This is a genomic window from Streptomyces sp. NPDC047974 (assembly GCF_040653375.1).
Classification (GTDB): domain Bacteria; phylum Actinomycetota; class Actinomycetes; order Streptomycetales; family Streptomycetaceae; genus Streptomyces.
This window is the reverse complement of record NZ_JBEZNU010000009.1, coordinates 113249-228591: the sequence shown is the minus strand read 5'-3', so window position 1 is coordinate 228591 and position 115343 is coordinate 113249. Positions and strand designations below refer to the sequence as shown.

Sequence of the window (115343 nt, the reverse complement as noted above, 5' to 3'; positions counted from 1 at the left end):
GCGGCCGCCATGCCGGAGAACCAGGCCGTGGGGCCGGGCGCGCCGGCCGGGGGACGTACCGGGATCGCGCGGGCCAGGCGGTCGGCGGCGGCGAGCCGGGGCGCCGAACCGGTACGCCAGGTGCGGACCGGGTGCACCGAGTTGGCGAGCAGGATCAGGAACGCGTCGGAGTCCGGGGCGAGCACCAGGCTGGTGCCGGTGAAGCCGGTGTGCCCGGCGGTGCGGGGACCGGAGAGCGCGCCCATGTACCAGCGCTGGTCGAGCTCGAAGCCGAGGCCGTGCGTGTGACCGGGGAAGGCGTCGTTGACGTCGGTGAGGAGGAGGTCCACGGAGGCGGGGGAGAGGACGCGGGTGGAGCCGTACACCCCGCCGTCGAGGAGGGTGCGGGCCAGGACGGCGAGGTCGCTGGCGCGGGAGAAGACGCCGGCGTGCCCGGCGACGCCGCCCAAGGCGTACGCGTTCTCGTCGTGGACCTCGCCCCGCACCATGCCCCGGTCGAGCCGGGCCCACGGCCGGCGGGCGTCCTCGGTGGCGGCGGTCTCCGCCCGCCACGAGAGCGGGGGCACGAAACGCGTGCGGTGCATCCCGAGCGGAGCGGTGATCTCGTCGTGGAGCAGCGTCTCCAGACCGCGACCGGTGATCCGTTCCAGGAGCAGGTGCAGCGCGATCATGTTCAGGTCCGAGTAGCGGTACGCGGTCCCCGGCGCCGCGAGCGGCGCCTCGTCCCACAGCATCCGCAGCCGCCCCTCCCGGTCCGGCGCCTCGTACAGCGGCAGCTCCGCCCGCAGCCCCGAGGTGTGACCGAGCAGCTGCCGGACCGTGATCCCCGCCTTCCCCGCCCCGCCGAACTCCGGGAGGTACGCGGCCACCCGCTCCCCGAGCTCCAGCGCACCCCGCTCCACCTGGCGCACCGCCAGGATCGCGGTGAAGAGCTTGGTCAGCGAGGCCACGTCGAAGACCGTGTCCGGCGTCATCGGGACCCGCGACTCCGGCGCGAGCCCGACCCCCGTGTCGTTCTCCTCGTCGTACGCCTCCCAGCGCGCCGCCCACCCGACCGCCCCGTGCAGCGCCACCGTCCGGCCCCGCCCCGCGAGCAGCACGGCCCCCGCGCACCACGGATGCACGGGCGAAGGTCCGAGGAACCCGCGCACGTCCTCGACCATCGCCTCCAGCTCTCGCCCCAGCAGCCCCGCCTCCTCCGGCGTACCCCACCGCAGACCGGGGGTCTCGCCGATCGGCTCATTCCTTGCCACGCCCATCCGCCCGCCTCCCGATGCGCGGATCCAATATCCGGGATCCAAAATCCTGGATCTCGGATATTGGATCCTGCCTCCCGGACCCTCCGTTTCGGATCCTGCCTCCCGGATCCCGGATCCTGCCTCCCGGATCCTGCCTCCCGGATCCCGGATCCTGCCTCCCGGATCCCGGATCCCGGATCCCGGATCCCGGATCCCGGATCCCGGATCCCGGATTTTGGATCCAGTCGTACGCCCACCTTCCCCGACCCGCCCCCTCAGCCCTCGCCGCCACCCCCGACCCAAACAATCTGACGCTCCATCAGAAAACCTCTTCCCTCCACCGCCCCTCTGCGGCATCCTGCCGCCCATGGAGACGGAGCTGAGTCGCACACTGGGGATCGAGCACGCCATCTTCGGCTTCACGCCCTTCCCCGCGGTCGCCGCCGCCCTCAGTCGGGCCGGTTGTTTCGGCGTGCTGGGCGCGGTCCGCTACACCTCACCCGACGACCTCGCCCGTGACCTCGACTGGATGCAGGAGCACACCGACGGGCGGCCGTACGGGCTCGACGTCGTGATGCCCGCGAAGAAGGTCGAGGGCGTCAGCGAGGCGGACGTCGAGGCGATGATCCCGGCCGGGCACCGTGAGTACGTGCGTTCGGTGCTCGCCAAGCACGGTGTGCCCGAACTCGCCGAGGGCGAGGCCTCGGGCTGGCGGATCACCGGCTGGATGGAGGAGGTGGCCCGCGGCCAGCTCGACGTCGCCTTCGACTATCCCATCAAGCTGCTCGCCAACGCCCTCGGCTCCCCGCCCCCCGACGTCGTCGCCCGCGCGCACGAGCACGGGGTGCTCGTCGCCGCGCTCGCGGGCAGTGCCCGGCACGCCCGCCGGCATGCCGAGGCGGGCATCGACATCGTCGTCGCCCAGGGGTACGAGGCCGGCGGCCACACCGGTGAGATCGCCTCCATGGTGCTCACCCCGGAGGTCGTGGACGCCGTCGCGCCGCTGCCCGTGCTCGCCGCCGGCGGCATCGGCAGCGGCGAGCAGATCGCCGCGGGGCTCGCGCTCGGCGCGCAGGGCGTGTGGCTCGGTTCGATCTGGCTCACCACCACCGAGGCCGAGCTCCACTCGCGCGCCCTCACGGCGAAGCTGCTCGCCGCGGGGTCCGGTGACACCGTCCGTTCCCGGGCGCTGACCGGCAAGCCGGCCCGGCAGCTCCGCACCGAGTGGACCGACGCCTGGGAGGACCCGGCGGGGCCGGGGCCGTTGCCGATGCCGCTCCAGGGGCTGCTGGTCGCGGAGGCTGTATCCAGGATCCAGAAGTACGAGGTGGATCCGCTCCTCGGTACCCCCGTCGGGCAGATCGTCGGCCGGATGAACTCCGAGCGCAGCGTCCAGCAGGTCGTCGACGAGCTGACCCGCGGCTTCGAGAAGGCCGTCGACCGGATCGGCCGGATCGCCGGAAGGAGCGCGTCGTGAGGGAGACCGCCGCCCCCAACGGGTTCTGGGCCCAGGCAGCCGCCGACCCGGAGCGCACGGTGCTGGTGGCGCCGGACGGCGAGGAGTGGTCGGCCGGCCGGCTGCTCGCCGCGGCGCACCGCATGGTGCACGGACTGCGCGCGGCCGGGCTCGAACGCGGCGACGCGTTCGCCGTCGTCCTGCCCAACGGCGTCGAGTTCTTCACCGCCCATCTCGCCGCCACCCAGGCCGGGTTCTACCTGGTCCCGGTCAACCACCACTTCGTGGCCGCGGAGATCGCCTGGATCGTGGCCGACTCCGGAGCGAAGGTCCTCGTCGCCCACGAGCGTTTCGCCGAGGCCGTCGTCACCGCCGCCGACGAGGCCGGGCTCGCCCCCAGCCACCGGTACGCCGTCGGGACGGTCCCGGGCTTCCGCCCGTACGCCGAACTCCTCGACGGGCAGCCGGAGTCGGAGCCCGCCGACCGGACGCTCGGCTGGGTCATGAACTACACCTCGGGCACCACCGGACGCCCCCGGGGCATCCGCCGCCCGCTGTCGGGACGGCTCCCCGAGGATTCCCATCTCGGCGGGTTCCTCGGCATCTTCGGCATCCGCCCCTTCGACGCGAACGTGCACCTGGTGTGCTCGCCGCTGTACCACACGGCGGTCCTCCAGTTCGCCGCCGCGGCGCTGCACATCGGGCACCCGCTGGTCCTCATGGACAAGTGGGCCCCCGAGGAGATGCTGCGGCTGATCGACACGTACGCGTGCACCCACACCCACATGGTCCCCACCCAGTTCCACCGCCTCCTCTCCCTCCCCGAGGAGACCCGCGCGCGCTACGACGTGAGCTCGATGCGGCACGCCATCCACGGCGCCGCACCCTGCCCGGAACACGTCAAGCGGGCGATGATCGCCTGGTGGGGCGGGTGCGTGGAGGAGTACTACGCGGCCAGCGAGGGCGGCGGCGCGTTCGCCACCGCCGAGGAGTGGCTGAAGCGGCCGGGCACGGTCGGCCGCGCCTGGCCGATCAGCGAACTCGCGATCCTCGACGACGACGGCAACGCCCTCCCGCCCGGCGAACTCGGCACCGTCTACCTGAAGATGAACACCGGTGGGTTCCAGTACCACAAGGACGCGGCCAAGACCGCGAAGAGCCGCGTCGGCGACTTCTTCACCGTCGGCGACCTCGGCCACCTCGACGAGGACGGCTACCTCTACCTCCGCGACCGCAAGATCGACATGATCATCTCGGGCGGCGTCAACATCTACCCGGCCGAGATCGAGGCCGCGCTCCTGGCCCACCCGGCCGTCGCCGACGCCGCCGCCTTCGGTGTCCCGCACGCCGGCTGGGGCGAGGAGGTGAAGGCGGTCGTCGAAGCCGCCGACGGGTACGAGGAGGGGCCGGCGCTCGCCGAGGAGATCCTCGCCCACTGCGCCGACCACCTGGCGGGCTTCAAGCGGCCGAAGTCCCTCGACTTCGTCGCGGTGATGCCCCGCGACCCCAACGGCAAGCTCTACAAGCGCCGGCTCCGCGACCCCTACTGGGAGGGCCGCGAGCGCCCGCTGTGAGCGGGCCGTGGCCGGGCCGGTTCCGATCGGGACCGGCCCCGACGGCCCGGATCCGGTGCGTCGGCCGAGGCCCGCTCCAGGCGGCCGGGGGTGGCACGTAGCCGGTCATGGGGCACTCCGCGCGGAGCTGTGGGCCGGCGCCGGGAATCGAGCACCGCCCTGCGTACACGTACTCCCTACCCGGTGGCGCCGGCCGTACGGGTGGACGACCATCCCCCGTGCCCGACGCCGGAGGGCGGCGCGCGTTCGGTGCGCGCGGCACCGGTGCGCCGACCCCCGCCGCTCCGCGCGTACCCCGGTGTCGCGCGGCACCGGGCCTCCGCGGCACGCCACTGCGCGGGCGGCTTCGGCCCCCGGGCCGGGGCGCTGCACCCGCATGGGCTGCGCCCTGCACCCGCATGGGCTGCGCCCTGCACCCGCATGGGCTGCGCCCTGCGCCCCAACCATGCGGAGAACACCTGGTCATGCCCTGCCGCGGCTCCCGGTTCGCCGCCGACGGCACGGTCCTCCCGGGTCCGGCGACCCACCCCGTGGACGAGGACCCACGCTCGGGGAACCCGAGCACGCCCGTGTCCTCCGGTAGCATCGATCACGGAAGATCTCTTTGCTTTGAAAGCAAAGTCGAATCGGAGGGTGCAGGGTGTCAACCGAGCGCGAGGGGAGCGGGGCCCCAGGGCCGGACGTCGACGACGCCGTCCGGACGCTGCTGCTGCTCATGCCCCGGATGGTCGGGCGGGTCAAGCGCATGAAGGTGCCGGAGGAGCTGGCGTCGCTGACGCTGGCGCCCCGTCACCTCTCCCTGCTCGCCTACCTCCTCTTCGACGGCCCCCTGAGCGTGAACGAACTGGCCGCGCGGCTGGGGGTCGCGCCCACCACCGTCAGCCTGATGGTGGGGGACCTCGCGAAGAAGGGGGTCCTGGAGCGGCACGAGGACCCCGCCGACCGCCGGCGGAAGATCGTGTCGATCGCGGAGGAGCGCCGCGGCGCCATCGACGGCTGGCTCGGCCGCAGCGCCGGTGCCTGGCGGGCGGCCCTGGCCCCCCTGGGACCGGCCGAACGGCGGATGTTCATCGACACCCTCTCCGCGTACGAGCACGGTCTGGCCGACGCAGAACAATGACGGAAACGGGCCGCGGCCTCCCACGGCGGGAACCGCGGCCCCCAAGGCAGGAAGAAGATGATGACTTCGAGCACCAAGGCGTTGACCCGCGAGTGGACCACGTGGGGGCCGGTGGTTGCCCTGCTTGCGCTGGTCTTCGCCTGGGGGCGCGACCTATCGGGCCTCGCCGTGGCCCTCGTCGCGCTCTGCCTCGCCGCCGCGGTCCTCGCCGCCGTCCACCACGCCGAGGTGATCGCCCACCGGGTCGGCGAACCCTTCGGCTCGCTCGTCCTGGCCGTCGCCGTCACCGTCATCGAGGTCGGACTCATCGTCAGCCTCATGGCCGGAGGCGGCGAGAAGACCGCCACCTACGCCCGCGACACCGTCTTCGCCGCGGTCATGATCACCTGCAACGGCATCGTCGGCCTCGCGCTCCTCGTCGCCGCGCTCCGCAACCGCGTCGCGGTCTTCAACGCCGAGGGCTCCGGCGGCGCGCTCGCCACCGTCTGCACCCTCGCCACCATGACGCTGGTGCTCCCCACCTTCACCACCAGCCACCCCGGCCCCGAGTTCTCCGGTGCCCAGCTCGCCTTCGCCGCCATCGCCTCGATCGCCCTGTACGGCGTCTTCGTCGCCGTCCAGACCGTCCGGCACCGCGACTACTTCCTCCCCGTCCCCGTCGAGGGCAAGGAGCCCTCGGAGGAGGAGCACGCCGACCCGCCGACCAAGGCCGTCACCCTGGCCAGCCTCGGCCTGCTCCTCGTCGCGCTGGTCGCCGTCGTCGGCAACGCCAAGGTGATCTCCCCGACCATCGAGGACGGCGTCCAGTCCGCCGGCCTGCCCAAGGCCGTCGTCGGTGTCGTCATCGCCCTCATGGTCCTGCTGCCCGAGACGCTCGCCGCCGTGCGCGCCGCCCGCCGCAACCGCGTGCAGACCAGCCTCAACCTCGCCTACGGCTCCGCGATCGCCAGCATCGGCCTGACCATCCCGGCGATCGCGCTCGCCTCCATCTGGCTGTCCGGGCCCCTGGTGCTCGGCCTGGGCCCCCTCCACATGGTCCTGCTCGCCCTCACCGGTGTGGTGAGCGCCCTGACCGTGGTGCCCGGACGGGCCACCCTCCTCCAGGGCGGCGTCCATCTCGCGATCTTCGCCGCCTTCGTGTTCCTGTCGTTCAGTCCCTGACGGACCTCACCTCTCCCCGACCCGCACCACCCGCAGCGCGGGCGAGCGCAGGATGTCCCTCTCGCAGAACCGGGAGGTCACCCAGCGCTCGCCCGCGAACAGCCTCGTCTGGTCGGCGTGGTGCGGCGAGGCCGGGTTCGAGGACTGGGAGTACGTGAGCAGGGTGCGGGCCACCGGGCAGCGCCCGCCGTCCCAGCCGACCGCCTGCACATGGCTCGTGCCGTGCGCGACCTCGGTGTAGCCGCCGCCCGCCGCGTTCCACACCGCCTCCGTCTTGTTCCAGACGCCCAGCGACTCCGTGCCCCCGCTCACCGGGATCCGCTCCCCGCCGCGTACGACGAACTGGTGGTCCCGCAGCGGCGCGTCCAGTGCGATCCCCGCCGTACGCAGCTCCGCCACCGCGTCCGCGAGGGCCGTCGCGAAACCGGCCGCGCCGGTGTCGAGGCCGCGCGGGGTCCGCACCGGGTCCGCCGCCGAGAACGGCACCTTCCACAGCCGCGCCGCCGGTACCGAGGCCGTGAGCTTCCGCCAGAACCGGTCGAAGAGCAGCGCGCCCCGGCTGTCCGAGTCCATCGTCCGGTCCCAGGCGGCGAGCACCCGGCAGGCCTCCGGCTCCGTCGGCAGCGCCGCCGGGCAGGCCGCGGCCACGTCCGCCGCCGCCAGGTCCGCGGCGGGGACCCGGTTCGCGAACTGCTGCCGCTGGAGGTCCGCCACGGTCAGCCGGCCCCGTGCCGCCATCCCCGCCACGTCCTCGATCCCGCCCCGGGTCCGCAGCGAACGCGGCGTCGCGAGCGTGCCGAAGACCCGCTCGTACCCGGTCAGCGGGCGCTCCGCGTTGGTCAGCCAGGCGCTGTCGTTGGAGTTCACCGCGTACGGCGCGTCCTGGAGCACCGGCATCCGCGACGGCCCGAAGATCCCCGGCTGGACCGCGTCCCGGTCCGAGCCGAGCGCGCACTCCGTCCGCGAGCCGTCGAGGACGGCGACGCCCGACGCCGGGTAGACGACCCGGCCGAGCGGGGTGGAGCAGCGCTCCGCCAGCTCGTCGGTGATCCGGGGAGTACCTGCGACTGGCCGAAGTAGGTGTGCCCGGACGAGTCCGCGGCGATCGTGTTCACCCACGGCAGGCCCTGGGTGCGGCGCAGCGTCTCGGCGACGTCCCGGGTGGAGCGGGCCCGGGCGAAGCCGAGGGCGGTGTCGGAGCCGCGCAGGTTCGCCGCGTTCGGGTCGCCCAGCGCGTAGGCGGTGGTCGCCGTCCACGGCAGCGGCAGGCTCGCGCCGAGCCCGCCGGTCACCGGGCCGTACCGGCTCCACCACTGGGTACGGGTCACCGGCGTGCCGTCCCGGTCCGCCACCGTCACCGTGCGCGCGGTCATCCGCTCCGGCTTCCCGTCCACCAGGTACGCGGTCGGGTCGCCCGGCACCAGCGTCAGCTGGTGGAGGTTCATCGGCACACCGGTGGCCACGGTGTGGCTCCAGGCGACCTTGTCGTTGAAGCCGATGTTGACGACGGTGGTGCCGAGCAGCGAGGCGCCGGAGACGTTCAGTTCGCCGGGGATGGTCTGCTGCGACTGCCAGAAGCGGCGGCCGCCCTGCCACGGGTAGTGCGGGTTCCCGAGCAGCAGTCCCCGCCTGTCGGCCGTCGTCGCGCCCGAGAACGCGACCGCGTTGGAGCCCATGGTGGCGTTCTCGGGCGCGAACAGCGCCCGCGCCGCCTCCGCCGTACGCTCCGGGTCGACGTCCGGCTCGCGCGCCGCCGTCTCCTCCTCCGCGTCTGTCGCGTCTGTCGCGGCGAGCGCGGCTCCCGCGGCGGCCGCGGCGGCCGCGGCCGGCGGGCGGGCCGCCGTGATGCCGTCGACCGCCCGGCCCTGACCGCCGAGCACCGCGACGGCGAAGCCGCGCCGGGCCACGTCCAGGGCCGTCACCGGCCGGACCCAGGCGGCGCCCGCGCACGCCGGATCCGTGATCCGGTTCTTCCGCAGCCAGGCGTTGTACCCGGCCGCCCACCCGCGCATCAGCTCCTTCAGCTCCCGGCTCGGACCCGCCGGAGCAGGCGTGCGCAGCAGCTCCTCGACCGTCCCGGCCTCCCTGACGCCCCGGAAGTACAGGTCGCTGGAGAGGTTCGAGGTCGCGGAGGAGAGCGAGCCGTCCGGCGTGCCGGAGGCCCCGAAGTGGCGCGAGCGCTCGCCGTTCAGGGTCACGAAGCCGTCGGCGAGCACGCACACCTGGTCGGCGGCCTGCGCCCAGCCCGTGCCGAAGCCCAGGCCGGCGTAGTCGTCGGCGAGGATGTGCGGCACGCCGTACTCGGTGTACCGGATGACGGCGTCGAGGCCCCGGTCGGACGGCCGGTGCACGGCGCCCCGCCCGCCGGGATCGGCCGCCGCCGCCCCGGGCAGCAGGCCCGCGGTGACGGCGGCGAGCGCGGCGCCCACCAGCGCCAGACGTCCCCGGGAACGGCGGGCGATGAAGCTGTGGTTGCGCAAGGGTGCCTCCCAACGGGCCGGTGGCCGGAGCCGGTTGGGACATCCAGTCAGCAAGCGCCCGCCCTGTCAACATCCCGTTCGGTATCCGAGGCCGGGAGGCGTGGGCTCAGCTCGCCGCAGGGTCGCGGTACTTGACCCGCCGCAGTGCCGCGCCGAGGATCCAGCCATGGAACGAGGACTGCTCACCCGCACCGTCGACGGCGTGCTGCGCGCCAGCGCCGAACGCGTCCCCGACCGGACCGCCCTGCGCTACGCGGACCGCGCCTGGACCTACGCAGAGCTGGACGCCGCCGTCTCCACGGCCGCGGCCGTGCTGCGCCGCGAGCCGGGAGTGGTGCCGGGCGCCCGGGTCGCCACGTACGGCCACAACTCCGACGCGTATCTGATCGCCTTCCTGGCCTGCGCCCGCGCGGGCCTCGTCCACGTCCCCGTGAACCACCACCTGACCGGTGACGACCTCGGCTACCTCCTGGACCAGTCGGGGAGTTCCCTCGTCCTCGCCGATCCCGGGCTCGCCGGCCGGATCCCCGCCGGCGTGCGGGTCAGGGCCCTGCGGGACGCGCCGGGTTCGCTCCTCGACGCGCTCGCGGCACCGGAGCCGTACGACTCCGACAGCGATCCCCGCGACCTCGTGCAGCTGCTCTACACCTCGGGCACCACCGCCCTCCCCAAGGGCGCGATGATGACCCACCGGGCGCTCGTCCACGAGTACGAGAGCGCGATCGAGGCGCTCGCACTGGCCGAGGACGACCTGCCCGTGCACGCGCTGCCGCTCTACCACTCGGCCCAGACGCACGTCTTCCTGCTGCCCTATCTGGCGGTCGGGGCTGAGAACACGATCCTCGAAGGGCCGGACCCGGAGACCCTGTTCGGGCTGGTCGAGGCGGGCCGCGCGGACAGCCTCTTCGCCCCGCCGACCGTGTGGATCGCCCTCGCCGGCCACCCCGGCTTCGAGAAGCGGGAGCTGTCCGCGCTGCGCAAGGCGTACTACGGCGCCTCGATCATGCCCGTGCCCGTCCTGGAACGGCTGCGCGGACACCTCCCCGGACTCGCCTTCTTCAACTGCTTCGGCCAGTCGGAGATCGGCCCGCTCGCCACCGTCCTCGGCCCGGACGAGCACGAGGGCCGGATGGACTCCTGCGGCCGGCCCGTCCGGCACGTCGAGGCCCGGGTCGTCGACGAGGGCGGCGCGGACGTCCCCGACGGCACCCCCGGCGAGATCGTGTACCGCTCCCCGCAGCTCTGCGAGGGCTACTGGGCGAAGCCGGAGGAGACCGCCGCAGCCTTCCGCGACGGCTGGTTCCGCTCCGGCGACCTCGCCGTCCGCGACGCCGACGGCTACCTGACCATCGTCGACCGGGTGAAGGACGTCATCAACTCCGGCGGGGTGCTGGTCGCCTCCCGCCAGGTCGAGGACGCCCTGTACACGCATCCGGCGGTCGCCGAGACGGCCGTGATCGGCCTTCCCGACGACCGCTGGATCGAGGCGGTCACCGCCGTGGTCGTCCCGCGCGGCGAGGTCACCGAGGCGGAACTCCTCGCCCACGCCCGCGACCGCCTCTCCTCCTTCAAGGCCCCCAAGCGGATCGTCTTCGCCGACGCCCTGCCCCGCAACGCCAGCGGCAAGATCCTCAAGCGGGAGCTGCGCGACCGTTACGCGGGGGCCTGACCGGCCGGCTCAGCGCCGGCGCAGCACCTCGGCGGCGCGGGAGAAGCCGTCCGTGCCGTGGCCGAGGGCCACGGTGCGGCGGGCGAGGCCCTCGACCGCGCGCATGACGCCCGAGTCGATGGCGTGGTCCTCGGCGGCGTGCACGATGTGCGCCATCGTCGAGACCGCCGACGTCACCGGGTTGATCGCGCCGGAGTACGTGCCGTCCTGCACGTCGCCGGCGAGCTCCTCGAAGAGCGGCGGCAGGATCTGCGCGATGCCCACCGCGAACGGGGCCAGCTCGCGCGGGGTGATGCCCTCCGCGTCGGCGAGCGCCATGGCGTGCACGTACCCGGCCATCGAGGTCCAGAAGATGTCGAGGAGCGCGATGTCGAAGGCCGCCGCGCGGGAGACCTCGTCGCCGAGGTGGGTGTGGGTGCCGTTGAGCGCGTCGAGCACCACGCGGTGCTCCCCGTACGTGTCGGACGGGCCGCTGAAGAGGAACACGCCGGCCGGCGAGCCGATCGTGACGGCCGGCGTCATGATGGCGCCGTCGAGGTAGTCGATGCCGTGCTCCGCGGCCCACGCGCCGGTGTCCCGGGCGCGGCCGGGGGTGTCCGCGGAGAGGTTGACCAGGACGCGGCCCTTGAGCGCGTCCGTGACGGCGTCCTGCCGCAGCACCGCGTCCGTGGCGTCGTAGTTGACCATGCAGATCACGGTCACCGGGCTCGCGGCCACGGCCTCGGCGGCGCTGGCCGCGACGGTGGCGCCGCGCTCGACCAGGTCGCCTTCCCGGCCGGGCGTGCGGTTCCACACCGTGGTGCGGACTCCGCCCGCGAGGAAGGCGCCGGCCAGGGCGCGGCCCATCGGGCCGAGGCCGAGGACGGTGACGGCGGACTGCTGGGTGGCGGACATGCGGGAACTCCTGTGCAGTGAAAACGGAATAGGGTGGGTGGGGCGACGCGGCGCGGGGAGGCCCGGCCGCACACGAACGCGGGAGGGACGAGATGGCGCGCATCGGTCTCGACGACCACGAGGGGATCTGCGGTGTGGCCGCCGCGATCTCGGTGATCGACGGCAAATGGAAGACCACGCTGCTGTGGCTGCTCGAATCGGGGCCGCACCGGCCCGGCGAACTGCGCCGGAAGGTGCCGAGGCTCAGCGAGAAGGTGCTGACCCAGGCCCTGCGCGAGATGGAGGAGGACGGGATCGTGCACCGCGAGACGCACGATGTCGTGCCGCTCAAGACCGTCTACTCGCTGACCGAGCAGGGTCTCGCGCTCTCCAGGGTGCTGGCCCCGCTGTCCGACTGGGGCCACGGACACCTCGACTGGCTGGCCGAGGAGCGACGCGCCGCCTCCTGACTCACTCCCTCCGGATCCGTGAGGCGCCGTCCCTGTGGACGTCACCACTGTCTCCCGGTGCCCGGACGGCGACAAGTACCCACTAAAAAGTGGGTACCCGGGCCGGTGGCCGGTGGCCGTCCGGCGCGGCTCGACGAGCCCGGTCCTCCTCGGACTCCTGTGCGATCTCGGAACTGTTAGTTTGTGGGCCGAATCGTTCAGTCTTCCCGGGGGGGAATCCCGTGAACCGCAGAACTCTGCTGAAGAGTGCCGTCGCGATCGGCATGGGGGCGCCGCTGGCCTCCCTCGCCGCCGCGACGCCCGCCCACGCGGCGGGCAACTACGACGTGCTCGTGACCGAGCAGGTCAAGAACAAGGTCATGCTGTTCCGAGCCATCAACCTCTGGACGCCCGAGAACCTCGGCTGGGAGTGGGCGGCGCCCGCCCAGACGGCTTGGGTCGGGCTCAACGACGCGCGCTTCCGCGAGACGGACCGCTTCGGCTGGGTGTGCGCGGTCGCCGCGGGCGGCGGCAAGGTCGGCATCGTCAACTTCGGTGACGACGACGCCTTGTTGTGGTCGGCGACCCCGGGCGGGAACCCGCACGCGGTCGAGTACCTCCGCGGCCACGGCGTGGTGGCCGTGGCCTCGTCGTCGGCGGTGTCCTCCACTCTGGACTACCAGGGCTACCTGTCCCTGTACGCCCCCACCGACGCGGACGACCCCGCCACGCTCGGGTCCGAGCCGGTCCAGCGCATCGAGTTCAGCGGCGCCCACGGCCTCTGGTGGGACGGCGCCCACCTGTACGCCCTGGGCACCTGGACGCTCGCCAAGTACCGCGTCACCGGCTCTCTCAAGAGCGCCAGGCTCGCGCTCGTCCAGAAGCACATGTGGGCCACCGAGTTCGGCGGCCACAGCCTGGACATGGACTTCACCGACTCGGGCCGGCTCGTCCTGAACGGCGCCCAGGCCATCTGGACCGTCGACAAGGCGACCCTCGCACTGACGAAGATCCGGTCGCAGAGCTACGGCGTGAAGTCCTTCTCCCGCGCGGTCGACGGCGAGTCCTTCTGGGTCCAGGCCATCGACGTGACGGATCCGCCCAAGGAGGGGTGGTGGAACGAGTACGTGCAGTTCTTCGACGCCGCGGGCACCCCGACCTATCGCCGGGGGCTCGACTACTACGGGTACGAAGGCCACTTCTACCGTTCCCGGATCGCCAGCATCAGGCTCTCCTGAACGCGGGGCCTCAGGGCTCCCTGAGGTCCACGATCCGCTTCAGTTTGCCGACGGACCGCTCCAGCGTCTCGGGGTCGACCACCTCGACCCCGACCGAGACGCCGATGCCGTCCTTCACCGCCGTCGCGATCGCCCGGGCCGCCTCCGCGCGTGCCTCGGGCGTCGCGTCGGCGCGGGCCTCCGCGCGGACGGTGAGCGCGTCGAGGCGGCCCTCCCGGGTCAGGCGGAGCTGGAAGTGCGGGGCGACGGCGGGGGTCCGGAGCACGATCTCCTCGATCTGCGTGGGGAAGAGGTTCACCCCGCGCAGGATGATCATGTCGTCGCTGCGGCCGGTCACCTTCTCCATCCGCCGGAACGCGGGCCGCGCGGTGCCGGGGAGCAGCCGGGTCAGGTCCCGGGTGCGGTAACGGATCACCGGCATGGCCTCCTTGGTGAGCGAGGTGAAGACCAGTTCGCCCTCCTCGCCGTCCGGCAGCACCTCGCCGGTGATCGGGTCCACGATCTCGGGATAGAAGTGGTCCTCCCAGATGTGGAGTCCGTCCTTGGTCTCCACGCACTCCTGCGCCACACCCGGTCCCATCACCTCCGACAGGCCGTAGATGTCGACCGCGTCGATGGCGAACCGCTCCTCGATCTCCGCGCGCATCGCCTCCGTCCACGGCTCCGCCCCGAAGACACCCACCTTCAGCGAGGTCGAGCGGGGATCCACGCCCTGACGCTCGAACTCGTCGAGAAGCGTGAGCATGTAACTGGGCGTCACCATGATGATCTCGGGCTCGAAGTCCTGGATCAACCGCACCTGACGAGCGGTCATGCCGCCGGAGGCCGGGATGACCGTGCAGCCGAGGCGCTCGGCGCCGTAGTGGGCGCCGAGGCCTCCCGTGAACAGGCCGTAGCCGTACGCCACATGGACGCGGTGGCCGGGACGGGCGCCGGCGGCGCGCAGCGAGCGCGCCACGACCTCGGCCCACACGTCCAGGTCCCCCTCCGTGTAGCCGACCACCGTCGGCAGGCCGGTGGTGCCGCTGGAGGCGTGGATCCGGCGGATCCGCGACCGGTCGACGGCGAACATCCCGAAGGGGTAGTGGTCGCGCAGGTCCGCCTTTGTGGTGAAGGGGAAGCGGGCCAGGTCGGCGAGCGAGCGGCAGTCGTCCGGACGCACCCCGGCCGCGTCGAAGGCGCGCCGGTGGAAGTCCACGTGCGCGTACGCGTGCCGCAGCGTGTCCCGCAGCCGCTCCAGCTGGAGCGCCGCCAGCTCCTCGCGCCCGAGCCGTTCGCCGCCGTCCGCCAGTTCCTTCATGCGCCGCCACTCCTCCGCGCCCGGCCGGCCGCCCGGCACGCGCACCCACGCGAAAACGGACGACCGATCATTCGGTAGATACGTGTGGGGGCCAGTAAAACGCCCCCGGGGAGGGGTTTGGCAAGGGCCCGGCGCCACTTTTCCGCACGCCTCGGTGCCCTCTCCGCCTCTCCGCCTCTCCGCCTCACCGCCCGCCGCCCCGCCGCCCCGCCGCCCCGCCGTCCGGCCGTCGGCGAGTGGGCGTGCCGTCGTCACCCCATGGGGTGGGTTCCCGCGGGCGCACGCATACGGGCCAGGGGCCCCGGGGACCGTGGGACCAGCCGGGGCCCCGCGGCCCCGCACCCCCGCCGGTCGCACCAGGACCGGCGGGTCCGCCCGCGCGCCCGGACGAAAGCGACCGCCATGCCCGTACCGCACCCGCCCGCCCCCACCGGGGTGACGCCGTGACCACCACCGCCCCCGGCACCGCCGACACCCCCCAGGTGCACTTCTGGGCCGTGCCCGACCTCACCGGCCTCGACTTCGACCCGATGCTCGCCAGGCTCCTCCACGAGGACCCGGTCACCCGCGTCCGCCTCCCGCACGGCGAGGGCCACGCCTGGCTCGTCACCCGCTACGAGGACGTCAAGTTCGTCACCGTCGACCCCCGCTTCAGCCGGCAGGCCGTCTGGGGCCGCCAGGTCACCCGCCTCGCCCCCCACTTCATCCCCATGGCCGACGCCGTCGGCTTCGCCGACCCGCCGGACCACACCCGGATGCGCCGCGTCGTCGCCCGCGCCTTCAGCGCCCGCGCGCTGCGCTCGCTGCGCGACCACGCCCAGACCGTCATGGACGGCCTGCTCGACCGGATGGCGGAGCAGGGCCCGGCCGTCGACCTCATGGCGGCGCTGAACCGGCCCTTCCCGCTCGCCATGGTCAGCGAACTCATGGGCGTCCCCGCCACCGACCACGCCCTCATGGCCGACTGGTCCGACACCATCATCTCGGCCGGCGCGGGACGGGAGGCCAGCGAGCGGGCCAAGGACGAGATGGGCCGGTACTTCACCGACCTCATCGCCGGCGAGCACGGCGCCGACAGCGACCAGCTCGCGGCGGTCCTCGCCGAGGCCGTCGCCGACGGCACCCTCACCGAGGAGGAGGCCGTCGGCCTCGCCGTCCTCATCCAGATCGGCGGCGCCCACGCCGTCCGCAACAACAGCGCCAACATGGTCTTCGCGCTCCTCACCCACCCCGAGCACCTGGCCAGACTCCGGGCCGAGCCCGGGCTGGTCCCGCAGGCCGTCGACGAACTGCTCCGGTACATCCCGCACCGCAACGCCGTCGGCCTCTCCCGGATCGCCATGGAGGACGTCGAGGTCGGCGGGGTCCGCATCCCGGCCGGCGACCCCGTCTACGTCTCGTACCTGGCGGCCAACCGCGACCCGGAGGTCTTCGCCGAGCCGGACCGGCTCGACTTCGACCGCGCCTACAACCCGCACGTCGCCTTCGGCCACGGCCCGCACTACTGCCCCGGCGCCACCCTCGCCCGCATGGAGTCCGAGATCCTCCTCGGCTCCCTGTGGACGCGCTTCCCGGGCCTGCGGCTCGCCGTCCCCGAGGAGGAGCTCCGCTGGCAGCGCGGCGCGCTCATCCGGGGCCCCGAGACCCTGCCCGTGACCTGGTGACGGAAGGGGTGCCCCCGTGACTGCCACCGCCATCGGAGCCGCCGGCGGCCTCGTCGTCCCGCCCGGACACGGCCGAACCCTCGCCACCGCCGCCCAGCACGTCACCTTCAAGGTGACGGGCGAGCACACCCGCACCGCCTCCACCTTCGAGGTCGTCGTCCCGCCAGGCTTCGACGTCGGCGCCCACGCCCACGGCCACAGCGAGGAGTTGTTCTACCTCCTCGACGGCGAACTCGACGTCCTCGCCTTCGAACCGCTCGTCCGCACCCGGGACAGCTGGCGGGAGTGGGAGTCCGCCTCCGGCCGGCGGGCGGTACGGGCCACCCCCGGCACCCTCATCCTCGTGCCGCCCGGCTGCCCGCACGCCTTCGCCAACCCGACGGGCGCCCCGGCCCGGATGCTCTTCCAGGCGTCCCCGCCGCCCGACCACGAGCGCTACTTCGAGGAGCTGATGGAGATCCTCGCGGAGGCGGGCGAGGGCGGCGAGGTCGACCACGCCGCCATCGAACGGCTCCGCGTCCGGTACGACATCGAGCAGATCACCCCGCTGCGGCACGAGGGGAGCGGCTGAGCGGCCGGCCCGCGGTCGGGAGCCGCGGCACCGGAAAAGGCGTTGCCCGCCACCGCGCCGCGTCCTTGAATGGCCGCGATGAACCTCGCACACCACCTCCTCGCCCTGTACGACGACCAGCTGCGCCGGGCGGCGCGGCCCGACGGCCCCGGCTGCCGGATCGAGCGCGCCGGCGCCGTCGTCCGCCAGACCGGACCCGCCCACGCCTGGAACGGCGTGCTCTGGTCCGGGCTCGACGACGGCACCGCCGACGCGGCCATCGCCGCCCAGCTCGCCCACTACCACGCGGAGGGCGTCCCCTTCGAGTGGAAGCTGTACGGCCACGACGGGCCCGCCGACCTCGGCGCACGACTCCTGGCCGCCGGCTTCGAGGCCGAGGAACCGGAGACGCTGCTCGTCGCGGACGCGGCCGCGCAGGGCGGCGCCGTCGCACTGCCGGACGGCGTCGAACTCCGCGACGTCACCGACCCGGAGGGCGTACGCCAGGTGGTCGAGGTCCACGAACGGGCCTTCGGCACCGACAGCTCCGACCTCGGCCGCCGCCTCCTGGACCGGCTCGCCGCCGACCCCGGCACCGTCACCGCCGTCCTCGCCCTCGCCGACGGGGTCCCGGTCAGCGCGGCCCGCCTGGAGCTCTACCCGGGCACCGACTTCGCCGGCCTGTGGGGCGGCGGCACCGTCGAGGAGTGGCGGGGCCGGGGCCTCTACCGCGCCCTCGTCGCCCATCGCGCCCGCGTCGCCGCCGCCCACGGCCACCGCTGGCTCCAGGTCGACGCCGCCCCCACCAGCCGCCCGATCCTCCAGCGCCTCGGCTTCGTCCCGCTCACCACGACCACCCCGTACGTGCACGCCTGAGGCGCTCGCGGGCCGAGGCACCGTCAGGACGCCTTGCGGAGCGCGGTCGCCGCCAGGGCGGCGCAGCCGAGGGCGATCACCGCGCAGACGGCGCCGACCGCGTTCACGCCGTTCGTGTACGCCTCGCGGGCCGCGTCGAGCACCCGGGCGGCCTGCTCCGCCGCCCCCGCCGGGAGGGCGTGCGCGGCGACCACCGCCGTGTCCGCGCCGTTCAGCACGGCCTCCCCGAGCTGCGGCGACAGACCCTCGGGGGCCGTCACCGTGCCCTGGTAGACGGCGGTCCCGAGGCTGCCGAGGAGCGCCACGCCCAGCGCCGCGCCGAGGTCGCCGCAGACCGAGGAGAGCGCCGCCGCCGAACCCGCCCGCTCGGGCGGCGCCGAACCCACCACCAGGGCCGTACCCAGCGCCCCGATCGGACCGCCGCCGAAGAACGCCGCCACGAAACCGGCGACCAGCAGCGGCAACCCGCCCACCGGCCCCGCCAGCACCAGCAGCCCGTACCCCACCGCCGCCACGAGAAGACCGCCGGCGACCACCCGATACACCGGGAAGCGCCGGGCGAGCGTCGGGGCCAGCTGCGCCGCCACGATCGACGCGACCGCCGACGGCACCATCCACAGGCCCGCCTCCATCGGCGAGAGGCCGGCCACCAGCTGGAGGTAGCCGGTGATGAAGAGGTAGCCCCCGCCGGTGGCGATCATCGACACCAGCAGGATCGCCAGCGCCGCCGTGAACCCCCGCCCACGGAACAGCCCCAGGTCGAGCAGCGGATGCGCGAGCCGCCGCTGCCGCCTCACGAACGCCGTCCCGACGGCGGCGCCCGCCACGATCGTCAGCAGCGCGACGGGCGACCAGCCGTGCCGGGCCAGCTCCTTCAGCCCGTGGATCACCGGCAGCACCGCGCCCAGCGACAGCACCACGCTCGGCAGGTCCAGCGGACCGCCCCCCGGCTCCCTGTACTCCGGCAGCAGCCGGGGCGCCGCGACGAGGAGCACCAGCATCACCGGCACCCCGATGAGGAAGACCGAACCCCACCAGAACCGTTCGAGCAGCAGACCGCCGGCCACCGGTCCCAGCGCCGTGCCCGCCATGAAGCACCCGGCCCACACGGCGATCGCCCGCCCCCGCTGCCCCGGGTCGTGGAACATGCTGTTGATCAGCGCGAGCGTCGACGGCATCAGCGTCGCCGCCGCGACACCGAGCAGCGCGCGGGCCGCGATGAGCATCTCCGCGCTGGTCGCGTACGCGGCGAGCAGCGAGGTCAGCGCCACCGCCACGGCCCCCACAAGCAGCAGCCTGCGCCGCCCGATCCGGTTGCCGAGCGCGCCCATCGTGATCAGGAAGCCGGCGATGAGGAAGCCGTACACATCCATGATCCACAACGACTGGGTGCCGGTCGGCCGCAGCGACTCCGCGAGGTGCGGCAGCGCCAGGAACAGCACGCTCTGGTCGAGCGAGATGAGCAGCGTGGGCAGCGCCAGCACGGCGAGCCCCGCCCACTCCCGGCGCCCCGCGAGCCGCTCGGCGCCCACCGGTGAGATGACGGACATGGTCGTCCCTTCCTTGCTGTGACGGTGACTTCGGGACGAGCCTGCGGGGCGGCGCTCTCGGCTTCCTCCCGGTTCTCTCCCGGTCCGTTCCCGGCGCCTCTCGGCGCTCGCCGCGATCGCCGTCCGTGGGGTCGTCTAGGGTGGCGGGCATGCGTTTCGGAGTGCTGGGGCCGCTGGCCGTGTGGACGGACGACGGGACGGCGGTCGCGGTCCCCGAGGCGAAGGTCCGCGCCCTGCTCGCCTGCCTCCTGACCCACCGTGGCGAGGCGGTGCCCGCCGACCGGATCGTCGACGAGGTGTGGCCCGACGCCCCGCCCGCCCGCCCCGCCCACGTGCTGCAGAACAAGGTGTGGCGGCTGCGCAGGGCCCTGGAGGAGGCCGAGCCCGGCGCCAAGGCGCTCCTGGTCTCCCGCCCGCCCGGCTACGTCCTCGAAGCGCCCCCGGGCAGCGTCGACGTCGACCGCTTCCGCGCCCTCGCCGACCGCGCCCGCGTCACCGACGACCCCGCCACCCGCGCCGCCCTCCTCGGCGACGCGCTCGCCGAGTGGCGCGGCCCCGTCCTCGCCGACTTCGCCGACGAGGACTTCGTCCGCGCCACCGCCGCCCGCCTGGAGGAGCAGCGGCTCTCCGCCCTGGAGGAGCGCGCCGAGACCCGCCTCGCCCTCGGCCTGCACGTCGAGGTCGCCGACGAACTGGGCGACGCGGTCGCCCGGCACCCGCTCCGCGAGCGGCTGCGCGCCGTCCACCTCCGCGCCCTCTACCTCTCCGGCCGGCAGAGCGAGGCCCTGACCGGGTACGAGGAGGTGCGCGTCCGGCTCGCGGACGAGCTGGGCGTCGACCCCGGGCCCGAACTGACCGCCCTGCACCGGGCGATCCTCACCCAGTCCGCCGATCTGAAGCCCGTGCCGAGACCGTCACCGGCACCTGGGTCCGCACCGTCACCGGCACCCGGGTCAGCGGCCGCACCGGATGCCGCGTGGGTACCGGGGTCCGCACCGGCACCGGCACCTGGGTCCGCACCGGCACTCGCACCCGCACCCGGACCCGGATTCGCACCCGCACCCGGACCCGGACCCGCACCCGGACCCGCACCCGGACCCGCACCCGTACCCGCACTCGCCCGCTCGACCGTGCCCGCCGCGCTCACCGGCCTGATCGGACGTGACGACGCCGTCGAGGAGCTCGGCGCCCTGCTCCGCACCGGACGGCTCGTCACCCTCACCGGCTCCGGCGGTGTCGGCAAGACCCGCCTCGCGCTCGCCGCCGCCGCCCGCGCGGCGGACGCCTTTCCCGGTGGGGTACGGCTCGTGGAGCTGGCCGCCCTGGACCGCGCGGGGGGCGAAGGGCGCCGGGCGACCGCGCGCGCGGAGGCCCCGGAGGTCCCGGAGGCCGTCGGGCGCGCCGTCGGCGTCCGCGACGACGTGCCGCCCGCCCCGGGCACCGACCCGCTGCCGCTCGTCGAGCGGATCGCCCGCGCCCTCGGCGACGCCCCCGTCCTCCTCGTCCTCGACAACTGCGAGCACGTCGTCGAGCCGGTCGCCGCGCTCGCCGCCCGGCTCCTCGCCGCCGCGCCCGCACTGCGGATCCTCGCCACCAGCCAGGTCCCGCTCGGCCTCACCGGCGAGCACCTCCGCGAGGTCCCGCCGCTGCCCCGCCCCGAGGCGGGGGAGCACCTCGCCCCGGCGGAGGCGGCACGCTTCGGCGCGGTGGAGCTGTTCGTCGCCCGGGCCACCGCCGCCGCGCCCGGCTTCACCCTGGACGCCGCGACCGCCGGCGCCGTCACGGCGATCTGCCGCCGGCTCGACGGCATCCCGCTCGCGCTGGAGATGGCCGCCACCCGGGTCCGCGCCCTCGGCGTCCGCGAGGTCGCCGCCCGGCTCGACGACCGCTTCCGGCTGCTCGCCGTCGGCTCCCGCGACGCCCCGGCCCGGCAGCGGACCCTCCGCTCGGTCCTCGACTGGAGCTGGGACCTCCTCGGCCCCGGCGAGCGGGCCGTCCTGCGCCGCCTCTCCGTCCACGCCGACGGCTGCGCCCTCGACGCCGCCGAGGAGGTATGTGCCGCGGGGCCCGGCCCGTCCGGCGTCCGCGACCCGGCAGAGCCGCTGGACCCGGCCGACGTCCTCGACCACCTCGCCCGGCTCGTCGACGCCTCCCTCGTCGTCGCCGCCCCCGCCGGGGGCGACGGCGCCGTCCGCTACCGCCTCCTCGAATCCGTCGCCGCCTACGGCACGGAACGGCTCCGTGAGGCCGGCGAGACGGAGACCGTCCGCGCCGCCCACCGCGCCCACTACCTGCGGCTCGCCGAGCGCGCCGAGCCGCTGCTGCGCGGCGGGGAGCAGGGGTTCTGGCTCCGCCGCCTCGACGAGGAGACCGCCAACCTCCGCGGCGCCCTCGACTCCGCCGTCGCCGCCGGGGAGGCCGAGACCGCGCTCCGGCTCGTCACCGCCCTCTGCTGGTACTGGCGGCTGCGCGGCCGGGGCGCCGAGGCCGAGCGCTCCCTCGCCGCCGCCCTCGCCGTCCCCGGCCCGGCGCCCGCCGGGCTCGTCGCCCGGGCGACGGCCTGGCTCGGCGGCGTCCGCCTCGCCTCGGGCGGCAGCGCCGACCCGCACGCCGAGTACCGCTCCGCCCTGCACGCCTACGAGGACGTCCACGACCCGCTGGAGGAGGCCCGCGCCGCCTGGTTCCTCGGCTCCCACCTCTACGGCATCGGGAACGCCGCCGCGAGCGCCCGGCTCGTCGACGGCGCCCTCGCCCGCTTCGAGGAGCTGGGCGACGACTGGGGAGCGGCGGCGGCCCTCGCCACCCGCTCCTTCCACGCCAAACTCCGCGGCGACTTCGGGGCCTTGCTGCGCGACGGCGAGCGGAGCCTGGAGATCTTCCGCGGACTCGGCGACGAATGGGGCCAGTTGCAGGCCATGGTGCCGCTCCAGACGCGCGCCGGGATCGTCGGGGAGTACGCCTACGCCGGCGAACTCCACCGCGTCTGCCTGGACATCGCGCTCCGGCTGGATCTGCGGCGCGAGGTCTCCTTCCAGCTCTCCGGCCTCGGCCGGGTCGCGCTGCTCACCCGGGAGTACGGCGAGGCGCGGGAGTTCCACGAGCGGGCCAGGCGGATCGCCGTCGAACAGACCGACAGCTTCGGCGAGCAGTACGCGGAGATCGGCCTCGGCATGGGGGCCCGCAGGGAGGGCGACCTCGACGCCGCCGAGGCCCACATGCGCAACGTCCTCGAAACCCACCGCCGGATGGGCTACGAGCCCGGCATGCCCGCCCTGATCCTCGCCGAGCTGGGCTTCTCCGCCGAACTGCGCGGCGACGCGGAGCGCGCCCTGGAGCTCCAGCGCTCCGGTCTCGCCGCCGCCCGGGCGACGGGCGACCCGCGGGCGTTCGCCCTCGGTCTGGAGGGCCTCGCGGGCGCCGTCTGCCTGGCCGGCGACGCGCCCCGCGCGGCCCGTCTCCTCGGCGCGGCGGCCACTGTCCGCGCCTCGGTCGGCGTCCCCCTCCCGGAGGGCGAGCACGACGACGTCCTCCGCGTCACCGCCCGCGCCCGGGCGGCCCTCGGCCCGGGGGCGTACGAGAGGGAGTACGCGCGCGGCGTCGAGCCGGGCCCCGGGACGGACCGGGACCAGAGCGCGGACGGGCCCGTCTGAGACGGCCGGGCCGGACCGTGGCGGCCCGGGTGCGGGCTCGGGGTGCCGGGGCCCGGGCGGTCGGGCCGGTGGCGGGTGGCTCAGGGCGCCGGCCAGTGGGCCGGGCGGTCGAAGCCCTCCGGGAGAACGGTCTTCGCGTCGCCGCGCGCCGAGTTCAGCTGCGGCTGGGTGAGGAAGAGGGCGTCCGTCAGGACGGCCCCCGACAGGTCCGCGTCCCGCAGGTCGGCGCCGATCAGGTCCGCCAGGGTGAGGTCGGCGCCCGTCAGGTCGGCGGCGATCAGGAGCGCGCCGCGCAGATCGGTGCCCCGCAGCTTCGCCCCGCGCAGCCGCTTGCCGATGAGGTCCGCGCCCCGCCGCCCGCGCGGCTTGCCGCCCGCCGTGGCGCGGACGAGCTCGCTGGTCCGCAGCAGCAGCGGATTGACCTCGGCCCGCACGGGGCCGACGTCCAGCTTCTCCAGCTCGACGGCCGGCAGCGCGGTCAGCGCCTCGACCCGGCCGAGCGCCGTACGCAGCTCGCCGTGGATCCGGCGGGCGGCGGGACGCTCCAGCGCCTCCGTGAGGTAGCGCAGCAGTTCGTGGAGCTGCCGCATCACGGGGAAGACCTCGTACATCTGCCGGGCGGTCTCCGGCGCCTCCCGCCAGGACACGCCGCCGAAGGTCACCTGGGAGACCCGCTGACCGGCGCCGAAGCAGTCGTACACCGTGCACCCCTGGAAGCCGCTCGGCCGCAGGCGGGTGTGGATCCCGCAGCGGAAGTCGTCCTGGAGGTTGCGGCACGGGTCGCCGGCGGACTTGTTCACGGCGAAGTCCGCCGACTTGGCGAACGGCAGCGCCACACAGCACAGACCGAAGCACTGCGCGCAGTCGCCGCGCAGGGCGGATTCCCGGGTGTCGGGCACGGTGGAACGGTTCCTTAGCAGCTAGGAGTCGGTCCTCCCACCGTATCGCGCCCCGTACGGACCCTCCCGTGGACGTGCCCGGCGACGGCGCCCGGTCAGCCGGACGCGTCCGCCTCCGTCGCGACCGCCTTCGCCCAGCGGTAGTCCGCTTTGCCGCTCGGCGAGCGCTGGATCCGGTCGGTGAGGACGAGCTGGCGGGGCACCTTGTAGCCGGCGAGGTGGCGGCGGCAGTGGTCCTGGACGGCCGCCAGGTCCAGCGGGGCCGTGCCCTCGCGCTGCTGGACGACGGCGGCCACGTGGCTGCCCCAGGTCGGGTCCGGCACGCCCGCGACCAGCGCGTCGTAGACGTCGGGGTGCGACTTGAGGGCCTGCTCGACCTCCTCCGGGTAGACCTTCTCGCCGCCGGTGTTGATGCACTGGGAGCCGCGGCCGAGGACGGTCACCACGCCGTCCGCGTCGACCGTGGCCATGTCCCCGAGCAGGACCCAGCGCACCCCGTCCCGCTCGAAGAAGGTCTCCGCGGTCTTCGCGGGGTCGTTGTAGTAGCCGAGCGGCACGTGCCCGCGCTGGGCGAGGCGGCCGACCGCGCCGACGGCGACGGGGGCGAGGGTGACCTGGTCGACGACCTGCGTGCGCTCGTTGACGTGCAGCCGGAAGCCCTTCTCGGGGCCGGAGTCGTCGGTGGCCCGGCCGTTCGAACCGGACTCCGTGGAGCCGAAGTTGTTCAGCAGCACGACGTTCGGCATCAGCTCGCGCAGCTGTGCCCGCACGGTCTCCGACATGATCGCGCCGGAGGAGGAGAGGCTGAACAGCGCGGACAGGTCCGTGCTCCGGAGCGGCCCGGCGAGCGCGTCGATCAGCGGGCGCAGCATCGCGTCCCCGACCAGGGAGATGCTGGACACCTTCTCCTTCTCCAGGGTCCGCAGCACCTCCTCGGGCACGTACTTGCGGTGCAGGACGACCCGCTGGCCGTAGTGGAAGGCGATGAAGGTGGTGAGCGTGGAGGTGCCGTGCATGAGGGGCGGCGCGGGGAAGAAGGTGAGGCCGGCGCCGCCCGCGGCGACCCGCTCCGCGAGTTCCTCGGGCCGCTTGACCGGCTCGCCGGCCGGATCCCCGCCGAAGAGGCCGGCGAAGAACAGGTCCTCCTGGCGCCACAGCACGCCCTTGGGCATGCCGGTGGTGCCGCCGGTGTAGATGATGAAGAGGTCGTCGCCGGAGCGGGCCGCGAAGCCGCGCCCCGGGTCCGCGGCCGCCTCCGCCTCTTCGAGCGGTACGGAGTCGAGGGCGGCGGCGTCCTCGGGCGGGGTCCCCACCCGCACGAGGTGCCGTAGCTTCCCGCACCGGGGCAGGGCCGCCGCCACGCGGTCCGTGAACTCGGCGTCGTACACCAGGGCGGTGAGGTCGGCGTCCCGGTAGAGGTAGACCAACTCCTCTTTCACATAACGGTAGTTGACGTTCACGGGCACGATCCTGGCCTTCAGGCAGGCGAGGACGGTCTGGAGGTACTCGACGCCGTTGTACAGGTGGAGCCCCAGGTGCTCGCCGGGGCGGACGCCCGCGTCGAGGAGGTGGTGGGCCAGCCGGTTGGCCGCCTCGTCGAGTTCGGCGTAGGTGAGCCGGCGCTCGGCGCCGGTGCCCGGGTGGTCGACGTAGACCAGCGCCTCGCGCTCCGGCACCACGTCCACGACCGATTCGAACAGGTCGGCAAGGTTGTACTCCACCGTTCCTCCTGACCCCGGCGCGTTCGGACTCGGGCGGTCATTAGAGCGCCGCGGGGACGAGGTGGGAAGGGGGTGCGTCAAACAATCTGACTGAGTGTCAGAAAACTATTGAACTGCCTTCGACACTCCTGCAACCTGTTCCAGAACTGGAGACGGGAGATGCATGCCCATGGCCGGCACCGAACACCTCACCGTGCGGCGCGAAGGCGCCACGCTCGTCCTCACCCTGAACCGCCCCGAGGCGAAGAACGCCCTGTCGCTGCCGATGCTCGTCGGCCTGTACGACGGCTGGCTGGAGGCCGACGCGGACGACGCCGTACGGTCGATCGTCCTCACCGGCGCGGGCGGCGCCTTCTGCGCCGGCATGGACCTCAAGGCCCTCGCCGGCCGGGGCATGGCCGGAGAGGCCCACCGCGACCGGATGCGTGCCGACCCCGACCTGCACTGGAAGGCGATGCTCCGCCACCACCGGCCGCGCAAACCCGTCATCGCCGCGGTCGAGGGCGCGTGCGTGGCCGGCGGTACGGAGATCCTCCAGGGCACGGACATCCGCGTCGCCGGGGCCTCCGCCACCTTCGGCCTCTTCGAGGTCCGCCGGGGCCTCTTCCCCATCGGCGGCTCCACCGTCCGCCTGCCCCGCCAGATCCCCCGGACCCACGCCCTCGAAATGCTCCTCACCGGCCGTCCCTACACGGCCGACGAGGCCGCCCGCATCGGCCTGATCGGCCGGGTCGTCCCCGACGGCCAGGCCCTCGACACCGCGCTCGACCTGGCGGAACGCGTCAACGCCTGCGGCCCCCTGGCCGTCGAGGCGGTGAAGGCCTCCGTCTACGAGACGGCCGAGCTGACGGAGACGGAGGGCCTGGCGGCGGAGCTGAAACGAGGCTGGCCGATCTTCGACACGGCCGACGCGAAGGAAGGCGCCAGGGCCTTCGCGGAGAAGCGCCCCCCGCACTACCGCCGCGAGTAGCCCGACCCGCGCCCCTCCCCGATCCGGGGCGCCTGCCGCTCCCGCCTCCCGGCCCCGCCCCCACCCGAGGAAAGGTCCGCCCATGACTCTCTCCCCTCCGCCCCCCTCGCCCCCCGACCCCCTCCGTGCCCCCCTCGTCGTCGAGTTTCCGTTCACGCGGTCCCTCGGGCCCGTCCAGTCCGCGTTCCTCACCGGGCTGCGCGAGCGCACCGTGCTCGGGGTGCGCACCGAGGCGGGCGGGGTGCTCGTGCCGCCCGTCGAGTACGACCCGGAGAGCGCCGCCGAGCTGCGGGAGCTCGTCGAGGTGGAGCCGACCGGGACCGTCACCACCTGGGCGTGGAACCACGAGCCGCGGCCCGGGCAGCCGCTCGGTACGCCGTTCGCCTGGGTCCTCGTGCGGCTCGACGGCGCCGACACGGCGCTCCTGCACGCCCTCGACGCCCCCGGCCCGGACACCGTCCGCACCGGCATGCGGGTGCGGATCCGCTGGGCCGCCGAACGGACCGGCGCCATCACGGACATCGCCTGCTTCGAGGCGTACGAGGGGGAGGAGGCAGGCAGGCAACCGGCGCCGCACAGCGGGGAGTTCCCGGAGGGCGCCGTCACGCGCGTCGTCGCCCCCGCCCGTCTCGACTACACCTACAGCCCGGGCCGCGCCCAGACCCGCTACCTCCACGCGCTCGCCGAGCGCCGTACCGTCGGCGAGCGCTGCCCCTCCTGCGCCAAGGTGTACGTCCCGCCCCGTGGCGCCTGCCCGACCTGCGGGGTCGCGACCACCGACCAGGTGGAGGTCGGTCCCCGCGGCACCGTCACCACCTTCTGCATCGTCAACATCAAGGCGAAGAGCCTGGACATCGAAGTCCCGTACGTCTACGCCCACATCGCCCTCGACGGCGCGGGTCTCGCCCTGCACGGGCGGATCGGCGGGATCCCGTACGACCAGGTCCGGATGGGGCTGCGGGTGGAGCCCGTGTGGAGCGAGGACGGGCGGTATCCCGACCACTACCGGCCCACCGGCGAGCCCGACGCCGACTACGACACGTACAAGGAGCTGCTGTGACGCCGGACCGAGAGGTGGCGATCGTCGCGTTCGCCCAGAGCGACCACCGGCGGCGCACGGACGACCTGTCCGAGGTCGAGATGGTGATGCCCGTGCTGCACGAGGTGCGGCGGCAGACCGGGCTGAAGGCCGCCGACATCGGCTTCACCTGCTCCGGCTCCTCCGACTACCTGGCCGGCCGGGCCTTCTCCTTCACCATGGCCCTCGACGGCGTCGGCGCCTGGCCGCCGATCTCCGAGTCGCACGTCGAGACGGACGGCGCCTGGGCCCTCTACGAGGCGTGGGTGAAGCTGCTGACCGGCGAGGCCGACACCGCGCTCGTGTACTCCTACGGGAAGTCCTCGCCCGGGTCCGTCCGGGACGTGCTGAGCCGGCAGCTCGACCCCTACTACCTGGCGCCGCTCTGGCCGGACTCCGTCGCCCTCGCCGCGCTCCAGGCGCAGGCCCTCGTCGACGCCGGGCACACCGACGAGCCGGCGCTCGCCGCGATCGCCGCCCGCAGCAGGGAGGACGCGCGGGCGAACCCGCACGCCCAGCTGCCCGGCGCCCGCCCGCAGGGCGAGTACGTCGTCCGGCCGCTGCGCACGGGCGACTGCCCGCCGGTCGGGGACGGCGCCGCCGCCGTCGTCCTCGCCGTCGGCGACCGGGCCCGCGAGCTGTGCGCGCGGCCCGCCTGGATCCGGGGCATGGACCACCGCGTCGAGGCGCACTCCCTCGGCGTCCGCGACCTCACCGACTCGCCGTCCACCCGCCTCGCCGCCGAACGCGCCGGCGTCTTCGAACGGCCCGTGGACACCGCCGAACTCCACGCGCCGTTCTCCGCGCAGGAGGTCGTCCTGCGCAGGGTCCTGGGTCTCGACGACAGCGTGGCGGTCAACCCGTCCGGCGGCGCGCTCGCCGCCAACCCCATGATGGCCGCGGGACTCGTCCGGCTCGGCGAGGCCGCCGCCCGCATCCACCGCGGGGAGTCCGACCGCGCGCTCGCCCACGCCACCTCCGGGCCCTGCCTCCAGCAGAACCTGGTCGCCGTCCTGGAAGGGGACCCCCGATGAGCAAAGAGCCCGTCGCGATCGTCGGCGTCGGCCAGACCAGGCACGTCGCCGCCCGCCACGACGTCTCCCTCGCGGGACTCGTCCGCGAGGCCGCCGTGCGGGCCCTCGCCGACGCCGAGCTGACCTGGGCGGACATCGACGCCGTCGTCATCGGGAAGGCGCCCGACTTCTTCGAGGGCGTCATGATGCCGGAGCTGTACCTCGCCGACGCCCTCGGCGCCGTCGGCAAGCCGATGCTCCGCGTCCACACCGCCGGGTCCGTCGGCGGCTCCACCGCCCTCGTCGCCGCCAACCTCGTCGCCGCCCGCGTCCACCGGACCGTCCTCACCCTCGCCTTCGAGAAGCAGTCCGAGTCGAACGCCATGTGGGGGCTCTCGCTGCCCGTGCCGTTCCAGCAGCCCCTCCTCGCGGGCGCGGGCGGCTTCTTCGCCCCGCACGTCCGCGCCTACATGCGGCGCACCGGCGCCCCCGACACGATCGGCTCCCTCGTCGCGTACAAGGACCGCCGCAACGCGCTGAAGAACCCCTACGCCCACCTCCACGAGCACGACCTGACCCTGGAGAAGGTGCAGGCCTCGCCCATGCTGTGGGACCCGATCCGGTACTCGGAGACCTGCCCGTCCTCCGACGGCGCCTGCGCCATGGTCCTCACCGACCGGGCGGGCGCGGACCGGGCGCCGCGCCCCGCCGCCTGGGTGCACGGCGGGGCCATGCGCAGCGAGCCGACGCTCTTCGCCGGCAAGGACTTCGTCTCGCCGCGGGCGGGCCGCGACTGCGCCGCCGACGTCTACCGGCAGGCGGGGATCACCGACCCGCGCCGGCAGATCGACGCCGTCGAGATGTACGTGCCGTTCTCCTGGTACGAGCCGATGTGGCTGGAGAACCTCGGCTTCGCCGCCGAGGGCGAGGGCTGGAAGCTCACCGAGTCCGGCGTCACCGAACTCGACGGCGACCTGCCCGTGAACCCCTCCGGAGGCGTCCTCTCCACCAACCCGATCGGCGCCTCCGGCATGATCCGCTTCGCCGAGGCCGCCCTCCAGGTACGCGGGGAGGCCGGTGAGCACCAGGTGGAGGGCGCCCGGCGGGCCCTCGGCCACGCCTACGGCGGTGGCGCCCAGTTCTTCGCCATGTGGCTGGTGGGCGCCGAACCGCCGGCCGGCTGAGGCCGGCGGTCGGGACGGCCCGCAGGCTCCGGGCCGTCCGTACGGTCCCGGGCCGGTCCGGGCGGTCAGGCGCGCAGGGCGTCCCGTACCCGCGTCGCCAGGGCCACCGGGTCGCCCTTCGGGGTCACCGGGTAGGAGTCCCGCCGCAGGTTCCAGGCGTTCTCCCAGGCGAACCAGTCGATCGCGGCGGGGGCCCGGCCGGCGACCAGGGCGGTCTCCAGCGAGTCCAGGTAGGCCGACCAGCGGGGCGCGTAGAAGCCCGAGACGAGGCCCGACCACTCGCGGTTGGCGTAGTCGTGCAGCCCGGCCTCGCTGCCCGCCCGGTGGCCCCAGGTCGTGATCAGCGAGCGGGCGTCGAACTCCAGGACGGCCCGCTCCTGGTCCGAGCGCGCCCACGAGCGGGCGTTCTCCAGCCACGGCCCGAGCAGGAACCGCCGGTCGGTGGCGAGGACCGCGTCCAGCAGCGTCATGGACGCCCGCCACTCCGCCGCCCGCGCCCGGAACGCGGCCAGGTCCTTCGCCTCGTACGCGGCCTTGATCCGGGGCAGCAGCACCCGGCTGCGGTTGGTGAGCGCCTGCCGGGCGGTGTCGACCAGGTCGAAGCGGTACGCGTCGGTGGTCCGCAGCTCCGGCGCCACCTGCAGCAGCTCGGTCAGCGCCCGCTCGACGGTCGCCGCGTCGTACCGCATCGACTTGGGGCCCCAGGAGGCCGAGGTCCGCACGGTGAGGCTCGGCCGGGCCGTGAAGAGACTGTCCTGGGACTCGCTCCAGCCGTTCGCCTTCGTGCCGTACGGGCCCTGCCGCAGCCACTCCCACGCCTTGGCCGCGTGCGGGTCGGGGGCGCCGTACCGGCGGGCCGCGTACTGGGCGAACCAGCCCGCGTGGTCCACCGGCGCGTCCCGCCAGGCCAGTTCGGTGAAGAGGGTGAAGGCCACCGGGTTGGCGGCCGTCGCCTCGGGGAGGAAGGCGATGCCCTGGAGCGCGCTGCCCCGCTTGGTCCGCCACGCCTCGAACCGGTCCGTCCACACCGAGGTGTTGGCGCCGATCGTGGTGTGCCCGCCGAAGTTGGGGACGGTGCCGTAGGCGTAGGGCGTCCCGGACCAGGAGGTCTCCCGGTCCAGGCCGTCGTGCCGGTCGGAGAGCCCGTCCACCACGAGCAGCCGTGAGGTGTCGACGCCGGCGAGCAGTTCGGCCTTGGGGTTGCGCTGCCAGCCGAGCAGGACCCACGTCGCGCCGCGCCGGGCGTCGTCCAGCGTCTCCAGGACCTTCGCGGCGGCCTCGCCGACCGGCACGTCCCCGGCGTTCCCGCCCTCGTGGAGCAGGTCCATCTTGTACATCGTGCTGGTGCCGAGGAGCCGTGCCTGGTGCCGGTAGAAGGAGGAGGCGACGCGGGCGAAGAGCGGACCGCGCGGATCGAGCCAGTCCGGCCGGGTGAAGCCGATCCACCGGCCCTGCGGCACCACCCGGCCCGTGGGGTTGCGCTCCGTGAAGCCCGGCGGCACCGTGCCGAAGTACCCCGGGAGCACCGGCGTCATGCCCAGCTCCCGCAGCCGGTCGACGATCCGCTTGCCGAGCGCCGCCCGGCGGGCGATCAGCTGCTCGGTCACCGGGCCGCCGAAGGAGGCCATGTTCTGCATCAGCCACCACGGCTGGTGCGCCGGGCCCGGGATCCACTCCCGCAGCTCGGCGGCCGTGTACCCGAACTCCTGGAAGGCCGCGTGGTACGCGGCCTCCGCGCCCATCTGGACGAACACCTCGTTCACCCCGTGGAGGGCGAGGAGGTCGATCTGCCGTTCGTACGCGTCCCAGTCCCGGTACGCCCCCGAGTAGCCGTCGTCCGTGTCGTTGAGGGCGAAGCGGTGCGGCACCGACGCCGACCTGCTGATCGTGCCGGCGGGGCCCGGCAGCCGGTCCGGCAGCGCCGAGACGCTGTCCCCGGGCGCGCCGAGGTCCACGCCCACCGTGTACGAGAGGTACCAGTGCACCCCGCGCAGCAGCACCGCCGGCGTGCTGCCCGTGACGACGATCCGCCCCGTCGACCCCGACACGGTGAAGCGGTCGCCGGAGGAGGACCGCGGGGTCAGGGCCAGTTCGAACTGGCGCGCGTGCCGGGGCAGCAGCCGGGTCAGCGCCGCCCGCGCCGCGCTCACCGAGAACGGCGCGGCGGCCGCCGCGTCGGCCGCCGGGACCGCCGGTTCCGCGGTGGCGGGCCCGGCGGCGGCGGGCGTCGCGGCCGGCAGGGCGGTCAGTGCGGCGGCGCACAGGGCGAGGGAACACACCGAGCGGGCGGCCCACGACCGCGCGCGGGAAATGGGAGGTCTCATGGTCGGCTCATCCCCTCATCAGGATCGTGCGACGATCATGATCTGACCGTCTGTCATAGAGGAGTCCGCGCGAGGATCACGGTCAAGGACGACACGCCTCCCGTACCCCGCCCCCGACTTCGTACATCTGTCCGTCGAACACGCCCCGACCTGCGGGGCCTTCGGCAACCCCACCGGGCCGAAGACCACCCGAACTGCTTGGGAGAATGCCGTTACACGGGGACCGTTCCGGCGTACGCTGGACCTTTCGTGGGGTGATCGCCCCGGCGCCCCGACCGTGCGCCGGGCGTGCGCCCCCTGTGTGGGGGTGGAACGTGGCACGACAGGACGGCAGGGCGGCCCGCCAGGGCTTCGGCCTCTTCGAACGCGAGGCCGCGCTCGACGCCGCGGAGGAGGCGCTCGACCTCCTCACCGGCCTCGCGCCGGACGAGCTCCCGTCCCCGCCCGTGCACGTGCCCGCCCCGCGCGACCCCCGCGTCGTCCCCCTCCACTCCGCCCGCTCGGCCCCCGACGCCCCGCGCCCCGCCGAACCGCCCGCCGCCCAGGGCGGCGTGCTCGTCTACGCGGCGCCCGCAGGACTCGGCAAGACCACCCTCCTCGCCGAGATCCGCCGTCGCGCCGTCTCCCGCGGCTGCACCGTGCTCTCCGCCCGCGGCGGCGACCAGGAGCAGCGGGTCGCCTTCCACGTCGCCCGCCAGCTCCTCCAGCCCCAGCTCGCCCACGCCTCCGACGCCGAACTCCGCGAACGGCTCGGCTCCTGGTACGACATCGTCGGCCCCGCCCTCGGCCTGCGCGCCGCCACCGCGGGCTCCCCGCCCGACCCCCAGGGCCTGCGCGACGGCCTCGACTGGGTCCTCACCCACCTCGCCGTCCGCCGCGCCCCGCTCGTCGTCGTCCTCGACGACGCCCACTGGGCCGACCCCGAGTCCCTCGGCTGGCTCGCCTCCTTCGCCCCGCGCGCCGACGACCTCCCCATGCTCCTCGTCGTCGCCTACCGGCCCGACGAACTGCCGGAGGAGGGCGCCGAGTTCACCGGCCACCGGTCCGGTCAGCGCCCGCACGGCCTGGCGCCCCTCACCGCCGACGCCGTCGCCCGGCTCGTCCGGGACCGCGTCGGCGCCCACGCCGACGACGAGTTCTGCCGCGACTTCTGGACCGTCACCTCCGGCAACCCCTTCGAGACCGTCGAACTGGCCGCCAAGGTCCGCGACCGGGGCCTCGACCCCACCGCCGACGGCGCCCACGAGCTCCGCGACCTCGCCGCCGCCCTCAAGGGCAGCGGCCTCGTCAACCGCATCGAACGCCTCGGCACCGCCACCATGCGGCTCGCCTGGGCCTGCGCCGTCCTCGGCACCGAGATCTCGCCCTCGCTCGCCGGCGCCCTCGCCGGACTGGGCGACGAGGCGGTCGCCGACTGCGCCGAACGGCTCCGCGAGGCCCGGGTCCTCGCCGACACCGCCACCGGCACCGACGGAACCCTCGAATTCGTCCACCCGCTCGTCGCGAGCACCATCTACCGCGCCATTCCCGACGCCATCCGGGTCGCCTTCCACGGCCAGGCCGCCTGGTGCGTCATCGACGCCGGACACGGCCCGGCCGCCGCGGCCCGCCACCTCCTGGAGACCCACCCCGAGGGCGACGCCTGGGTCGTCACCCAGCTGCGCGCCGCCGCCCGCGAGAACCTCCGCGCGGGCGCCCCCGACGCGGCCCGCCGCCAGCTGGCCCGCGCCCTGCGCGAGCCTCCCACCGCCGACGCGCGGGCCGCCGTCCTCTTCGAGCTCAGCTCCGCCTCGCTCCTCACCGAGCCCGCCACCACGGTCAACCAACTCCGTGCCGCCCTGGAGGAGCCCATCTCCGACGAGTCCCTGCGGCACGGCATCGTCTACCGCCTCTCGCAGGTCCTCGCCCACAGCGACCGCCTCGTCGAGGCCTCCGAGCTGCTCGAACACGAGACCCGGCAGACCACCGACCCGCGCAGCCGCCTCCGCATGCAGGCCGAGCGGTTCATGTGGGACGCGCTCCGCTCCGACGAACCCGAGTCGCCGGCCCGCTCCCGCCGCCTCGCGACCCTCGCCGACCGGCTCACCGGCCGCGACCTCACCGAGCGGTACATCATCGGCCTCCGCGCCTGGGACGCCACCCTGCGCGCCGAACCCGCCGCCGTCGCCCTCCGGCACGCCGAGCGCGCCCTCGAAGGCGGCCTGAGCTGGGCCGACGAGGGCCGCGGCTTCGAGGTCCCGGTCCTCGTCGCCCTCACCCACCTGTACGCCGACCGGCCCGGCCGCGCGGAGGAGCTCTTCGCCGCCGGCACCGCCGAGTTCGAGAAGCAGGGCTGGCGCGGCGCCCACCTCTCCTTCGCGTACACCCTCCTGGGCTACATCCGCTTCCGCCGCGGCCGGCTCATGGAGGCCGAGGACTTCGCCCGCGCCGGGCTCCGCCTCGCCGAGCGCGTCGGCCCCCGCACCCCCGCCCTCTGGTACGCCACCGGCGTCATGATCGAGGTGCTGCTCGCCCGCGGCCGTACGGAGGAGGCCGAGCGGGTCGCCCGCGACCACGACTTCGGCGAGCCGTTCCCGGCCACCGTCACCATCCCCGACTGCGAGACCGTCCACGCCGAGCTGCTGCTCGCCACCGGCCGCGCCGAGGAGGCCGCCGAGGCGCTCGCCGACATCGGGCGCCGCCTGGAGCCGCGCGGCAAGCGCAACCCCTCGTGCAGCCCCTGGCAGCTGTACCTCGCCCTCGCCGAGGCCGCCACGGGCTCCCCGGCCAGGGCGCTCGCCACCGCCGAGAGCGCCGTCGCCCGCGCCCGCCAGTACGGCGCGCCCTCCGCGATCGGCCAGGCGCTCCGGGTGACCGCCGAGGTCACCGACGGCGCGGAGCGGATCAAGCTCCTGGAGGAGTCCGTCGACTGGCTCGACCAGTCCCCGGCCGCGTACGAGCTGGCCCGCTCCCTGGTCGCCCTCGGCGCGGCGCTCCGCAGGACCGAACGCCACGCCGAAGCCGCCGACCATCTGTACCGGGGGCTGGAGACCGCGCAGGACTGCGGCGCCGACGGCCTGGTCGACGAGGCCAGGGCCGAGCTGGCCGCCGCCGGACTGCGCCCGCGCGCTCTGCACACCGCCGACGGCCACTCGCTCACCGCGCGTGAGCGGGCCGCCGCGCGGGCCAGCGTCCGCGGCCTGGACCCGGCCGCCACCCTCGGCATCGACGCCACCGCGGCCGCCCGGCTGCTGTCCGCCGTCTACCGCAAGCTGGGCACCGACCGCTCCGGCCTCGCCCACGCCTTCGGCGACACCGGCGAGCCCCGCACGGAGGCCGAGAAGCCCAAGGCGGCGGACCCGGCCGACTGAGCCCCGCGGCGCCGGGACGGAGGAGCCCGGCGCCGCACCGCGCGCCCGGGCACGTACCATGGCCGTATGTCCTTCCTCCGCCGTCGCAGCGCCACTCCCGCCGGTCCGGACTTCGATGTCCTGGCCATGGATCCGGGGGACTGGCCCGGCAATCTCGGCGCGGGCCTGCTGCCCGCTCCCGACGGTTCCTGTCAGGGTGTCTTCCTGCGCTACGACCTCTTCGGCGGCCGCGGCCCCGCGATGATCATCGGCAACCTCCCCGAGGGCTCCCCGGCCCGGGAGCTCGCCGAGGGCCAGATCCCCTTCGAGGTCGCCCAGCTCCTCGCCGCCCTGGAGAACGACGAGCCGGTCGAGGTGCTCGACACCGAGGACGTCCCCGTCATGCAGGGCGACAACCTCCTCATCGTGCGCCGCCTCAAGCTCTCCGAGAGCCGCATCTCCTGCGTCCAGTTCGACCGCAGCGACAACGTCCTGGTGACGATCGCCAGTTGGGACCGGCCGATCACCGACGACCTCTACGCGCTGCTGAAGCCGCTGCCCGCCGAGCTGTTCCAGCAGGGCTGAGCGGGGAGGGCGGGGGCCGATGAGCGCACGCGTCGACGCCTGGATCTGGGCGGTCCGGCTCACCAAGACCCGCTCCCAGGCCGCCGCGGCCTGCCGGGCGGGCCACGTCAAGGTCAACGGCGAGCGGGCCAAGCCCGCGCAGGCCGTGAAGCCGGGCGACGAGGTCCGGGTGTTCGTGGCGGGCCGTGAGCGGATCGTCGAGGTCAGGGAGCTGCTGACCAAGCGGGTCGGCCCGCCGGTCGCCGCCGAGGCGTACGTGGACAACAGCCCGCCTCCGCCGCCGCGCGAGCACGTCGCCCTCGCCGCCGTCCGCGACCGCGGCGCGGGCCGTCCCACCAAACGCGAGCGCCGCGAACTCGACGATCTGCGCGGCCGCCGCACCTAGTGCGGCCGAGGGCCGCCCCGGAGTGTCCGGGGCGGCCCTCACCCGTGTCAGGACGGGGTGCCGGCGAAGGCGGTCGCCGCGCGGGCCGCCGTGGTGCCGAGGCCGCGCGGCACGGTCCAGTCCGGCTCCGCGGCGGTGGTGCCGGTGCGGTCGCGCAGGAGCGGGGTCCCGGCGCCCGGGCGCACGTCACCGGGGCCGTACCGCCGCACGCTGCGGTGCCAGTGGAGGACGCCCGCGAGCCAGTCCTCCAGCTCCCGAAGCCGCGCCTCGAACACCGCCCGGCCTTCGGCGTCCAGCTCGAAGTGGGCGTACATCAACGGGACTTCACGCTGCTTCAGATGCTCGTACTGGCGCAGCCGGTCGCGCATCAGCTCGTGGACCAGGCGTGCGGCCGTGTCGCGGTCGACGTCGAGGAACTTCTCCACGACGAGCACCCCGTTGTGCAGCTCGCCCTCCACCTCGACCTCCTTCTGGTACGAGAAGAGGTCGTTGACCAGCGCCCCGTAGTCCGCCACCGCGCTCTCCAGGCTGCGGACCGTGCCCGAGCTGTGCAGCTCCGCCGGCAGGGCGTCGCTCCTGCGCAACCTGCCCATCAGCAGGGTGAGTTCGGAGCCGAAGGTGCTGCGGCGCATCTCCACGTAGTCGACCGGGTCGGGCACGCGGTGCTGCGCCTGGTTGTGCAGCTCCCACATCCAGCTCTCCAGCATGAGGTCGAGTGCGGTCCACAGCTCGGCCCGCGCCTCCTGCCCCATCGCCCCGGCGGTCCGCGCCCAGACGTCCGCCAGGGCGCGCTCCAGCGGGTTCGCGGCGAACTCCCGGGCGGAGGCGGGGTCGTCCACCGGCAGGCACGCCTTCAGCCGGGCGGTCTGCGCCCGCGCCCCGGCCAGGTCGCGGGTGCGGCCGAAGACCAGCGGGTAGTAGTCGTCGGCGTAGGTGCCCCAGGTCAGCCAGAGGGTGCTGAGCTCCAGCTCCTCCAGGGTGGCGTCCGGGTCGATGCCCGCCGAGCAGAGGGCCAGGTCGAAGCCCTCCATCAGGTGCCGGTCCCAGACGCCGTCGAGCAGCCCCGTCTCCTCGGCCCAGTCCTCGGAGCGCCGCTTGGCCTCCTGGTGGTGCGGGCTGAGGGAGAGCGGGTAGGGGAGCTCGAAGTCGGGCAGCGGGAGCGGGCCGACGGGCTCGTGGGGCGTGTGCGTGCGGCTGCGCAGCCGTGCCTCGGCGGGCCGGCCGCCGAACAGGCCGCGGATGTCGAAGACCCCGGTGCCGAGCGCGCCGGGGGCCGGGGCGGGGGCGGAGCCGTCCACCATGCCCTCGTTCATGTACCGGCTGGAGCGCATGTGCCACTCGTGGCCGCCCGACTGCCAGTCCTGGAGCCCCTTGGTGTACGCGCCGATCGCCGCGCACTCCAGCGGCGTGAGTCCTTCCTGGACGGCCAGCGCGGGCACTTCGGTGAGCGCGGTGTTCTCGAACTGCTGGACCCGTGAGGTCAGCAGGTCGTTGACGGCCTCGGCGGCCTCCTGGGTGGAGCAGCCGAGGAAGTGCTCCAGGACGAGCACGCCGTTGCTGTTCTCGCCCTCGTCCTCGACCTCGCGCTGGTACGAGAAGAGGTCGTTGCGCAGGTGGACGGCGTCCGAGAAGGAGTCGCGCAGCACCCGCAGGGGCCGGGAGCGGGCGACCCGGTCGGGGACCTCGGCCCCGGCGGCGTACTCCACGAGCCCGGCGGACCAGGGGGCGCCGCCGACCTTGCGCCGCATCTCGATGTATTCGAGGGGGTTGGCGATCCGCCCGTCGTTGATGTTGTCGAGCTCCCACAGGGACTCGTAGAGGAGGGCCTCGGTGGCCTCGGCGAACCGCCGGCGCCAGCCGTCGGACATGGCGGGGACGGTGCGCCGCCACAGGTCGGCGAGGCCCGCCTCGACGGGGTTGGTGGGCTCGGGCATGCCGGTCGCCGGGTCGGCCGGCATGAAGCGGGGGAGCCGGTCGAGGTACTCCTTGCCGGCCGCGCGGTCCTGGGTGCGCTTGAAGACCTCCAGGAAGTGGTCGTCGAAGAAGAAGACCCACGTGTACCAGTCGGTGACGAGGTTCAGCGCGTCCTCGTCGCAGTCGGGGTGGGTGTACGCGCAGAGCAGCGCGTAGTCGTGCGCGTCGAGGTCGGCCGTCTCCCAGACCCCCGAGCCCTCCAGCATGCCCATGGCGCGCGCCCAGTCCCGGGTGTGCGTCCGGGCGGCCTCCACATGGGTATTGAGGCGCGCCGGATACGGGACATAGAAATCCGGCATGACGAAGGGCTGAGGCATGTGCGGGCGGGCCTTTCCGGTGGCGGGGTGCTGTTCCGGCCCAGCCTTACCCCTGCCCCGGCCGCCGAACCCCGGGTCAGGAATAGTCGTATGAGCACAGGAAAGGGTGGCGCCGGAGGGGAACTCCGACGCCACCCCACGTCTTTCGGCCAAGCCTGCTCAGCTCTGTGAAACCCGCACGTCAGCGGCCTTCACGAAGGCGATCCGATGGCCGAACTGGATCTGGTAGTACTCCTCCTGGCCGCGCACCACCCGATGCTTGCTGTTGTCGAACACCGGTGCGTAGTAGTACTCCCCGGGTGTCCTGCCGCCCACCACGTACCGCTGCCCCGCGAGCAGCCGGTACGGCAGCGGCGACACCGCCTGCACCGGAACCCCCGCCGGATACGCCGAGGCCTCCGGATAGGCCCGCCCGTACACCGGCACCTCCGCGAGCCCGTCCCGCGGCGTCAGCACCCGCCCGCGCACGTCCACCGCCGTAGGCGCCGCCTCCGGGTCGTGGAACCACGCCTTCTGCCCCAGGTACCAGATCGCCGTCCAGTCACCGCGGCGCTCCGCCACCGCGTAGCTCTGCCCCGTCGTCGCCCGCGCCCCCGTGTCGTTGACGCCGGTGGTGGAGTCCTGCCCGCCGGGGCGCAGCCCGATGTCCTTCACCAGGGGCGCGTCGGCGCTCGGCGCGGTGTGCAGGCGCACGGCACCGCTGCCGTGCGGCGCGCACGCCTCCCCGGCCACCGCGCACCCCGTGTACACCGGGCGGTTCTCGCCGTACTCCGGGCGGATCGTCACCACGCCCGCCGCCGGACCCGCGCTCGGCGTCAACGGCCGCCCGAGCAGCCGGAAGTAGTGCGCCCAGTCCCAGTACGGCCCCGGGTCGGTGTGCATGCCCCGGATCGACGAGGTCACCGTGCCCGGCACGTTGTCGTGCCCGATGACGTGCTGCCGGTCGAGCGGGATGTCGTACCGCTTCGCCAGGTACCGCACGAGCCGCGCCGAGGACCGGTACATCGCCTCCGTGTACCAGGAGTCCGGGGCCGTCAGGAAGCCCTCGTGCTCAAGGCCCACCGACTTGGCGTTCACGTACCAGTTCCCGGCGTGCCAGCCGACGTCCTTCAGCGGCAGGTGCTGGGCGACGTGGCCGTCCGAGGAGCGGAGCGAGTACTGCCAGGAGACGTACGTCGGGTCCTGCACCAGCTTCAGGGTGACGTCCCAGGTCGCCTCGGTGTCGTGGACCACGATGTAGTCGATCTTCTGCGAGACCGGCCGGTCCGCCTTGTCGTGGTTGCCGTAGTCGCCGTCGCCGAACTCCTCGTACGGCGCCGGGATCCACTCGCACGCCACCGTCGTCGGGCACTCCACCGGGCCGCGTTCCGGCGCGCGCAGCCCGAGCGCCGCCAGCCGGCCCGTGTCCGGCACCACCTCGGGCGCGGCCGCGAGCACGACCCGCTGTCCGCTGTCCGTGACCCGCGTCGCGCCGGTCCTGAGCACGTCGAAGACGTCGTTCGCGTACGCCGCCGCCGTGGCCGAGTCGTCGGCGCCCGAGTACCGCGCCACCGCCGCGTACCAGTCGGCCGGATCGGCGCTCGGCGCGAGACCGGCCTCCCGCTGGGCCGCGGCCAGCAGGGCCGCGCCGCCCTCGATGTTCGCCGCCGACGAGGTCCGCAGCTCCTCCGCGGGGATCCCGGAGAGCGCCGAGGCCCGCTCCAGGGTCCGCAGTCGCGCGGGCAGCTCCTCCGGCGTCGGCAGGGCGGCCTCCGCTCCGGCGCGGGCGGGCCGGGACCCGTCGCCGCGCGGGTCCTCGCCGTCCGCCGAGTGGTGGGGGACGGCACGGGCCAGCGCGGTCGCCGTGTCGGTGAGGTGCATCGGCCCGTAGCCGCCGGTCACACTGGGCGCGCCGGCGTGCCCGTCCCAGCGCGACTGGAGGTACGAGACGGCGAGCAGCACGCCCTCCGGCACGCCGTGGTGCTCGGCCGCCGCCGCGAACCCGCGCTGCAGCGAGTCGGCCACCGGCGCGTCGGCTCCGGCCGGTGGCGCGCCCGACAGGAGGGGGAGCAGCAGGGCGGCGGACCCGGCGAGCGCGAGCGCGCGGCCTCGGGACGCGGAACGGAGCAAGGCAGCCTCCAGGGGCGGGGGTGACACGGGGGCGTGCGGGAACCGAACCCGTACAGGGGTAGCGGCTCCCGGAGCATCCGTCAATCACCCTCCCCCGAAGGCGAGTTCCCACGTCAGCGCGGTCGTGTGGGCCGATCGGGGCGACTTTCGCGCTGTCGGCCCGCCCACCGGCGGCGCGTCGGTGGTCTCGACCAATGAGGGTGCGGAGAACCCGCCCCCGACACGGCGAAGCGCCGCACTCCCGGTGTGTCGGCACCGGGTGCGCGGCGCACACCCCCGTCTCGCGGTGGGGACGCTCAGCGCGTCCCCACCGCCGCGCGCACGGCCCGCCGTGCCATGGCGCAGTCGTCGTGCAGCCGCCTCAGCAGCAGCCGCTGTTCCTCCCCGGGGGCCAGCGTCCCGGAGCCCATCGGCACCGAGCCCGCCGGCGGGGCCTCCTTGATGGTCCGCTGCACGGCCGTCTCGTACGTACGGATCTCCCGCGTCAGCACCAGCATCAGGTTCACCAGGAAGGCGTCCCGGGCGGCCGGGCCCTGCTGCTGTGCCATCTGGCTGATCTGCCGGCGCGCCAGCGGCGCGTCACCGAGCACCGCCCAGAGCGTCGCCAGGTCGTAGCCGGGGAGGTACCAGCCGGCGTGCTCCCAGTCCACGAGGACCGGACCGGCGGGGGAGAGGAGGATGTTGGAGAGCAGGGCGTCACCGTGGCAGAACTGCCCCATGCCCTGCCGGCCGCCGGCGTGCGCCAGGCCGTGCAGCAGCGTCTGCAGGTCGTCGCGGTCGCGGTCGGTGAAGAGCCCCAGCTCGTGGTAGCGGGCGATGCGCGCGCCGTAGTCCAGCGGCGCGTCGAAGGTGCCGGCCGGCGGCCGCCAGGCGTTCAGCCGGGCGATCGCCCCGAGCGCCGCCCGCACGTCGGCCCGCGGCGGGGCCTCCACGGGGTGGCGCGAGAGGGCCGCGGCCCGCCCGGGCATCCGCTCGATCACCAGGACGCCGTTCTCCGGGTCCGCCGCGATCAGCCGCGGCACCCGCACCGGCGGACGGTGGCGTACGAAGGAACGGTAGGAAGCTATTTCGTGCTGGAACCGCTCGACCCACGCGGGGGAGTGGTCCAGTAAACACTTCGCCACCGCCGTCATGCGTCCGGTGGTCCCGACGATCAGGACCGACCGGCCGCTGCGGCGCAGCACCTGCACCGGATTGAACTCCGGGCAGATCCGCTGCACCGAGGCGATGGCGACCTTCAGCTGCGCCCCCTGAGGACCGGAGAGGTCGATCCTGCCGCTGACCCGGGCACCGGGTCCGGTGCCGGTCCCGGCCGCCCAGGACCGTGGACGCACGGCCCGCTGCGCGGGGGCGAGGTACGGTCCGGCGCCGGTCGGCACCAGGCGGGTCCCCGGCCGGGGCGGGGCGGACACGGAGGACGATGCTGTGTACATGGAGGTGACAGATCCCTTCGTGTGCCGACGAATCGCGTGCGTCGCCCCGCCCGCCCCCGGTCCGCACCCTGGGGAATGAGGGCCGGTCGACGGGGCGGGGTGGCGCATACCTACCTGACACCCGCGCGCGGGTGGCGGAACATCGAGCGCACCCTGGCGAACCCTGGCGAATAGTCGCCAGCCCTATGACAGCGGGCTACTGTCAACTCAGCCGAGAACCTGGGGGCTTAGACGTGACAGGACAGACCAACACCCGCCTGGCGGACCTCTTCGGCCTCGCCGGCTGGTCCAAGGGCGAACTCGCGAGACTGGTCAACAGGCAGGCGGCGGCCATGGGCCACCCCCAACTGTCGACCGACACCTCGCGGGTGCGGCGCTGGATCGACAAGGGCGAGACCCCGCGCGATCCCGTACCCCGGGTGCTGGCGGCCCTGTTCACCGAGCGACTCGGTCGTGTCGTGACCATCGAGGACCTCGGGTTCGTACGACGCGGGCGTGCCGGAACGCGGCAGGCCGTCAGGAACAAGGACGAGAACCCTGACGGAATGCCCTGGGCTCCCGACCGTACGGCTGCGGTCCTCACCGAATTCACGGGAATGGACCTCATGCTCAACCGACGCGGCCTGATGGGCGCGGGTATCGCGCTCACCGCCGGCTCCGCACTCAACAGCTCCCTGAACGACTGGCTCAGGACCGAGCCGTCCCGCCCCGCCGCGGCGCCCCGCGCCACCGATCCGTACCACGCCGACCCCGCCGGTTTCGACCGCTACGAGGCCGCTCCCATCGGCTCCGAGGAGATCGAGGCGCTGGAGCAGTCGGTCAAGATCTTCCGCGCCTGGGACGCCTCCCGGGGCGGCGGACTCCAGCGCAAGGCCGTGGTCGGCCAGCTCAACGAGGTCGGCGGCATGCTCGCCTACCGCCACGCCGACCACCTCCAGCGCCGGCTCTGGGACGTGGCCGCCAACCTCGCCGTCCTGGCGGGCTGGATGTCCCACGACGTGGGTCTCGAACCCACCGCCCAGCGGTACTTCCTCATCGCCGCCCACGCGGCCCGCGAGAGCGGCGACCGGCCGCGCGCCGGCGAGGCCCTCTCCCGCGCCGCCCGGCAGATGGTGCACCTGGGCCGCCCCGACGACGCCCTCGACCTGATGGAGCTGGCCAAGTCCGGTGCGGGGGAACGGCTGTTGCCGCGCACCCAGGCGATGTTCCACACCATCGAGGCGTGGGCGCAGGCGTCGATGGGCCGGGGGCAGGCGATGCGCCGCACCCTCGGCGAGGCCGAGGAACTCTTCGTCTCCGACCGGAGCGACGAGACGCCGAGCTGGATGCAGAGCTTCGACGAGGCCGACATGCACGGCATGCAGGCCCTCGCCTACCGCACCCTCGCCGAGCACGACCCGGCGGCGGCGGCCACCGCGCAGCACCACGCCAAGCTGGCCCTGGACCTGCGGCGCGACGGGCACGACCGCTCCAAGCTCTTCGACCACATCTCGATGGCCTCGGCCTGCTTCATCGCCGACGACCCCGAGCAGGCCGACCGCTACGCCCGGCTCGCCCTCATCTCCATGGGCGAGACCTCCTCGCACCGCACCTGGCACCGGCTGCGCGAGATGTACCGGCTCACCGGGCAGTACGCGGGCTACTCGAAGATCGAGGACCTGCGCGCCGAGCTGGAGGTCGAGCTGCCGCGCTCGCCGGAGGCCCCGAGAACGGGCCGGATCTGAGGGCGGGCGGGACCCCGCGCGGCGGTACGCGCACACGCACGCGTGGCGGCACACGCACCGGCACGGATACGAGGGCACACCCGGATCGGGCTCCGGGCGGCCCGGTCGTCAGGAACCGACGCGGACGACCATCAGGCAGGCATCGTCCTCACGGGCCTCCTCGCCGAACTCCTCCAGGACGGACCGCAGGCACTCCTGCGCGTCCCGGGCCTCCCCGAACCGGGGGGCGAGGGCGAGCAGCCGGGCGAGACCGGCCTCGTCACCGACGGCGCCCGGGGTCCGGGTCAGTCCGTCGGTGTGGAGCACGAGCACGTCGCCCGGGAGGAGCCGGGTCTCGGTCTCCTCGTACGCGACCCTCGGCGTCGCCCCCAGGAGGACGCCCTCCGGGCGGCGCAGCGGACGGCCCGTCCCGCCGCGGAACAGCAGCGGGGCGGGGTGTCCGGCCTGCGCCCAGGCGAGGGTCTGCGCCACCGGGTCGTAGCGGCAGCACAGGGCGCTGCCGAGGGCGGGCTGTCCCGAGCTGTCCAGGAGCTGGTTCAGGTGGCCCATCAGGGCGCCGGGCCGGATGCCGGCCACGGCCATGCCGCGCAGCGCGCCGAGCAGCATCGCCATCGAGGACGTCGCCGCCACGCCGTGGCCGGTGAGGTCGCCGACGGTGAGGAGGGCGTCTCCCGAGGGCAGGGTCAGCGCGTCGTACCAGTCGCCGCCGATCAGGTCGGTGGAGGCGGCCGGGAGGTAGTGCCCGGCGACGTCGAGCGGGGCGGGGCCGTCGTGGGCGAAGCGGAGCGAGCCGCGCCAGGGCGGGAGGACCGCCTCCTGGAGCTCGACCGCGACCCGTCGCTCGGTGCGCTCGACGCGGCGGCTGTGCTCCAGGCTGTCCCGGCTCTCCCGGACGGCCCGCTCGCTGCGCCGCAGTTCGCTGACGTCCCTGAGGACGGCCCACATGGACGCGGTGCAGCCGTCGGCGTCGAGCACCGGCTCACCGGTCATGTGCACGGTGCGGACGGCGGCGTCGGTGCGGACGATGCGGAACTCGCCGTCGATCGGCTTCCCGTCGATCAGGCAGTCCGTCACCATGGCCTGCAGCAGCGGCTGGTCCTCGGGCAGCACCATCGTCGGCATCTCGTCCAGGGACATGGGTCCCCGCTCGCGCGCGCGTCCGAAGATCTGGAACAACTCCTCGGACCAGCTCACCTCGTCGGTGAGGAGGTTCCACTCGGCGCTGCCGACGCGGGTGAGGAGCGAGCCGGTGGTGGCGGGGGCCTCGCCGTAGGCGGCGCCGGCGTCGCTCGTGAACGAGTCGTCGAAGACCGAGGCCTCGTCGTCCACGGGCGGAAGGTCCGCCGGGTCGGCCGTCGGCCCGGTCACGGCCGGTGCGCCGTCGCGCAGCTGTCCGAACTGGGCGCTCAGATCGTCGAGTTGATGCATTGCCAGATCGCAGAGCGCGCGCTGCCAGCGCTGCCGGGGGTCGTCGTCGTGGGCTGCCGCGTCCCGGCGGACGGCGTCGACCTCGCCGCGCAGACGGCTCGTCTGCGAGATCAGCGCGTCCACCGCACCCGGCTCGGGAGGCTGGGCGGGACGGTCCGCGAAGAGTGGGGACGGCATGTCGTACTCCGATACAGGCGCGGCGCGGCCCGAATGGAAACAGGGCCAGGGATGACTGTGGCACAGGGCGCGAGTGCCCGTAAGGGGTTTGGCAACACTCGATCCGGTGGTGCTTCTGGCATATGTCAAAGGCCCGGCCGTCGGCGGAGCCGACACCACGGGTTACGGTGCACGTGTGGTGAGCGACGAGGCGAACGGTACGGCGGGCGCGGTGGGTACGGACACGGGGGAGACGGCGGTGGCTTCGGGCACGGCGGTGCTGCTCGCGGCGGCGCCGGCGGGGCGCGGCCGCACCATGGACGCGGCGTCCGTACTGCCCGCGCTCGCGGCGGTGCCGCCCGGAGTCCTGACCGGCACGGCGACCGCGACGCTCGTCGAACTCGCCGACCCCATCGACCCGCAGACCGTCCTCACCCGGCTGCGCGCCGCCGCGCAGAGCCCCGGCCCGCTGGTCGTCTACCTCGCGGGCCAGCTCCACCTGGACCGCCGCCAGCAGCTGCCCCACCTCGCGCTGGCCCGCAGCACGACAGCGGCCCTGCGCTACACGGCCTTCCCGTGGCACTGGCTCGCGGAGGCGGCGGCCGCCGGGCCGACGACGGTCGTGGCGGACCTGGTGGCCGACCCGGAGGCCTGGGCCCGCCTCGCCGCCGCCCCGGACCTCCTGCGCCTGAGCCCGTCCCCGACCCTGTACGCCCGCGTCACCCCGCCCCCGCGCAGGGGCGAACGCGCCACCCCCGACTACCTCCGGGCCTGGGCCGACCAGTGGCGCGCCGGCACCCGCGCCCCCTTCTCCGTCCTGCACGCCGAGGCGGCCGCCGGCACCCAGGCGCCACAGGCGCTGTTCCTGCCGCGGGCGGAGGAGTGGGCACGCGGGGCGGCGCCGACCGGGGCGGTGACCGGGGTGCCCGGCCGGACGCCCGTGCCTGCGGCGGCTCCTGCGGCGGCTCCTGCGGCGGTGCCTGCGTCTGCCCCGGTGCCGGTGCCGGTGCCGGTGCGGGTGCCGGCGTTTGCCGCTGCCCCGGAGCCGGTGCCGGTGTCTGCCCCTGCGCCTGTGTCCGTCCCGGCGCCTGCCCCTGCCCCTGCCCCTGCCCCCGCGCCCGTCCCGGCGCCTGCCCCTGCCCCCGCGCCCGTCCCGGCGACGGCTTCGGGGCCTGAGGCGGGGCCTGTTCCCGTGCCGAAGCCCGCACCTGCTGCGGAATCGGCCCGGATCCCCGTCCCGGCGGGGCTTCCGGCCCTGCCCGAGGGCTACACGGCGGCTCCGCCCGCGCCGGCTTCCCCGGTTGCCGAGGTCCCGCCCCCGGCCACGGTCGTCCCCCCGGCCGAGGACACGGTCCCAGCCGGGGACGGCGCAGCCTCCGCGCCCGCGCCCGCGCCCGCGCCCGCGCCCGAGCCCGAGCCCGAGCCCGAGCCCGAGGCCGAGGCCGAACTGGAGGGGGGACTCGCCTCCGAGGCCCCGTCCGGTCCCGAGGTCGCGCGCGGGCCCGCTCCGGGCGGCGACGCCGGGGCCGGGGCCGAGGAGGCGCCCGGGACCATGAACTTGGTGCCGTCCGGGGGAAGGAGGCAGGCGGGGCCGACGCCGGGGCGGGGCATCCCGCCGATGCCCGCGGCTCCTCCCGCCGTGCCGGCCGGGGCCGTGGATCCGCGGCGGTCCGGGTACGGGCAGGGCGCGCCGGCGGAGCCCGTTCCGCACGATCCGCATCCCGCGATCCTGTCGGCCGCGATGGCCGGACGGCACGCCGAGGCCGCGGAGATGGCGGCCGCGTGGGAGCGGGACGCGCTGCGGCGGTTCGGGCCCCGGTCCGGGGAGGCGGTGCACTGGATGGAGGTCCGGGCGGACCTCGCCCGGCTGGCGGGCGAGCCGGCCCGTAGCTGCGAGCTGTGGCTCGCCGTCGCCGAGGCGCGGCTCGGGCTGCGTCAGCAGCCGGACGACCGGGACGTCGAGGGCGCGGTGGACCGGGCGCACCACCAGTGGGAGCAGATCGCCGATCCGGCCCGCGCCCGGGCGCTCGGCCCGACCCTCCTGGCGCTCCGCCGCCGCGTCCCCGGCCGCCGCCCCGGCGCCCTGGAGGCGCTGCGCCGTCGCATGCACGCCCGCTGACGCGTCTACGACCCGGCCGGGAGCCGCAGCGCGGCGCGGACGAGCGGTACGTCGACCGCGGGGACGGCGAGTTCCCAGGACCGGTCGGCCGCTTCGACGGAGAGCAGACGGAAGGCGCCCCGGTCGACCGCCGGGCTTCCGGGGCCCTCGACCGGGCCCACTCCCCGGACGTGGAACGGGCCGGTCAGCGCGAGGGCCGTGCCGCGCCGACCGGGGAACCGGTAGGGCCGCCACACCACCGGTGCCGCCGCGCCGGGTTCGAGGATCAGCGACCCCTGCCGGAAGCGCCGCCCGTCGCGTACGAACGCGGACACCTCGCGCCCCTCGCCCGAGCGCAGCGCCGCCACGTCGGCTTCGGCGCGGCCCCCGTTCCGTCCCGTGACCGTGTCGAACAGTCTGCCCGGGCTGTGGAGGTGGTCCAGGAACGTCACCGTGCCCGCGGCCCGTCGGATGGTTCGTCGACCCATTCGTCCCCCCGTCGCGTCGGCATCGAGGACAGGCTACCGACGGCGTCGCCGCCGCCCTGGTCGCCCCCTCCCGGCTCCGAAGTCCCCGTCCCTGCAGGAAGGTTCCCCGTGATGTCGCTCGCCCGTGCCCAGCGGTCGCTCGCCGATCCGTCCGTACGTCACCCGTTGTGGCCGCCGTTGACCGCCGGGTGTCCGGTGACGTCGACCGAGGAGGTCGCGTACCCGCTGGAGGTGGAGTACGACTACGACGCCGTGCCGGCGGACCTGTTCGACCGGCCCGTGGCGCACGGCCTGGAGCGGTGGGCGCCGTTGCTGCCGCCGCTGGCCGCGCCGGGGCTCGGGGAGGGGAACACGCCGCTGGTGGAGCTGGCCGACGGGGTGTGGGTCAAGGACGAGTCGCGCAACCCGACGTGGAGCCACAAGGACCGGCTCAACCGGGTGGCTGTGAGCGCCGCCGTCGCCTCCGGCGCGCGGGGGATCGTGGTGTCCTCGTCCGGCAACCACGGCGCGGCCGCCGCCGCATACGCGGCCCGCGCGGGGCTGCCGTGCGCCGTGTTCACCTCGCCGGACGCGCCGCCCGCCGTCGCCTCCCACCTGAGGGCCTACGGCGCGACCGTGCTGACCGTCCCGTACGCCTCCGTACGGCCCCTGATGCGGCGGATCGTCGACGAGCTCGGCTTCCAGTCGGTCAGCAGCGTCACGGACTCCGCGCACACCGGGCATCCCTTCGGCCCGGAGGGGTACAAGACGATCGCGTACGAGATCGCGCTCGCGCTCGGCCGGGCCCCCGCGGCCGTCCATGTGCCCACCGGGTACGGCGAGTTGCTGTTCGGCGTGGCGAAGGGCTTCCAGGAGCTGGTCCGGCTGGGGGTGACGGACGCCGTGCCCCGGATGTACGGCGTCGAGCCGGCCGCCGCCGGCGCCCTCACCGAGGCGCTGCGGTCCGGCCGGCCGGCCGCCCGTGTGCCCGTCGGTCCGACCGCCGCGTACGCCATCGACTGCGAGGTGAACGGTTACCGCGGGGTCCTCGCGATCCAGCGCACCGGCGGTGCCGCCCGCACGGTGACGGAGGATCAGCTCGCCCGGGCCCAGCGGGACCTGGCCGCGCAGGGGCTGTGGTGCGAGGTGTCCGCCGCCGCCGGGCTCGCCGGGCTGCGTGCGCACGGGCCGGACCCGGCGGGCGAGGACGGGCCCGTCGTCTGCGTGGTCACCTCCAGCGGGTACAAGGACGTGGCCACGGGGAGGGCGGCGGTCGCGCCGATGGACGCCGACTGGGAGGCCGTACGCGCCCTGCTGGAGGCGTGACCGTCCGTCAGGAGCCGGCGGCCGCCGCGCGGTGGTACTCCGCCACCGTGTCGAACGCGGCCTTCGGCTCCCACTCCAGCTCGGGGTAGCGGGTGCCCTTCCGGTCCTCGTACACCTTCACCACCCCGTAGCTCGCCAGGTCCAGGTCCGCGCTCGGGTCGCCGTCGGGGCGGTGCACGTGGTCGTGGAGCGCGAAGGTGAAGACGAAGGTCGCGTCGACGCCCGCCGCGTCGAAGACGGCGAGGAGTTCGCGCACGTACGCGGCCTGGCCCGGCTCGTCCCGCTCGTAGGCGCCCTTCAGCCGGACCGGGCCGGTCTCGTCGTACTCGACGACCTCCAGGCCCAGCGCGCCCCGGTCGCCCGCGCCCCGGTAGCAGGCGGCGCCGAACTCGGTGACCGCCACCGGCTTGCCGCCGGCGGCCTCGACCACGCCGCGCACCCCCTCGGCGAAGCCGTCGGCGATCTCCGCCGAGCGGTAGACGTCCACGGAGACGAGGTCGAACGGCGTCCAGTCGACCGCTTCGAGGGGGACGGAGGCGTAGGTGACCGGGCCGCCGAAGCGGGCGCGGACGACCGCAGCGGCCTCGGCGAGGAAGGCGTTCACCCGGGCCCGTGTCCCGCCGAGCGCCGCCCGCAGCGCGTCCGGGCTGCGCAGCAGCGCCACCCGCTCGTCGGTGTCGGCGCCGGGCAGGAACCCCGGGTTCATCAGGCTCAGTTCGGCGCCCGTCACGAAGACGACGTCGGCGCCGCGCCGGCGCAGCCGTTCGGCTCGTTCGGCGCAGTCCGCGAAGAGCTCCAGCATGCCGGCCTCGGTCTCTTCGAGCGGATACGGCGAGAACCAGACCTCCAGGCCCAGGTCGGCCGCGTATCCGGCCGCCAGTTCGATGCGGTCCGGGTCGCCGCCCATCACCCGGACGGCCGTGCAGTGGAGGCCGTCCCGGATGATCTCCAGCTCCCGCCGGACGGTCTCCGGCTCGAAGGCGCGGCGGGCGTTCCGTCCGTGCTTCACGAACCCCGTGTCGTAGCTGATGCCTCTGGCGCGCATGATCCACTCCTGTCCCGAGTCCGGCGACGCAATTAAGGTACGGACCGTACCCTAATTGGAGCGGGTCCCGGCGGGCAAGGAAGATGGGGAGGTACGGCTCGTACCGGAGAAGGGGTGACCATGGCGCACGACGCGGCAGCGGGGGAGCGGCGGACGGAGCCCGGGCGGACCCGGCGGCGGGGAGCCGCCCTGGAGGACGCGATCCTCGACGCCGCCGCCCGAGAGCTCGCCGAGTCCGGCTTCGCGGGCATGACCATGGACAAGGTCGCCGCCCGCGCGGGCACCAACAAGAACGCCCTCTACCGGCGCTGGCCCCACCGCCTGGCCCTCGGCACCGCCGCGTACAAGCGGCTCGCCACCACCGCGCCCGTCCCCGACACCGGCACCCTCCGCGGCGACGCCCTGGAGCTGCTGCGGCAGGCCAACCGGCACTGGAGCTCACCGCTCGGCGCCGTCCTGCGGGAGCTGCTCGCCGCGGCCGGCGGCGCCGGCGAGTTCCTCGCCGGGCTCCAGGACCACTCCGGCGAGGCCGCCGCCGCCCCGTGGCTCACCGTCCTCGGCCGGGCCGTCGCCCGCGGCGAGGCCGCCCCGGAAGCCCTGCACCCCCGGGTCGCCACCGTCCCCGTCGTCCTGCTGCGCAACGAGTTCGTGGTGCGGGGCGTGCCCAGCGCCCCCGACGAGGTCCTCGTCGAGATCGTCGACGAGGTCTACCTCCCGCTGGTCCGCGGCCGCGGCGCCGGACCGGACGGGGGCCGGCCCACCCCTCGTGCTGGGATGATCTGACGTATGACCCTCTCGCCTCCCCGACACCCGGCCGCCGCTCTGCGCACCGAGCGGCTGGAGCTGCGGCCCGTGCGGAGCGCGGACGTCCCCGCCGTGACCCGCCTCTGGACCGACCCGGAGGTGCGGCGCCACCTCGGCGGGCCGGTCATCGAATCCGTCGTACGGATCCGGCAGCGGCGGATCGTCGGCGCGCCGGGCTGCCACGCCGTGGTGCGGGCCGAGGACGGCGTGCTGCTCGGCCTCGTCACCGTGGAGGCGGCCGGCCGCGGGGGCGAGACCGAGGTCTCGTACCAGTTCCTGCCCGAACACTGGGGGAGCGGCTACGCCCGCGAGGCGGTGGCCGCGGCCGTCGCCCGCGCCCTGGAGACCGCGCCGAGCGTCGTCGCCGTCACCCAGGAGGAGAACCACCGCTCCCGCCGCCTCCTGGAGGCCGTGGGTCTGGAGCACGCCGACTCCTTCGTGGAGTGGGACGCCCGCCAGGTCCTCTACCGCCGCCGCGCCTGAGCGTCCCTAGGCGGGCCCGCCGCCCTCCGCCAGCCGGGTCACCGCGCGTGCGACGCGGGCCGCGCGGGTCTTCGGCGTCCTGGCCTGCCACAGGCCGAGGATCACCAGGTAGCGGTCCGTCTTCCCCAGGCCCTCGAAGGCGCGGGCCGCCTCCGGGCGGGCCGCCAGGGCCTCGGCCAGGTCGTCGGGGACCGTCGCGTCCTTCTGGGAGGGGTACGCCGCCGCCCACCGGCCGTCCGCCCGCGCCGCCCGCACCTCCGCGAGGCCCGGCTCGCGCATCCGGCCGGCGGCGAGCAGGTGCTCGACCTGGCGGACGTTGACCTGGGACCAGAGGCTGCGCGCTCGGCGCGGGGTGATCTTCTGGAGGTACGAGCGCTCGTCGCGGGCCTTGCGCTTGCCGGTGATCCAGCCGTACGCCAGCGTCGCGTCGAGGATCTCGTCGGCCGTCGGCGAGGGCAGGCCGCCGCCCTTGCGGCCGAGGAGCAGCCAGATGCCCGCCGTGTCGCCGTGGTGCCCCGCCAGCCACTCCTCCAGCTCGCCGCCGCCGTCGAAGGCGAGGACCTCCAGCCCTTCGTCCGTGCCGACCGACTCCACGCCGTCCCCTTGCCTCGTGTTCCCCCGCGTCTCGCACAAGATATTGACACTGGTCGGAGATCGGCCGTAACTTGCGTGCAACGTCGTACTAACGCGCGTTACTAAAGCGCGTAACCAATCAGTTCCGGCCGGGGGGCCGGGAACGTCGGGGAGGGGTCACCGTGGCGGTCGGCAGCGGACGCAGCGTCACCATGAGCGATGTGGCCCGGCGGGCCGGCGTCTCGCGCACCGCCGTGTCCTTCGTCCTGAACGACCGGCCGGGCGCGGCGATCCCGGACGAGACCCGGCGCCGGATCCTCGCCGCCATCGAGGAGCTCGGCTACCGGCCCAACGCGGGTGCCCGCGCGCTCGCCGCCCAGCGCAGCGAGTGGTACGGCCTGATCACCGAGATCGTCACCGCCCCCTTCGCGGTCGACGTCATCAAGGGCGCCCAGGACCGCGCCTGGCTCGACCGCAAGTTCCTGCTGATCGCCGCCAGCGAGGGCGACCCGGCCCAGGAGGCCGCCGCCCTCGACAAACTCCTGGAGCAGCGGGTGGAGGGACTGCTCTACGCCACGACCTGGCACCGCGCCGTCACCCTCCCGCGCGCCGCCCGCGAGGTCCCCACGGTCCTCGTGAACTGCTACGACGCCGAGGGCGAGCTGCCCTCCGTGGTGCCCGACGAGATCACCGGCGGCCATCGCGCCGCCCGGCACCTCGTCGACGCCGGCCACGCGCGCATCGGCCTGATCAACCTCGACCCCGCCATCCCGGCCGCCGTCGGTCGCCGCGAGGGGTACGAGCGGGCACTGCGCGAGGCCGGTCTCCCGCTCGACCCCGCGCTGGTCGTCTCCGGCCACGCGACCGCCGACGGCGGCTATGCCGCCGCCTGTGAACTGCTCGACCGCGCCGACCGGCCCACCGCGCTCTTCTGCGCCAACGACCGGATGGCGATGGGCGCGTACGACGCCATCAAGGAACGCGGGCTGCGCATCCCGGACGACGTGGCCGTGGTGGGCTACGACAACCAGGAACTCATCGCCGCCTATCTGCGGCCCAAGCTGACCACCCTCGCCCTCCCCTTCGAGGAGATGGGCGCCAGGGGCGTGGAGATGCTCGCCGCCCTCGCAGCGGGACAGCCGCTCGCCACCCGCAGGGTGACGGTCGACTGCCCGCTGCTCGAACGCTCGTCGGTCTGACCGCGAATCAGCTCCGCCGAGTCATCTCGTCCCGTCTTCGTCTGGTGTGTTGAAGAGAGGAAAGAGCCACCATTATGACACCCTCCCCCGTCCGTGGTCGGTCTTCCGCAAGGACTTCCGCAAGGTTCCGCCCCGCCCTGCTCGCGGCAGGCGCCGCGACCGCCCTCCTGCTGACCGGCTGTTCCGGCGGCGCCGGCGCCACCGGCGCCCAGGGCTCCCCGGACACGCGGCTGCTCACGATCCCCCGCGAGGACATGGGCACCTTCACCCGGAACTTCAATCCGTACTCGCCCAAGGCCGCGCCGATGACCCGCGAGGCGGTCTACGAGCCGCTGATGATCCACAACCCGGCGGACGGCAAGGACACCCCCTGGCTCGCCACCTCCTGGACCCGGGCCGCCGACGGCAGGTCCGTCACCTTCGCGCTGCGCGAGGGCGTGAAGTGGTCCGACGGCGTGCCGTTCACCGCCGAGGACGTCGTCCACACCTTCGCGCTCCAGAAGAAGCTCCTGGGCGGCTTCGACTACCTGACGAAGGTCACCGCCGACACCCCGGCGAAGGTCACCTTCCACTTCTCCAAGCCCTTCTCGCCCGCCCTGTACGAGATCGGCGGCCACTTCGTCACGCCGAAGCACATCTGGTCGAAGATCGCCGACCCGGCGAAGGACGTGAACGCCACCCCGGTCGGCACCGGTCCCTACACGCGGGTCGCCGCCTTCCAGGCCCAGTCGTTCGAGCTGCGGAAGAACCCCTCGTACTGGCAGCCCGCGAAGCAGCGGATCGCCGGCATCCGGATGCTCGCCTTCTCCGGCAACGACAGCGCCAACCTCGCCTTCACCAACGGCGAGGTCGACTGGACGCAGTCCTTCGTCCCGGAGATCGAGAAGTCCTTCGTCGCGAAGGACCCGGAGCACAACCACTACTGGTTCCCCACCACCGGCGCGATGATCAACTGGCAGCTCAACACCGCCAGGGCCCCCTTCGACGACCCCGCCCTCCGCAAGGCGCTCAGCCGCGCCGTCGACCGGGCGAAGATCGCCAAGGTCGCCATGAACGGCTACACCGAGCCCGCCGACTGCACCGGCCTCTCGAACGGCTACGACGCCTGGCGCGACGCCGCCGTCGCCGCCTCCTGCGACTGGACGGCGTACGACCCGAAGGCCGCCGCCTCCGCCCTCGACGCCGCCGGGTACACGCTCGACGGCGGCAAGCGGACCCGGAAGGACGGCACGCAGCTCACCCTCGACATCTCCGTCGGCTCCGCCTCCTCCGACTGGATCTCGGTCGCCAACATCATCAAGCAGAACCTCGCCGAGGTCGGCGTCACCGCCACCGTGAAGTCGCCCGACTGGTCCGCCGTCGTCTCCTCCTACGAGGACGGCTCCTTCGACAGCGGCATCGTCTGGAGCGGCAACGGCGCCACCCCGTACGAGTTCTACCGGGGCGCCATGGCGAGGACGACCGTCAAGCCGGTCGGCGAGAAGGCCACCGAGAACTACCACCGCTTCGGCGACCCGAAGGCGGACGCCCTCATCGACGCCTTCGCCGCCGGCGACGCCGCCACCCAGAAGGCCAAGGCCGCCGAGCTGCAGCGGCTGTTCGCGGCCGACGCCCCCGTCGTCCCGCTCTTCCCCGGGCCCGAGTGGGGCGCGTACACCGACAGCCGCTTCACCGGCTGGCCGTCGGAGGAGAACCCGTACGCGACGCTCTCCAACCGGTCCGTGACCACCGTCCTGGTGCTCACCTCCCTCCAGCCCGTCACGGGCAAGTAAGCCCGCGGGGGCGGCCGTCCGCCCCTCGGCCCGCCCGCACGGCCGGGTGGCCGCCCCCGCCCCGTACCTCACCAGGGAGGAACGAGCAGTGCGTCTCGTCCTGCGCAACCTGGGGTTCTATCTCCTCGCCTTCTGGGCCTCCGTCACCCTGAACTTCCTGCTGCCGCGCCTCATGCCCGGAGACCCCGTCTCCCGCATGTTCGCCCAGGCCCAGGGGACGATGGGGCCCGAGCAGATAGCCCAGCTCCACAAACTCTTCGGTCTCGACGAACGGCCCCTGTGGCGCCAGTACGCCGACTACCTCCACCAGGTCTCCACCGGCGACCTCGGCATCTCGATCTCCCGCTTCCCGACCCCCGTCTCCGAGGTCATCGGCTCCCAGATCGGGTGGACCCTCCTCCTCGGCGGCACCGCCCTCGTGGTCGCCGCGGTCGTCGGCAACCTCCTCGGGGTGCTGGCCGCCTGGCGGCGCGGCGGGATCCTCGACTCCGCGTTCCCGCCCTTGCTGATCTTCGTGGGCTCGTTCCCGTACTTCTGGCTGGCGATGGGCGCCCTGTACCTCTTCGGCGTCACCCTCGGCTGGTTCCCGCTGCGGCACGCGTACGACGCCGGGCTCGTCCCCGGCCTCGACGCCGCCTTCCTCGGCAACGTCGCCACCCACCTCGTGCTGCCCGCCCTCACCATCGTGCTGGTCTCCGTCGGCGGCTGGATGCTCGGCATGCGCAACACGATGATCGCCACCACCGCCGAGGACTACATCACCATGGCCGAGGCGAAGGGACTCAGCCCCTCCCGGATCATGTTCCGGTACGCGGCCCGCAACGCGCTCCTGCCCTCCGTCACCAACTTCGGCATGGCGCTCGGCTTCATGGTCGGCGGAGCCCTCCTCACCGAGGTCGTCTTCGCCTACCCCGGCATCGGCTACCAGCTCCTCAACTCCGTCCAGGCCCTCGACTACCCGCTGATGCAGGGCATCTTCCTCACCATCACCGCGGCCGTCCTGCTCGCCAACTTCGTCGTCGACCTCGTCCACGTCCGCCTCGACCCGCGCGTCCGCGTCCGCTGAGGAAGGAGCCGCCACCATGTCCGCCCTCGCCACCCGGGACGCCGCCGTGCCCACCGCCCCCACCGGCGCCCCGGCGCCCGCCCGCCGGCCGGCCCGTCGGAGCCTGCTCCGCCGGATCCTCGCCGACCGCAAGGCCCGCACCGGGCTCGTCCTCCTCGCCGGCTTCGCCCTCCTCGGGCTGCTCGCCCCCGTCCTCGCCCCCGGCGACCCGTCGCTCATCGGCGAATCCGGCGCCACCCCGCCCTCCGCCGGCCACTGGCTCGGCACCACCGCCAAGGGCCAGGACGTCCTCGCCCTCACCCTGTGGGGCACCCGCACGTCGATGCTGGTCGGCTTCACCGTGGGGCTCGCCGCCACCCTCGTCGCCCTCCTCGTCGGCCTGGCCTCCGCCTACCTCGGCCGGCTCGTCGACGACGTCCTCACCCTCGTCACCAACGTCTTCCTGCTGCTGCCCGGGCTGCCGCTGCTCGTCATCCTCGCGGCCTTCCTGCCGCCCGGCACGACCACCGTCGTCCTCGTCCTCACCGTCACCGGCTGGGCCGGCTCCGCCCGGGTGCTGCGCGCCCAGGCCGCCTCCATCCGAGGCAAGGACTTCGTGGCCGCCGCCGTCGTCACCGGCGAACGCCCGCTGCGGATCATGTTCCGGGAGATCCTCCCCAACATGGCCTCCGTGGTGATGACCACCGTCCTCGGCTGCGTCATCTTCGGCATCGGCGCCCAGGCCGGCCTCGAATTCCTCGGCCTCGGCGACTCCTCCGTCGTCAGCTGGGGCACCAACCTCTACTGGGCCGGCAACGACGGCGCCCTCATGACCGGCGCCTGGTGGGCCTTCGTCCCCTCCGGCCTCTGCATCGCCCTCGTCGCCTTCGCCCTCGCCCTCGTCAACTACGCCGTCGACGAGATCACCGACCCGCGCCTGCGGTCCCGGCGCCGGTCCCGCCGGAAGGAGCGGAAGTGAACGTCCTCGACGTCCAGAACCTGCGGGTCGAGTACCGGAGCGAGGGCCGCACCGTCGTCGGCGCCGACGACGTCTCCTTCACCATCGGCCCCGGCGAGGTCTTCGGCCTCGCCGGAGAGTCCGGCTGCGGCAAGTCCACCCTCGCCAACGCCGTCATGCGGCTCCTCAAGGAACCCGCCGAGATCACCGCCGGCCGCGTCCTCTTCCAGGGCCGCGACGTCCTCGCCATGGACGAGCGGGAGCTGCGCGCCTTCCGCTGGCGCGAGATCGCCATGGTCTTCCAGTCCGCGATGAACTCCCTCAACCCCGTCCTCACCGTCGGAGAACAGATCGCCGACATCTTCACCACCCACGAGAAGCTGCGGAAGAAGGCCGCCCTTGACCGCGCCGGCGAGCTCCTCGGCCTCGTCGGCATCGACCCCGGCCGGCTGCGCGCCTACCCGCACCAGCTCTCCGGCGGCATGCGCCAGCGCGTCGTCATCGCCATGGCCGTCGCCCTGCGCCCCAAGCTCCTCATCATGGACGAGCCGACGACCGCCCTCGACGTCGTCGTGCAGCAGGAGATCATGGCCCAGATCGCCGAACTCCAGCGCGAGCTCGGCTTCTCCGTCCTCTTCATCACCCACGACATGTCGCTCATGGTCGAGATGTCGCACCGCATGGGCGTCATGTACGGCGGCCGGATCGTCGAACTCGCCCCCGCCCGCGACCTCTTCGCCCACCCCCGGCACCCCTACACCGAGGCGCTGATGCGCGCCTTCCCGCCGCTCACCGGCCCCCGCGCCACCCTCACCGGCCTCTTCGACGCCCCGCGCACCGCCGACAGCTGCGGCTTCCACCTCACCTGCCCCGCCGACCGCTCCGACTGCTCCGGGAACATCCCGGACCTGCGCGAGCTCGCCCCCGGCCACTGGGCCGCCCTCACCGAAGGCGCCACCGCATGACACTCCTCCGGATCCGGGGCCTCACCAAGGACTTCCAGGTCGGCTCCGTCTTCTCCCGCCGCCGCGTCCGCGCCGTCGACGGCGTCGACCTCGACCTCGACAAGGGCCGCATCACCGCCCTCGTCGGCGAGTCCGGCAGCGGCAAGTCCACCATCGCCCGCTGCGTCGCCCGCCTCGAACGGCCCACCGCCGGACAGCTCCTCCTCGACGGCGAGGACGTCCTGCGCACCGAACGCCGCCGGGCGAGCCGGGCCTACCGGGGCTCCGTCCAGATGGTCTTCCAGGACCCCTTCGGCTCCCTCAACCCCGTCCACCGCGTCGACCACTTCCTCACCCGCGCCCTCGTCCTCCACGGCCACCCCGCCGACCGGGGCCGGCTCGCCGAGCTGATGGCCGAGGTCGGCCTCCCCGCCGACCACCTCGACGCCCACCCGCACGAACTCTCCGGCGGACAGCGCCAGCGGGTCGCCATCGCCCGCGCGCTCGCCGTCGGCCCGCGCGTCCTCCTCGCCGACGAACCCACCTCGATGCTCGACGTCTCCGTCCGCGTCGGCGTCCTCAACCTGATGCGCCGGCTCCGCGACGAACGCGAGCTGTCCATGCTGTACATCACCCACGACCTGGGCTCCGCGCGCTACCTCGCCGACACCACCGCCGTCATGTTCGCCGGCGAACTCGTCGAGGGCGGCGACGCGCTCGCCGTCATGGACGCCCCCGCCCACCCCTACACCCGGCTGCTGCTCTCCGCCGTCCCCGACCCCGACCGGCGCACCGGCTACGACAAGGCCGAACGCGCCCGGCTGCGGGCCGCGGTGCTCGACCCCGCGTCGTGCCCGTACGACGACGGAACCTGCAGCGCCACCACCCCCGTACGCCACGTCGTCGGCGAGGCGAGCGAAGCGAGATGGGGGTCCCCCCGGACGAAGTCTGGGGGAGGACAGCCGCACTGGGTGCGCTGCCACCTCTACGCCCCCGCCCGCGAACTCGCCCACCGCGTCCTGACGGGCACGGACACCCCGGAAGCCGAGACCACCGCCGCATGACCCACGACCTGATCACCGCGCCGCAGCCGCTCGCGGAGGACCTCGCCGAGCGCGCCTTCCGCGACCCGCACCGCCCCCGCTACCACTTCACCGCGCCCGGCGGCTGGCTCAACGACCCCAACGGGCTCACCCACCGGGACGGCGTCTATCACCTCTTCTACCAGTACAACCCGCTCGCCCCCGCCCACCACCGCATCCACTGGGGCCACGCCACCTCCACCGACCTCGTCACCTGGACCGACGAGCCCGTCGCCCTCGTCCCCGGCACCACCGGCCCCGACCGCGACGGTTGCTGGTCCGGCGTCCTCGTCGACGACGGCGGCGTCCCCACCCTCGTCTACTCGGGCCGCCACGGCGACCGCGAACTGCCCTGCGTCGCCACCGGCACCCCCGACCTCCGCCACTGGACCAAGGACCCCGGCAACCCGGTGATCGCCGCCCCGCCGGAGGGCCTGGACCTCACCGCCTACCGCGACCACTGCGTCTGGAAGGAGGACGGCCGCTGGCGCCAGCTCATCGGCGCCGGCCTCCGCGGGCAGGGCGGCACCGCCCTCCTGTACGACTCCGAGGACCTGCGCACCTGGCGGTACGTCGGCCCCCTCCTCACCGGCGACGCGAGCACCGGCCGCTCCGGCGACCCCGACTGGACCGGCACCATGTGGGAGTGCGTCGACCTCTTCCGCGTGGAGGGCACGGACGTCCTCGCCTTCTCCGCCTGGGACGAGGGCACCACCCACCACCCGCTGTACTGGACCGGACGGTACGAGGGCGACCGCTTCACCCCCACCGCCCTGCACCGGCTCGACTACGGGCAGAACCACTTCTACGCCCCCCAGTCGACCCGCGACGCCGACGGCCGCCGCATCCTCCTCGGCTGGCTCCAGGAGGGCCGCGGCGAGGACGCCACCGCCCGCGCCGGCTGGTCGGGCGTCATGTCCCTGCCCCGCCTCGTCACCCTCGGCGCCGACGGCGCCCTCCACCAGGCCCCCGTCCCCGAACTGGCCCGGCTCCGCCGCGACCACGTCGCCGTCGGCCCCTTCGTCCCGGGCCCCGGCCCCGAGGCGGCCCTGGACGCGATCCGGGGCGACCGGCTCGACCTGGAGGCCACCCTGCGCCTCGCCCCGGGCGCCGTCGTACGCCTCGGGGTCCGGGAGACCCCCGACGGCGCCGAACGGACCGTCGTCGAACTCGCCCGGGAGACCACCGCCCCGACCGCCACCCTGCGGCTGCGCCGCGAGGCGAGCAGCCTCGACCCGGACACCGACACCACCCCCCGCTCCGGCGAGGTGCCCCTCGCCGCGGACGGCACCGTCGAACTCCGCGTCCTCGTCGACCACTCGGCCCTGGAGGTCTTCGCCGGCGGCCGCGCCCTCGCCTCCCGCGTCTACCCGACCCGCCCCGACGAGGCCGTCGGCGTCTCCCTGACCGCCTCCGGCGAGGCCCGCGTCCACCGCCTGGACGCCTGGCACATGGCCCCGGTCTTCACCGCGCCCCGCGCCCTCTGGCCCTGACGGGCCCCACCCCGGGAGCGCGCGGCCGCCCGCGCCGCGCGCTCCCCGTCCTGTCGTCCTCACGCGCCACCCACCGCCGAGGAGGCCCCCATGAACCCCGCCCCTTCCCCCGCCACCCCCTCCCGGCGGGCCGTGCTCGCCGCCGGGACGCTCGCCGCGCTGCCGCTCGCGCTGACCGCCGCCCCCGCCGCCCGAGCCGTGCCGCCCGCCCGTCGCAAGCGGGCCGCGCCCGCCGGCGCGGTGACCTCGCCCGTACCCGACCCCCTCGCGCACCGGGGGAGTTGGCAGCGCACGGCCGACGGAGGGCAGCGGGCCGCGGCTCCGGCCGGAGCCGCCGCGCTCGCGGTCACCGAACACCGGACCGCCGCCCGCGCCGGCCTCGCCGTCCGCGTCACCGCCGACCCGGCCACGCCGGACGCCCGCGGCGGACTCGTCCTGCGGGCCGCCTCCGACGGCTCCAGCGGATACGCCGTCACCCTGGAACCCGCCCACGGGCGGGTCCGCCTCGTGGACCTCGCCGACGGGAGCGTCCTCGCCACCGGCGCCGCAGGCCCGGGCGAACTCCTGGAGGTCACCACCGACGGGCCCGTCCTCACCGTCCACGTCGACGGCCGGACCGCCCTGGCGGCGACCGACCACCGGCACCGCGCCGGGCACACCGGCCTGTACGCCGACTCCGGCACCGTGCTGTTCGGCCCGCCCCGGTCCTGGACCGTCACCACCGACCTCACCGGCTGGACCGGCGACCCCGGCTGGACGCCCACCCCGCTCGGCCTCGCAGCCGACGCCCCCGCCGGCACCAACCTCCGCGCCCTCTCCGCCGAGGAGGCCTACGACACCTCCCTCCAAGCCGACCTCGTCGTCCACGACCCGTACGCGGTCGCCGCCCTCCTGGTCCGCGCCGACGCCGCCGGCAGCCGCGGCTACGCCGTCGAAGTCGACCCGAACCAGGGGAGGTTGCGCCTCTACCGCGTCGACGGGAACGCCACCCTCGCCACCCACGCCGTGCCGGTGCTCCCCGGCACCGTCCACCGGCTCCGGGTCGAGGCCGAGGGCCGCCGGCTGCGCGTCCACTGGCAGAGCGACTTCCTCCGCCCCGACGGCTACGCCCCCGTCATCGACACCGAGGACCCGGCGCCCGACCCCCACCTCTCCGGCCGGCACGGCCTGGTGGCCTACAACGGCCGGGTGTCCTACGAGAACGTCACCGCCCCCTCCGGCGGTGAACTCCCGCACGGCACCACGGAGTCGGGAACCTGGACCCGCGACCTCGCGGGGCTCCGCGGCCACGACGGCGTCCGCACCGCCCCCGCCCCCGACGGACCCGGCCTCGTCGTCTCCGCGGACGTCCGCCTCGCCGGCGCCCGCGCCGCCGGCCTCCTCGTCCGCGGCCACGCCGTCCTCCTCGACCGGCAGGCGGGCGCCGTCCGGCTCCTCGACCACGCCCGCGGCACCCTCCTCGCCACCGCCCCGCCGCCGATCAGACCGCTGCGGGACGGGGACCTGGTACGACTCGAAGTCCACCTCGTGGACGGGGAGTTCACCGTGTACGCCGACGGGGTCGGAGTCCTCGCCGCCCCGGCCGTCACCGGCGGCACCACCGTGGGACTCGTCGCCGACGGCGGCACCGCGTACTTCCGGGAGGTGTACGCCGACGACGTCCGCGACCACTTCACGGAGCCCTACCGGCCCTCCTACCACCACGCGAAGCGCGCCGGCTCCGCCTGCGACCCCAACGGCCTCGTGTGGTTCGACGGCGAGTACCACCTCTTCCACCAGGACCAGGGGCAGTGGGCGCACGCCGTCTCCACCGACCTGCTGCACTGGCGGGCCCTGCCGCTCGCCCTGGAGTGGAACGCGTACGGCCACTGCTGGTCCGGCTCCGCCGTCGCCGACCTCCACGACGACTCCGGGCTCTTCGGCGGCGGCCCCGGCCTCATCGCCTACTACACGAGCTTCCACCCCGACCGGACCGGCGGCAACCAGTCCGTGCGGGCCGCCTACAGCACCGACCGGGGCCGCTCCTGGCAGACGTACGGCGGCCCCGAACCCCTCGTCGGCAACCCCGGCGGACCCGACGGCGGCTGGGACTTCCGCGACCCGAAGGTGCTCCGCGACGAGGCCCGGGACCAGTGGGTGATGGTCGTCTCCGGCGGCGACCACGTCCGCTTCCTCACCTCCCGCGACCTCCTCCACTGGACCCACGTCAGCTCCTTCGGCTACGGCCCCTGGGTCACCGGCGGCGTCTGGGAGTGCCCCGACCTCTTCCCGCTCCCCGTCGACGGCGACCCCGCCCGCACCGCCTGGGTCCTCACGCTCTCCACGGGAGCCGTCCGCGCCACCGACGGCTCCGCCGCCGTCCACCTCACCGGCACCTGGGACGGCGCCTCCTTCACCCCCGACCAGGCCCCCGGCGGCTGGCTGCGCAGCGACCACGGACGCGACTTCTACGCCGCCATCACCTACGACAACACCCCCGACGCGCGCCGGATATGGCTCGGCTGGACCACGAACTGGGACTACCCCTTCAGCGCCCCCACCGGCCGCTGGCAGGGCCAGCACAGCGTCCCCCGGGAACTCTCCCTCGCCTCCGGACCCGCCGGCCACCCCGTACTGCGGCAGCGGCCCGTCGCCGAACTCGCCGCCCTGCGCACCGGATCCACCGTCCGCACCGGCCTCACCGCCGGACCCGGACTCCCCGACCCCTGCGCGGGCCTCTCCGGGACCGCGTACGAGATCGAGGCCGAGCTCGCCTTCCCCGCCGCCGGATCCGCCACCGACTGCGCCTTCCTGCTGCGGGCGAAGGACGGGCGGGCCGTCCGCGTCGGATACGAACCGGGGCGCGGCCGCCTGTACGTCGACCGCACCGACTCCGGACGCACCGACTTCACCCGCTGGTTCGCCGGCCGCTCCGAGGCGCCCCTCGGGACGGTGCCCACCGGGGACGGCGGGCGTGCCGTGCGGCTGCGGATCCTCGTCGACTCCTCCTCCGTGGAGGTGTTCGGCGGCGACGGCGAGGCCGTCCTCACCAGCCTGGTGCTGCCCGATCCGGACGCGGACGGGCTCTCCTTCACCGCCGAGGGCGGCACCGTCCGGATCGTCACCCTCGCCCACCACGCCCTCGGCTCCACCGTCCGGCTCGGCGGCGCCCCCGGGCGCGCCCTGCCTCCGGCACCGCCGCAGGGGGAGTTCCGCACCGACCTCGGCACCCCCACCGTGCTGCCCGCCGGTCGCTGGGAGCCCACCGGCGCCGGCCTGACCTGCGTCTTCGACCGCGACAGCGACGCCCTCTCCACCCGCCGCTTCGCCGATCTGGAACTCACCACGCTGCTGCGGCTCGGCGGCAGCGACGGGGTGCGCGGGGCCGCGTCCCTGCTGTGGCGGGCCTCGGCGGACGGCGCCGACGGGTACGTCCTCAACGTCGACCCCGACCTGCGGGCCGTCCGCCTGGCCGTCCGCCGCGCCGGCGCCTTCGACGACGCGGCCGTCCTCGCCCGGGTGCCGCTGCTCGTGCGTCACGGCGTCACGTACCACCTGCGGATCGTCCACGAGGGCACCCGGATCCAGGTCTTCCTCGACGGGCACGGGATCATCGACCTGACCGACCCCGACGCCACGTACGCCTCCGGGCACGTCGGCCTGAACGTCTTCGGCGGCCGGGCAGGCCACCAGGACACCTACGCCAAGGAGCTGTGAGACACGATGTCCTTCCTGGTGATCGGCGAGTGCGTCGCCGACATCGTCCGCGACCCCGGCGCCGCCGACGTCGTCCACCCCGGCGGCAGCCCCGCCAACGTCGCCTACGGCCTCGCCAGGCTCGGCCGCGCCACCACCCTGCTCACCCAGCTCGCGGACGACCCCTCCGGGCGGCTCATCGCCGCGCACCTCGCCGGCGCCGGGGTGCGGCTCGCCCTCGGCGGCGCCCCCGCACGCACCCCGTCGGCCGTCGTCTCCCTCGACGGACGGGGGCAGGCGACGTACGCCTTCGACATCGCCTGGACCCTGGGCGCCGAGGAGCCGCCCGCGACCCCGGAGCCGGTGCGGCACGTGCACCTCGGCTCGATCGCGGCCGTCACCGACCCCGGCGCCGCCACCGTCCTCGCCCTGACGGGACGGCTCCGGCCCACCGCCACCGTCAGCTACGACCCGAACGTGCGGCCCGCCCTGATGGGGGAGCACACGGCGGCCGTGGCCCGGGTCGAGCGGTGCGTCGCCCTCGCCGACGTGGTGAAGGCGAGCGACGAGGACCTGGCCTGGCTCCACCCGGGCGAGCGGCCGGAGACCGTGGCCGCGCGGTGGCTGGAGCTGGGGCCGTCCGTCGTCCTCGTCACCCGGGGCGGGGACGGGGCGGTGGCCGTGACACGGGAGCACACGGTGGCCGCCGCGGCGCCGCCCGTCTCCGTCGTCGACACGGTCGGCGCGGGCGACTCCTTCATGTCGGCCGTCCTCGACGCCCTCGCCGGCCGCGACAGGGCGGCGCTCGCCGCGCTCGGCCCCGGCGACCTCGCCGGGCTGCTGGCCCGGGCGGGCGCGGCGGCGGCCGTCACCGTCTCCCGGGCCGGTGCCCAGCCGCCCGACCGGACGGAACTGGACGCGGCGCTCGCCGGACGGTGACGGCGGCCGTCGAGGCCATCGCCATGGCCATCGCCATCGCTACGGCTACGGCGGTCGTCAGGTGCGGGCGTGGCTCGTGATGTCCTCCGCGAACCGCTCGACGAGTTCCGGTGTCACCGTCGGCCGGGCGGCGGCGATCGCCGCCAGGTAGTCCGCCGTGCTCGCGCCCGGCGCCGCGGCGTCCGCTCCCCGGCCGCCGGCCGCGACGAGGTCCCGCTCGAAGGAGGACTGCGCCGCCACCCGGGCCGCGTGCTCGATGTCCGCCGGGGTGAACAGATCGCTGGCGAGGACCAGTTCGTCGATGTCCACCTCCGGCCGGCCGTCCGTGTAGCGGGACCAGATGGCCGCGCGGGCGGCCTTGTCCGGCGTACCGATCGGGATCAGGTAGTCGAAGCGGCCGGGCCGCAGGAAGGCGGGGTCGAGGGAGCGGACCGAGTTGGTCGCGCACACCAGGAGCCGCTCGTCGCCCTCCCGGAACCCCGGGATCAGCTTGAGCAGTTCGTTGGTGACCCCGTGCAGCCCGCCCGGCTGCGCAGGCTCGGTGCGCACCGGGGCGATCTCCTCGACCTCGTCGATGAAGACGAGGACCCGGTCGAGCTCCGCGATCCGCGCGAAGGCGGTGCGCAGCGCCGCCGCGAGGTTGCCGCCGTCGGCGAGCCGGGACGGCAGGATCTCCACGAACGGCCAGCCGAGCCGCGAGGCGACCGCGCGGGCGAAGGTCGTCTTGCCGGTGCCGGGCGGGCCGAAGAGACAGATCGCCCGGGGCGGCCGGACCCCGTGCAGGGCGGCCCGCTCCGGCTCGGCCAGCGGCAGCACCACGCGTCGCTCGATCAGGTCCTTCTCCCGCTCCATGCCGGCCACCTTCGCCCACAGGTCGCCGGGCAGGAGCCGGCCGCCGAGGTCGTCGAGGAGCCCGGCGGCGGGCCCGTGCAGCGGCTCGGTCTTCTCGAAGTACGCGACCGCCGGCCGGCGCGTGTACCCGGCGTTGAGGAGCCCCTCGCCGAGCAGTTCCTCCTCGGGGAGCACGTACGCGATCCGCCCCACCCGGGCGGCGACCAGCTTCCGCTCCAGCTCCACCAGGAGGGCGCTGGCCAGGCCCCGGCCGCGCCAGCCGGAGGCGATCGCGACCCGCATCACCCAGGCGCGCTCCCCGGAGACGCAGGCGAGCGCGGCTCCGATGGGCACGCCCTGGTGGACGGCGACGACCGCCGGCTGCCGGGAGGTGAGCGCGCCGATGCACTCGGCGAGCGAGAAGACGGACTCCTGGCCCAGTTCGGCCGTGGTGTCGATCAGGTGGACGACGGCGGCGAGATCGTTCTCGCGGTAGTCGTGGATGTGCCAGTTCACCGGTGGTACCGCCCCTCGTGTGCTCGTTGCGGCGAGGCTAGGCGGGGGCGGTGCGGCGGGGCCTGCGCCATCCTGCACAAGGCGCGGCACGGAAACGCGCCGGTTCGTCACTGGGCGGAGCGGCGCGGACACGCGTACGGCGGCGTTCCCGGGGGAGCGCCGCCGTGGGACGGGAGAGGGCTTCCTCACGTCCTGCGCTTGCTCATCAGCAGTCCGCCCGCGGTGAGGGCGAACAGACAGACGCACGCGCCGGCGATGACGTTGCTCAGGATCATGCCGGTGTCGGGATTCCGGGTGACGACCCACGGGGCGACGATCGTCCAGGCGCCGAGCAGCAGGACCACGAAGTTCAGGTCCTGGGAACGCTCGGGGGCCATCGACGTGCACAGGCCGAGGACCGCGAGCGCGATGCCGACGACCAGGTTGGTGATGGCCAGCTCCGGCCTGGCGGCCGCGAAGTGGACCGTGTACGCGGAGACCGCGATCCAGACGCCGGCGAGGATGATGAGCTCCTCGACGGCCGCCACCCCTCTGGTCTGCATGATCTGTGCGTAGCGTGCGCGCATCTCCGTCGCGTCGGGATGTCCCGCGATGTCACCGGGACGGTGAGAGACGTCGGCCATGTGACTCGCCTCCTTGCTTGGCGTGCTGCGTGTCGGACCGCGCTCGCGGCACGGATGCCGCAGTCCCATTGTGCTCTTATATGTTCCTTATGTGAAGCGGGAACGAGAGCGACGGACCGGCGCGGCGTACGCTGGGAGAGGACTCGGGGCACCCGCTCACCGCCGGGAGGCGGAGACGATGACCGGCATCACGCGAAGAAGCTTCGACAAGGCGGACGAGACCCGTCCCTTCGAGGGCGACAAGGGCAGGCTCGATCTGATCAACACGGAGGACGGCTCCGTCGGACGGGCCGTGTTCGAGCCCGGCTGGCGCTGGTCCGAGCACGTCAAACCGATCGCCGGGACGGACAGTTGCCAGGCGGCGCACATCGGCTACGTGGTCAGCGGACGGATCCACGTCGTCATGGACGACGGCGAGGAGGACGACTTCGGCCCCGGCGACTTCATGGTGGTCACCCCCGGGCACGACGCCTGGGTCGTCGGTGAGGAACCCTGCGTGGCGCTGGACTGGAACGGCTTCGCCGACTACGCCAAGGCCTCCTGACACCTCCTGACGCCTTCTGTCACACCTCGACCCGGACCTCTCCCGGTGGTTGGGCACGGGACGGCGGGGACGGCCGCGAGCGGCGGCCGTCCCCGCCGGCCGCTCAGGCGGCAGGCCCGGACGCGGACGCGCCCGAGGCGATCCCGAAGGCCGGGTCGGGCACCGATGCGGGCTCGATCAGCTCGGACGCGCGGCCGTCGACACCGACCGGCACGTCCCCGTCGATGGTGACCCGCCGCAGCTTGCGGTCGTGCTCGTCGGAGTCGTCCACGCCGTAGTGCTGGGTCGCGCGGTTGTCCCAGATCGCCACGTCGCCGGTCCGCCACTGCCAGCGGACCGTGTTCTCCGGGCGCTCCACGTGCGACTGGAAGAGCTCGACCAGGGCACGCGAGTCGGCGCCGGTGAGCCCGCTGATCCGCTGGACGAAGTTGCCGAGGAGCAGCGTCCGTTCGCCGGTCTCCGGGTGGACGCGGACGACCGGGTGCTCGGTGAGGAACTTCGTGGAGGCGAAGACGTCCCGGAAGCGGGCGAGCTGCTCCGGCACGGCGTCGGGGCGGAGCGCCGCGTAGTCGTACGCGTTGGAGTGGACGGCCCGCAGGCCGTCGGCGAGCCGCCGCAGCGGCTCGGGCAGGTTCTCGTACGCGGTGGCGGTGTTGGCCCAGAGGGTGTTGCCGCCGTACGGCGGGACGACCACGGCCCGCAGGATGGAGAAGGCCGGGTAGGCGGGGACGAAGGTCACGTCGGTGTGCCACTGGTTGGCGCGGCCGCCGTGGTCGGAGTCGATGGGGAAGGAGTAACGCCCGTCGGCGGACGGCACGGTGGGGTGGGCGACCGGCGTGCCGAGCAGCCGGCCGAAGGCCTCGTGCGCCTCCTCGTCCAGGTGGTCCTGGTCGCGGAAGAACACGACCTTGTGGGCCAGGAGCGCGGAGCGGATCGCGCCGACGGTCTCCGGATCGAGGTCGCCGCCGAGGCGGACGCCGGTGACGACGGCGCCGAGGCGCCCGCCCAGCTTGTGGACGGTGAGGGTGGAGGCGGGGGCGGCCGTGGAGGTGGGGGCGGGGGTGGTCGCGGTCGACATGGGAGGTCCTTTCGGTGGGGTCCCGAGGAATTGATCTCGGAGCGGAAGTAATGGCGGTGCGCGAAGGCCCGCCGAGGGGACGGGGGCGGGAGGTACGACACGGCACGGGATGCGGCCGGACGGAGACCGGGCCGCGCGGGGCGTGGAGTCGTACGCAGAGCGGGGACTCGTGTGGCGGTGGGCCGGCCCCGGGAGGTCGCGAGGGTCAGGCGCCGGTGAAGGCCGGACAGGTCGTGGTCGCGAACATGTCCAGGAGACTGGCAACGTCCCCGGGACGGCGTCAAGCTGCTGCCCGTGGCCCACGACCCCGCCCGCAGTGGTTGAATCGGCGCCTGCCCGATCCGCGGGACCCCTCCCGTACCCCTCTCTGACCTGGGAATTCGTCCTCAGGGGGGCGGTTCGGCGCAGTCGGCGCGGGCCAGCGCGCCGTCCGCCGGGGAATTCACGTCCCCGCAACAGAGAGGCAGAGATGACCCGTACGCCCCCAGGGCCCCGCATGGCCGGCGACGGCCGGCGCGAGGCGAACGCGGCGACCGTGCTGCGGACCGTGCTCGACCACGGACCGGTCTCCCGCAGCGCCGTCGCCCACCTCTCCGGGCTGAGCCCGGCCGCCGTGTCCCGCCAGGCCACCGACCTGACCCGGCTCGGTCTCCTGCGCGAACTGCCGGAGCTGTCCGGAGCCGGGGGAGTGGGGCGGCCGCGGATCCCCGTCGACCTGCACATCGGCGCGACCGGCGGTCCCGTCGTGGCGGGCGTGCACCTGGGGGTGCCCGGCTCCACCTTCGCCCTCGTCGACCTGCGCGGCCGGGTCCTGGCCCGGCACCGGCACTCCCACGCGCCGTTCGAGCCGGGGCGGTTGCCCGAGACGGTCGGCGCCGAACTGCGGGCCTTCCTCGGCCGGCACGCCGCGGGCCGCCCGCTGCTCGGGGTCGGGGCCGCGCTCGGCGGCCGGGTCGACCCGGCCGCCGGCGTCGTCGTCCGCCACGAGGCGCTGGGGTGGCGACACCGGCCGTTCGCCGCCGAACTCTCCCGGGTGCTGGGCGGCCCCGCGGTCCGCCTCGACAACCACGCCCGAGCCATCGCCCAGTCCGAGATCCTCTTCGGCCGTCCCGCCGCCCGCCGCAGCCTGGTGCACCTCTTCGTCGGCAACGTCGTGGACGCCGCCGTCGGGCTCGCCGGAGTCGTCCACCAGGGGCCGGGGGGCGCCGCCGGCGACGTCGCCCACCTGCCCGTACCCGACTCCACCACCCCGTGCCCGTGCGGGCGTTCGGGCTGCCTGGAGGCGACCGCCTCCAACACCGCGCTCGCCCGGACGGCGGTCCGCCGCGGCATCGTGCCCGAGGCCGACACCTCCCTGGTGGTGGACGCCGCCGCGGCCGGGGACCGGCGGGCCGACCGGCTGCTGCGCGAGCGGGCCAGGGCGGTGGGCCGGGCGCTGGCCCTGCTCGTCGACGTCCTCAACCCCGACCTCGTGGTCGTCACCGAGCAGGCGAGCGTCCTGGAGCCCGACTACCTGGAGGAGATCCGGGGTGCCGCGATCGACCTCTCGCACGTCTGCGACGACCCCGAACGCATCGTCAGTCCACATGCCGGACCAGCCGTCCTCCCCGTCGCCGCGGGCACGGTTCTGTTGAATTCCCTGTTCAAAAGGCCCCTGGAGACCCTCGAAGGACTCCGTGGCGAGCGTGCCCTCGGCTGACACCGTCTCAGAATGCGGGCATACGTGGTTGACCCGCTCTCGGCGCCGCTGCCATATTGCTCCCGTGAATCCGGACATGCGCCTCATCTCCCGCAGGCACGTCGACCTCTGTCGACTCGCCAGCGCGGTCTGTGCCGTCCGCGTCTGATCCTCCGGCGCGGCCGTCTCCGCCGCGAACCCCCGTAACTCCCGGCCGGACCGGGCCCGTTCCCGTACCTCCGGCGCTCCGTCGCACGGCACCGCGGGCGGTGCGGGCTTCCCCCGCACCCCGCCGCGGCTCGCCGCACCCGGCGCTTCCCCGCACCCAGGGCGTCCCCGCGTCCGCGTGTCCCCGGACGCGCGTCCCCGCCCGCACCTTCATTGCTCCCGCAGCGGAAGAAACCTCCGCCGCGCGCATCCGACCTCCCCCAGGCAGGCACCGATGACCGAGCTGTACCCCTCCGCGCCCACCGCCCCCTCCCGGCGCACCACCCTGCGCGCCGCCGCCGGCGGCACCCTGTTCCTCGGCCTGGGGCTGACCGGCTGCCGCTCGGCCGTCTCGGAAGCCGCGGCCCCGGCGGCCGGAGGCGGCGCCGGACCGCAGCGCGGCGGCACCCTCACCGTCGCCGTCAACACCGACTTCACCCCGAGCCTGCTCTTCTCCCAGAGCAGCCAGTCCCTCCAGCAGCGGCTGATCTACAACACGCTCACCCGCTACGACGACCGCCTCGAACCCCGGCCGGAGCTGGCCACCTCCTGGGAGTACGCCCCGGACGGCCGGTCCATCACCCTCGACCTGCGCACCGACGTCGTTTTCCACGACGGCCGCCCCTTCACCGCCGACGACGTGATCTTCGCCGTGAAGAACCTTCAGAACCCGCTGCGGGCCGCCCAGTTGAGATCGACGGCCGCCGTCGTCACCGGCTTCGAGAAGCGCGGCGACCACGCACTGGTGCTCCGGCTCGCGCACCCCGTCGACAACCTCTTCGACCTCTTCGAGTTCATGTTCATCACCGACCCGCACACCGTCGAAGAAGCCGTCACCGGCAGGAAGCTCAACGGCACCGGCCCCTTCACGCTGACCGCCTGGCGCCCCGGCTCCGGCCTCAGCCTGCGGCGGAACGCGTCGTACTGGCGGCCCGGCCGCCCCTACCTCGACGGCGTCGAGATACGCGTCGTCCCGCAGGCCGACGCCCTCGTCTCCTCCCTGCGCACCGGCCAGTCCCAGCTCTCCTACTCCGTCCCCGGCCGCAACCTCGCCGCCGTCGCCACCGCCCCCGACCTCGTCGTCAGCGAGTACGCCACCGGCGGCGGCGCCTCCTACCTCGGCGTCGACACCTCCGTCGCCCCGCTCGACGACAAGACCGTCCGCCAGGCCCTCGCCTGGGCCGTCGACCGCGAGCGGATCCTGGAGCAGGTCCTCGGCGGCTACGGCCTCGCCTCCGCCACCCCCTGGCCCCGGTCCTCACCCGCCTACACCGAGGCCGGCCGCACCCACTACCGCCACGACCCCGCCAAGGCCCGCGCACTTCTGAGGTCCGCCGGCCACACCCGCCTCGACCTGCCCCTCCTCCACGTCAACCTGCCCGGGGAGACCGCGCTCGCCGAGGCGATCCAGTACGACCTGAAGCAGATCGGCGTCCACGTCACCCTGGAGCCCACCGACGCCGCCACCGCCCAGAAGCACCTCGTCTCCCAGTCCATGCCCGCCCTCTGGGCCATGGGCCACGGCTTCGCCCAGGTGCAGCCCTCCACCCTGGCGGTCAGCGCCTATCCCTTCAACGCCGCCAAGAACACCTCCCGCTTCCGCTCGGAGGCGTACACCGAGGCCGTCCGCGCGGCCTGGACGAGCCGCGCCACCGGCGCCGAGGCCAACGCCCTGCGGCAGCGGGTCACCGACACCCTCCTCGACGAGGCGTTCATCATCGACCTCGCCATCCGGGGCAGCGTCCAGGTCGCCTCGAAGAAGCTGCGCGGCGTCACCCTGACCAAGTTCGCCTCGCTCGACCTCGACGACGCCCACCTGGCGGGCTGAGATGCGCGGATACCTGCTGCGGAGACTCCCCTCCGCCCTCCTCGTCCTCGCCGCCGCCTCCGTCCTCGTCTTCGGGATACTGCGGCTCGTCCCCGGCGACCCGGCCGCCGTCCTCGCCGGACCCGACGCCGGACCCGAGGTCCAGGCCGCCCTCCGGGACCGGCTCGGCCTCGACGAGCCGCTGCCCGCCCAGTACCTCCACTGGATCGGCGGACTGCTCACCGGCGACCTCGGCCCCTCCTACGTCATCGGCGGCGAGACCGCCGACCTCATCGCCGACGGACTCGGCGCCACCGCCGAACTCACCCTCGGCGCCCTGCTGTTCGCCGTCCTCATCGGCGGCACCCTCGGCATCCTGGGCGCCACCGCCCGCCGCCCCTGGGCACGCGGCACGGTCCGCGCCCTCACCACCGCCGCCCTCGCCGTGCCCCCGTACGTCAGCGGCGTCCTCCTCGTCCTCGTCTTCGCCGTCGGCCTGGGCGTCCTGCCCTCCGGCGGCCGGATCCCCTTGCTCACCGCCCCCGACCTCGGCGTCCAGTACCTGCTGCTGCCCGCCCTCTGCCTCGCCCTGCCCAGCGCCGCCGTCCTCGGCCGCTTCCTGGAGGACAGCCTCCGGCGGGCCCTCGCCGAGGACCACGTGAGGACCGCCACCGCCGCCGGCATCGCGCCCCGCCGCATCCTGTGGCGCCACGCCCTGCCGCACGCCCTCCCGCCCGTCGTCACCCTCCTCGGCATCCAGACCGGCCACCTCCTCGGCGGCGCCGTCCTGGTGGAGGCGATCTTCGCCTGGCCCGGCCTCGGCCGGCTCGCCGAACAGGCCCTGGTCCGCCGCGACTACCCCGTCGTCCAGGACCTGCTGCTCCTCCTCGTCGCCGTCTTCGTCCTCGTCCAGCTCCTGTCCGACCTCGTCCACGCCTGGCTCGACCCCCGGATCAGGTGGGAGTGACCGCCATGACCACCCTCCTCGCCCCACCCGCGGCTGCCCGCCCGCGCCACCCCTACGCGACCGCCCTCGCCACCGCCCGGGGCCGCACCGGCCTCGCCCTCGTCGGCCTGGTCGTCCTCGCCGGCCTCCTCGCCCCGCTCCTCGCCGGCCACCCGCCGACCGACCAGAGCGCCCTCACCCTCGCCCCCCTCGGCACCCCCGGCCACCCGCTCGGCACCGACGACCTCGGCCGCGACCTGCTCTCCCGGCTGCTGTACGGCATCCGCGCCGACCTCGGCATCATCGCCGTCGCCGTCCCGCTCGGCGCCGTCCTCGGCTGCCTCCTCGCCCTCGCCGCCGCCGTCCACCCGGCCGTCGACACCGCCGTCCAGCGCGCCTTCGACCTCGTCCTCGCCTTCCCGGGACTGATCCTCGCGCTCGCCGTCACCGCCGTCCTCGGCCCCGGCCGGCTCCCGGTGATCCTCGTCGTCGCCCTCGCGGAGGTCCCCGTCTTCGGACGGCTGCTGCGCACCGGCGTCCTCGCCCACCGGAGCCGCGAGTACGTCACCGCCGCCCGCGTCGGCGGCACCTCCGCCCGCCGTGTCCTCACCCGGCACGTCCTGCCCAACGCCGCCGACCCGCTCGTCGTCCAGTTCGCCGTCTCCCTCACCGTCGCCGTCTTCCTCGAAGGCGCCATGAGCTTCCTCGGCGTCGGCGTCCGCCCGCCCGAACCCACCCTCGGGGCCGTCCTCAGCCAGGCCATGCCCCACCTCTCCCAGGCCCCGCACTTCGCCGCCGGCCCCCTCGTCACCGTGACCGCGCTCGTCCTCGGCCTCTCCCTCGTCGCGGAGGCACTCAACCGGGAGGTCCGCCGATGACCACCGCCCCGCTCCTCGACGTCCGCGACCTCGACGTCACCTTCACCACCCCCGACGGCGGCGACCTGCACGCCGTCCGGGGCGTCTCCTTCACCCTCCGCAGGGGCGAGACCGTCGCCGTCGTCGGCGAGTCCGGCTCCGGGAAGTCCACCACCGCGCTCGCCCTGCTGCGCATGCTCCCCGGCACCGGCCGGATCACCGGCGGCTCCGTCCTCCTCGACGGCACCGACCTGGCCACCGCCTCCGAGGAGGAGCTGCGGGCGGTGCGCGGCACCCGAATCGGCATGGTCTTCCAGGACCCCATGACCGCCCTCGACCCCCTCCTCACCGTCGGCCGCCACCTCGACGAGGTCCTCCGCGCCCACGGCGGCCGGGACCGGGCCGCCCGCCGGGCCCGCGCCCTCGAACTCCTCGGCCTCGTCGGGATCCCCGACCCGGAACGGCGCCTCGACGACCATCCGCACCGGTTCTCCGGCGGCCAGCGGCAGCGGATCCTCATCGCCCTGGCCCTCGCCGGCGAACCCGACGTCCTGCTCGCCGACGAACCCACCACCGCCCTCGACGCCACCGTCCAGGACCAGATCCTCACCCTCCTCGGCGAGCTGACCCGCACCACCGGCACCGCCCTCGTCCTCATCACCCACAACCTCGGCGTCGTCGCCCGCACCTGCGCACGCGTCCTCGTCCTGTACGGCGGCACCGTCGTCGAGGACGGGCCCACCGCCGAGGTGCTGGCCCGGCCCCGCCACCCGTACACCGCCGGACTCCTCGCCGCCGTGCCCCGCCTCTCCAGCCCCTCGGGCACCCGCCTCACCGGCATCCCCGGCAGCCCGCCCGACCTCCGGCTCCCGCTCGCCGGCTGCGCCTTCGCCGCCCGCTGCCCGCTCGCCGAGGACCGCTGCCACACCGCCGCGCCGCAGCTGACCGCCCTCACCGACACCGTCCGCGCCGCCTGCCACCCGGCCGCCGAGCGGACCGCGCCGCTGCCCCCGCCCCCGCCACCGGTCCGCGTGGACCGGCCCGCGCCCGGCGCGGTCGTCCTCGCCGCCGAGGGGCTGCGCAAGACCTACGGCACGCGCCGGCGCCGCTTCACCGCCCTCGACGGCGTCTCCCTCACCCTGCGCGAGGGCGAGACCCTCGGAGTCGTCGGCGAGTCCGGCTCCGGCAAGTCGACCCTGGCCCGGATCCTCGCCCACGCCCACCCCGCCGACGGCGGCCGGCTCCTCCTCGACGGCCGGGACGTCACCCGGCCCGGCCGCGCCGGCCTGCGGGCCGTCCGCCGACGCGTCCAGATGGTCTTCCAGGACCCGTACGCCTCGCTCGACCCGCGCATGACCGCCGGCGACATCGTCGCCGAACCCCTGCGCGCCTTCGGCATCGGCACCGCCGCCGACCGTCCCGAGCGCGTCGCCGCCCTGCTGCGCCGTGTCGGGCTCGACCCGGCCGCCGCCGACCGGCTGCCGCGCTCCTTCTCCGGCGGGCAGCGGCAGCGCATCGGCATCGCCCGCGCCCTCGCCCCGGAACCCGCCGTCCTCATCTGCGACGAACCCGTCTCCGCCCTCGACGTCTCCGTCCAGGCCCAGATCACCGGACTCCTCGCCGACCTCCAGCGCGAGCTCGGCCTCGCCCTGGTCTTCATCGCGCACGACCTCGCCGTCGTCCGCCAGGTCAGCCACCGCATCGCCGTCGTGCACCAGGGCCGGATCGTCGAGGAGGGCGACGCCGACGAACTGTGCGAGCATCCCCGCGCCCCCTACACCCGGGCGCTGCTCGCCGCCGTCCCGGAACCCGTACCCGTACGCGCCGCGGCCGGGGCGGTGTCCGCGTGACCGGCCGCCGCGCCCCCGGCCGGCTCAGCCCGGCCGGGCGGCGAGGGCGTCCAGGGTCTCGTCCAGGGTCGTCGCCGCCATGATCAGCGACAGATGGGTGAACGCCTGCGGGAAGTTGCCCAGTTGCTCGCCGCTCGGCCCGATCTCCTCGGCGAACAGGCCGACATGGTTGGCGTACGTGAGCATCTTCTCGAAGGCGAACCGTGCCTGCCGCACCCGCCCGGCCCGCGCCAGCGCGTCCACGTACAGGAAGGTGCAGAGGCTGAACGTGCCCTCGGCGCCCCGCAGTCCGTCCGGCGCGGCGCCCGGGTCGTAGCGGTGGACCAGATTGTCCCGGACGAGGCCGCGCTCGATCGCGTCCAGGGTGCTCAGCCACCGGGGGTCCGTCGGGTTGAGCAGCCCGGTGCGGGGGATCAGCAGCAGCGAGGCGTCCAGCACGTCCCCGCCGAAGTACTGCGTCAGCGCCCGGCGCCGCTCGCTCCACCCGCGCCGCATCACCTGCGCGAAGATCTCGTCCCGCGCCGCCCGCCAGGTGTCCAGGGCCGCAGGCCGGCCGAACTCCTCCGCGAGGCGCAGCCCCCGGTCGAAGGCCACCCAGGACATCACCCGGCTGAAGGTGAAGTCCTTCCGTCCGCCGCGCGTCTCCCAGATGCCCTCGTCGGGCGCGTCCCACGCGTCGGCGAGCCAGTCGAGCATCCCCGACACCGCCCGCCACCCCTCGTACGTCGGCTGGATGTCCTGCCCGCCGCCCTGCGCCAGCGCGTACAGCGCCTCGCCGAAGATGTCGAGCTGGAGCTGGTCCGCCGCCGCGTTGCCCACCCGCACCGGCGCCGAGCCCCGGTACCCCTCGAACTCCGCCAGCACCTCCTCGGGCAGCGAAGGGTCCCCGTCCACCCGGTACATGATCTGCAGGGGCCGCCCGCCCGCCGGGCCCGCCGAGCGCTCGGCGACCCGCGCCGTCAGCCAGTCCGTGAACGCCGCCGCCTCCTCCGCGAAGCCGAGGTCGAGCAGGGCCCGCACGGCCAGCGAGCCGTCCCGCACCCAGGTGTAGCGGTAGTCCCAGTTCCGCTCGCCGCCCACCTGCTCCGGCAGCCCGAGCGTCGGCGCCGCGATCGGCGCCCCCGACGGCAGGTACGTCAGCAGTTTCAGCGTGATCGCCGAGCGGTGCACCATGTCGGGCCACCGCCCCCGGTACCGCGCGGTGCGCACCCACCGCTGCCAGAAGTCCACCGTCTCCCACAGCGCGGCCTCCGCCTCCCGCAGGTCCGGCAGCGGCGGCGGCGCGGCCTCGGGGCCGTCCACGGTGAAGGACGCCCCGGCGACCTGCCCCTCGGACAGTTCCAGGCGCCCGCGCACGTCGTACGGCCCGTCCCGTTCCAGCGGGACGTTCGTCTGGAGGAAGCCCGCCATCGCGGCCGAGCGGAAGGCCGCCGTGCGGCCGTCGATCCGCACGTCGTGCGGGGCCCGCCCGAAGCCGAACCGGGGCCGGCACTCCAGCGTGAACGCGACGCTGCCGCGGGTGCACCGCATCGCCCGCATCAGGGCGTGCCGGTCCGTCGGCCTCCCGGTCCGGTCCGGCGGCATCCAGTCCATCAACTCGCCCACCCCGTCGGGGGACATGAACCGGGTCACGAGGATCGCCGTGTCCGGGTAGTAGAGCTGCTTGACCGTCACGTCCGGCCCGTCCACCGAGAGCCGGAAGTAGCCGCCCCGGTCGTGGTCCAGAAGCGCCGAGAACACCCCCGGAGAGTCGAACCGGGGCGCCGCGAACCAGTCCACGACGCCCTCGTCCGAGATGAGCGCGGCGGTCTGCAGATCCCCCACCAGGCCGTGCTCGGCGATGAGCGGATAGCGCTTCATCCCTCCACTATCCGTGATCACCCGCCACCGCGCCCCGCCGACGGGATGCCGTCGCCGCCCGGGGGGAGCACCATGGACGGTGGACGGTGGACGGTGGACGGAGAACGGGTACGGAGAGACGGACACAGCCGGCTCGGGGACTGCCTATCCGGACACGGCGAGGCCATGAAAGCAACGCCCGCGGCCCAGAGGCGCCGCCCCGCGAAACAGAGCAGCCTTTACCGGCTCGGGCACTGGTGCGCCCGCCACTTCGTCGTCGTGGTGGCCCTGTGGCTGGCCGCCCTGGTCGGACTCCAGATCACCGACCGCGCCGTCGGCGGCCAGTACTCCGACGACTTCGACCTCCCCGGCGTCCAGTCGGCGGACGGGCTGTCCGTCCTGGAGGCGCACGACCCGGCGGCCGGCGGCTACGGCGCCCAGATCGTCCTCAACGACCCGTCCAAGCCGCTCACCGAAGAGGCGTCCGCGGTGAACTCGACGGTCGCCGCCCTGCAGAAGCTGCCGGACGTCATCGGCGCCCAGAACCCGCTGCCGCCGCCCGGCACCACGCCGCCCCCGGCCTCCACCACCACCCCGAACACGGGCCCGCTGTCGACCGACGGCAAGACCGCCTACATCACGGTCCGCTTCAGCGTGCCGCCGTCCACGCTCGGCGCCGACTACCTGACCGGCGTCGACAGCGCCGTACAGCCGCTCCGGGACGCCGGGGTGACCGTCGAGTACGGCGGATCGCTCGGCGAACTCGCCCGGCCCGCCGCCGACGACCGCACCAGCGAGGCCATCGGCTTCGCCGTGGCGATCGTGGTCCTCCTGATCGGCTTCGGGAGCGTCATCGGCGCCGTGATGCCGCTGGTCACCGCCCTCATCGGGGCGATCTGCGGGCTCGCCCTGCTCGGCCTGACGGCCGCCGCCTTCACCTTCGGCACCGTCTCGCCGACCCTGGCCACCATGATCGGCCTCGGTGTCGGCATCGACTACGCGCTGTTCCTGATCACCCGCCACCGGCAGAACCTCATGAACGGCCACGATCCCGCCGACTCCGCGGGCCTGGCGACCACCACCAGCGGCCGCGCCGTCCTCGTCTCCGGCTGCACGGTCGTCATCGCCCTGTCCGGCCTGTGGGTCTCCGGAGTCACCTTCATCGGGAAACTCGGCCTGGCGGCGGCCTTCACCGTCGTCACGGCCGTCCTCGCCGCCCTCACCCTCGTCCCCGCCCTGCTCGGCCTCGTCGGCAAGCGCATCGACCGCTACCACGTCCGCAAGCCGGTCGCCGAGACGGACGCCGAACCCGGGGCCGAAGCCCACGGTACGTGGCACCGGTACGCCCAGCGGGTCGAGCGGCGGCCCTGGTACTTCCTCGTCGGCGGCGTCGTCTCCCTGCTGATCCTCGCCTTCCCGCTGTTCTTCATCCAGCTCGGCCACATCGGCGACGGAGCCGATCCGAAGTCCTTCACCGACCGCCGCGCCTACGACCTGATCTCCACCGCCTTCGGTCCCGGCGCCAACGGCCCCCTCACCGTCGTCGTCGACCAGTCCGCCGTGCCCTCCTCCGACCGGGCCGACCTGGCGACCAGCCTCCAGAAGGCGCTCACCGGCGTGCCCGACGCCGCCTCCATCACCCCCCTGCAGCCCACGTCGGACGGCGACGTCCTCGTCGGCACCGCCTACTCGGTCGCCTCGCCGCAGGACGAACGGACCACCGACCTGACGAACCACCTCGTCGACGACGTCCTCCCGGGGGCCGTGGCCGGCACCGAGGCGAAGACGTACGTCACCGGCACGACCGCCGCCCAGGTCGACTTCCTCGACCTCGTCTCCAGCCGGCTGCCGCTGATCATCGCCGTCGTCGTCGCCCTCGCCTTCCTGGTGATCCTGACCGTCTTCAGAGGCCTCCTCGTCGCCGTGAAGGCCGCCGTCCTCAACGTGCTCTCCATCGCCGCCTCCTACGGCGTCGTCGTCGCCGTCTTCCAGTGGGGCTGGGGCGGGCCCGCGCTCGGCGTCTCCGGCAAGGTGCCGATCGAGAGCTACGTGCCCATGATGATGTTCGCGATCGTCTTCGGCCTCAGCATGGACTACGAGATCTTCCTGCTCTCCCGGGTCCGCGAGGCCTGGCTGCGCACCGGCGACGCGAAGGCGAGCGTCGCCCACGCCCTGGAGATCACCGCCCGGGTGATCACCTGCGCCGCCCTCATCATGGTGAGCGTCTTCGCCGCGTTCATCGTCTCCGACAACATCGTCGTCAAGATGCTCGGCCTGGGTCTCGCCGCCAGCGTCCTCATCGACGCGACCGTCGTGCGGCTGCTGCTCGTGCCCGCCGTGATGACCCTGCTCGGCAAACACGCCTGGTGGATCCCGCGACGTCTCGACCGGATCCTGCCCCACCTGGACACCGAGGGCGAGGAGGCGCTCAAGCGGGACGAGGCCGCCGCGGCGCCGCCCGCCCACTGAGCACCCGGGCCCCCGACGCCCGCGGCCGGGCAGAATGCGCCCATGATCCGGAACGACGCCCGCACGCCCGTGCCCACCGCCGAAGCCGACGAGCGCGCCACGCTCACGGCCATGCTCCAGTTCCAGCGGGACACCCTCGCGCTCAAGTGCGCCGGGCTCACCCCCGAGCAGCTCAAGGAGCGCGCCGTGCCGCCCTCAGGGCTCTCCCTCCTCGGCCTGGTCCGGCACGCCGCCGAGGTGGAGCGCGGCTGGTTCCGCAACGTCCTCGCGGGGGAGGAGAGCCGCAGCCCCTGGACCCCGCCCGGGTCGACCGAGTGGGCCGACTTCGACGTCGAACACGCCGACGCGGAGGCCGACTTCGGCGTGTGGCGCACCGAGTGCGCCCGCTCCCGCGCGATCGTCGACGCGGCCGGCTCCCTCGACGCCACCGGACGCGTGGGGGACGAGACGTACTCGGTCCGCTACGTCCTCGCCCACATGATCGAGGAGTACGCCCGGCACAACGGCCACGCGGACCTGCTCCGCGAGCGCATCGACGGAACGACGGGGGAGTGAAGCGGCCGTGACGGAACGTCAGCACCCGGACGTCGCCGAGGCGATCGCCGGCGAGCGCCGCCTCCACGACCCCGCCGTCCGGCTCTCCCGGCCCCTCGCCGAGGCCCTGTTCGACCCGGAGTTCACCGAGGTCGGCGCCTCCGGGCGGCTCTGGACGTACGAGGAGATGCTCGCCGCCCTGCCCGCACTGCACGGCGGCGAGGACGGACCGCCCCTCGTCGCCGACGCCTTCGCCGGCACGGTCCTCGCCCCCGGCGTCGTGCACCTCACCTACGAGACCGTCATCGACGGCCGCCGCGCCCGCCGCTCCTCCCTCTGGCGCCGCGACGCGGGCGGTGCCCTCCGCCTCTACTACCACCAGGGCACCCCGGTCCCGGGCGGCCCGGCCCAGCCGTAGACCGGCCCTCCCGGACCACGCCGGGCCCGTGACGCCCGGCGCCGCGCCGGTCGCCGCAAGCTCGTCCGGACCGGTCCGAAAGGCGGCGCGGCGAGGTGCGGCGCCGGGCGTCGCGGGGCAGGCGGGACCTTCGCGCCCCCTACGCGTCCGTCACGCAGTCGGCCGCGCAGCCGTGCTCGCGGAAGCCGCGGCGGAGGGCGGCCGCCGCGTGCCGCCGCTCGACGTGCTCGTGCCCGTACCGCTCGCGCACCAGCCGTTCCACGGCCGCGACGGTGACGATCGCCGGCTCGCCCTCGCCGGCGGCCCGGCGGGCGGCGGCGATCGCCTGGTCCGTGGCGCGCCTCAGGTCCCGGGCGTACGCCCGGTGGGCCATCACGCCCGCCCGCCGGGCGGCGAACGGGCGGGTGGCGCGGCCCTTCCACACCAGGCCGGCCACCATCAGCCCGAGTCCGCCGCCGCCCACGATCAGGCCGGACACGACGCCGCCGATGCTCCACTTCACGATCCGTCGACCCCCTCGTCGTCCGCAGGGGATCCTACGGCCGGGGGTCACGCCTGGACGAGGTCGCCGTGCCGGTGGACCACCCGCCACGCGCCGTCCTCAAGGCGGTACGTCTGGGTGGCGCGCAGCGTGTAGACGCGGGCCTCGCCGTCCACCGACGCCGAGATGTGCTCGAAGCACGCGGTGTAGGCCATGTCGCCGACGACGTCGTGGCTGAGCACCTCGACGCGGTAGTCGACGCAGTCGGAGAAGCGCCGGGCGAGCGCCGTGAACAGCGTGTCCACGTCCTCCTGCCCGACGGCGTTGTACCAGGCCCCCAGCACGCTCACCGGCTCGCGGCGCGACCAGAGCGCGCGGCGCGGCGCCGGGTCCCCGTCGTGCAGGGCCCGTTCGGCGGCCTGGAGCTCGGTCCTGACCCACGTCAGGAAGGTGTCCCGGTCGGTCATGGCTCCATCATGCCCCTGAGCCGCCAGGCCCCGCACCTTCTCGTTTACTCGTGTCAGTGACACGCGTCACCATTACCGCTCCAGCCATTGACCTCCCCGCCTCCGGGCCCCGAACCTGACGCGGTCACCCACCGCCGCCGCACCGGCCCGCGCACCCCCAGGAGCCGCCCGATGACCTCCACCGGCCCCCTCGTCAGCACCACCCGAGGCCCCGTGCGCGGTGAGCGACGCGCCGACGGCACCTGCCGTTTCCTCGGGATCCCCTACGCCAAGCCGCCCGTGGGCGCGCTCCGGTTCGCCGCGCCCGAGCCGCCCGAGCCGTGGGCCGAGGCGCTGGACGCGACCGCCTACGGGCCGACGGCGCAGCGCCGCCCGTTCGCCGAGGTCACCACCATCCCCGAGCCCAGCGTCCCGGGCGCCGGCGTCCTCAACCTCAACGTCTTCACGCCGGACACCGCCCCCGCCGAGGGCCTTCCCGTGCTCGTGTGGATCCACGGCGGCGGTTACGTCGCCGGCTCCGCCGCCAGCCCCTGGTACGACGGCGCCGCGTTCAACCGTGACGGCGTCGTCCTCGTCTCCCTCGGCTACCGGCTCGGCATCGAGGGCTTCCTGCACCTGGAGGACGCCCCCGACAACCGCGGCGTCCGCGACTGGATCGCCGCCCTGGAATGGGTCCGTGACAACATCGCCTCCTTCGGCGGCGACCCCGCCAAGGTCACCGTCGCCGGCCAGTCCGCCGGCGGCGGCGCCGTCCTCACCCTCCTCGCCGTCCCCGCCGCCCAAGGCCTCTTCCGCGGCGCGCTCGCCGTCTCCGGCGCCGTCCTGCGCCCCGACGGCCCGGAGACCGCCCGCGCGGCCGCCCGCCTCCTCACCGCCCGCACCGGCCTGCCCGCCACCGCCGAGGCCCTGCGCGACCTGAGCGACGACGCGCTCCTCGACCTCCAGGACCGGCTCGCCGAGGACGGACCCGACCGCGCGGGACTGCCGCCGATGCTGGCCCTCGCCCCCTTCGCGGACGGCGAGCTGATCCCCGTACCGCCCGCCGAGGCCCTCACCGCCGGCGACGCGGGCGCCGGCGTCCCGCTCATGCTGGGCTTCACCGCCGAGGAGTTCTCGATGATGCCCGCCCCCGAGGGCGTGCCGGTCCCCGTGCTCCTCGGCGCCCTCGGCCTCGACGAGGAGGGAGCGGCGGCGTTCGCCGCCGCCCACCCCGACGCGCCGGAGCCGGCCCTCTTCGGGCAGGCGCTCACCGACGTCGTGTTCCGGCGCCCGAACCTCGCCGTCGCGGACGCCCGCGCCACCCGGGAACGCCCCACCTGGCTCTACCAGTTCACCTGGCGCTCACCCGCCCTCGGCCACGCCCTGCACTGCCTGGACCTGCCGTTCGCCTTCGACCTCCTCGACGCCGAAGGCGTCCCCGAGGTCGCCGGCGCCACCCCGCCACAGGCCCTCGCCGACGCGGTCCACCGCGCCTGGGTCGCCTTCGTCAAGGACCAGGACCCGGGCGCCGACTGGCCCCGCTACACCCCCGGCGGCCGCGCCACGATGCTCTGGGACGCCGAGAGCCGCGTCGCCGGCGACCCGCTCGCCCACGTCCGCGAGATCTGGCCGAACTGACCGGTACGACCGCCGGGGCGGGGCCGGTCAGCCCTCGAAGCCGACCGTCCCGTCCGGCAGGATCGCCTCCACCCGCGCCCCGTGCTCCACCGTGCGGCTCACCGTGCAGAACTTCTCGTGCGTGAGCCGCACCCCGCGCGCGAACACCTCCGCCGCCTTCGGGTTCGACTCCGGCAGCTCGACCTCGTAGCTCACCCGGATCCGCCCGATCCGCCCCTCGTCCTCCGGCGTCGACACCGACTCCACCACGATCCGCAGCCCGTCGTGCTCGACCGCCCGCGCCGTCCGGTCGATCACCAGCCCCCCGCAGCCAGCCATCGCCGCGAGCAGCAGCTCCACGGGGGTGAACGACGGCTGCGCCCCCTCGTCGTCGGCGGCGGCCATCAGCACCTCCGCCCCCCGGTCGTTGCGGGCGGTCCACCGGCGGTATCCGGTGCGTTCGGTCTCGACGCGGTAGTCGGCCATGGGGTACTCCTCAGCTGCGTACGGACATCTGCCCCGTACGCTACGGCTCCCGGCCCGCCCTCCCCACCCGGCCGTGCCGGCGCCGGACGCCGCACCCCGCCCGGGACGACGGCGTCGCGTCACCCGTCCCCCGGGGCGACGAGGCCGGACTCGTAGGCGAGCACCACCAGTTGGGCCCGATCCCGGACGCCGAGCTTTGTCATGGCCCGGTTGACGTGCGTCTTCGCGGTCAGCGGACTGATCACCATGAGGGCGGCGATCTCGTCGTTCGACAGCCCGCGCGCCACGAGGACGACGGCCTCGCGCTCCCGGCCGGTCAGCTCGTCGAGCCCCGGCGCACCCGCGGCGGCGACGGCCGGCGGCCGGGCGAGGCAGTGGTGGATGAGCCTGCGGGTGATCGAGGGCGCGAGGAGCGCCTCACCGCGCGCCGCGACCCGCACGGCGTGCAGGAAGTCCTCCGGCAGCACGTCCTTGACGAGGAAGCCGGCGGCACCGGCACGCAAGGCGTCCAGGACGTACTCGTCCAGACCGTAGTTGGTGAGGATCACCACGTGCACCCCGGCGAGCGCGGGATCCCCGGCGATCCGCCGGGTCGTCTCGATCCCGTCGAGCACGGGCATCCGGACGTCGACCAGCGCCACGTCCGGAAGGTGCGTACGGACCAGGGCGAGCGCCTCGCGGCCGTCGGCGGCCTCGGCCACCACCTCGATGTCGTCCTCCAGGTCGAGCAGGGCGCGGAAACCGCTGCGGATCAGCGGCTGGTCGTCGACGAGCAGGACCCGGATCACAGCGCCCGCTCCACCGGCAGCTCGGCCCGGACCGCGAAACCGCCCCCGTCGCGCGGACCGGTGGTCAGCACGCCGCCGAGCGCGGTCACCCGCTCCCGCATGCCCAGCAGACCGAGACCCGGCACCGGAGACGGGAACGGGGCCGCCCTGCCGTCGTCCTCGACACTGACGGTCAGCGCATCCGGGCGGCAGTCGATCCGCACGCTCGCCGTGCCCGCGCCCGCGTGCCGGGCCACGTTGGTCAGCGACTCCTGGACGATGCGGTACACCGTCCGGTCCACCGCCGCCGGCACGTCCGCCGGCCGTCCCGCCACGCTCAGCGTCGCCCGGAGCCCCCACGCCCGGGCCCGCTCGACCAGCTCCGGCACGTCGTCGAGGCCGCGCGGCGGCGCGGTGTCGTCGTCGCGCAGCGCCTCCAGCGTCGCCCGCAGCTCCCGGCTCGCCTCCCGCCCCGCCTCCTGGATCGCGAGCAGCGCCGCGGGCACCTCCTCGCCCCGCCGCCGGGCCACATGGACGGCCACCTCCGACTGCACCTTGATCACCGAGATCTGGTGGGTCAGCGAATCGTGCAACTCCCGGGCGATGCGCAGCCGTTCCTCGTCCGCCCGGCGCCGCGCCACCTCCTCCCGGGTCCGCTCCGCCTCGTCCGCCCGCCCCTCGGCCTGCCGCAGCGCCTCGCCCGCGGCGGCCGCGGCGACCAGCCAGGCGATCTCCAGCGCGCCCCGCGCCCGTGCGAACGCCTCGCCCGCGTCGGAGGGCCCCGACAGCAGTGCGGCCACCGGCAGCGCGGCCAGCATCAGCACGCTCGCCGCCGCCGTGACCGCGCGGTGCCCGGCCCGTACGGCCGCGTACACGGCGAACAGGAAGGCCACGACCGGCACGTCGAACCCGACAGCCTGGTACCCGACCGCGCACGCCCCGGTGACCGCGAGCACCACCCGGGGAGCCCGCCGCCGCGCCGCCAGCGCGAGCCCGCCGACGGTCAGCAGTCCGTACCCGGCCACGGCGAGCGCGGGGCCCGGCCGGTCCCCGCAGGTCGTCGTGACCAGGAGCGCGGCCGTCACTCCCGCCGTGACGGCCGCGTCACCGTACCGCCGTCGGACCTTCGCTCCCACTCCTGCCATGGGCGCACCCTAACCGGACCGGTGTGCGGGGGAGTCGGCCCCGGGGACGATCCGCCGTCTACCACGGACGCGGTAGGCGAGCGCGGGCTACCGCGTCCGTGGCAGGCGAAGTGTCCGCGGCGGGCGGACGACCGGGACGGGCCCCGGGAGACATGCTCGGGGCACCTGGACGTACGGCGAAGGAGCGGTACCGAGAGAGCGGCGCCGACGAGGGCCGTGCGGTGCAGAGCCCCACCCACCACAGCCGTACCCACCACAGCCGTACGAAGAAGAGGAGCCCTGCCGTGAACGTCCACCGTCTGCTCGTCACCGGCCCGGCCGCCCTGCTCGCGGTCCTCGCGACCGCCGCATCGGCCTCAGCCTCCGCCCCCTCCCGGACCCTCGCCGCCTCCGTCACCACCTTCGGCACGGGCCGCCTGGCCTCGTCCGCCGGCGCGGTGATCGGTCTGATCGGTCTCGTCGCCGCCTGGCGCGCCCTCACCCGTCCCACCGCCCGGCGCGGAGCGCTGCTCGCCCTGGTTGCCGGCCCGGTCGCCGTCGTCCTGGGCGCCGTGGTCGCGGCCACCGCCGACGGCGGTCTCGGCACCGGCAACGGCCTCGGCGGTGCCTACGTGGCTCTCCTCATCGGCCTCGCCGCGACGGCCCTGGGCGCCCGCGCCCGCCGCGCCGGCTGACGGCACCCGACGCCGCGCGGCTCTGAGTACGGCTGCCACCCACCGCTGAGTACGCCGGCGGATCCGCCCGGCACCGCCGGCGGCTGCAATGGATCCATGAGTCTTCGCACCCCGCTCCGCCCCCGCCCGCTCCGCCGTGCCTCCGCCGCCACCGGCACCGCCCTGGTGGTCGCGCTCGGTCCGGTCGTGGTGGGTGCGCTGATCGCCCGTTCGGTGGGCGGCGATCCGATGGTGTCGGTGAACGCCCTCATCGCCGGCGGAGGTCAGCGGGCCCGGGTCTCCCGGCACCAGCTCCGCTCCTGCGGGGGCCGGATGAACGCCCGCCGCGTTCAGGCCCTGCGCGGCCTGCGGGCCAAGGCGAGGCCCTGGGGCGAGGCCCCGGTCGCGTCCGGTTCCCGCACCGGCCGCGCCGACTCCACCAGGCCCGCCGCGGCCGGGAGCCGTACGATCCGCTCACGGGCCCCGCGGTAGACGTCGAGGTCGACCTCGTGGCCGTGCGCCCGTTCAAGGCGGCGCCGCTCGCGCTCCGGACCCGTGGTCACCTCGAAGCCTCGAAGCCTCGAAGCCTCGAAGCCTCGAAGCCTCGAAGCCGCGAAGCCTCGAAGGTGAGCAGGAGCAGCCGGCCCGGCGCGAGGGCGTGGGCGAACTCGCCGCAGAAGACGGCCAGTTCGGTCTCGTCCAGGGGGACGGTCGAGTGCCGGGACAGGGCGCCGCCGAGCGAACCGCCCGGCGGGCCGAGCCCGGTCGTCGAGCCGGCCTCGAAGCGGAGCCCCGGATACACCACGCGGGCCACCGCGACCACCCCGGGGGAGAGGCCGATCCCGGACACCTCCGCGCCCGACTGCCGCAGATGCCCGGTCATCCGCCCCGTCCCGCACCCCGGGTCCGCCACCACCGCGGGCGGCTCCCCGGCCCGCGCGTCCGCCCGTGCCGACGCGGCGAAGGCATCGGGGGAGGGGGCGTCATGCCCGGCAGCCCACCTCGCCCCACCGGAGGTCCGCCCATCGGGCCAAATCCGGCGGACCTGACTGAAAACGCCTCTGACCAGCGCGGATCTTCGCGGAATCCGCACCGAAGTGGCCCCGCGCGGGCCTTGGATGCGCGATGATCGCCCCCGCACCCGAGAAGGAGACCGGACCGCTCGGGCCGGTACGGCAGCGTCGAAAGGCACCCCTCATGGCCAGGCGGCATCCCGCGCGCGCGAACGAACAGAGCCCCCCGCCCGCCGCCCCCGAGCAGGACGGCCGCGGCGACGCGGCCGGCATCGGCCGGCGCCGCTTCCTCGGCTATGTGCTCGCCGCGCCGACGCTCACCGTCGCCGCCCAGGCCGGTGTCGAGGCCCTCGCCCCCGCGACCGCCGAGGCCGTCGTCCCCTCGCTGCCCGGGCCGGCCGAGATCCTCGACCTCAACGACCTGCTGACCGTGGCCGCGCTGCCGACCAGCCACCTCATCACCCTCCGCCTCGACCCCGACGGCACCGTCCACTTCGCCCTGCCGCGCGCCGAGGTCGGCCAGGGCGTCACCACCTCCTCCGCCATGCTCATCGCCGAGGAGCTGGACATCCCCCTGGAGAAGGTGAAGGTCACCCTCGCCGACGCCCGTCCCGAACTGCTCTTCAACCAGCTGACCGGCGGCTCCAACACGACCGTCTCCACCTACACGCCGATCCGGGTCGCCGCAGCCGTCGCCCGCGGCCGGCTGCTGCACGCCGCCTCCCTCGTCCTCGGCGAGGCCGTCTCCACCCTCACCACCAAGGCGGGCACGGTCCTCTCCCCGGCGGGTGCCGTCCTCGGCTACGGCGACCTCGCCGCCAGGGCCGCCGCCGTGGCCGACTCCGCCGTCACCGTCACCCTCAAGGACCGCGAGGACTTCCGGGTCATCGGCACGGCCCGCGGCCGGCTCGACGCGCTCGACGCCGTCACCGGCCGCAAGAAGTTCGCGATGGACCTCCGGGTCGACGGCGCCCTGCCGACCATGGTCTGCCGCCCGCCCACCATCAACGGCACCGTCCGCTCCGTCGCCAACCTCGACGCCGTACGGGCCATGCCGGGCGTCACCGACGTCGTCACCGTCTCCACCGGCGTCGCCGTCCGCGCCCGCACCTTCGGCCAGTGCGTCGACGCGGTCCGCGCCCTCGACGTCGACTGGGGCCCCGGCACCGCCGAGGACGCCACCGACGCCACCGTCCTCGCCGAGCTGCGCCGGGCCGAACTCCCGCTCGTCGTACCGCCGTTGCCGCTGCTCACCAAGGCCGTCGACGCCCGCTTCACCTTCCACTTCGCCAGCAACGGCGCCCTGGAGACCAACTGTGCGATCGCCGACGTCCGCCCGGACTCCGCCGAGATCTGGGGCTCGCTGAAGGCGCCGATCGTCGCCCAGGAGCAGCTCGCGCTCCGCCTCGGCCTGCCCGTCTCCGCCGTGAAGGTGCACGTCACCGAGGGCGGCGGCTCCTTCGGCCGCAAGCTCTTCCACGACGCCGCCCACGAGGCCGCCGAGATCTCGAAGAAGCTCGGCAAGCCGGTGAAGCTGATGTGGCACCGCACCGACGACTTCCGGCAGGGGCGTACCCACCCCATGTCGACCTCCCGGGTCCGCGCCACCTACTCGCTCGGCGAGGTGCTCACCTACGAGCAGCGGCACACCTCCGTCGCCACGGACTTCGGGCACGGCATCGGCGAGGTGCTGACGGCGGAGGCGGCCCGGCTGCCGGTCGCCGACCTCGCCTTCTCCGAGACGATGTTCCAGCTCACCCAGATCAGCCCCTACCACCTCGGCGTCACCACCCAGCTCCTCGCCGAGACCGACAAGGGCTACAACACGGGCTCGATGCGGAACATCTACTCGCCGAACGTGCGCACCGCCCAGGAGCTCGTCATGGACGAGCTGGCCCGCCGCCTGGGCGAGGACGCCTACGAGCTGCGCCGCCGCCTGATGAAGGAGGCCCGGGCCAGGGCCGTGCTCGACAAGGTCGCCCAACTGGGCCGCTGGGGACGGCCGATGGAGCCCGGCACCGCGCAGGGCATCGCCGTGCACCCCGAGTACCACTCGTACGTGGCCGTGCTCGCCGAGATCGACTGCCGGCCCGCGACCACCGGGCGCACCGTCCCGAACGCGTACACCGGCCCCCGGGTCACCAAGGTCGTCTGCGCGGTCGACGTCGGCCTCGCCGTCAACCCGCGTGGTCTGGAGGCCCAGATGATGGGCGGCATCTCCGACGGCATCGCCCTCGCGCTCACCTCGGGGCTGCACCTGAAGGACGGCGCCTTCCTGGAGTCGAGCTGGGACAACTACTACTACACCCGGCAGTGGAACACCCCGCCGGAGCTGGAGATCGTCGTCATGCCGCCCACGGGCGACAAGCCCGGCGGGGCGGGCGAGCTGGCCGTCGCCGCCGCGATGGCGGCCGTCGCGGGCGCGTACGGCCGGGCGACCGGCACCATGCCGACGGTCTTCCCGGTCAACCACGCCGCCCCGCTCACCTTCACGCCCACGCCGGCCGTCCCGCCGGTCCCGGCCTCCCCGACCGACGGCCGCGACCGCGTCCTCTGACCCCTCCCGGAGTTCCCCGTGCCTCAGCACACCTTCATCCTCAACGGCAAGGCCGTCACCGCCGAGGTCGAGTCCGACGTCCGGCTCCTGTGGGTCCTCAGGGACGTCCTCGGCGTCACCGGGCCCAAGTACGGCTGCGGCGTCGGCGTCTGCCGGGCCTGTACGAGCCACCTGAACGGCAAGGCGTTCACGCCCTGCGCCGTACCCGTCGGCGAACTGGCCGTGAACGACGAGGTCACCACCATCGAGGGCCTCCCCGACACGGTCGGCGCCGAGCTCCACCCGATGCAGGAGGCCTGGCTCGACCTCGACGTCGCCCAGTGCGGCTACTGCCAGCCGGGCCAGATCATGGCGGCCGTCGACGCGGTCCGCCGGGCCCGGGAGGCGGGCCGCGAGGTCACCGAGGCCGACCTCGACGAGCTCCGCAACATCTGCCGCTGCGGCACCTACCACCGCATCCGGCAGGCGGTCCTGGAGGGGGCCCGCCGCATGCCCTGACGGGACGGCCCGTCCCGTCGACCTGCTCTGCCCTGTTCTGTCCTGCACCTGTCCTGTCCACCCGCCCCGCCCCCGCCCCGCCCCGCCCCCGCCCCGCCCCGTCCCCGGAGAACGCGAAGGCCCCCGCCGCGCTCGCGACGGGGGCCTTCGGCAGGGGTGGCTCAGGCGGCGGGCGGCACCCGCGGCGGACGGCCCGCGCCCCTGGTCAGGGCGTAGCCGCCGATGCCGGCGAGCGCGGCGAGGACGCCACCGGCCGCGGTCCAGATCCAGCGGTCGGACCACCAGCCGGAGGACCAGCCGTCCTCGGGCGCGGCCGCCTCCACGGCGGTCCGGCGGCCCTCCTGCTCGGCCTGCTCCGCGAGTTCGGCCGTGGTGGCCCCCGGCACCAGCGGTGCGGCGAGCGCCCCGTCGGTGGCGTACGCGCCGCCCTGGTCGGAGACGTCGACGCCGATCCGGGCCGAGAACGGCTGGCCCAGGTCCTCCTCCGGCAGCCCGGTGACGGTCAGCCGCACGTAGTAGCTGCCCGGCAGCGGGTCGTTCGCCCAGGCGTCGGCGGAGGCCCGCACCGGCCGCAGCACACAGGCGAGCTCCAGCGAGGCGGCTTCCTTCGGGGCGGTGCGCGACTGGGTGCCGTACATGCACGGCTGACGGCGGCGCAGCCCGTCGTACACGTCGACCCGCCAGGTGGCGGGGCCGTGCCGCAGGGCGCTCTCCGGCAGGGTCACCGTCGCCTTGACGGTGGGCCGCTCGCCGGAGTCGGCCGGGAAGACCCAGTACAGGTAGTCGCCGGTCGCCGCCTGCGCGGTGGCCTCCTGTCCGGGGCGGAAGGCGGCGGCGGTGCGGAAGGTGGTGCCGGCCTCGGTGGGGCCGGCGTCCTCGCCGGACGTGGCCGAAGGGGTGGGCGTGTCGGCGAGGGCGCCCGGCGCGGTGGGGCCGAGCAGGGCGGCGCCGGCCAGCGCGGCCGCCGCGAGCATCCGTACGGTACGCATCAGTGGGTCCTCCAGACGGCGACGCGCCAGCGGGACAGCCAGCCCCAGATCAGACCGGCGAGGAAGCCGGCGAGCACCAGGGCACCGAGCAGCCACCAGCCGCGGCCGAGGCCGAAGGAGGCGACGTCCGAGGCGCCCGCCGGGCCGTCCACGACGTCGACGGTGAGCTCGATCGGCATGCCGGGCGTGGTCTTCACCGCCGGGGGAGCGGAGAAGGAGTTGCTGACCTGGAGGCAGACGGTCTCGGCGGCCGGCTTGCCGTCCTCGTCCGCGTCCTCCGCCTCCGGCTTCGGGTAGCGCAGTCCGGTCGAGATCACGTCGGTGCGGCCGTCGCCGGCCTCCGCGCCGCGCACGATCTCCCGGCCGTGCCGGGTGACGGCGCGCAGCAGCACGCCGTAGTCGTTGTTCACGGCCCGGTCGGCGGAGACGCTGACGGAGGCGCGCAGTTCCTGGCCGGGCAGCAGGTCGACCCTGTACCAGCGGTGCTCGCCGAAGGTCTCCCGGTCCGTGTAGAGGCCCGGCGTGAGCAGCGGGGCGTCGGCGCAGCGGGCGGCGCCCTCGGTGGCGACCGGGGTCACCACCGGGTCGGCGGCGCGGTCGACCAGCTGCCGGACCCGGCGGGAGAGTTCGTCGGTGCGGTGGACGGAGGTGTACGTGCCTCCGGTGGCCTCCGCGATGCAGGTGAGCTGCTGCCGGGTCTTGGCGTCCGGGACCAGGCCCAGGGTGTCGATCACGAGGTGGATGCCCTTGGCGGCGATCTCGCGGGCCACCTGGCAGGGGTCGAGCGGTGCGCAGGTGTCCTCGCCGTCGGTGATGAGGACGATCCGCTTGGTCGCCCCGTCCTCGCCGAGGTCGTCGGCGGCGCCGAGCAGGGCCGGGCCGATCGGGGTCCAGCCGGTGGGGGCGAGGGTGGCGACGGCGGCCTTCGCCTCGGTCCGGTCGAGCGGCCCGACCGGGTACAGCTGGCGGGTGTCCTTGCAGCCGCGCTTGCGGTCGTCGCCGGGGTAGTCGGCGCCGAGCGTGCGGATGCCGAGCCGGACCTCCTCCGGCACCGCGTCCAGGACCTCGTTGAAGGCCTGCTTGGCGGCGCTCATCCGGGACTTGCCGTCGATGTCCTTGGCCCGCATGGAGCCGCTGACGTCGAGGACCAGCTCGACCTTGGGGGATTCCTTCGCCGCCGGTTCGTCGGCGGAGGCGCTGGTGGGGAGCAGCGCGGCGGTCAGGGCGACGAGCAGCGCGCAGGCCCCGGTCGCCAGCCGTTTTCTCGTGATCATCGGCGGATCGTATTGATGATCCTCCGACAATCCAAAACCGGGGTCCGGATCCCCGCCGGACGGGGAGCCGGACGGGGAGCCGGACGGGGAGCCGGACGGGGAGCCGGACGCGGTACGGCCGTGCGGTCCTGACGGACTACCAGATCGCCTCGACCCACTCCGGGTGGTCGATGAAGGGGTTCCGGTTGCCCTGGTACGTGTTGAAGATGACGTCGTTGCGGCGCTCCTCGAAGGCGCTCGGCGGGTCCTGCTCGTTCCACTGCTTCAGGACCGAGAGGCGGCCGTGCCAGGGGACGCTGCCGTTGGTGGTCGACTCGTTGGGCTCCAGGTCCGCCCAGGCGTCGTCGCCCTCGTAGCGGACGGCCATGTAGAGGATCATCCGGGCCACGTCGCCCTTGTCGGCGTTGCGCGGCTCGAAGGAGTTGGAGTCGGTGTAGCTGCCGGTGGCGCCGCTGACGGCGCTGCCGCCGAAGTCCCAGTCCTTGTTGCCGCGGATGCTGTTGACCTGGACGTCGCAGGCGCGCAGGTGGTGGAGGTCCGTGCCCGGGCCGGCCGAGGTGCCGAAGCTGCCGTGGGACTGGGCCCACACGTGCTCGCGGTTCCAGTCGCCGACGTCGCCGCCGTTGAGGGACTTGCTGCGCGAGACGCCGCTGTACAGCAGGACGACGTTGTTGGTGTTGTTCGGGTCCTGGTCGGTGACCTTCAGCGCGTTCCAGACCGCGTCGTACGAGATCTTGTTCTGGCTGCTGATGATGGTGTGCAGCGCCGACTTGAGGCTGGTGCCGGTCTTGCCGACGGCGTTCTTGTAGTACGTGGTGTCGTACGCGGTCGTGGTGGCGGCGGCGGGGGTCGCCGTGACCGCGGGGAGCGTGAGGCCGAGGAGGGCGGCGGGCAGTGCCGCCCAGACCTTCCAACTGCGCATCCGTGCAACCGACATGGGGGGCCCTTTCCCGGGGACGGGCACGCGGGTGACCGCCGTGTGCCCGGCTCGGGGCGGCGGTGTTCTACGCGTGTTGACTTCGTGTCATCCGGGAGGGTCGCACGGGCGAGGGGGTTGTCGTGTTACGGACAAAGAGCCATTCGGTGACGTTCTCGCATACGCGGCGACCGCGCACGGGCGAGTCGCGCCACTTCGACCTCAGGCGCCCCGGTGGTCCACCGGCATCCCCTTCGGCTCCTTGATCCGCTTCATGATGATCTGGGAGTTCACCTCGGTGACCCCGGCCAGCGCCGTCAGCTGCTCGATCCACAGCCGCTCGTACGCCGAGAGGTCCGCCACCGCGATCCGCAGCAGACATCCCGGGCTGCCGAAGAGGCGGTACGCCTCGATGACGTCCGGAATCGACTGGAGCGCCTCCTCGAAGGCCTCCACCGTCTCCCGGTCCCGCTTCACCTCGACGGAGACCAGCACCTCGAAGCCCCGGCCGACCGCCTCCGGGTCGATGATCGCCCGGTACCCCCGGATCACCCCGTCCTGCTCCAGCTGGCGCACCCGGCGCAGACAGGGGGAGGGGCTCAGGCCGACCCGCTGGGCCAGCTCCTGGTTGCTCAGCCGGCCGTCCTGCTGGAGCTCGCGCAAGATGTGGAGATCAATTCGGTCCATGGCGCGATTATCTGCCACGGTGAAACATTTCTGCGCCCTCATTGGCAATCGTGTGCTCCGTCTCTTGGCCTACCGTTGCCGAGATGGCCCCGGAACCGGGCGGGGCCGCGGCACACCAGGCACGGAGAGGCGGCGGACATGCAGCGGACGAACGACGGAAGCCCCCGGCGGATCGTCGTCATCAGCACCGGCGGCACCATCGCGAGCCGCTGGCAGGGGACCGGCTACGCGGCCGACGCCTCCGGCGACGACGTCCTCGCCACCGCCCCGCTGCCCGAGGGCGTGACCGTCGAGGTCCGCGACCTCTTCAACGTCAACAGCTCCCTCCTGACCGCCGCCCACCAGCTCGTGCTGCTCCGCACGGTCCACGAGACCCTGGCGGACCCGGGCGTCGACGGCATCGTCGTCACCCACGGCACCGACACCCTGGAGGAGACCGCCTTCCTCCTGGACCTCCACCACGAGGACGCCCGCCCGGTCGTCCTCACCGGCGCCCAGCGCCCCTTCGGCACCGGCGACGGCGACGGCCCCGGCAACCTCTACGACGCCCTCCAGGTCGCCGCGACCGTCCGCGAGCTCGGCGTCCTCGTCGTCTTCGACGGCCGCGTCCACGCCGCCCGCGGCACGGTGAAGACCCGGACCCTCGCCGCCGACGCCTTCTCGGACCCCTCGTCCGAGCGCCTGGGGCGGGTCGGCTTCTCCCGCGTCGACATCGAGCGCCTCCCGGACCGTCCGGCCGTCCTCCCGCTGCCGTCCGCCGCCCGTACCGCCGACCCGGAGGCGGGCCGCGGCGCGCTGCCCCGGGTGGACGTCGTCTTCCACCACACCGACGGCGACCGGCTCCACTTCGACGCGGCCCTCGCCGCCGGGGCCCGCGGCATCGTCCTCGTCGCCACCGGCGCCGGGAACGCCACCCCGGAGATCGCCGAAGCCGTCGCCGAGGCCACCGCGCGGGGCGTCCTCGTCGCCGTCACCACCCGCGTCCCGTCCGGCCCGCTCGCCGAGATCTACACCGGCGGCGGCGCCGTCGACCTCGTCGCCAACGGCGGCCTGCTGACCGGCACCCTCCGGGCCGGCCAGGCCCGCATCGCCGTCCTGGCCGCGCTCCTCGCCGACTCCGACGGCGACGACCCGGCCCGCCGCACCGCCCTGCTGCGCCGCCTCCTCGAAGGCCCGGTCCGCCCCGCCCCCGCCCTCGCCACCGGCACCTCCCGCGAGGCCGCCCCCACTCCGGTCCCGACCCGCGCCTGACGGACGGATCCGTCCGGCGGGCGCCGCCCCCTCGGCACGGTCCGGCGGGCGCCGCCCCCGGTACCGTCCGGTGGGCCTCACCCTGCACCACCGGCTCGCGGGCGTCGAACCCGTCCTCCGCCCGCGAGCCGGAATCACCTCCCCCGTACGGCCCCGCTTCCTTCGGTACGGTGACGGATCCCCCGTCCCCGCCCACCGTCAGGAGCCCCCATGCCCGAGACCGGAGCCGCGGCCGAAGCGGCCGGGGACGCCACCGCGCAGGCCCACCGCGTCGTCCGCCTCCTCCGTGACGTCCTCGGCGACGCGGCCGTCCCGGCCGCCTGCGCGCACGGCTCCGCCGTCCTCGGCGGCCTCCGCCCCACCAGCGACGTCGACGTGCTGGCCGTGCTGGCCCGGCCGACCACCGGGGCCGAGCGCCGCGCCCTCACCGACGCGCTGCTCGCCGTCTCCGGCGCGCGGGCGTACGAGGGCCCCGCCCGGCCCGTCGAGCTGAGTCTGGTCGTCCACGCCGAGATCCGCCCCTGGCGGTATCCGCCGGTCTGCGAGTACCTCTACGGCGAGTGGCTGCGGGACGACTTCGAGGCCGGGCTCACCCCCGCGCCCGCGCCCTGTCCCGATCTGGCCCCGCTGATCACCATGGCCCGCGCCGGCGACGTCTCCCTGCTCGGCCCGCGCCCGTCCGCGCTGTTCGACCCGGTCCCGGAGGCCGACCTTCGGGCGGCGATCGTCGCGGGCGTGCCCGAGCTCCTCGCCGACCTGGACGGCGACACCCGCAACGTCCTGCTCACCCTGGCCCGGATCCTCACCACCCTGCGGACCGGCCGGATCCGGTCGAAGGACGCGGCGGCGGCCGCGCTGCTGCCGGAGCTTCCGGAGGAGCACCGCCCGGTGCTCGCGGCGGCGCGGGCCCAGTACCTGGCGGGGGAGTACGGCTCCTGGGCGGACGCGCTCCCCGCCGCGCGGGCCCACGCGGCGCATGTCGCCGGGGAGATCAAGAGGGCGTATCCGGCCTGAAGTTACCCGTCGGTTTCTCGTGACTTCCTCGGCGGCCGGTCGTAGAACATGTTCCCATTCGCTCACGAGTGAGGAAGATCACATGAGTGAACGCCCCCTGTCCGCCCAGGGAATTCACGGGGTCAGCCGCCGCCGTTTTCTGACGGGAACAGGTTCCGTTCTCGGTGCCGCCGCCCTGGCCGGCACCCTCACCACCCCCGCCCGGGCCGAGGTCCCCGGCCTGAACGTCTGTCCCATCGCCGACGGCTCCCACGTGCGCGCCCTCGTCGTCGGCACCGGCTACGGCGGCTCGGTCGCCGCCCTCCGCCTGGCCCGCGCCGGCGTCGACGTCCACATGATCGAGATGGGCATGGCCTGGGACGCCACCGGCCCCGACGGCAAGATCTTCGCCAACACCACCACCCCCGACTACCGCTCCTTCTGGCTGCGCACCCGCACCAAGCAGCCGCTGAGCCAGTTCCTCGGCTTCCCCCTCGACAAGGACGTGCCCCGCCACACCGGCATCCTCGACGCCGAGGACTTCGCCGGCATCACCGTCTACCAGGGCCGCGGCATCGGCGGCGGCTCGCTCGTCAACGGCGGCATGGCCGTCACCCCGCTCCGCGAGCGCTTCCCCGGGATCCTTCCCACCGTCGATCCGGCGGAGATGTACGCCACCTACTACCCGCGCGCCAACGCGGGCCTCGGCGTCACCTCCGTCGACGAGGCCTGGTGGGAGAGCACCGACGCCTACCAGTACGCGCGGGTGGGCCGCAAGCACGCCCAGCGCTCCGGCTTCCCCTTCGTCTTCGTGCCCAACGTCTACGACTGGGACTACATGAAGCAGGAGGCCGCCGGAGCCGTACCGAAGTCCGCCCTGGCCGGCGAGGTCATCTACGGCAACAACCACGGCAAGAAGAGCCTCCAGAAGACCTATCTCGCCCAGGCCGCCGCCACCGGCCGGGTCACCGTCTCCGCCCTGCACCGGGTCACCTCGGTCACCCCGGCCGCCGCCGGCGGCTACACCGTGGCCATCGAACAGATCGACACCACCGGCGCCGTCCTCGCCGCCAAGACCGTCCGCGCCGACCGGGTCTTCTTCGCCGCCGGCAGCGTCGGCACCAGCAAGCTCCTCACCCGCCTCAAGGCCACCGGCGCGCTGCCCGCCCTCAACGAGCACATCGGCAAGGGCTGGGGCGACAACGGCAACGTCATGTGCGGCCGGGCCAACCACATGTGGGACCCCACCGGAAAACTCCAGTCCGCCATGCCCACCGCCGGCATCGACAACTGGAACGCGGGCGGCGCCTTCGCCGAGGTCGCCCCGCTGCCCACCGGCATCGAGACCTACGCCTCCTTCTACCTCTCCATCACCCGCACCCCGCACCGCGCCGAGTTCACCTGGAACCAGGCCGCCGGCCGGGTCGACCTCAGCTGGGACCGGTCCTGGAAGCAGGCCTCCATCGACATGGCGAAGTCCATCTTCGACAAGATCAACGCCAAGGAGGGCACGATCTACCGCACCGACCTCTTCGGCGCGTACAAGATCTGGGGCGACCACCTCACCTACCACCCCCTCGGCGGCGCCGTCCTCGACCGCGCCACCGACAACCACGGCCGCCTCCACGGCTACCAGGGCCTCTACGTCATCGACGGCTCCCTGATCCCCGGCAACACCAGCGTCAACCCCTTCGTCACCATCACCGCCCTCGCCGAACGCAACATCGAGCGCATCATCGCCGAGGACTTCTGAGCGTGCCCCGGACGCGCGAGGGCCGGCCGGTGGGAGCACCGGCCGGCCCTTTCCCGCTCCGCGGGCTCACCCCGTCGGCAGGACGCACACCTCGTCGAGCCCGAGGACCCGGTTCAGCCGCCCGAAGGCCAGCCACGAACCCAGGCTCATCGTCAGCTCCACGATCTCCGCCTGGCTGTAGTGCGCCGTCATCCGCGACCAGAACTCCTCGTCCAGGCCGTGGTGGTCGAGCGCGTACCGCTCCGCGTACTCCGCCGCCAGCCGCGTCCGCACGTCGAAGGCGTCCGACACCTCCGTCGTCCGCCAGGCCGCGACCACCTCGTCGAAGCCCTCCTCGACCTTCTCCCCGTCCCGGTCCGTGCGCCAGTCCAGACAGAAGCCGCAGCCGTTGATCTGGGCGATCCGCAGCCGCGCCGCCTCGAACTCGCGCAGCCCCAGGGTCGTATGGGCGTACACCGACAGCGAGAAGTTCGCCGCCGCCGTCCCGATCTCCGGGACCATGTCGCCCCACACGTAGCCGATCGGCTCCTGCCCCTCGGGAATGTCGATGATCACCGTGGTCTCCTTCCCAGCTTGCCCACCGCCGGGCGTATCGGCACGTCCAGCGCGTCGTACAGCCCCGGGCCGGCCGCCGCCAGCCAGTCGATCGCCCCGACGAGGCGTCCCACCGCCGTCGCGTTCCCGCCGGCCGCCCGGTTCTCGTCCTCGTCGGTGGCCGCCACCGTCACCTCGATCCTCGGCCGGCCCTCGACGATCACCCGGTGGGCCCCGGCGCCGTCCGGCGGCACCGGCCAGTCCGGCGCGCAGGACGGATGGATCCGGGTCACGTGCTCGATCACGATCCGCGGCTCGCCGCCGACGACCCCCTGCACCTCGAACCGGACCGCGCCCTGCGTGCCCGCCTCGAAGACGCCCATCGTCCGCGTCCCCACCGTGGCCTCCAGCGGCCGCCGGTCCACCGTCTCGCGGATCTCCTCCACCTCCACGCCCAGAGCCCGTGCCATCAGCCGGATCTGCCCGCCCCACACCATCGTCGGGACCGACGGGAAGAGCATCGGCGGCTCGTAGTCGAGGGGCTTGCCCATCCCGATCAGCTCGCGCACGGAGAACTCCTGCTCGTACGTCGAGTAGTCGAAGATCTCCTGGCAGCGGACCGCGTCCACGGTCGTGCCCAGGCCGCTCACCAGCAGCGGCAGCACGTCGTTGCCCCAGCCCGGGTCCACCCCGGAGGCGAACAGCGAGCCGCCGCCCTCGGCCACCGCCGCGAGCACCGGGTCGCGGAACTCGGGCGGGGCGTTCCGCGGGTCGTACAGCGGGTACAGCGACGGCGTCACCACCACCGCCCCCGCCGCCACCGCCCGCACCACGTCCTCCAGGGCGCCGTCGGGCCGCACGTCCCCGGAGGCCGCGTACACCACGGCCCCCGGCCGCGCGCCCAGGACCGCCCCGACGTCGTCGGTCGCGACCACCCCGAGCTCGTGCCCGAGGCCCGCGAGCGCGCCCGCGTCCCGGCCCACCTTCGCCGGGTCGGCGACGAGGACCGCCGCCAGTTCGAGCCCGGGATGGGCGTCCACGGCCCGGATGGCCGCCCGCCCGACATTTCCGGTTCCCCACACCACCGTCCGTATCATGCGCGGAGGGTAGCGCCGGGGGACGGAGGTTCCCAGAGCCGTGACGCCACGATCTGACGAGACGTCAGATCTCGTGTCCCGTACGGTCGGTCAGGACAGCCGCAGCGTCACGAACGGGATCGTGTCCCCCGGCAGCACATACCGCTCCACCTCCGTGAAGCCCCGTGCCCGCGCGAACCGCAGCCCCTCCCCGTTCGACGCGAGCACCACCGTCTCCACCCCGTCCCCGCCCAGCGTCCCCGCGTGCGCGAGCCCCCGCTCGTACAGCACCGTCCCGAAACCCCGTCCCCGGTACTCCGGCAGGATCCGCGCGATCACCGTCGCCGCCGCCGTCTCCCCGTCCGGCGGCCGCACCGTCGAGCAGCCCACCGCCACCCCGCCCAGGTACGCCACGTCCAGCCGGTTCCGCCCGGCCCGCTCCCGCACCTCGTCCTCGGACAGCACCGCCGTCGGGACGACCGCGTTGTGGACCGCCCGCCAGTCGGCCGACTCCCGCCCGCCCGCCACCGGAACCACCCGCAGCTCCCCGTACCCCTCAAGACCGCTCATGCCCGCACCCAACCCCGCCCCCGCCCGCCGGTCAACCCGCCTCCCGGCCCCGCCCGCTCCGCCGTACGGGTGGGCCGCCGCCGTCCCGCGCAGCGCCGCCCGCCGAACGGGTACGGATCGCTCCACTGCCCCCGGCCAGGAGGATGCCTTCCCATGCCCGCATTCGTCCGCAAGGGCGCCCCCGCGCTCCTCGGCGCCGGCACCCTGTGCGCGGCCCTGCTGCTCACCGCCTGCGCGCACCCCGCACCGACCGGCCCGGCCCCGGCGACCGCCACCGCGCCCGCGCCCGTGAAGAGCCCGACGGCCGCGGCCACCGACGCCCGCCCCCGCACCGCCCCGCGCGTCCCCGGCCTCGGCCCGCTCACCCAGGCCCGGATCCCCGACGGCGCCACACAGGCCCTCGTCGTCACCGGCGCCACCGAGAACAGCAACACCGCCACCGCCGTCCTCCACCAGCGCGCCCCCGGCGGCCGCTGGTACGAGGCCGGCGGCCCCTGGTCCGCCCGCAACGCCCTCAAGGGATGGACCGACGACCACTCCGCGGGCGATCTGCGCACCCCCATCGGCGTCTACCGCATCGGCGACGCGGGCGGCCGGCTGCCCGACCCCGGCGGCCGCCTCCCCTACGACGAGGACCCCGAGTTCGCCATCAGCGGCACCGGCTTCCGCGGCGAGTCCCTCGAAGGCTCCTTCGACCACGTCATCGCCATCGACTACAACCGCGTCCCCGGCCGCACCCCGCTCGACAAGGAACGCCCGCTCGGCGCCGGCAAGGGCGGCGGCGTCTGGATCCACGTCGACCACGGCGGCCCCACCCAGGCCTGCGTGGCCCTCGACCGCGACGACCTGCGGGCCCTCCTCCTCGCCCTCGACCCGGCCGCCGAACCCGTCGTCGTCATGGGGCCGGCCCCCGAACTCGCCCGCTGAGCGGGCGGATCCAGGGGCCGGCCGGGGCGCCGAGCCGGGCGCGGGGGAGCGGACTCAGCCGACCGCTCCCCGGAACGGCTCGGTGTGCAGCCGCACCTGATCGGGGGTCAGATAGGCGTCGGTGTACTCGAAGTCCCGCAGCGTCCCCGCCTTCGACGCCAGGAACCCGGTCCGCACGTAGTCGTCCCCGGCCACCGCGTTCAGCAGCCAGTTCGTCATCACCCGGGTCTTCGCCACGTTCGTCCGCAGCGCCGCCCAGTGGTAGCCGCGCGCCACCGCCTGCGCGGCGGGCCCGTGCAGCTCCACGCCCAGCGGCTTCGACACCCCGTCCATGCCGCCCAGGTCCACCACCAGACCGAGGTCCTTGTGCGTGTACGGCCGAGGGGCCTCGCCGCGCAGGGTCGCCACCAGGTTGTCCGCGACCGCCTTGCCCTGACGCATCGCGTGCTGCGCCGTCGGCGGGCAGATCGCGCCCTCCTCGCCCTTCGCCAGGTCCGGCACGGCCGCCGCGTCGCCCAGCGCCCACACCCCGTCGACCCCCGGAACCCGCATCTCGGGCGTCGCCACGAGCCGGCCGCGTACGGTCTCCGCGCCGACCGTCCCGACCAGCGGGCTCGCCGCCACACCGGCCGTCCAGATCAGGGTGCGGCAGGGCAGCACCCGGCCGTCCGTCAGGGTGACGTTCTCGTCGTCCACCGAGGCCACCGACACCCCCAGCGAGACCTGGATGCCCCGCTTCGTGAGGATGTCCATCGCCGCCGCGCCCAGTTTGTCGCCCAGCTCGGGCATCAGCCGGGGCGCGATGTCCACCAGATGCCACTTGATCAGGGCCGGGTCGAGCCGCGGATAGCGCTTGACCGCGTTGTGGGTGAGCAGCTGGAGGCAGGCCGCCGTCTCGGTGCCCGCGTAGCCGCCGCCGACGACCACGAACTGCAGCCGGGCCGCCCGCTCGGCGTCGTCGTCGCTCGCGTCCGCCAGGTCCAGCTGGGCGATCACGTGGTCCCGGACGTAGACCGCCTCCGCCAGGGTCTTCATGCCCCGGGCGTGGTCGGCGAGCCCCGGGATGTCGAAGGTCCGGGTCACGCTGCCGGGCGCGAGCACCAGATGGTCGTAGGGCTCGACGGAGAACTCCCCGGAGATCGTCCGGACCACCACGGCCTTCGCCGCCGTGTCCACGCCCACCGCGCCACCGGGCACGATCCGCGTCCGGTGCTTCTGACTGCGCCGCAGCGACAGCGCCACCGACTGGGGCGTCAGGACGCCCGCGGCCACCTGGGGGAGCAGCGGCAGGTAGAGCTGGTACGAGAAGGGCGAGAGCAGCGTGATCCGCGCCTCCCGCTCGGTCAGCCGCCGTTCGAGCCGCTTCACACAGCCCACGCCGGCGAACCCGGCGCCCACCACGAGGATCCTCGGTCGCGTCACGGTTGCCGCCTTCCGTATGAGCGTGCAAAGTGCCGTGCCCTGTGACTGCATAGGGGCATGTGGCAGTTTTTCGCTGACTATCCGTGGTTCACCCTTTTTATCGTCATTGCGGCGGGATCGCTCTTCGGCATGGTCCGCTTCGGTCCCGTGAAGCTCGGCGCGGCCGGTGTCCTCTTCGTCGGCCTGCTGGTCGGCGCCCTGGACCCGGACGTCGGCGCGGCGGTGCCCGCCGGGCTGTCCGTCCTCGGTCTCGCCCTGTACGTCTACACGGTGGGCCTGGAGGCCGGACCCGCCTTCTTCCGCGAGCTGCGGCCCCAGCTGGCGGTGATGGTCGGCGCGATCGCCGCGCTGGTCCTCACCGCCCTCGCCGTCGGCCTCGTCGGCAGCGGCCTCCTCGACATCCCCGGCCCCTTCCTCGCCGGCGGATACGCGGGCATCGGCACCACCACCCCCGGCCTCGCCGCCGCCCAGGCCGCCTCCGACGACCCGACGCAGGCGGCCACCGGCTACGCGATCGGCTACCCGCTGGCCGTCATCCTCACCATCCTGTTCGTCGCGGCCGTCGCGGGCGCCCGGAACTGGCCGGGCCGCCGCGACCCCGGTACCGGCCTCCCCGACCGGCTCGTCACCCGGACGGTCGACCTCACCCGCCCGGCCCGCTGGGCCGACGTCCCCGGCGCGGCCTCCGGTGACCTCCTCGCCAGCGCCCACCGCCCGGCGGGCGGCACCGTCCGCATCGTCGACGCGGGCGACCCCGGGCCGCTCGCCCCCGGCGACGCGCTCGTCCTCGTCGGCGGCCCCGAGGCGGTCGCCGCCGGCGTCGCGGCCCTCGGCACGGAGGCGGCCGAGCACCTCCTCGACCACCGCGACGTCGTCGACTACCGCCGCATCCTCCTCACCAACCCCGACCTCGCCGCCCGCACCGTCGCCGAACTCGGCCTCGGCGAGCGCTTCGGGGCCCGCGCCACCCGGGTCCGCCGCGGCGACCGGGACCTCCTCGCCCACGACGACCTGCTGCTCCAGCTCGACGACCGCGTCCGCGTCGCCATGCCCCGCGAACGCACCGCCGACGTCACCGCCTACCTCGGCGACACCGAGGCCAAGGTCAGCGAGGTCAGCGCCGTCAGCATGGGCCTCGGCCTCGCCGCCGGCTTCCTCATCGGCATCCCCCGGCTCACGATCGGCTCCACGGTCCTCTCCCTCGGCACCGCCGCGGGCCCCCTCGTCATGGCCATGGTCCTCGGCAGGCTCCGCCGCACCGGCCCCCTCGTCTGGGTGCTGCCCACCCGCGCCAACCTCACCCTGCGCCAGATCGGCCTGCTCGTCTTCCTCGCCTGCGTCGGCCTCACCTCCGGCTACGCCTTCCGCCGCGACGCCTTCTCCGTCTTCGGCCTCAAGCTCCTCGCCGTCCTCGTCGTCGGCGCGGTGCTCAGCTACGCCCTGATGGTCCTGGTCTGCCGCCTCCTCGGCCAGAGCCGCCCCCGCACGATGGGCCTGCTCGCCGGATACGTCGGCAACCCCGCCATCACCGCGTACGCCAACAGCCGGGTCTCCGACAGCCGGGTCAACACCGGCTACGCCACCCTCTTCGCCCTCGCCATCCTGGTGAAGATCGTCTGCGTCCAGCTCATCGTCGGCCTCTGACGGGCGGCCTCGCGCGACCCGGGTTACGTTGCCCGAGGACCCCGCACGGAAGGTGACACGCGCCCATGACCACGTACCAGGTCGGCTACTTCGTCGGCAGCCTGTCGACGAAGTCCATCAACCGGATCCTCTCCCGGGCCCTCATCAGGGTCGCCCCTCCGGGGCTGGAGTTCCGCGAGATCCCGATCAAGGACCTCCCCCTCTACAACCACGACCACGACGCCGACTACCCGCCGGAGGGCAAGGCCCTCAAGGAGGCCATCGCCTCGGTGGACGCCGTCCTCTTCGTCACCCCGGAGTACAACCGCTCCATCCCCGGCGGCCTGAAGAACGCCATCGACTGGGCCAGCCGCCCCTGGGGCACCAACTCCTTCACCCACAAGCCGTCCGCCGTCATCGGCGCCTCCCCGGGCAAGATCGGCACCGCCGTCGCCCAGCAGAGCCTCCGCTCCGTCCTCAGCTTCTGCAACTCGCCGCAGATGAACGCCCCCGAGGCGTACATCCAGTTCACCCCCGGTCTCTTCTCCGACGACGGCGAGGTCACCGACCCCACCACGCAGCAGTTCCTCGCGGACTTCATGGAGGACTTCAAGGCCTTCATCGAACGCGTCCTGACGGTCCTGCCCCGGACCTAGCCCACGCTGTACGAGTCCCGCCCCGAGGAGGACACGCGTCACCTCGCCTCCGGCTACCGAAGCGCAGCTCGGGATCCGACACCTCCCCGTCACGGAGCAGCCGCACGTCCGCGCGATAGCCCGCCGACGTCCGCCACGGCCCCCGGTCGCCCTGGCGCGGCAGTTCGTCCGCGGCCCGCCGGACGTACCCCGCGCCGAGGTCGAAGAGCGGCCGGGTCGGCATGGCGGGATCGGCCGGCTCGGGGCGGCACGAGGCCAGGCCGTGCGCGTCCATGTGCCGGAGCAGCCGGCACAGGTGCTCGCCGACCAGGTCGATCTTCAGCGTCCAGGACGCGTGGGTGTAGCCGATCGCGAGGGCGAGGTTCGGCACCCCGGACAGCATCAGCCCCTTGAAGACGACGGTGTCCGCGAGGCGCACGGGGGTGCCGTCGACGGTGAGCGTGATGCCGCCCAGGAGGCGGACGTTCAGGCCGGTGGCGGTGACGACGACATCCGCGTCGACGTGCCCGCCGGAGGCGAGCTCCACGCCGGTCCCGGTGAAGGCCGTGACCCGGTCGGTCACCACCGTCGCCCGCCCCTCCCGGACCGCCGTGAACAGGTCCCCGTCGGGCGCGGTGCACAGCCGCTGGTCCCACGGCTCGTACGGCGGGTTGAAGTGCTCGTCGACCGGGTAACCGGGCGGCAGCCGCCGGGCGTTGAGCCGGCGGATCAGGCGGCGCGCCGCCTTCGGGTGGCGCCGGCAGAAGCGGAAGAACGCGCTCTGCAGGAGGACGTTCTTCCGCCGGACCAGCGCGTGGGCGCGCCGCTCGCCGAGGCAGCGGCGCAGGGCGTCGGCGAGCGCGTCGTTCCTGTTCACCGGCAGGACGTACGTCGGCGTCCGCTGCACCATCGTCACGTGTGCGGCGGCGCCGGCCAGGGCGGGCACCAGCGTGACGGCGGTCGCGCCGCTGCCGATGACCACGACCCGCTTGCCCGCGTGGTCGAGGTCGTCCGGCCAGTGCTGCGGGTGCGCGATCGCGCCGCCGAACCGCTCCCGGCCCTCGAACTCGGGGGTGAAGCCCTCGTCGTAGCGGTAGTAGCCGCCGGCGGCGACCAGCCAGCCGCAGGTCAGCGTGACCGTCTCGCCCGTGTCGGTGCGCTCCGCCGCCACGGTCCACAGGGCCCGCTCGCTCGACCAGGAGGCGGCGCGCACCCGGTGGTGGGGGCGGATGGCGCCGTCGAGCCCGTGCTCGGTCGCGGTCTCGCGCAGGTAGTCCCGGATCCGGGACCCGTCGGCGATGGCCTGCCGGTCCCGCCAGGGCTTGAAGGCGTAGCCGAAGGTGTGCAGGTCGGAGTCGGACCGGATGCCGGGGTAGCGGAAGAGGTCCCACGTGCCGCCGAGGGAGGCGCGGGCCTCCAGGATCGCGAAGCTCTTCCCGGGCAGCTTCCCGCGGAGGTGACAGGCGATGCCGATGCCGGACATCCCGGCACCCACGACGAGGACGTCCAGGTGCTCGACACCGTCCGTCCCGGTTCCTCCGGCCGGCCCGTCGGGTACTGACGGCCCGTAGGGTCGGGTCCGCCCCGCCCCTCCCGCGGCGGCGCCGCTCATGCGGCGCCCCCGTCCGCTTCGTCCGCCCCGCCCGCCACCAGAGCGGTCACCAGACGGCGGACCGCGGGTCGGGGGTCGGGGGAGCCGGGCCAGGCGGTCATCAGGAGGTGGTGGCCGGCGCCCACCAGGGCGAGGGCGACGGACGCCGGGTCCAGGGAGGCGGGGGTGCGGCCGAGGTCGCGTTCGGCCTCCAGGTAGGCGGCGACGGCCGCCTCGATCGAGGCGAAGCCCGGCGCGCCGGCCGCCAGGGCCTCGCGGACGCGCAGCGCGGCGGCGGGGCGGGCCATGGCGAGGCCGGAGACGGCGGGGCCGCCGGAATCGAAGAGGGCCTGGACGACGGTGTCGAGGTTGCCGGCCACCGTGCCCCGGCCGACCAGCCCGGTGAGGGCCCGCGCGCTCGCCGTCGTGCGGGCGAAGCGGTCGAGGCACAGCTCGGCGACGAACTCGTCGAAGCCCTCGAAGTGCGCGTGCAGCAGCCCCTTGGCGCACCCCGCCTCGGTGGTCACGGACCGGCTGGTGAGTGCCCCCGGCCCGTCCCGCTCCACCACCCGCTCGGCCGCCGCGAACAGTCGTTCGCGCACATCGGGCGTCGCCACTCCACGCGGTGACATGAACCCGCCCTCCTCTCCGTCGTACGTCGCTCGTGCCTCCCGGGCGTCCGGCCGCGGGATCACCTGGATCGTAAACGGGATTGCCGGAATGGGCGCACGCCCATACTGTGGGCCGCACGAGAATGGGCAGCCGCCCATTTTCGTCCCGTCCACCGTGGAGGCAGCCGTGACCGTCATCGTCAACACCGCGCAGGAGCAGGCGTGGAACGGCCCGGAGGGCGCCCACTGGGCCCGCCACCAGGACCGCTGGAACGCCGTCAACGACGGATTCAACGAGCCGCTGCTCGACGCGGCCCGCATCGGGGACCGCGACCGCACCCTCGACATCGGCTGCGGCGCCGGCCGCACCACCCGGCTCGCCGCCCTCCGCGCCCCGCGGGGACACGCGCTCGGCCTCGACCTCTCCGGCCCCATGCTCACCGAGGCCCGCACCCTGGCGGAGGCCGAAGGGGTCCGCAACGCCACCTTCACCCGGGGCGACGCCCAGACCCACCCCCTCGACCAGGGCGCCTTCGACGCGGTGATCAGCCGCTACGGCGCCATGTTCTTCGCCGACCCCGAGGCCGCCTTCGGGAACATCGCCCGCGCCCTGCGCCCCGGCGGCCGGCTCGCCCTGGTCTGCCCGTCGGACCCCGGCCTGAACGACTGGGTCACCGCCATGACCTCCCTGCGCGGCGTCCTGCCCGTCGGCGACTTCGCCCGCCTCGGACATCCGGGCATGTTCTCCCTCGGCGAGCCGGACCGCGTCCGCGCCGTCCTCACCGCCGCCGGCTTCACCGCGATCGCACTCGCCGAGACGCGCGCGTACGGCACCTGGGGCCGGGACGCCGCGGACGCGGCGGACTTCCTCCTCGCCACCGGCCCCGGCCGCCACCTGATGGACCAGGCCGACGAGCCCGCCCGGCTCCGCGCCCGCGCGGCCCTCACCGACCACCTGCGCGTCCACGAGCAGCCCGACGGCACGGTCCGGCTGCTCAGCACCGCGTGGCTGATCACGGCGGACCGCCCCTGAGGCGCGCATCGAGTCGTGATCACCGAGTCGTGATCACCGGGTGGCCGTACCGGATGTCACGGCCCCCCGGCTCCGGCCCCCCGGCTCCGGCCTTCCGGTCCGTCAGGCTCCGGGCAGGATCCGGCGCGTCTCGTAGGCCCACATCGCGATCTCGACCCGGTTGCGGGCGCCGAGTTTGGCCATCAGGCTGGCCAGATGCGTCTTCACCGTGCTGAGGCTGATGTGCAGCGCATCGGCGATCTCGGTGTTGGTCAGCCCGCGGGCGACGGCGAGGAGCACCTGCTCCTCGCGGGCGGTGACGGGGGAGACCGGCTGGGCCACCGGCCGGCCGGCGGGCAGGTCCGCGAACGTCTGGAGCAGGCGGACGGTGACGCTCGGCGCGATGAGCGCCTCCCCGTCGGACGCCGACCGCACGGCCTGCGCCAGAAGGTCGGGTCCCGTGTCCTTGAGGAGGAATCCGCGGGCGCCGGCACGCAGCGAGCCGTAGACGTACTCGTCGAGGTCGAACGTGGTGATGACGACCACGGCCAGCGGGTCGGCGACGCCCGGGCCGGCGATCAGCCGGGTGGCCTCAAGACCGTCGAGTACGGGCATGCGGATGTCGAACAGGCAGACGTCCGGACGCAGTTCGCGGGCCAGACGTACCGCTTCGCGCCCGTCGGCGGCCTCGCCGACCACCTCGATGCCGGGCTGGGCGTTCAGCATGATCCGCAACCCGGTGCGGATGATCGTCTGGTCGTCAGCGACGAGGACGCGAATGGACACCGCTCTCGTTCCTCGCTCTCGGCAGTTCGGCGTCGACACACCAGCCCCGGTCGGTACCGGGGCCGGCTCGTAGTGTGCCCCCGAGCAGGGTCGCGCGCTCGCGCAGTCCGGTAAGTCCGTATCCCTCGCGACCCCGGCCGGTGCGCCGGCCGTCGTCGCGCACGCTCACCCGCACCGTGTGCCGTTCCGCGGCGACCCGGACGACGAGCTCGGTCGCGTCGACCGCGTGGCGCAGCGCGTTGGTCACCGACTCCTGCACGATCCGGTAGACCGCCGCGTCCACGGCCGGGGGCAGCGCGTCCAGTTCGCCGTCGAGCCCCAGGTCGACCCTGAGGCGACCACCCGGGGTGCGCACCAGGCGCTCCAGATCCGCGACTCCCGCGGGGGGAGCGAGCTCGGCGCCGACCTCGCGGTCGCGCAGCGCGGCGACCATGGCGCGCATCTCCTCCAGGGTGCGCGCCCCCTCCTCCTCGACCCCCTCCAGCGCCTCGACGGCGGCGGACGGGTCGGTGCCCGCGAGCACCCGGCCCGCCTGCGCGATGATCACCATGGCCGACACGTGATGGGCCACCGTGTCGTGCAGTTCCCGGGCGAGCTGCTCGCGCTCGCGGGAGCGCACCTGCTCCAACTGCCGCTCGCGAGCGGTCACCCGGAACCGCACGGCCGCCCCGACCACTCCGGGCAGCAGCAGGAAGGCGATGCCCACGAGCTTCTCGACGACCGGGGTCCCGTCCATGGCGACACACAGCACGCCGGCCGCGACGATCACCGCCCCGCCCAGCACGGTCTCGCGTCCCGATCCCCACCGGGGCAGCGCGTACACCAGCACGAGCACGACCCCGCCGGTGTACAGGCCGACGGGCTCGCGCGGTGCGCCGACGAGCGAGGCCACCGCAAGCAGGGCCACCGAGCCGAACGCCAGCGTCACCATCGCCAGCGGGCGGGTCCGGCGCCACAGGGGCAGCAGGCACAGCCATACGGCGAACACCACCGCCACCGGCCGCCACACGACGTCCTCGCGCAGGGTGGCCTCCAGCACCACACCGGCGAGGCCCGCGGCGAGCAGGGCCCAGTCCCGCCGCACCCGGGCGGGCGCGCCGGGCGGCCGGGGTTCGGTCCACAGGGTTCGCAGGTCGTCTCGGAGCACGCTTCTCAGCCTAAGGACCGCGGAGCGCCGCGCATCGGCCGAAAGGACGGGTCGTCACTCCGCCCCGGGGCCGACCGATCCGCGGCCCGCGGGCCGATGCCGCGGAGCGACGTGGCGGCGAACCTCGGCAACGGCGGCCGTACAAGGACGGCCGACGAGGTGGTTGGAGGACCCGATGCTCTCGAAAGCCCTGTTGCGCCTGGGCACAGGCGCCGCCCGCCATCCCTGGCGGGTGATCGCGGCATGGCTGATCGCCACCACGCTCGCCGTCCTCGCCGCCGTCGCCTTCGGCGGGCGCACCGCGGACACGATGACCGCGCCGGGGCTGGACTCCCAGCGGGCCGCGGAACTGATCGAGCGGGCAGGCACCGGCCAGGAGGGGATGACCGCCCAAGTGGTCGTCACCCCCCTCGACGACGGTGCGACGTTCGTCGACGACGACGGCGCGCGCACCGCTCTCACGCGGCTGCGGGCCGAGGTGGGACGGCTGCCGCACGTGCTCGGCACGAGCGACCCGGCGGGCGCGCTCGACGCGGGCGGGGACACCGCCGTGCGCGGCGGCCTCGTCTCGGCCGACGGGCGGATCGCGGTCGTCCGGGTGCAGTACCCCGACCAGAGCCGGCTGTCGGCCGAGGACCTCGACGCCCTCGTCGGCCTCGGCGACCGGCTGCGCGCCGAGCTGCCGCTGCGCGTCGAGATGGGCGGGAGCCTCTTCTACGCCTTCTCCGACCCCGACGGCGGCACGAGCGAGCTGATCGGCCTCCTCGCCGCGGCCGCCATCCTGTTCCTGGCGTTCGGTTCGCTCGTCGCCGCCGCGCTGCCGATCGGCATGGCGGTCTTCGGGCTGACCGTCGGGGTCGCCGCGATGACGGTACTGGCGGGGGTGACGGAGGTCCCCGCCTTCGCACCGATCCTGGGCAGCATGGTCGGGCTCGGAGTGGGCATCGACTACGCGCTGTTCGTGCTCGCCCGGCACCGGGAGTACCTCGCGTGCGGGCTCGGTCCGCAGGCGGCGGCCGGACGGGCGGTCGCCACGGCGGGGCGGCCGGTGGTCTTCGCCGGCGTCACCGTCGTCGTGTCGATCCTCGGACTGGCGGTCGCGAACGTGCCGTTCATGACGGTGGGCGGGGTCGCCGTCTCGGTCGTCGTCCTGACGATGGTGCTCGCGTCGGTGACGCTGCTGCCGGCCTTCCTCGGCGCGGCGGGCCCGCGCCTGGGCCGGACCGGCCGGATCGGCCGGGCGCTGCGGACCCGGAAGCCGGGCCGGCTCGCACGGCGGCGGGACCCGGCGGCAGGTGCCGCCCGCGCCGCGGGGTGGCGTCGCTGGATCGGGCACGTCAGCCGGCACCCGGTGCCGTACGCGGTCGGCGCGGCGGCGCTGCTGCTGACGGCGACGCTGCCCGTGCTCGGCCTGCGCGTCGGCCTGCCCGACGACGGCTCACTGCCGCAGAGCCGTACCGAGCGCCGGGCCTACGACCTCGTCGCCGAGGGGTTCGGCCCGGGGATCAACGGTCCCCTCGTCATCGCCGCGGACCCCACCGGTGATCCGGGCGTGCTGGACCGGATCGCCGGGGCGGTCGCGGCGGATCCGGGCATCGCGTCCGTCGCGCCGACGCGCGTCGACCGGGCCACCGGCATCGCGACCCTCGTGGTGTTCCCGACCACCAGCCCTCAGGACAAGGCCACGGCCGACACCCTCGCCCGGCTGCGCACCGACGTGCTGCCCACGGCGATCGGGCAGGGCCCGGCCAGGGCACACGTCGGCGGCGCCGCCGCGAGCCTGTCCGACGTGGGCCGGCGCACCAGCGAACGCCTGCCGGCGTTCGTCGCCGCCGTGCTGGCGCTGTCGTTCCTGCTGCTGATGCTGGTCTTCCGGTCGGTACTCGTACCGCTCAAGGCGGTACTGCTGAACCTGCTGAGCATCGGCGCGGCCTACGGCATCATGGTCGCGGTCTTCCAGTGGGGCTGGGGAGGCGCGCTCATCGGCCTGGAGGCGACGGTTCCGATCGTGTCGTTCATCCCGATGTTCCTCTTCGCCATCCTGTTCGGCCTGTCGATGGACTACGAGGTGTTCCTCCTCTCCCGCGTACGCGAGGAGTACCTGCGCACCGGTGACAACGGCACGGCGATCGTCGAGGGCGTCTCGCGCACCGCCCGGATCATCACCTCGGCCGCCCTCATCATGGTGGCCGTCTTCCTGTCCTTCGCCGTCGCCGACGACCCCTCCGCCAAGATGTTCGGGTTCGGCCTGGCCACCGCGATCTTCATCGACGCCACGGTCGTCCGCATGGTGCTGGTACCGGCGACCATGACGCTCCTCGGCCGGACCAACTGGTGGCTGCCGACGTGGCTGGACCGGTTGCTTCCCCACGGCCCGGTCGGCACCGACGGCACCGACACCAACGACAACCCCGAGGCGGCATCCACGGGCGAGGCCCCGCGTCCACGGCTCGCCGACTGACTCGACCCCTGCCCCCTGCTGCCGCGGCCGCCGGGGGTACGGGCCGAACCCGAAGCCGTCCTCGGATCCCGGGGAGTCCCCCGGGGACTAGGAGACGACCACCCCCAGCGGGCGCGAGCCCGCCGCGAGGCGCTTCACCTCGCCGGAGCCGAGGTCGACGACGCTGATCCCGTCCCAGTACCCGTCCCGGGTGAAGCCGCCGGTCACGTACGCGGTCCGGCCGTCCTTCGACACGGCGACGTCCTCGTGCGGCCCGTCGAGCGGGTAGACCCGCTCCCCGCCCTCGGGCGACCGGACGGTCAGCGAGGGTCCGCGGTCCTCGCTCGGGTCGATCGGCCCGGTGCCGACGGCGTACAGCGTCCCGTCCGCCGTCACGGCAGCCCCGTGCTGGTGGGTGTTCGCCGTCATGTCCTCGATCTCGACCCGGCCGGTGGCCGGGTCCACGACGGCGAGCCGCTCGCCCTCGAAGGGCAGCAGCAGCTTCCCGTCCGAGGGGCGTACGGCGGTGTAGTGCGGCTTCAGCCAGGAGCCGAGCCCGCCCTCCGTGCCGTACGGGGCGACCTCGACGCGCCGGGTGTCGAGGGAGGCCGCGTCGACGACGGTCACATCGAAGGAGTCGTGGTTCGTCGCGTACACGGAGGACCCGTCCCGGCTCACGTCCACGTCGAACGGCCGGCGCCCGACGTCGACCACGTCCACGACCTTCAGGGACGCGGTGTCGATCACCTCCAGGGTGCCGTTCCCGCCGGGCACGTTCACCCCCACGTACACCCGCTTCCCGTCCGGTGACAGGGCGATGCCCATCCCGCCGCCCCGGTATTCGCCGGTCGTCACCGGGCCGGTGTCCGTCCGGTACGGGACGAGGGCCAGGCGCCGGCGGTCGGCCGTGTCGACGACGGCGACGCCCTCGGCCGTCGCGACCCAGGCCCGCCCGTCCTTCCCGAGGGCGAGCCCGTACGGTGCGGTGCCCACCTCCACGGAGCCGGTGGCGCCGCGCGCGGGATCGACGAAGGTCACGGTGTCCGCACCGAAGTCGCTGACGAGCAGCGTCCCGGCCGTGGGCTTCGCGCCCGTCCGCGCGCCCTGCTCCGCGGTTCCGGCGGCGGGCGGGGGAGCGACGGTGACGGCCGGTCCGGGAGCGGTGCTCGCGGACCGGCCCGGTGCGGCGGCGGGTGCTTCGCCGGCCTGGGCGCATCCCGACAGCAGGACCCCGGCGACGGCCGCGGGCAGCAGGACGCGAGCGGTTCGGGACGTGCGGGGGAACTTCGTCATCTCGGGCTCCTCGGGGTATGCGACAGGAGGAGGACACCGCGCGAACCCGGCCCCTCCCGTACCCCCGATCCTCCGGCCCCCGGTCCGGGACCCCCTCGCCCGGCCGTCCACGGCCCCGGACCCCTCCGGTGGACCCGGGGGTCCACCGATCGGATGACCCGAGGCGCGGGCGGGGACGTCAGCGGTACCGGGCGATGCCGCCGGCGTCGGGCAGCTCGTCCTCGAAGTCGCACGAGGCCAGGGCCCGGTATCCCATGCCCCACAGGGTCCGCAGCAGCGCGGCCACCGCCTCCACCACCTCGGCGGGTGTGGCGCCGGGCGAGGTCTCGCCCTCGCGGACGGTCGGCCACTGGAGGAAGTCGGCGGGGTCGGCGCGCGCCCACGTCCGGTAGTCGTTGTGGGCGGCCGTGATCCAGAGGGGACCGGCGATCAGGTCGTGCCGCCCCGTGACGGGGACCTCGATGCCGCCCGGGGCCGTGCGCAGACGGTCGGCGATCGTCTCCGGAGCGGCCACGTCGACGTAGACGTCGAAGAACGCGTACGGGCTCTCGGTCACGAGCGGCCTCCGGTTCC

At 74.5% G+C, this 115343-nt stretch carries 93 protein-coding genes and 1 pseudogene (1 of these 94 cut by a window edge); 55 read left to right on the top strand and 39 right to left on the bottom strand.

Features of this window, described 5'->3' with window-relative positions; translation table 11 throughout:
• Positions 1–1259, bottom strand: the 5' portion of a protein-coding gene (locus tag AB0E19_RS15875; RefSeq protein ID WP_362179307.1) for a serine hydrolase domain-containing protein. 469 nt of this gene lie to the left of the window's left edge; only the first 1259 of its 1728 coding nucleotides appear in the window; it begins with the start codon at positions 1257–1259; the stop codon falls past the left edge of the window.
• 346 nt (positions 1260–1605) lie between these two features.
• Between AB0E19_RS15875 and AB0E19_RS15870 the strand changes: the two genes are divergently transcribed.
• The 4 genes from AB0E19_RS15870 to AB0E19_RS15855 all read left to right on the top strand — a co-directional run bounded on the left by AB0E19_RS15870 (position 1606) and on the right by AB0E19_RS15855 (position 6549).
• A complete protein-coding gene (locus AB0E19_RS15870) occupies positions 1606–2715 on the top strand; it encodes a nitronate monooxygenase family protein (protein ID WP_362179304.1) in 1110 nt (369 codons plus the stop codon).
• Positions 2712–4268 (top strand): acyl-CoA synthetase, encoded by a 1557-nt coding sequence (locus AB0E19_RS15865; RefSeq protein ID WP_362179301.1) that lies wholly within the window; start codon positions 2712–2714, stop codon positions 4266–4268. The genes AB0E19_RS15870 and AB0E19_RS15865 overlap by 4 nt, the downstream gene beginning before the upstream one ends.
• Positions 4269–4983: 715 nt before the next feature.
• Complete coding sequence (locus AB0E19_RS15860) at positions 4984–5388, top strand: MarR family winged helix-turn-helix transcriptional regulator (protein WP_362179462.1); 405 nt, start codon at positions 4984–4986, stop codon at positions 5386–5388.
• A gap of 60 nt (positions 5389–5448) precedes the next feature.
• Complete coding sequence (locus tag AB0E19_RS15855; RefSeq protein ID WP_362179298.1) at positions 5449–6549, top strand: ionic transporter y4hA; 1101 nt, start codon at positions 5449–5451, stop codon at positions 6547–6549.
• Positions 6550–6555: 6 nt separating this feature from the next.
• On the opposite strand, the pseudogene AB0E19_RS15850 reads toward AB0E19_RS15855, so the two are convergent.
• A pseudogene (locus tag AB0E19_RS15850) lies at positions 6556–9011 on the bottom strand (penicillin acylase family protein).
• Positions 9012–9195: 184 nt separating this feature from the next.
• Here AB0E19_RS15850 and AB0E19_RS15845 point away from each other — a divergent pair.
• Positions 9196–10698 carry a fatty acyl-CoA synthetase gene (locus AB0E19_RS15845; protein WP_362179296.1) on the top strand — a complete coding sequence of 501 codons (1503 nt, stop codon included), beginning with the start codon at positions 9196–9198 and terminating at the stop codon, positions 10696–10698.
• A 9-nt stretch (positions 10699–10707) separates the two neighbouring features.
• On the opposite strand, the gene AB0E19_RS15840 is transcribed toward AB0E19_RS15845, so the two are convergent.
• Complete coding sequence (locus AB0E19_RS15840; protein WP_362179293.1) at positions 10708–11592, bottom strand: NAD(P)-binding domain-containing protein; 885 nt, start codon at positions 11590–11592, stop codon at positions 10708–10710.
• 92 nt (positions 11593–11684) lie between these two features.
• Here AB0E19_RS15840 and AB0E19_RS15835 point away from each other — a divergent pair, with 92 nt between their 5' ends.
• Both AB0E19_RS15835 and AB0E19_RS15830 read left to right on the top strand, forming a co-directional pair.
• Positions 11685–12041 carry a helix-turn-helix domain-containing protein gene (locus AB0E19_RS15835; protein ID WP_362179290.1) on the top strand — a complete coding sequence of 119 codons (357 nt, stop codon included), beginning with the start codon at positions 11685–11687 and terminating at the stop codon, positions 12039–12041.
• 221 nt (positions 12042–12262) lie between these two features.
• Positions 12263–13258, top strand: coding sequence for a hypothetical protein (locus AB0E19_RS15830; protein ID WP_362179288.1), 996 nt, complete (start codon positions 12263–12265; stop codon positions 13256–13258).
• 10 nt (positions 13259–13268) lie between these two features.
• Here AB0E19_RS15830 and paaK read toward each other — a convergent pair whose 3' ends face one another.
• Positions 13269–14558, bottom strand: coding sequence for a phenylacetate--CoA ligase PaaK (gene paaK, locus AB0E19_RS15825; RefSeq protein WP_362179284.1), 1290 nt, complete (start codon positions 14556–14558; stop codon positions 13269–13271).
• Positions 14559–15001: 443 nt separating this feature from the next.
• Here paaK and AB0E19_RS15820 point away from each other — a divergent pair, with 443 nt between their 5' ends.
• The 3 genes from AB0E19_RS15820 to AB0E19_RS15810 all read left to right on the top strand — a co-directional run bounded on the left by AB0E19_RS15820 (position 15002) and on the right by AB0E19_RS15810 (position 17648).
• The gene (locus AB0E19_RS15820) at positions 15002–16222 is read left to right on the top strand and encodes a cytochrome P450 (protein ID WP_362179281.1); all 1221 of its coding nucleotides are present in this window, start codon (positions 15002–15004) and stop codon (positions 16220–16222) included.
• 31 nt (positions 16223–16253) lie between these two features.
• A complete protein-coding gene (locus AB0E19_RS15815; protein WP_362179459.1) occupies positions 16254–16793 on the top strand; it encodes a cupin domain-containing protein in 540 nt (179 codons plus the stop codon).
• Positions 16794–16871: 78 nt separating this feature from the next.
• Positions 16872–17648 carry a GNAT family N-acetyltransferase gene (locus AB0E19_RS15810; RefSeq protein ID WP_362179278.1) on the top strand — a complete coding sequence of 259 codons (777 nt, stop codon included), beginning with the start codon at positions 16872–16874 and terminating at the stop codon, positions 17646–17648.
• A gap of 23 nt (positions 17649–17671) precedes the next feature.
• Here AB0E19_RS15810 and AB0E19_RS15805 read toward each other — a convergent pair whose 3' ends face one another.
• Positions 17672–19198, bottom strand: coding sequence for an MFS transporter (locus AB0E19_RS15805; protein ID WP_362179276.1), 1527 nt, complete (start codon positions 19196–19198; stop codon positions 17672–17674).
• 149 nt (positions 19199–19347) lie between these two features.
• On the opposite strand from AB0E19_RS15805, the gene AB0E19_RS15800 reads away from it, so the two are divergent.
• On the top strand, positions 19348–22848 hold the full coding sequence (locus AB0E19_RS15800; protein WP_362179273.1) for a BTAD domain-containing putative transcriptional regulator: 3501 nt from the start codon (positions 19348–19350) through the stop codon (positions 22846–22848).
• Positions 22849–22928: 80 nt separating this feature from the next.
• On the opposite strand, the gene AB0E19_RS15795 is transcribed toward AB0E19_RS15800, so the two are convergent.
• Together AB0E19_RS15795 and AB0E19_RS15790 are read right to left on the bottom strand one after the other, a co-directional pair.
• Complete coding sequence (locus tag AB0E19_RS15795) at positions 22929–23747, bottom strand: pentapeptide repeat-containing protein (RefSeq protein ID WP_362179270.1); 819 nt, start codon at positions 23745–23747, stop codon at positions 22929–22931.
• Between the two features lie 95 nt (positions 23748–23842).
• The gene (locus AB0E19_RS15790) at positions 23843–25468 is read right to left on the bottom strand and encodes an acyl-CoA synthetase (protein WP_362179267.1); all 1626 of its coding nucleotides are present in this window, start codon (positions 25466–25468) and stop codon (positions 23843–23845) included.
• A gap of 169 nt (positions 25469–25637) precedes the next feature.
• On the opposite strand from AB0E19_RS15790, the gene AB0E19_RS15785 reads away from it, so the two are divergent.
• The 4 genes from AB0E19_RS15785 (at position 25638) to AB0E19_RS15770 (ending at position 29713) form a co-directional block, all read left to right on the top strand.
• Positions 25638–26438 carry a crotonase/enoyl-CoA hydratase family protein gene (locus AB0E19_RS15785; protein WP_362179264.1) on the top strand — a complete coding sequence of 267 codons (801 nt, stop codon included), beginning with the start codon at positions 25638–25640 and terminating at the stop codon, positions 26436–26438.
• An 82-nt stretch (positions 26439–26520) separates the two neighbouring features.
• Positions 26521–27498, top strand: a complete 978-nt coding sequence (locus AB0E19_RS15780) for an OB-fold domain-containing protein (RefSeq protein ID WP_362179261.1) — start codon at positions 26521–26523, stop codon at positions 27496–27498.
• Positions 27495–28550 (top strand): thiolase domain-containing protein, encoded by a 1056-nt coding sequence (locus AB0E19_RS15775; protein WP_362179258.1) that lies wholly within the window; start codon positions 27495–27497, stop codon positions 28548–28550. Before AB0E19_RS15780 ends, AB0E19_RS15775 begins: the two co-directional genes overlap by 4 nt.
• The gene (locus AB0E19_RS15770; RefSeq protein WP_362179255.1) at positions 28547–29713 is read left to right on the top strand and encodes a thiolase domain-containing protein; all 1167 of its coding nucleotides are present in this window, start codon (positions 28547–28549) and stop codon (positions 29711–29713) included. The genes AB0E19_RS15775 and AB0E19_RS15770 overlap by 4 nt, the downstream gene beginning before the upstream one ends.
• 65 nt (positions 29714–29778) lie before the next feature.
• On the opposite strand, the gene AB0E19_RS15765 is transcribed toward AB0E19_RS15770, so the two are convergent.
• Positions 29779–32037, bottom strand: a complete 2259-nt coding sequence (locus tag AB0E19_RS15765) for an alpha-N-acetylglucosaminidase (protein ID WP_362179251.1) — start codon at positions 32035–32037, stop codon at positions 29779–29781.
• Between the two features lie 551 nt (positions 32038–32588).
• Here AB0E19_RS15765 and AB0E19_RS15760 point away from each other — a divergent pair.
• From AB0E19_RS15760 to AB0E19_RS15750, 3 genes are all read left to right on the top strand, one after another.
• Entirely contained in the window at positions 32589–35387 is a 2799-nt protein-coding gene (locus tag AB0E19_RS15760; RefSeq protein ID WP_362179456.1) for an AAA family ATPase, read from the top strand.
• A 66-nt stretch (positions 35388–35453) separates the two neighbouring features.
• The gene (locus AB0E19_RS15755; protein ID WP_030494979.1) at positions 35454–35951 is read left to right on the top strand and encodes a hypothetical protein; all 498 of its coding nucleotides are present in this window, start codon (positions 35454–35456) and stop codon (positions 35949–35951) included.
• A 19-nt stretch (positions 35952–35970) separates the two neighbouring features.
• Complete coding sequence (locus AB0E19_RS15750; RefSeq protein ID WP_362179246.1) at positions 35971–36336, top strand: RNA-binding S4 domain-containing protein; 366 nt, start codon at positions 35971–35973, stop codon at positions 36334–36336.
• 47 nt (positions 36337–36383) lie between these two features.
• Here the strand turns inward: AB0E19_RS15750 and AB0E19_RS15745 are convergent, their stop codons facing one another.
• From AB0E19_RS15745 to AB0E19_RS15735, 3 genes are all read right to left on the bottom strand, one after another.
• Positions 36384–38627, bottom strand: a complete 2244-nt coding sequence (locus tag AB0E19_RS15745) for a germacradienol/geosmin synthase (RefSeq protein WP_362179243.1) — start codon at positions 38625–38627, stop codon at positions 36384–36386.
• 159 nt (positions 38628–38786) lie between these two features.
• Positions 38787–40736, bottom strand: coding sequence for a peptidoglycan recognition family protein (locus AB0E19_RS15740; RefSeq protein ID WP_362179240.1), 1950 nt, complete (start codon positions 40734–40736; stop codon positions 38787–38789).
• A gap of 296 nt (positions 40737–41032) precedes the next feature.
• Positions 41033–42169: an aminoglycoside phosphotransferase family protein gene (locus AB0E19_RS15735; RefSeq protein WP_362179237.1), complete on the bottom strand. Its 1137-nt coding sequence runs from the start codon at positions 42167–42169 to the stop codon at positions 41033–41035.
• Positions 42170–42402: 233 nt separating this feature from the next.
• Between AB0E19_RS15735 and AB0E19_RS15730 the strand changes: the two genes are divergently transcribed.
• On the top strand, positions 42403–43893 hold the full coding sequence (locus AB0E19_RS15730; RefSeq protein WP_362179234.1) for a hypothetical protein: 1491 nt from the start codon (positions 42403–42405) through the stop codon (positions 43891–43893).
• Between the two features lie 108 nt (positions 43894–44001).
• Here AB0E19_RS15730 and AB0E19_RS15725 read toward each other — a convergent pair whose 3' ends face one another.
• On the bottom strand, positions 44002–45498 hold the full coding sequence (locus AB0E19_RS15725) for a SpoIIE family protein phosphatase (RefSeq protein ID WP_362179231.1): 1497 nt from the start codon (positions 45496–45498) through the stop codon (positions 44002–44004).
• A gap of 175 nt (positions 45499–45673) precedes the next feature.
• Between AB0E19_RS15725 and AB0E19_RS15720 the strand changes: the two genes are divergently transcribed.
• Positions 45674–47596 (top strand): hypothetical protein, encoded by a 1923-nt coding sequence (locus AB0E19_RS15720; protein WP_362179228.1) that lies wholly within the window; start codon positions 45674–45676, stop codon positions 47594–47596.
• Positions 47597–47601: 5 nt separating this feature from the next.
• On the opposite strand, the gene AB0E19_RS15715 is transcribed toward AB0E19_RS15720, so the two are convergent.
• The gene (locus AB0E19_RS15715) at positions 47602–48063 is read right to left on the bottom strand and encodes a hypothetical protein (RefSeq protein WP_362179225.1); all 462 of its coding nucleotides are present in this window, start codon (positions 48061–48063) and stop codon (positions 47602–47604) included.
• A gap of 111 nt (positions 48064–48174) precedes the next feature.
• On the opposite strand from AB0E19_RS15715, the gene AB0E19_RS15710 reads away from it, so the two are divergent.
• Positions 48175–49368 (top strand): pyridoxal-phosphate dependent enzyme, encoded by a 1194-nt coding sequence (locus AB0E19_RS15710; protein ID WP_362179222.1) that lies wholly within the window; start codon positions 48175–48177, stop codon positions 49366–49368.
• Positions 49369–49375: 7 nt separating this feature from the next.
• On the opposite strand, the gene AB0E19_RS15705 is transcribed toward AB0E19_RS15710, so the two are convergent.
• The gene (locus AB0E19_RS15705; protein ID WP_362179219.1) at positions 49376–50413 is read right to left on the bottom strand and encodes a hypothetical protein; all 1038 of its coding nucleotides are present in this window, start codon (positions 50411–50413) and stop codon (positions 49376–49378) included.
• 120 nt (positions 50414–50533) lie between these two features.
• Here AB0E19_RS15705 and AB0E19_RS15700 point away from each other — a divergent pair, with 120 nt between their 5' ends.
• Positions 50534–51196, top strand: coding sequence for a TetR/AcrR family transcriptional regulator (locus tag AB0E19_RS15700; protein ID WP_362179216.1), 663 nt, complete (start codon positions 50534–50536; stop codon positions 51194–51196).
• Between the two features lie 3 nt (positions 51197–51199).
• A complete protein-coding gene (locus tag AB0E19_RS15695; protein WP_362179213.1) occupies positions 51200–51700 on the top strand; it encodes a GNAT family N-acetyltransferase in 501 nt (166 codons plus the stop codon).
• Positions 51701–51706: 6 nt separating this feature from the next.
• Here AB0E19_RS15695 and AB0E19_RS15690 read toward each other — a convergent pair whose 3' ends face one another.
• A complete protein-coding gene (locus tag AB0E19_RS15690) occupies positions 51707–52294 on the bottom strand; it encodes a YdeI/OmpD-associated family protein (protein WP_362179210.1) in 588 nt (195 codons plus the stop codon).
• A 161-nt stretch (positions 52295–52455) separates the two neighbouring features.
• Between AB0E19_RS15690 and AB0E19_RS15685 the strand changes: the two genes are divergently transcribed.
• The 9 genes from AB0E19_RS15685 to AB0E19_RS15645 all read left to right on the top strand — a co-directional run bounded on the left by AB0E19_RS15685 (position 52456) and on the right by AB0E19_RS15645 (position 65380).
• Entirely contained in the window at positions 52456–53472 is a 1017-nt protein-coding gene (locus AB0E19_RS15685) for a LacI family DNA-binding transcriptional regulator (RefSeq protein WP_362179208.1), read from the top strand.
• Between the two features lie 74 nt (positions 53473–53546).
• Entirely contained in the window at positions 53547–55244 is a 1698-nt protein-coding gene (locus AB0E19_RS15680; RefSeq protein WP_362179205.1) for an ABC transporter substrate-binding protein, read from the top strand.
• An 88-nt stretch (positions 55245–55332) separates the two neighbouring features.
• Positions 55333–56310, top strand: coding sequence for an ABC transporter permease (locus AB0E19_RS15675; protein ID WP_362179202.1), 978 nt, complete (start codon positions 55333–55335; stop codon positions 56308–56310).
• Between the two features lie 16 nt (positions 56311–56326).
• Entirely contained in the window at positions 56327–57268 is a 942-nt protein-coding gene (locus AB0E19_RS15670; RefSeq protein WP_362179199.1) for an ABC transporter permease, read from the top strand.
• A complete protein-coding gene (locus tag AB0E19_RS15665; RefSeq protein ID WP_362179196.1) occupies positions 57265–58212 on the top strand; it encodes an ABC transporter ATP-binding protein in 948 nt (315 codons plus the stop codon). Before AB0E19_RS15670 ends, AB0E19_RS15665 begins: the two co-directional genes overlap by 4 nt.
• The gene (locus AB0E19_RS15660) at positions 58209–59255 is read left to right on the top strand and encodes an ATP-binding cassette domain-containing protein (RefSeq protein ID WP_362179193.1); all 1047 of its coding nucleotides are present in this window, start codon (positions 58209–58211) and stop codon (positions 59253–59255) included. The genes AB0E19_RS15665 and AB0E19_RS15660 overlap by 4 nt, the downstream gene beginning before the upstream one ends.
• Positions 59252–60766, top strand: coding sequence for a glycoside hydrolase family 32 protein (locus tag AB0E19_RS15655; protein WP_362179190.1), 1515 nt, complete (start codon positions 59252–59254; stop codon positions 60764–60766). The genes AB0E19_RS15660 and AB0E19_RS15655 overlap by 4 nt, the downstream gene beginning before the upstream one ends.
• A 90-nt stretch (positions 60767–60856) precedes the next feature.
• The gene (locus tag AB0E19_RS15650; RefSeq protein ID WP_362179186.1) at positions 60857–64462 is read left to right on the top strand and encodes a glycoside hydrolase family 32 protein; all 3606 of its coding nucleotides are present in this window, start codon (positions 60857–60859) and stop codon (positions 64460–64462) included.
• A 6-nt stretch (positions 64463–64468) separates the two neighbouring features.
• On the top strand, positions 64469–65380 hold the full coding sequence (locus AB0E19_RS15645) for a carbohydrate kinase (RefSeq protein ID WP_362179183.1): 912 nt from the start codon (positions 64469–64471) through the stop codon (positions 65378–65380).
• 57 nt (positions 65381–65437) lie between these two features.
• Here the strand turns inward: AB0E19_RS15645 and AB0E19_RS15640 are convergent, their stop codons facing one another.
• Together AB0E19_RS15640 and AB0E19_RS15635 are read right to left on the bottom strand one after the other, a co-directional pair.
• A complete protein-coding gene (locus AB0E19_RS15640; RefSeq protein ID WP_362179180.1) occupies positions 65438–66727 on the bottom strand; it encodes a bifunctional GNAT family N-acetyltransferase/ATP-binding protein in 1290 nt (429 codons plus the stop codon).
• Between the two features lie 185 nt (positions 66728–66912).
• Entirely contained in the window at positions 66913–67350 is a 438-nt protein-coding gene (locus tag AB0E19_RS15635; protein ID WP_360599218.1) for an SPW repeat protein, read from the bottom strand.
• Between the two features lie 178 nt (positions 67351–67528).
• On the opposite strand from AB0E19_RS15635, the gene AB0E19_RS15630 reads away from it, so the two are divergent.
• Positions 67529–67894 carry a cupin domain-containing protein gene (locus AB0E19_RS15630; RefSeq protein ID WP_362179176.1) on the top strand — a complete coding sequence of 122 codons (366 nt, stop codon included), beginning with the start codon at positions 67529–67531 and terminating at the stop codon, positions 67892–67894.
• A 103-nt stretch (positions 67895–67997) separates the two neighbouring features.
• On the opposite strand, the gene AB0E19_RS15625 is transcribed toward AB0E19_RS15630, so the two are convergent.
• Positions 67998–68972, bottom strand: coding sequence for a TauD/TfdA family dioxygenase (locus tag AB0E19_RS15625; protein WP_362179173.1), 975 nt, complete (start codon positions 68970–68972; stop codon positions 67998–68000).
• Positions 68973–69441: 469 nt separating this feature from the next.
• Between AB0E19_RS15625 and AB0E19_RS15620 the strand changes: the two genes are divergently transcribed.
• The 6 genes from AB0E19_RS15620 (at position 69442) to AB0E19_RS15595 (ending at position 76317) form a co-directional block, all read left to right on the top strand.
• Positions 69442–70671, top strand: coding sequence for an ROK family protein (locus AB0E19_RS15620; protein WP_362179170.1), 1230 nt, complete (start codon positions 69442–69444; stop codon positions 70669–70671).
• Positions 70672–70747: 76 nt separating this feature from the next.
• Positions 70748–70819 carry a putative leader peptide gene (locus AB0E19_RS15615; protein ID WP_359521833.1) on the top strand — a complete coding sequence of 24 codons (72 nt, stop codon included), beginning with the start codon at positions 70748–70750 and terminating at the stop codon, positions 70817–70819.
• A 273-nt stretch (positions 70820–71092) separates the two neighbouring features.
• Complete coding sequence (locus tag AB0E19_RS15610; RefSeq protein WP_362179167.1) at positions 71093–72685, top strand: ABC transporter substrate-binding protein; 1593 nt, start codon at positions 71093–71095, stop codon at positions 72683–72685.
• Position 72686: 1 nt separating this feature from the next.
• The gene (locus tag AB0E19_RS15605) at positions 72687–73631 is read left to right on the top strand and encodes an ABC transporter permease (RefSeq protein ID WP_362179163.1); all 945 of its coding nucleotides are present in this window, start codon (positions 72687–72689) and stop codon (positions 73629–73631) included.
• Complete coding sequence (locus AB0E19_RS15600) at positions 73628–74488, top strand: ABC transporter permease (protein WP_362179160.1); 861 nt, start codon at positions 73628–73630, stop codon at positions 74486–74488. Before AB0E19_RS15605 ends, AB0E19_RS15600 begins: the two co-directional genes overlap by 4 nt.
• A complete protein-coding gene (locus AB0E19_RS15595; protein ID WP_362179156.1) occupies positions 74485–76317 on the top strand; it encodes an ABC transporter ATP-binding protein in 1833 nt (610 codons plus the stop codon). Before AB0E19_RS15600 ends, AB0E19_RS15595 begins: the two co-directional genes overlap by 4 nt.
• A gap of 24 nt (positions 76318–76341) precedes the next feature.
• On the opposite strand, the gene AB0E19_RS15590 is transcribed toward AB0E19_RS15595, so the two are convergent.
• Complete coding sequence (locus AB0E19_RS15590) at positions 76342–78177, bottom strand: glycoside hydrolase family 15 protein (protein WP_362179153.1); 1836 nt, start codon at positions 78175–78177, stop codon at positions 76342–76344.
• Between the two features lie 165 nt (positions 78178–78342).
• Here AB0E19_RS15590 and AB0E19_RS15585 point away from each other — a divergent pair, with 165 nt between their 5' ends.
• From AB0E19_RS15585 to AB0E19_RS15575, 3 genes are read left to right on the top strand one after another with little or no spacing between them, the layout of a single operon-like run.
• A complete protein-coding gene (locus AB0E19_RS15585; RefSeq protein ID WP_362179150.1) occupies positions 78343–80625 on the top strand; it encodes an MMPL family transporter in 2283 nt (760 codons plus the stop codon).
• A gap of 42 nt (positions 80626–80667) precedes the next feature.
• Positions 80668–81180 (top strand): DinB family protein, encoded by a 513-nt coding sequence (locus tag AB0E19_RS15580; protein WP_362179147.1) that lies wholly within the window; start codon positions 80668–80670, stop codon positions 81178–81180.
• Positions 81181–81187: 7 nt separating this feature from the next.
• The gene (locus AB0E19_RS15575) at positions 81188–81577 is read left to right on the top strand and encodes a nuclear transport factor 2 family protein (protein WP_362179144.1); all 390 of its coding nucleotides are present in this window, start codon (positions 81188–81190) and stop codon (positions 81575–81577) included.
• 139 nt (positions 81578–81716) lie between these two features.
• On the opposite strand, the gene AB0E19_RS15570 is transcribed toward AB0E19_RS15575, so the two are convergent.
• The gene (locus AB0E19_RS15570; protein WP_362179141.1) at positions 81717–82079 is read right to left on the bottom strand and encodes a hypothetical protein; all 363 of its coding nucleotides are present in this window, start codon (positions 82077–82079) and stop codon (positions 81717–81719) included.
• A 47-nt stretch (positions 82080–82126) separates the two neighbouring features.
• A complete protein-coding gene (locus tag AB0E19_RS15565; RefSeq protein ID WP_362179138.1) occupies positions 82127–82525 on the bottom strand; it encodes a nuclear transport factor 2 family protein in 399 nt (132 codons plus the stop codon).
• A gap of 171 nt (positions 82526–82696) precedes the next feature.
• On the opposite strand from AB0E19_RS15565, the gene AB0E19_RS15560 reads away from it, so the two are divergent.
• Positions 82697–84142, top strand: a complete 1446-nt coding sequence (locus tag AB0E19_RS15560) for a carboxylesterase family protein (protein ID WP_362179134.1) — start codon at positions 82697–82699, stop codon at positions 84140–84142.
• A 27-nt stretch (positions 84143–84169) separates the two neighbouring features.
• Here the strand turns inward: AB0E19_RS15560 and AB0E19_RS15555 are convergent, their stop codons facing one another.
• From AB0E19_RS15555 to AB0E19_RS15545, 3 genes are all read right to left on the bottom strand, one after another.
• Positions 84170–84607, bottom strand: a complete 438-nt coding sequence (locus AB0E19_RS15555) for an OsmC family protein (protein ID WP_360599234.1) — start codon at positions 84605–84607, stop codon at positions 84170–84172.
• A gap of 119 nt (positions 84608–84726) precedes the next feature.
• Complete coding sequence (locus tag AB0E19_RS15550; RefSeq protein ID WP_362179130.1) at positions 84727–85395, bottom strand: response regulator transcription factor; 669 nt, start codon at positions 85393–85395, stop codon at positions 84727–84729.
• Complete coding sequence (locus tag AB0E19_RS15545) at positions 85392–86519, bottom strand: sensor histidine kinase (RefSeq protein WP_362179127.1); 1128 nt, start codon at positions 86517–86519, stop codon at positions 85392–85394. The genes AB0E19_RS15550 and AB0E19_RS15545 overlap by 4 nt, the downstream gene beginning before the upstream one ends.
• 284 nt (positions 86520–86803) lie before the next feature.
• Here AB0E19_RS15545 and AB0E19_RS15540 point away from each other — a divergent pair, with 284 nt between their 5' ends.
• Positions 86804–87193 (top strand): DUF6223 family protein, encoded by a 390-nt coding sequence (locus AB0E19_RS15540; RefSeq protein WP_362179124.1) that lies wholly within the window; start codon positions 86804–86806, stop codon positions 87191–87193.
• 96 nt (positions 87194–87289) lie between these two features.
• Entirely contained in the window at positions 87290–87664 is a 375-nt protein-coding gene (locus AB0E19_RS15535; protein WP_362179121.1) for a hypothetical protein, read from the top strand.
• A 67-nt stretch (positions 87665–87731) separates the two neighbouring features.
• Here the strand turns inward: AB0E19_RS15535 and AB0E19_RS15530 are convergent, their stop codons facing one another.
• Complete coding sequence (locus AB0E19_RS15530; protein ID WP_362179452.1) at positions 87732–88085, bottom strand: methyltransferase domain-containing protein; 354 nt, start codon at positions 88083–88085, stop codon at positions 87732–87734.
• A gap of 284 nt (positions 88086–88369) precedes the next feature.
• Between AB0E19_RS15530 and AB0E19_RS15525 the strand changes: the two genes are divergently transcribed.
• Both AB0E19_RS15525 and AB0E19_RS15520 read left to right on the top strand, forming a co-directional pair.
• Positions 88370–90742 (top strand): molybdopterin cofactor-binding domain-containing protein, encoded by a 2373-nt coding sequence (locus AB0E19_RS15525; RefSeq protein WP_362179119.1) that lies wholly within the window; start codon positions 88370–88372, stop codon positions 90740–90742.
• 18 nt (positions 90743–90760) lie between these two features.
• Positions 90761–91240, top strand: coding sequence for a (2Fe-2S)-binding protein (locus AB0E19_RS15520; protein ID WP_362179116.1), 480 nt, complete (start codon positions 90761–90763; stop codon positions 91238–91240).
• A 161-nt stretch (positions 91241–91401) separates the two neighbouring features.
• Here AB0E19_RS15520 and AB0E19_RS15515 read toward each other — a convergent pair whose 3' ends face one another.
• The 4 genes from AB0E19_RS15515 to AB0E19_RS15500 all read right to left on the bottom strand — a co-directional run bounded on the left by AB0E19_RS15515 (position 91402) and on the right by AB0E19_RS15500 (position 95106).
• Positions 91402–92229, bottom strand: coding sequence for a hypothetical protein (locus AB0E19_RS15515; protein ID WP_362179113.1), 828 nt, complete (start codon positions 92227–92229; stop codon positions 91402–91404).
• On the bottom strand, positions 92229–93503 hold the full coding sequence (locus AB0E19_RS15510) for a VWA domain-containing protein (protein WP_362179110.1): 1275 nt from the start codon (positions 93501–93503) through the stop codon (positions 92229–92231). Before AB0E19_RS15510 ends, AB0E19_RS15515 begins: the two co-directional genes overlap by 1 nt.
• A gap of 136 nt (positions 93504–93639) precedes the next feature.
• The gene (locus tag AB0E19_RS15505) at positions 93640–94440 is read right to left on the bottom strand and encodes an endonuclease (protein WP_362179107.1); all 801 of its coding nucleotides are present in this window, start codon (positions 94438–94440) and stop codon (positions 93640–93642) included.
• Between the two features lie 201 nt (positions 94441–94641).
• On the bottom strand, positions 94642–95106 hold the full coding sequence (locus AB0E19_RS15500) for an Lrp/AsnC family transcriptional regulator (RefSeq protein WP_360599253.1): 465 nt from the start codon (positions 95104–95106) through the stop codon (positions 94642–94644).
• A 138-nt stretch (positions 95107–95244) separates the two neighbouring features.
• On the opposite strand from AB0E19_RS15500, the gene AB0E19_RS15495 reads away from it, so the two are divergent.
• From AB0E19_RS15495 to AB0E19_RS15485, 3 genes are all read left to right on the top strand, one after another.
• Positions 95245–96357: an asparaginase gene (locus tag AB0E19_RS15495; protein WP_362179103.1), complete on the top strand. Its 1113-nt coding sequence runs from the start codon at positions 95245–95247 to the stop codon at positions 96355–96357.
• Positions 96358–96567: 210 nt separating this feature from the next.
• Positions 96568–97371 carry an aminoglycoside adenylyltransferase family protein gene (locus AB0E19_RS15490; RefSeq protein WP_362179100.1) on the top strand — a complete coding sequence of 268 codons (804 nt, stop codon included), beginning with the start codon at positions 96568–96570 and terminating at the stop codon, positions 97369–97371.
• A gap of 82 nt (positions 97372–97453) precedes the next feature.
• Positions 97454–99103, top strand: a complete 1650-nt coding sequence (locus tag AB0E19_RS15485; protein WP_362179097.1) for a GMC oxidoreductase — start codon at positions 97454–97456, stop codon at positions 99101–99103.
• Between the two features lie 66 nt (positions 99104–99169).
• Here AB0E19_RS15485 and AB0E19_RS15480 read toward each other — a convergent pair whose 3' ends face one another.
• The 3 genes from AB0E19_RS15480 to AB0E19_RS15470 form a co-directional block, all read right to left on the bottom strand.
• Complete coding sequence (locus tag AB0E19_RS15480; RefSeq protein ID WP_362179094.1) at positions 99170–99658, bottom strand: carboxymuconolactone decarboxylase family protein; 489 nt, start codon at positions 99656–99658, stop codon at positions 99170–99172.
• The gene (locus tag AB0E19_RS15475) at positions 99655–100734 is read right to left on the bottom strand and encodes a dihydrodipicolinate reductase (RefSeq protein ID WP_362179091.1); all 1080 of its coding nucleotides are present in this window, start codon (positions 100732–100734) and stop codon (positions 99655–99657) included. The genes AB0E19_RS15480 and AB0E19_RS15475 overlap by 4 nt, the downstream gene beginning before the upstream one ends.
• A 90-nt stretch (positions 100735–100824) precedes the next feature.
• Positions 100825–101283, bottom strand: a complete 459-nt coding sequence (locus AB0E19_RS15470) for a GNAT family N-acetyltransferase (RefSeq protein WP_362179088.1) — start codon at positions 101281–101283, stop codon at positions 100825–100827.
• 153 nt (positions 101284–101436) lie between these two features.
• Between AB0E19_RS15470 and AB0E19_RS15465 the strand changes: the two genes are divergently transcribed.
• A complete protein-coding gene (locus AB0E19_RS15465; RefSeq protein ID WP_362179085.1) occupies positions 101437–102210 on the top strand; it encodes a L,D-transpeptidase family protein in 774 nt (257 codons plus the stop codon).
• 54 nt (positions 102211–102264) lie between these two features.
• Here AB0E19_RS15465 and AB0E19_RS15460 read toward each other — a convergent pair whose 3' ends face one another.
• Entirely contained in the window at positions 102265–103632 is a 1368-nt protein-coding gene (locus AB0E19_RS15460; protein WP_362179082.1) for an NAD(P)/FAD-dependent oxidoreductase, read from the bottom strand.
• A 57-nt stretch (positions 103633–103689) separates the two neighbouring features.
• Between AB0E19_RS15460 and AB0E19_RS15455 the strand changes: the two genes are divergently transcribed.
• Positions 103690–105276 carry a TrkA C-terminal domain-containing protein gene (locus AB0E19_RS15455; protein WP_362179079.1) on the top strand — a complete coding sequence of 529 codons (1587 nt, stop codon included), beginning with the start codon at positions 103690–103692 and terminating at the stop codon, positions 105274–105276.
• Positions 105277–105341: 65 nt separating this feature from the next.
• Complete coding sequence (locus tag AB0E19_RS15450; RefSeq protein WP_362179076.1) at positions 105342–105911, top strand: NADPH-dependent FMN reductase; 570 nt, start codon at positions 105342–105344, stop codon at positions 105909–105911.
• Here AB0E19_RS15450 and AB0E19_RS15445 read toward each other — a convergent pair.
• Together AB0E19_RS15445 and AB0E19_RS15440 are read right to left on the bottom strand one after the other, a co-directional pair.
• On the bottom strand, positions 105874–107502 hold the full coding sequence (locus tag AB0E19_RS15445) for an NAD(P)/FAD-dependent oxidoreductase (RefSeq protein ID WP_362179073.1): 1629 nt from the start codon (positions 107500–107502) through the stop codon (positions 105874–105876). The two genes, AB0E19_RS15450 and AB0E19_RS15445, sit on opposite strands and share 38 nt — an antisense overlap.
• Positions 107499–108113 (bottom strand): TetR/AcrR family transcriptional regulator, encoded by a 615-nt coding sequence (locus AB0E19_RS15440; RefSeq protein WP_362179070.1) that lies wholly within the window; start codon positions 108111–108113, stop codon positions 107499–107501. Before AB0E19_RS15440 ends, AB0E19_RS15445 begins: the two co-directional genes overlap by 4 nt.
• A gap of 166 nt (positions 108114–108279) precedes the next feature.
• Here AB0E19_RS15440 and AB0E19_RS15435 point away from each other — a divergent pair, with 166 nt between their 5' ends.
• A complete protein-coding gene (locus tag AB0E19_RS15435; protein ID WP_362179067.1) occupies positions 108280–109125 on the top strand; it encodes a methyltransferase domain-containing protein in 846 nt (281 codons plus the stop codon).
• A gap of 102 nt (positions 109126–109227) precedes the next feature.
• On the opposite strand, the gene AB0E19_RS15430 is transcribed toward AB0E19_RS15435, so the two are convergent.
• Together AB0E19_RS15430 and AB0E19_RS15425 are read right to left on the bottom strand one after the other, a co-directional pair.
• Positions 109228–109890, bottom strand: a complete 663-nt coding sequence (locus tag AB0E19_RS15430) for a response regulator transcription factor (protein ID WP_362179063.1) — start codon at positions 109888–109890, stop codon at positions 109228–109230.
• Positions 109865–111037, bottom strand: a complete 1173-nt coding sequence (locus tag AB0E19_RS15425; RefSeq protein WP_362179060.1) for a histidine kinase — start codon at positions 111035–111037, stop codon at positions 109865–109867. The genes AB0E19_RS15430 and AB0E19_RS15425 overlap by 26 nt, the downstream gene beginning before the upstream one ends.
• Positions 111038–111212: 175 nt before the next feature.
• On the opposite strand from AB0E19_RS15425, the gene AB0E19_RS15420 reads away from it, so the two are divergent.
• Complete coding sequence (locus tag AB0E19_RS15420) at positions 111213–113498, top strand: MMPL family transporter (RefSeq protein ID WP_362179057.1); 2286 nt, start codon at positions 111213–111215, stop codon at positions 113496–113498.
• 87 nt (positions 113499–113585) lie between these two features.
• On the opposite strand, the gene AB0E19_RS15415 is transcribed toward AB0E19_RS15420, so the two are convergent.
• The gene (locus tag AB0E19_RS15415) at positions 113586–114770 is read right to left on the bottom strand and encodes a hypothetical protein (protein ID WP_362179054.1); all 1185 of its coding nucleotides are present in this window, start codon (positions 114768–114770) and stop codon (positions 113586–113588) included.
• A 178-nt stretch (positions 114771–114948) separates the two neighbouring features.
• Positions 114949–115326 (bottom strand): hypothetical protein, encoded by a 378-nt coding sequence (locus tag AB0E19_RS15410; protein WP_362179052.1) that lies wholly within the window; start codon positions 115324–115326, stop codon positions 114949–114951.
• Positions 115327–115343: the final 17 nt, after the last annotated feature.

Bases quoted from the DNA above. Each gene is read 5' to 3' on its own strand.
- AB0E19_RS15840 (WP_362179293.1), bottom strand. From the start codon at position 11,592: ATGTCCGCCACCCAGCAGTCCGCCGTCACCGTCCTCGGCCTCGGCCCG.
- AB0E19_RS15700 (WP_362179216.1), top strand. From the start codon at position 50,534: ATGGCGCACGACGCGGCAGCGGGGGAGCGGCGGACGGAGCCCGGGCGG.
- AB0E19_RS15800 (WP_362179273.1), top strand. From the start codon at position 19,348: ATGCGTTTCGGAGTGCTGGGGCCGCTGGCCGTGTGGACGGACGACGGG.
- AB0E19_RS15515 (WP_362179113.1), bottom strand. From the start codon at position 92,229: ATGCGTACCGTACGGATGCTCGCGGCGGCCGCGCTGGCCGGCGCCGCC.
- AB0E19_RS15645 (WP_362179183.1), top strand. From the start codon at position 64,469: ATGTCCTTCCTGGTGATCGGCGAGTGCGTCGCCGACATCGTCCGCGAC.
- AB0E19_RS15725 (WP_362179231.1), bottom strand. From the start codon at position 45,498: ATGCCGTCCCCACTCTTCGCGGACCGTCCCGCCCAGCCTCCCGAGCCG.
- AB0E19_RS15660 (WP_362179193.1), top strand. From the start codon at position 58,209: ATGACACTCCTCCGGATCCGGGGCCTCACCAAGGACTTCCAGGTCGGC.
- AB0E19_RS15415 (WP_362179054.1), bottom strand. From the start codon at position 114,770: ATGACGAAGTTCCCCCGCACGTCCCGAACCGCTCGCGTCCTGCTGCCC.
- AB0E19_RS15510 (WP_362179110.1), bottom strand. From the start codon at position 93,503: ATGATCACGAGAAAACGGCTGGCGACCGGGGCCTGCGCGCTGCTCGTC.
- AB0E19_RS15470 (WP_362179088.1), bottom strand. From the start codon at position 101,283: ATGAGCGGTCTTGAGGGGTACGGGGAGCTGCGGGTGGTTCCGGTGGCG.
- AB0E19_RS15765 (WP_362179251.1), bottom strand. From the start codon at position 32,037: ATGAGACCTCCCATTTCCCGCGCGCGGTCGTGGGCCGCCCGCTCGGTG.
- AB0E19_RS15465 (WP_362179085.1), top strand. From the start codon at position 101,437: ATGCCCGCATTCGTCCGCAAGGGCGCCCCCGCGCTCCTCGGCGCCGGC.
- AB0E19_RS15745 (WP_362179243.1), bottom strand. From the start codon at position 38,627: ATGCCTCAGCCCTTCGTCATGCCGGATTTCTATGTCCCGTATCCGGCG.
- AB0E19_RS15500 (WP_360599253.1), bottom strand. From the start codon at position 95,106: ATGGACCGAATTGATCTCCACATCTTGCGCGAGCTCCAGCAGGACGGC.
- AB0E19_RS15535 (WP_362179121.1), top strand. From the start codon at position 87,290: ATGAGTCTTCGCACCCCGCTCCGCCCCCGCCCGCTCCGCCGTGCCTCC.
- AB0E19_RS15440 (WP_362179070.1), bottom strand. From the start codon at position 108,113: ATGTCACCGCGTGGAGTGGCGACGCCCGATGTGCGCGAACGACTGTTC.
- AB0E19_RS15860 (WP_362179462.1), top strand. From the start codon at position 4,984: ATGCCCCGGATGGTCGGGCGGGTCAAGCGCATGAAGGTGCCGGAGGAG.
- AB0E19_RS15805 (WP_362179276.1), bottom strand. From the start codon at position 19,198: ATGTCCGTCATCTCACCGGTGGGCGCCGAGCGGCTCGCGGGGCGCCGG.
- AB0E19_RS15845 (WP_362179296.1), top strand. From the start codon at position 9,196: ATGGAACGAGGACTGCTCACCCGCACCGTCGACGGCGTGCTGCGCGCC.
- AB0E19_RS15525 (WP_362179119.1), top strand. From the start codon at position 88,370: ATGGCCAGGCGGCATCCCGCGCGCGCGAACGAACAGAGCCCCCCGCCC.
- AB0E19_RS15705 (WP_362179219.1), bottom strand. From the start codon at position 50,413: ATGCGCGCCAGAGGCATCAGCTACGACACGGGGTTCGTGAAGCACGGA.
- AB0E19_RS15810 (WP_362179278.1), top strand. From the start codon at position 16,872: ATGAACCTCGCACACCACCTCCTCGCCCTGTACGACGACCAGCTGCGC.
- AB0E19_RS15780 (WP_362179261.1), top strand. From the start codon at position 26,521: ATGACTCTCTCCCCTCCGCCCCCCTCGCCCCCCGACCCCCTCCGTGCC.
- AB0E19_RS15750 (WP_362179246.1), top strand. From the start codon at position 35,971: ATGAGCGCACGCGTCGACGCCTGGATCTGGGCGGTCCGGCTCACCAAG.
- AB0E19_RS15605 (WP_362179163.1), top strand. From the start codon at position 72,687: ATGCGCGGATACCTGCTGCGGAGACTCCCCTCCGCCCTCCTCGTCCTC.
- AB0E19_RS15655 (WP_362179190.1), top strand. From the start codon at position 59,252: ATGACCCACGACCTGATCACCGCGCCGCAGCCGCTCGCGGAGGACCTC.
- AB0E19_RS15835 (WP_362179290.1), top strand. From the start codon at position 11,685: ATGGCGCGCATCGGTCTCGACGACCACGAGGGGATCTGCGGTGTGGCC.
- AB0E19_RS15635 (WP_360599218.1), bottom strand. From the start codon at position 67,350: ATGGCCGACGTCTCTCACCGTCCCGGTGACATCGCGGGACATCCCGAC.
- AB0E19_RS15585 (WP_362179150.1), top strand. From the start codon at position 78,343: ATGAAAGCAACGCCCGCGGCCCAGAGGCGCCGCCCCGCGAAACAGAGC.
- AB0E19_RS15565 (WP_362179138.1), bottom strand. From the start codon at position 82,525: ATGACCGACCGGGACACCTTCCTGACGTGGGTCAGGACCGAGCTCCAG.
- AB0E19_RS15785 (WP_362179264.1), top strand. From the start codon at position 25,638: ATGGCCGGCACCGAACACCTCACCGTGCGGCGCGAAGGCGCCACGCTC.
- AB0E19_RS15475 (WP_362179091.1), bottom strand. From the start codon at position 100,734: ATGATACGGACGGTGGTGTGGGGAACCGGAAATGTCGGGCGGGCGGCC.
- paaK (WP_362179284.1), bottom strand. From the start codon at position 14,558: ATGAAGGAACTGGCGGACGGCGGCGAACGGCTCGGGCGCGAGGAGCTG.
- AB0E19_RS15545 (WP_362179127.1), bottom strand. From the start codon at position 86,519: ATGGCAGGAGTGGGAGCGAAGGTCCGACGGCGGTACGGTGACGCGGCC.
- AB0E19_RS15680 (WP_362179205.1), top strand. From the start codon at position 53,547: ATGACACCCTCCCCCGTCCGTGGTCGGTCTTCCGCAAGGACTTCCGCA.
- AB0E19_RS15560 (WP_362179134.1), top strand. From the start codon at position 82,697: ATGACCTCCACCGGCCCCCTCGTCAGCACCACCCGAGGCCCCGTGCGC.
- AB0E19_RS15710 (WP_362179222.1), top strand. From the start codon at position 48,175: ATGTCGCTCGCCCGTGCCCAGCGGTCGCTCGCCGATCCGTCCGTACGT.
- AB0E19_RS15505 (WP_362179107.1), bottom strand. From the start codon at position 94,440: ATGTCGGTTGCACGGATGCGCAGTTGGAAGGTCTGGGCGGCACTGCCC.
- AB0E19_RS15610 (WP_362179167.1), top strand. From the start codon at position 71,093: ATGACCGAGCTGTACCCCTCCGCGCCCACCGCCCCCTCCCGGCGCACC.
- AB0E19_RS15735 (WP_362179237.1), bottom strand. From the start codon at position 42,169: ATGTACACAGCATCGTCCTCCGTGTCCGCCCCGCCCCGGCCGGGGACC.
- AB0E19_RS15755 (WP_030494979.1), top strand. From the start codon at position 35,454: ATGTCCTTCCTCCGCCGTCGCAGCGCCACTCCCGCCGGTCCGGACTTC.
- AB0E19_RS15420 (WP_362179057.1), top strand. From the start codon at position 111,213: ATGCTCTCGAAAGCCCTGTTGCGCCTGGGCACAGGCGCCGCCCGCCAT.
- AB0E19_RS15485 (WP_362179097.1), top strand. From the start codon at position 97,454: ATGAGTGAACGCCCCCTGTCCGCCCAGGGAATTCACGGGGTCAGCCGC.
- AB0E19_RS15870 (WP_362179304.1), top strand. From the start codon at position 1,606: ATGGAGACGGAGCTGAGTCGCACACTGGGGATCGAGCACGCCATCTTC.
- AB0E19_RS15650 (WP_362179186.1), top strand. From the start codon at position 60,857: ATGAACCCCGCCCCTTCCCCCGCCACCCCCTCCCGGCGGGCCGTGCTC.
- AB0E19_RS15590 (WP_362179153.1), bottom strand. From the start codon at position 78,177: ATGAAGCGCTATCCGCTCATCGCCGAGCACGGCCTGGTGGGGGATCTG.
- AB0E19_RS15770 (WP_362179255.1), top strand. From the start codon at position 28,547: ATGAGCAAAGAGCCCGTCGCGATCGTCGGCGTCGGCCAGACCAGGCAC.
- AB0E19_RS15595 (WP_362179156.1), top strand. From the start codon at position 74,485: ATGACCACCGCCCCGCTCCTCGACGTCCGCGACCTCGACGTCACCTTC.
- AB0E19_RS15630 (WP_362179176.1), top strand. From the start codon at position 67,529: ATGACCGGCATCACGCGAAGAAGCTTCGACAAGGCGGACGAGACCCGT.
- AB0E19_RS15695 (WP_362179213.1), top strand. From the start codon at position 51,200: ATGACCCTCTCGCCTCCCCGACACCCGGCCGCCGCTCTGCGCACCGAG.
- AB0E19_RS15715 (WP_362179225.1), bottom strand. From the start codon at position 48,063: ATGGGTCGACGAACCATCCGACGGGCCGCGGGCACGGTGACGTTCCTG.
- AB0E19_RS15495 (WP_362179103.1), top strand. From the start codon at position 95,245: ATGCAGCGGACGAACGACGGAAGCCCCCGGCGGATCGTCGTCATCAGC.
- AB0E19_RS15450 (WP_362179076.1), top strand. From the start codon at position 105,342: ATGACCACGTACCAGGTCGGCTACTTCGTCGGCAGCCTGTCGACGAAG.
- AB0E19_RS15445 (WP_362179073.1), bottom strand. From the start codon at position 107,502: ATGAGCGGCGCCGCCGCGGGAGGGGCGGGGCGGACCCGACCCTACGGG.
- AB0E19_RS15620 (WP_362179170.1), top strand. From the start codon at position 69,442: ATGACCCGTACGCCCCCAGGGCCCCGCATGGCCGGCGACGGCCGGCGC.
- AB0E19_RS15855 (WP_362179298.1), top strand. From the start codon at position 5,449: ATGACTTCGAGCACCAAGGCGTTGACCCGCGAGTGGACCACGTGGGGG.
- AB0E19_RS15625 (WP_362179173.1), bottom strand. From the start codon at position 68,972: ATGTCGACCGCGACCACCCCCGCCCCCACCTCCACGGCCGCCCCCGCC.
- AB0E19_RS15490 (WP_362179100.1), top strand. From the start codon at position 96,568: ATGCCCGAGACCGGAGCCGCGGCCGAAGCGGCCGGGGACGCCACCGCG.
- AB0E19_RS15670 (WP_362179199.1), top strand. From the start codon at position 56,327: ATGTCCGCCCTCGCCACCCGGGACGCCGCCGTGCCCACCGCCCCCACC.
- AB0E19_RS15555 (WP_360599234.1), bottom strand. From the start codon at position 84,607: ATGGCCGACTACCGCGTCGAGACCGAACGCACCGGATACCGCCGGTGG.
- AB0E19_RS15580 (WP_362179147.1), top strand. From the start codon at position 80,668: ATGATCCGGAACGACGCCCGCACGCCCGTGCCCACCGCCGAAGCCGAC.
- AB0E19_RS15455 (WP_362179079.1), top strand. From the start codon at position 103,690: ATGTGGCAGTTTTTCGCTGACTATCCGTGGTTCACCCTTTTTATCGTC.